The organism is Flavobacterium sp. CLA17 (genome assembly GCF_013112255.2).
GTDB classification, from domain to species: domain Bacteria; phylum Bacteroidota; class Bacteroidia; order Flavobacteriales; family Flavobacteriaceae; genus Flavobacterium; species Flavobacterium circumlabens.
The window spans coordinates 1,038,085-1,153,427 of sequence record NZ_CP068294.1; the positions used below are offsets into that span (position 1 = coordinate 1,038,085).

General features: G+C 35.1%; 105 protein-coding genes, 2 tRNA genes and 1 pseudogene (1 of these 108 running past the window's edge). 41 read left to right on the forward strand and 67 right to left on the reverse strand.

The genetic code is table 11. From position 1 onward, the window contains the following. Window positions 1-79: 79 nt before the first annotated feature. Window positions 80-580: a lipocalin family protein gene (locus HAV12_RS04555; protein ID WP_132036445.1), complete on the forward strand. Its 501-nt coding sequence runs from the start codon at window positions 80-82 to the stop codon at window positions 578-580. A gap of 17 nt (window positions 581-597) precedes the next feature. Continuing rightward, the gene (locus HAV12_RS04560) at window positions 598-1,293 is read left to right on the forward strand and encodes an OmpA family protein (RefSeq protein ID WP_132036446.1); all 696 of its coding nucleotides are present in this window, start codon (window positions 598-600) and stop codon (window positions 1,291-1,293) included. A gap of 54 nt (window positions 1,294-1,347) precedes the next feature. Here the strand turns inward: HAV12_RS04560 and HAV12_RS04565 are convergent, their stop codons facing one another. The 3 genes from HAV12_RS04565 to HAV12_RS04575 are packed head-to-tail and all read right to left on the reverse strand — an operon-like array spanning window position 1,348 to window position 4,441. After that, window positions 1,348-1,842 carry a hypothetical protein gene (locus tag HAV12_RS04565; protein WP_171568668.1) on the reverse strand — a complete coding sequence of 165 codons (495 nt, stop codon included), beginning with the start codon at window positions 1,840-1,842 and terminating at the stop codon, window positions 1,348-1,350. A 14-nt stretch (window positions 1,843-1,856) separates the two neighbouring features. Further along, window positions 1,857-2,594: an imm11 family protein gene (locus HAV12_RS04570; protein ID WP_171568669.1), complete on the reverse strand. Its 738-nt coding sequence runs from the start codon at window positions 2,592-2,594 to the stop codon at window positions 1,857-1,859. Window positions 2,595-2,596: 2 nt separating this feature from the next. Next, a complete protein-coding gene (locus HAV12_RS04575; protein WP_171568670.1) occupies window positions 2,597-4,441 on the reverse strand; it encodes an AHH domain-containing protein in 1,845 nt (614 codons plus the stop codon). A 156-nt stretch (window positions 4,442-4,597) separates the two neighbouring features. Here HAV12_RS04575 and HAV12_RS04580 point away from each other — a divergent pair, with 156 nt between their 5' ends. Further along, the gene (locus tag HAV12_RS04580) at window positions 4,598-5,548 is read left to right on the forward strand and encodes an ABC transporter ATP-binding protein (RefSeq protein ID WP_171568671.1); all 951 of its coding nucleotides are present in this window, start codon (window positions 4,598-4,600) and stop codon (window positions 5,546-5,548) included. A gap of 163 nt (window positions 5,549-5,711) precedes the next feature. Here the strand turns inward: HAV12_RS04580 and HAV12_RS04585 are convergent, their stop codons facing one another. Beyond that, window positions 5,712-8,123 carry a prolyl oligopeptidase family serine peptidase gene (locus HAV12_RS04585; protein WP_171568672.1) on the reverse strand — a complete coding sequence of 804 codons (2,412 nt, stop codon included), beginning with the start codon at window positions 8,121-8,123 and terminating at the stop codon, window positions 5,712-5,714. 265 nt (window positions 8,124-8,388) lie between these two features. Between HAV12_RS04585 and HAV12_RS04590 the strand changes: the two genes are divergently transcribed. After that, complete coding sequence (locus HAV12_RS04590; RefSeq protein ID WP_171568673.1) at window positions 8,389-9,396, forward strand: 3-oxoacyl-ACP synthase III family protein; 1,008 nt, start codon at window positions 8,389-8,391, stop codon at window positions 9,394-9,396. Window positions 9,397-9,524: 128 nt separating this feature from the next. Next, on the forward strand, window positions 9,525-10,196 hold the full coding sequence (locus HAV12_RS04595) for a copper homeostasis protein CutC (protein WP_171568674.1): 672 nt from the start codon (window positions 9,525-9,527) through the stop codon (window positions 10,194-10,196). A 107-nt stretch (window positions 10,197-10,303) separates the two neighbouring features. Here HAV12_RS04595 and HAV12_RS04600 read toward each other — a convergent pair whose 3' ends face one another. Beyond that, on the reverse strand, window positions 10,304-12,721 hold the full coding sequence (locus HAV12_RS04600; protein WP_171568675.1) for a TonB-dependent receptor domain-containing protein: 2,418 nt from the start codon (window positions 12,719-12,721) through the stop codon (window positions 10,304-10,306). 312 nt (window positions 12,722-13,033) lie between these two features. On the opposite strand from HAV12_RS04600, the gene argS reads away from it, so the two are divergent. The 3 genes from argS to HAV12_RS04615 all read left to right on the forward strand — a co-directional run bounded on the left by argS (window position 13,034) and on the right by HAV12_RS04615 (window position 20,143). Next, window positions 13,034-14,812, forward strand: a complete 1,779-nt coding sequence (argS, locus tag HAV12_RS04605) for an arginine--tRNA ligase (protein ID WP_171568676.1) — start codon at window positions 13,034-13,036, stop codon at window positions 14,810-14,812. 663 nt (window positions 14,813-15,475) lie between these two features. Then, complete coding sequence (locus HAV12_RS04610) at window positions 15,476-18,676, forward strand: SusC/RagA family TonB-linked outer membrane protein (protein ID WP_171568677.1); 3,201 nt, start codon at window positions 15,476-15,478, stop codon at window positions 18,674-18,676. Window positions 18,677-18,688: 12 nt separating this feature from the next. Continuing rightward, a complete protein-coding gene (locus HAV12_RS04615) occupies window positions 18,689-20,143 on the forward strand; it encodes a SusD/RagB family nutrient-binding outer membrane lipoprotein (RefSeq protein WP_171568678.1) in 1,455 nt (484 codons plus the stop codon). 185 nt (window positions 20,144-20,328) lie between these two features. Here the strand turns inward: HAV12_RS04615 and HAV12_RS04620 are convergent, their stop codons facing one another. Further along, window positions 20,329-21,231 carry a DUF6607 family protein gene (locus tag HAV12_RS04620; RefSeq protein WP_171568679.1) on the reverse strand — a complete coding sequence of 301 codons (903 nt, stop codon included), beginning with the start codon at window positions 21,229-21,231 and terminating at the stop codon, window positions 20,329-20,331. A 107-nt stretch (window positions 21,232-21,338) separates the two neighbouring features. Here HAV12_RS04620 and HAV12_RS04625 point away from each other — a divergent pair, with 107 nt between their 5' ends. From HAV12_RS04625 to HAV12_RS04690, 14 genes are all read left to right on the forward strand, one after another. Then, the gene (locus HAV12_RS04625) at window positions 21,339-23,450 is read left to right on the forward strand and encodes a TonB-dependent siderophore receptor (protein WP_171568680.1); all 2,112 of its coding nucleotides are present in this window, start codon (window positions 21,339-21,341) and stop codon (window positions 23,448-23,450) included. A gap of 17 nt (window positions 23,451-23,467) precedes the next feature. Further along, window positions 23,468-24,556: an HmuY family protein gene (locus tag HAV12_RS04630; RefSeq protein WP_171568681.1), complete on the forward strand. Its 1,089-nt coding sequence runs from the start codon at window positions 23,468-23,470 to the stop codon at window positions 24,554-24,556. A 268-nt stretch (window positions 24,557-24,824) separates the two neighbouring features. Next, window positions 24,825-26,306, forward strand: a complete 1,482-nt coding sequence (locus HAV12_RS04635; protein ID WP_171568682.1) for an SGNH/GDSL hydrolase family protein — start codon at window positions 24,825-24,827, stop codon at window positions 26,304-26,306. Then, window positions 26,299-27,720 carry a GDSL-type esterase/lipase family protein gene (locus HAV12_RS04640; RefSeq protein WP_171568683.1) on the forward strand — a complete coding sequence of 474 codons (1,422 nt, stop codon included), beginning with the start codon at window positions 26,299-26,301 and terminating at the stop codon, window positions 27,718-27,720. Before HAV12_RS04635 ends, HAV12_RS04640 begins: the two co-directional genes overlap by 8 nt. Window position 27,721: 1 nt before the next feature. Then, window positions 27,722-29,404 (forward strand): MBOAT family protein, encoded by a 1,683-nt coding sequence (locus HAV12_RS04645; protein ID WP_171568684.1) that lies wholly within the window; start codon window positions 27,722-27,724, stop codon window positions 29,402-29,404. Window positions 29,405-29,752: 348 nt separating this feature from the next. Next, window positions 29,753-31,105, forward strand: coding sequence for a signal recognition particle protein (gene ffh, locus HAV12_RS04650; protein WP_171568685.1), 1,353 nt, complete (start codon window positions 29,753-29,755; stop codon window positions 31,103-31,105). Window positions 31,106-31,234: 129 nt separating this feature from the next. After that, the gene (locus tag HAV12_RS04655) at window positions 31,235-32,122 is read left to right on the forward strand and encodes a bifunctional 5,10-methylenetetrahydrofolate dehydrogenase/5,10-methenyltetrahydrofolate cyclohydrolase (RefSeq protein ID WP_171568686.1); all 888 of its coding nucleotides are present in this window, start codon (window positions 31,235-31,237) and stop codon (window positions 32,120-32,122) included. A gap of 217 nt (window positions 32,123-32,339) precedes the next feature. Then, window positions 32,340-33,266, forward strand: coding sequence for a magnesium transporter CorA family protein (locus tag HAV12_RS04660; protein ID WP_171568687.1), 927 nt, complete (start codon window positions 32,340-32,342; stop codon window positions 33,264-33,266). 300 nt (window positions 33,267-33,566) lie between these two features. Beyond that, window positions 33,567-34,181 carry a hypothetical protein gene (locus HAV12_RS04665; protein ID WP_171568688.1) on the forward strand — a complete coding sequence of 205 codons (615 nt, stop codon included), beginning with the start codon at window positions 33,567-33,569 and terminating at the stop codon, window positions 34,179-34,181. Between the two features lie 4 nt (window positions 34,182-34,185). Beyond that, window positions 34,186-34,476, forward strand: coding sequence for a transcriptional regulator (locus HAV12_RS04670; RefSeq protein ID WP_127338408.1), 291 nt, complete (start codon window positions 34,186-34,188; stop codon window positions 34,474-34,476). A gap of 59 nt (window positions 34,477-34,535) precedes the next feature. Continuing rightward, window positions 34,536-35,924 (forward strand): DUF4173 domain-containing protein, encoded by a 1,389-nt coding sequence (locus HAV12_RS04675; RefSeq protein WP_171568689.1) that lies wholly within the window; start codon window positions 34,536-34,538, stop codon window positions 35,922-35,924. Window positions 35,925-36,194: 270 nt separating this feature from the next. Continuing rightward, window positions 36,195-36,677, forward strand: coding sequence for a hypothetical protein (locus HAV12_RS04680; protein WP_171568690.1), 483 nt, complete (start codon window positions 36,195-36,197; stop codon window positions 36,675-36,677). A 312-nt stretch (window positions 36,678-36,989) separates the two neighbouring features. Further along, window positions 36,990-38,531, forward strand: a complete 1,542-nt coding sequence (locus tag HAV12_RS04685; protein ID WP_240345233.1) for a tetratricopeptide repeat-containing sensor histidine kinase — start codon at window positions 36,990-36,992, stop codon at window positions 38,529-38,531. Further along, window positions 38,524-39,270 carry a LytTR family DNA-binding domain-containing protein gene (locus tag HAV12_RS04690; RefSeq protein WP_171568692.1) on the forward strand — a complete coding sequence of 249 codons (747 nt, stop codon included), beginning with the start codon at window positions 38,524-38,526 and terminating at the stop codon, window positions 39,268-39,270. The genes HAV12_RS04685 and HAV12_RS04690 overlap by 8 nt, the downstream gene beginning before the upstream one ends. Window positions 39,271-39,300: 30 nt before the next feature. On the opposite strand, the gene rluF is transcribed toward HAV12_RS04690, so the two are convergent. The 4 genes from rluF to HAV12_RS04705 form a co-directional block, all read right to left on the reverse strand. Continuing rightward, complete coding sequence (rluF, locus tag HAV12_RS04695) at window positions 39,301-40,113, reverse strand: 23S rRNA pseudouridine(2604) synthase RluF (protein WP_171568693.1); 813 nt, start codon at window positions 40,111-40,113, stop codon at window positions 39,301-39,303. A gap of 132 nt (window positions 40,114-40,245) precedes the next feature. Further along, a complete protein-coding gene (locus tag HAV12_RS23045; protein WP_370528495.1) occupies window positions 40,246-40,440 on the reverse strand; it encodes an antibiotic biosynthesis monooxygenase in 195 nt (64 codons plus the stop codon). Window positions 40,441-40,572: 132 nt separating this feature from the next. After that, window positions 40,573-40,917, reverse strand: a complete 345-nt coding sequence (locus HAV12_RS04700) for an antibiotic biosynthesis monooxygenase (protein ID WP_171568694.1) — start codon at window positions 40,915-40,917, stop codon at window positions 40,573-40,575. Further along, complete coding sequence (locus tag HAV12_RS04705; RefSeq protein ID WP_171568695.1) at window positions 40,914-42,083, reverse strand: cytochrome P450; 1,170 nt, start codon at window positions 42,081-42,083, stop codon at window positions 40,914-40,916. Before HAV12_RS04705 ends, HAV12_RS04700 begins: the two co-directional genes overlap by 4 nt. A gap of 77 nt (window positions 42,084-42,160) precedes the next feature. Here HAV12_RS04705 and HAV12_RS04710 point away from each other — a divergent pair, with 77 nt between their 5' ends. Then, the gene (locus HAV12_RS04710; RefSeq protein ID WP_171568696.1) at window positions 42,161-42,838 is read left to right on the forward strand and encodes a helix-turn-helix transcriptional regulator; all 678 of its coding nucleotides are present in this window, start codon (window positions 42,161-42,163) and stop codon (window positions 42,836-42,838) included. A gap of 85 nt (window positions 42,839-42,923) precedes the next feature. Here HAV12_RS04710 and HAV12_RS04715 read toward each other — a convergent pair whose 3' ends face one another. The 7 genes from HAV12_RS04715 to HAV12_RS04745 all read right to left on the reverse strand — a co-directional run bounded on the left by HAV12_RS04715 (window position 42,924) and on the right by HAV12_RS04745 (window position 52,834). Beyond that, window positions 42,924-43,784, reverse strand: coding sequence for an alpha/beta fold hydrolase (locus HAV12_RS04715; RefSeq protein WP_171568697.1), 861 nt, complete (start codon window positions 43,782-43,784; stop codon window positions 42,924-42,926). Between the two features lie 187 nt (window positions 43,785-43,971). After that, complete coding sequence (locus HAV12_RS04720; RefSeq protein ID WP_132036477.1) at window positions 43,972-44,751, reverse strand: zinc ribbon domain-containing protein; 780 nt, start codon at window positions 44,749-44,751, stop codon at window positions 43,972-43,974. Between the two features lie 3 nt (window positions 44,752-44,754). Beyond that, window positions 44,755-45,849 (reverse strand): Nif3-like dinuclear metal center hexameric protein, encoded by a 1,095-nt coding sequence (locus tag HAV12_RS04725; RefSeq protein WP_171568698.1) that lies wholly within the window; start codon window positions 45,847-45,849, stop codon window positions 44,755-44,757. An 84-nt stretch (window positions 45,850-45,933) separates the two neighbouring features. Next, window positions 45,934-48,786, reverse strand: a complete 2,853-nt coding sequence (locus HAV12_RS04730; RefSeq protein ID WP_171568699.1) for a lantibiotic dehydratase — start codon at window positions 48,784-48,786, stop codon at window positions 45,934-45,936. A 70-nt stretch (window positions 48,787-48,856) separates the two neighbouring features. Then, window positions 48,857-50,011, reverse strand: coding sequence for a lanthionine synthetase LanC family protein (locus HAV12_RS04735; protein WP_171568700.1), 1,155 nt, complete (start codon window positions 50,009-50,011; stop codon window positions 48,857-48,859). 23 nt (window positions 50,012-50,034) lie between these two features. Beyond that, window positions 50,035-52,521, reverse strand: a complete 2,487-nt coding sequence (locus HAV12_RS04740) for an erythromycin esterase family protein (protein WP_171568701.1) — start codon at window positions 52,519-52,521, stop codon at window positions 50,035-50,037. Window positions 52,522-52,663: 142 nt separating this feature from the next. Then, on the reverse strand, window positions 52,664-52,834 hold the full coding sequence (locus tag HAV12_RS04745) for a hypothetical protein (protein ID WP_171568702.1): 171 nt from the start codon (window positions 52,832-52,834) through the stop codon (window positions 52,664-52,666). Window positions 52,835-53,281: 447 nt separating this feature from the next. Between HAV12_RS04745 and lpxK the strand changes: the two genes are divergently transcribed. Next, on the forward strand, window positions 53,282-54,304 hold the full coding sequence (gene lpxK / locus HAV12_RS04750; RefSeq protein ID WP_171568703.1) for a tetraacyldisaccharide 4'-kinase: 1,023 nt from the start codon (window positions 53,282-53,284) through the stop codon (window positions 54,302-54,304). An 18-nt stretch (window positions 54,305-54,322) separates the two neighbouring features. Here lpxK and HAV12_RS04755 read toward each other — a convergent pair whose 3' ends face one another. The 3 genes from HAV12_RS04755 to lipA all read right to left on the reverse strand — a co-directional run bounded on the left by HAV12_RS04755 (window position 54,323) and on the right by lipA (window position 58,485). Continuing rightward, entirely contained in the window at window positions 54,323-56,500 is a 2,178-nt protein-coding gene (locus HAV12_RS04755) for an ATP-binding protein (protein WP_171568704.1), read from the reverse strand. A gap of 27 nt (window positions 56,501-56,527) precedes the next feature. Next, entirely contained in the window at window positions 56,528-57,526 is a 999-nt protein-coding gene (gap, locus tag HAV12_RS04760; RefSeq protein WP_171568705.1) for a type I glyceraldehyde-3-phosphate dehydrogenase, read from the reverse strand. Between the two features lie 92 nt (window positions 57,527-57,618). Then, a complete protein-coding gene (gene lipA, locus HAV12_RS04765; protein WP_029272210.1) occupies window positions 57,619-58,485 on the reverse strand; it encodes a lipoyl synthase in 867 nt (288 codons plus the stop codon). 331 nt (window positions 58,486-58,816) lie between these two features. Between lipA and HAV12_RS04770 the strand changes: the two genes are divergently transcribed. Beyond that, a complete protein-coding gene (locus HAV12_RS04770) occupies window positions 58,817-59,680 on the forward strand; it encodes a M48 family metalloprotease (RefSeq protein ID WP_171568706.1) in 864 nt (287 codons plus the stop codon). Window positions 59,681-59,738: 58 nt separating this feature from the next. Here the strand turns inward: HAV12_RS04770 and HAV12_RS04775 are convergent, their stop codons facing one another. From HAV12_RS04775 to HAV12_RS04815, 9 genes are all read right to left on the reverse strand, one after another. Beyond that, window positions 59,739-60,119 (reverse strand): PH domain-containing protein, encoded by a 381-nt coding sequence (locus HAV12_RS04775; RefSeq protein ID WP_171568707.1) that lies wholly within the window; start codon window positions 60,117-60,119, stop codon window positions 59,739-59,741. Window positions 60,120-60,337: 218 nt separating this feature from the next. Continuing rightward, window positions 60,338-61,159, reverse strand: a complete 822-nt coding sequence (locus HAV12_RS04780) for an energy transducer TonB (protein WP_171568708.1) — start codon at window positions 61,157-61,159, stop codon at window positions 60,338-60,340. Between the two features lie 164 nt (window positions 61,160-61,323). After that, the gene (locus tag HAV12_RS04785; protein ID WP_132036487.1) at window positions 61,324-61,875 is read right to left on the reverse strand and encodes an RNA polymerase sigma factor; all 552 of its coding nucleotides are present in this window, start codon (window positions 61,873-61,875) and stop codon (window positions 61,324-61,326) included. Then, the gene (locus HAV12_RS04790) at window positions 61,866-62,972 is read right to left on the reverse strand and encodes a glycosyltransferase (RefSeq protein WP_171568709.1); all 1,107 of its coding nucleotides are present in this window, start codon (window positions 62,970-62,972) and stop codon (window positions 61,866-61,868) included. The genes HAV12_RS04785 and HAV12_RS04790 overlap by 10 nt, the downstream gene beginning before the upstream one ends. Window positions 62,973-63,055: 83 nt before the next feature. Beyond that, window positions 63,056-63,670 (reverse strand): FMN-binding negative transcriptional regulator, encoded by a 615-nt coding sequence (locus HAV12_RS04795; protein ID WP_171568710.1) that lies wholly within the window; start codon window positions 63,668-63,670, stop codon window positions 63,056-63,058. Between the two features lie 89 nt (window positions 63,671-63,759). Further along, window positions 63,760-64,773 (reverse strand): UDP-N-acetylmuramate dehydrogenase, encoded by a 1,014-nt coding sequence (gene murB, locus HAV12_RS04800; protein ID WP_171568711.1) that lies wholly within the window; start codon window positions 64,771-64,773, stop codon window positions 63,760-63,762. A 166-nt stretch (window positions 64,774-64,939) separates the two neighbouring features. Then, entirely contained in the window at window positions 64,940-66,004 is a 1,065-nt protein-coding gene (locus HAV12_RS04805; RefSeq protein WP_171568712.1) for a glycosyltransferase, read from the reverse strand. Between the two features lie 96 nt (window positions 66,005-66,100). Beyond that, window positions 66,101-66,778: a DUF2461 domain-containing protein gene (locus HAV12_RS04810; RefSeq protein WP_171568713.1), complete on the reverse strand. Its 678-nt coding sequence runs from the start codon at window positions 66,776-66,778 to the stop codon at window positions 66,101-66,103. Between the two features lie 205 nt (window positions 66,779-66,983). After that, entirely contained in the window at window positions 66,984-68,063 is a 1,080-nt protein-coding gene (locus HAV12_RS04815) for a DNA replication/repair protein RecF (protein WP_171568714.1), read from the reverse strand. 388 nt (window positions 68,064-68,451) lie between these two features. Here HAV12_RS04815 and HAV12_RS04820 point away from each other — a divergent pair, with 388 nt between their 5' ends. From HAV12_RS04820 to HAV12_RS04850, 7 genes are all read left to right on the forward strand, one after another. Beyond that, window positions 68,452-69,231, forward strand: coding sequence for a tetratricopeptide repeat protein (locus HAV12_RS04820; protein ID WP_132036494.1), 780 nt, complete (start codon window positions 68,452-68,454; stop codon window positions 69,229-69,231). An 81-nt stretch (window positions 69,232-69,312) separates the two neighbouring features. Continuing rightward, window positions 69,313-69,885, forward strand: coding sequence for a 6,7-dimethyl-8-ribityllumazine synthase (ribH, locus tag HAV12_RS04825; protein ID WP_065450990.1), 573 nt, complete (start codon window positions 69,313-69,315; stop codon window positions 69,883-69,885). A gap of 196 nt (window positions 69,886-70,081) precedes the next feature. Further along, window positions 70,082-70,279, forward strand: coding sequence for a hypothetical protein (locus HAV12_RS04830; RefSeq protein WP_205423350.1), 198 nt, complete (start codon window positions 70,082-70,084; stop codon window positions 70,277-70,279). 309 nt (window positions 70,280-70,588) lie between these two features. Beyond that, the gene (mutL, locus tag HAV12_RS04835) at window positions 70,589-72,499 is read left to right on the forward strand and encodes a DNA mismatch repair endonuclease MutL (RefSeq protein ID WP_171568716.1); all 1,911 of its coding nucleotides are present in this window, start codon (window positions 70,589-70,591) and stop codon (window positions 72,497-72,499) included. Further along, window positions 72,496-73,245 carry a rhomboid family intramembrane serine protease gene (locus tag HAV12_RS04840; protein ID WP_171568717.1) on the forward strand — a complete coding sequence of 250 codons (750 nt, stop codon included), beginning with the start codon at window positions 72,496-72,498 and terminating at the stop codon, window positions 73,243-73,245. The genes mutL and HAV12_RS04840 overlap by 4 nt, the downstream gene beginning before the upstream one ends. 45 nt (window positions 73,246-73,290) lie before the next feature. Continuing rightward, complete coding sequence (locus HAV12_RS04845) at window positions 73,291-74,154, forward strand: rhomboid family intramembrane serine protease (protein WP_171568718.1); 864 nt, start codon at window positions 73,291-73,293, stop codon at window positions 74,152-74,154. A gap of 49 nt (window positions 74,155-74,203) precedes the next feature. Beyond that, window positions 74,204-75,220 carry an endonuclease/exonuclease/phosphatase family protein gene (locus tag HAV12_RS04850; protein ID WP_240345270.1) on the forward strand — a complete coding sequence of 339 codons (1,017 nt, stop codon included), beginning with the start codon at window positions 74,204-74,206 and terminating at the stop codon, window positions 75,218-75,220. Between the two features lie 67 nt (window positions 75,221-75,287). On the opposite strand, the gene HAV12_RS04855 is transcribed toward HAV12_RS04850, so the two are convergent. The 6 genes from HAV12_RS04855 to HAV12_RS04880 all read right to left on the reverse strand — a co-directional run bounded on the left by HAV12_RS04855 (window position 75,288) and on the right by HAV12_RS04880 (window position 80,606). Then, window positions 75,288-75,902: a WbqC family protein gene (locus HAV12_RS04855; protein WP_171568720.1), complete on the reverse strand. Its 615-nt coding sequence runs from the start codon at window positions 75,900-75,902 to the stop codon at window positions 75,288-75,290. Window positions 75,903-75,989: 87 nt separating this feature from the next. Next, window positions 75,990-77,564: a signal peptidase I gene (gene lepB, locus HAV12_RS04860; RefSeq protein ID WP_171568721.1), complete on the reverse strand. Its 1,575-nt coding sequence runs from the start codon at window positions 77,562-77,564 to the stop codon at window positions 75,990-75,992. A 68-nt stretch (window positions 77,565-77,632) separates the two neighbouring features. After that, window positions 77,633-78,334: a 4-hydroxy-tetrahydrodipicolinate reductase gene (dapB, locus tag HAV12_RS04865; RefSeq protein ID WP_132036500.1), complete on the reverse strand. Its 702-nt coding sequence runs from the start codon at window positions 78,332-78,334 to the stop codon at window positions 77,633-77,635. 39 nt (window positions 78,335-78,373) lie between these two features. Further along, entirely contained in the window at window positions 78,374-78,931 is a 558-nt protein-coding gene (locus tag HAV12_RS04870; protein ID WP_132036501.1) for a DUF5683 domain-containing protein, read from the reverse strand. Further along, window positions 78,931-79,833, reverse strand: a complete 903-nt coding sequence (locus HAV12_RS04875; RefSeq protein ID WP_132036502.1) for a ParB/RepB/Spo0J family partition protein — start codon at window positions 79,831-79,833, stop codon at window positions 78,931-78,933. Before HAV12_RS04875 ends, HAV12_RS04870 begins: the two co-directional genes overlap by 1 nt. A 5-nt stretch (window positions 79,834-79,838) precedes the next feature. Next, the gene (locus tag HAV12_RS04880) at window positions 79,839-80,606 is read right to left on the reverse strand and encodes a ParA family protein (RefSeq protein ID WP_132036503.1); all 768 of its coding nucleotides are present in this window, start codon (window positions 80,604-80,606) and stop codon (window positions 79,839-79,841) included. A 334-nt stretch (window positions 80,607-80,940) separates the two neighbouring features. Between HAV12_RS04880 and HAV12_RS04885 the strand changes: the two genes are divergently transcribed. Together HAV12_RS04885 and trxB are read left to right on the forward strand one after the other, a co-directional pair. Beyond that, a tRNA-Pro gene (locus HAV12_RS04885) sits at window positions 80,941-81,015 on the forward strand. 151 nt (window positions 81,016-81,166) lie between these two features. Beyond that, window positions 81,167-82,114, forward strand: a complete 948-nt coding sequence (gene trxB / locus HAV12_RS04890) for a thioredoxin-disulfide reductase (protein WP_132036504.1) — start codon at window positions 81,167-81,169, stop codon at window positions 82,112-82,114. 201 nt (window positions 82,115-82,315) lie between these two features. Here the strand turns inward: trxB and HAV12_RS04895 are convergent, their stop codons facing one another. The 5 genes from HAV12_RS04895 to HAV12_RS04915 all read right to left on the reverse strand — a co-directional run bounded on the left by HAV12_RS04895 (window position 82,316) and on the right by HAV12_RS04915 (window position 86,636). After that, window positions 82,316-83,149, reverse strand: a complete 834-nt coding sequence (locus HAV12_RS04895; protein ID WP_171568722.1) for a GIN domain-containing protein — start codon at window positions 83,147-83,149, stop codon at window positions 82,316-82,318. 85 nt (window positions 83,150-83,234) lie between these two features. Next, the gene (locus HAV12_RS04900; RefSeq protein WP_171568723.1) at window positions 83,235-83,969 is read right to left on the reverse strand and encodes a head GIN domain-containing protein; all 735 of its coding nucleotides are present in this window, start codon (window positions 83,967-83,969) and stop codon (window positions 83,235-83,237) included. Window positions 83,970-83,972: 3 nt separating this feature from the next. Next, window positions 83,973-85,694, reverse strand: a complete 1,722-nt coding sequence (locus HAV12_RS04905; RefSeq protein ID WP_171568724.1) for a PspC domain-containing protein — start codon at window positions 85,692-85,694, stop codon at window positions 83,973-83,975. 2 nt (window positions 85,695-85,696) lie between these two features. Continuing rightward, a complete protein-coding gene (locus HAV12_RS04910; protein ID WP_017498072.1) occupies window positions 85,697-86,029 on the reverse strand; it encodes a PadR family transcriptional regulator in 333 nt (110 codons plus the stop codon). A 127-nt stretch (window positions 86,030-86,156) separates the two neighbouring features. Beyond that, window positions 86,157-86,636 (reverse strand): DUF4870 domain-containing protein, encoded by a 480-nt coding sequence (locus HAV12_RS04915; RefSeq protein WP_240345234.1) that lies wholly within the window; start codon window positions 86,634-86,636, stop codon window positions 86,157-86,159. A gap of 230 nt (window positions 86,637-86,866) precedes the next feature. On the opposite strand from HAV12_RS04915, the gene HAV12_RS04920 reads away from it, so the two are divergent. Then, on the forward strand, window positions 86,867-87,319 hold the full coding sequence (locus HAV12_RS04920; protein WP_132036508.1) for a DUF4442 domain-containing protein: 453 nt from the start codon (window positions 86,867-86,869) through the stop codon (window positions 87,317-87,319). A 160-nt stretch (window positions 87,320-87,479) separates the two neighbouring features. On the opposite strand, the gene HAV12_RS04925 is transcribed toward HAV12_RS04920, so the two are convergent. Both HAV12_RS04925 and HAV12_RS04930 read right to left on the reverse strand, forming a co-directional pair. Beyond that, window positions 87,480-87,644, reverse strand: coding sequence for a hypothetical protein (locus HAV12_RS04925; RefSeq protein WP_164502532.1), 165 nt, complete (start codon window positions 87,642-87,644; stop codon window positions 87,480-87,482). A 129-nt stretch (window positions 87,645-87,773) separates the two neighbouring features. After that, on the reverse strand, window positions 87,774-88,136 hold the full coding sequence (locus tag HAV12_RS04930; protein WP_171568725.1) for a helix-turn-helix domain-containing protein: 363 nt from the start codon (window positions 88,134-88,136) through the stop codon (window positions 87,774-87,776). Between the two features lie 129 nt (window positions 88,137-88,265). Here HAV12_RS04930 and HAV12_RS04935 point away from each other — a divergent pair, with 129 nt between their 5' ends. Further along, window positions 88,266-89,210, forward strand: a complete 945-nt coding sequence (locus HAV12_RS04935) for an NADP-dependent oxidoreductase (RefSeq protein ID WP_171571628.1) — start codon at window positions 88,266-88,268, stop codon at window positions 89,208-89,210. Window positions 89,211-89,306: 96 nt separating this feature from the next. On the opposite strand, the gene HAV12_RS04940 is transcribed toward HAV12_RS04935, so the two are convergent. From HAV12_RS04940 to HAV12_RS04965, 6 genes are all read right to left on the reverse strand, one after another. Further along, window positions 89,307-91,493, reverse strand: coding sequence for a multicopper oxidase domain-containing protein (locus HAV12_RS04940; RefSeq protein WP_171568726.1), 2,187 nt, complete (start codon window positions 91,491-91,493; stop codon window positions 89,307-89,309). Between the two features lie 58 nt (window positions 91,494-91,551). After that, window positions 91,552-92,265, reverse strand: a complete 714-nt coding sequence (locus HAV12_RS04945; RefSeq protein WP_171568727.1) for a heavy-metal-associated domain-containing protein — start codon at window positions 92,263-92,265, stop codon at window positions 91,552-91,554. 188 nt (window positions 92,266-92,453) lie between these two features. Further along, entirely contained in the window at window positions 92,454-93,014 is a 561-nt protein-coding gene (locus HAV12_RS04950) for an AraC family transcriptional regulator (protein WP_132036513.1), read from the reverse strand. 3 nt (window positions 93,015-93,017) lie between these two features. Next, window positions 93,018-93,545, reverse strand: a complete 528-nt coding sequence (locus HAV12_RS04955; protein WP_171568728.1) for a DUF3347 domain-containing protein — start codon at window positions 93,543-93,545, stop codon at window positions 93,018-93,020. 172 nt (window positions 93,546-93,717) lie between these two features. Further along, entirely contained in the window at window positions 93,718-94,104 is a 387-nt protein-coding gene (locus HAV12_RS04960; protein WP_171568729.1) for a hypothetical protein, read from the reverse strand. 70 nt (window positions 94,105-94,174) lie between these two features. Then, on the reverse strand, window positions 94,175-95,008 hold the full coding sequence (locus HAV12_RS04965) for an AraC family transcriptional regulator (RefSeq protein WP_171568730.1): 834 nt from the start codon (window positions 95,006-95,008) through the stop codon (window positions 94,175-94,177). Window positions 95,009-95,110: 102 nt separating this feature from the next. Between HAV12_RS04965 and HAV12_RS04970 the strand changes: the two genes are divergently transcribed. Further along, window positions 95,111-96,286: an MFS transporter gene (locus HAV12_RS04970; protein WP_171568731.1), complete on the forward strand. Its 1,176-nt coding sequence runs from the start codon at window positions 95,111-95,113 to the stop codon at window positions 96,284-96,286. Between the two features lie 140 nt (window positions 96,287-96,426). Here the strand turns inward: HAV12_RS04970 and metQ are convergent, their stop codons facing one another. The 12 genes and pseudogenes from metQ to HAV12_RS05025 all read right to left on the reverse strand — a co-directional run bounded on the left by metQ (window position 96,427) and on the right by HAV12_RS05025 (window position 103,883). Beyond that, entirely contained in the window at window positions 96,427-97,245 is an 819-nt protein-coding gene (gene metQ / locus HAV12_RS04975) for a methionine ABC transporter substrate-binding lipoprotein MetQ (RefSeq protein WP_171568732.1), read from the reverse strand. Between the two features lie 31 nt (window positions 97,246-97,276). Further along, complete coding sequence (metI, locus tag HAV12_RS04980; protein WP_132036518.1) at window positions 97,277-97,930, reverse strand: methionine ABC transporter permease MetI; 654 nt, start codon at window positions 97,928-97,930, stop codon at window positions 97,277-97,279. After that, window positions 97,923-98,954: a methionine ABC transporter ATP-binding protein MetN gene (gene metN, locus HAV12_RS04985; protein WP_171568733.1), complete on the reverse strand. Its 1,032-nt coding sequence runs from the start codon at window positions 98,952-98,954 to the stop codon at window positions 97,923-97,925. The genes metI and metN overlap by 8 nt, the downstream gene beginning before the upstream one ends. 256 nt (window positions 98,955-99,210) lie before the next feature. Next, on the reverse strand, window positions 99,211-99,783 hold the full coding sequence (locus tag HAV12_RS04990) for a pentapeptide repeat-containing protein (protein ID WP_171568734.1): 573 nt from the start codon (window positions 99,781-99,783) through the stop codon (window positions 99,211-99,213). A gap of 43 nt (window positions 99,784-99,826) precedes the next feature. Beyond that, complete coding sequence (locus tag HAV12_RS04995; protein ID WP_205423351.1) at window positions 99,827-100,027, reverse strand: hypothetical protein; 201 nt, start codon at window positions 100,025-100,027, stop codon at window positions 99,827-99,829. Between the two features lie 71 nt (window positions 100,028-100,098). Further along, the gene (locus tag HAV12_RS05000) at window positions 100,099-101,013 is read right to left on the reverse strand and encodes an AraC family transcriptional regulator (protein ID WP_240345235.1); all 915 of its coding nucleotides are present in this window, start codon (window positions 101,011-101,013) and stop codon (window positions 100,099-100,101) included. 10 nt (window positions 101,014-101,023) lie between these two features. Next, window positions 101,024-101,587 carry a DUF6642 family protein gene (locus HAV12_RS05005; RefSeq protein ID WP_171568735.1) on the reverse strand — a complete coding sequence of 188 codons (564 nt, stop codon included), beginning with the start codon at window positions 101,585-101,587 and terminating at the stop codon, window positions 101,024-101,026. A 399-nt stretch (window positions 101,588-101,986) separates the two neighbouring features. Next, complete coding sequence (locus HAV12_RS05010; protein WP_197984774.1) at window positions 101,987-102,376, reverse strand: hypothetical protein; 390 nt, start codon at window positions 102,374-102,376, stop codon at window positions 101,987-101,989. Window positions 102,377-102,774: 398 nt separating this feature from the next. Beyond that, complete coding sequence (locus HAV12_RS05015; RefSeq protein ID WP_171568736.1) at window positions 102,775-103,032, reverse strand: hypothetical protein; 258 nt, start codon at window positions 103,030-103,032, stop codon at window positions 102,775-102,777. A gap of 34 nt (window positions 103,033-103,066) precedes the next feature. After that, the gene (locus HAV12_RS05020; RefSeq protein WP_171568737.1) at window positions 103,067-103,417 is read right to left on the reverse strand and encodes a DUF2200 domain-containing protein; all 351 of its coding nucleotides are present in this window, start codon (window positions 103,415-103,417) and stop codon (window positions 103,067-103,069) included. A 30-nt stretch (window positions 103,418-103,447) separates the two neighbouring features. Then, a pseudogene (locus HAV12_RS22890) lies at window positions 103,448-103,570 on the reverse strand (VOC family protein); the annotation flags it as partial. 55 nt (window positions 103,571-103,625) lie between these two features. After that, on the reverse strand, window positions 103,626-103,883 hold the full coding sequence (locus HAV12_RS05025) for a hypothetical protein (RefSeq protein WP_132036540.1): 258 nt from the start codon (window positions 103,881-103,883) through the stop codon (window positions 103,626-103,628). A 364-nt stretch (window positions 103,884-104,247) separates the two neighbouring features. On the opposite strand from HAV12_RS05025, the gene HAV12_RS05030 reads away from it, so the two are divergent. Together HAV12_RS05030 and HAV12_RS05035 are read left to right on the forward strand one after the other, a co-directional pair. Further along, window positions 104,248-106,980 (forward strand): chemotaxis protein CheB, encoded by a 2,733-nt coding sequence (locus HAV12_RS05030; protein WP_171568738.1) that lies wholly within the window; start codon window positions 104,248-104,250, stop codon window positions 106,978-106,980. A 35-nt stretch (window positions 106,981-107,015) separates the two neighbouring features. Continuing rightward, on the forward strand, window positions 107,016-109,460 hold the full coding sequence (locus tag HAV12_RS05035; protein WP_171568739.1) for a PAS domain-containing sensor histidine kinase: 2,445 nt from the start codon (window positions 107,016-107,018) through the stop codon (window positions 109,458-109,460). 31 nt (window positions 109,461-109,491) lie between these two features. On the opposite strand, the gene HAV12_RS05040 is transcribed toward HAV12_RS05035, so the two are convergent. From HAV12_RS05040 to HAV12_RS05055, 4 genes are all read right to left on the reverse strand, one after another. Next, window positions 109,492-110,496, reverse strand: coding sequence for a chemotaxis protein CheB (locus tag HAV12_RS05040; RefSeq protein ID WP_171568740.1), 1,005 nt, complete (start codon window positions 110,494-110,496; stop codon window positions 109,492-109,494). A gap of 502 nt (window positions 110,497-110,998) precedes the next feature. After that, on the reverse strand, window positions 110,999-111,496 hold the full coding sequence (locus tag HAV12_RS05045) for a hypothetical protein (protein ID WP_171568741.1): 498 nt from the start codon (window positions 111,494-111,496) through the stop codon (window positions 110,999-111,001). Further along, window positions 111,489-111,983, reverse strand: coding sequence for a hypothetical protein (locus HAV12_RS05050; RefSeq protein WP_171568742.1), 495 nt, complete (start codon window positions 111,981-111,983; stop codon window positions 111,489-111,491). The genes HAV12_RS05045 and HAV12_RS05050 overlap by 8 nt, the downstream gene beginning before the upstream one ends. Before the next feature lie 433 nt (window positions 111,984-112,416). Further along, a tRNA-Met gene (locus HAV12_RS05055) sits at window positions 112,417-112,490 on the reverse strand. A 153-nt stretch (window positions 112,491-112,643) separates the two neighbouring features. Here HAV12_RS05055 and HAV12_RS05060 point away from each other — a divergent pair. Together HAV12_RS05060 and HAV12_RS05065 are read left to right on the forward strand one after the other, a co-directional pair. Further along, window positions 112,644-113,036 carry an START-like domain-containing protein gene (locus tag HAV12_RS05060; RefSeq protein ID WP_026984135.1) on the forward strand — a complete coding sequence of 131 codons (393 nt, stop codon included), beginning with the start codon at window positions 112,644-112,646 and terminating at the stop codon, window positions 113,034-113,036. Window positions 113,037-113,090: 54 nt separating this feature from the next. Continuing rightward, entirely contained in the window at window positions 113,091-113,930 is an 840-nt protein-coding gene (locus HAV12_RS05065; protein ID WP_171568743.1) for an aminotransferase class IV, read from the forward strand. On the opposite strand, the gene HAV12_RS05070 is transcribed toward HAV12_RS05065, so the two are convergent. From HAV12_RS05070 to fmt, 3 genes are all read right to left on the reverse strand, one after another. After that, window positions 113,927-114,487, reverse strand: coding sequence for a YqgE/AlgH family protein (locus HAV12_RS05070; protein ID WP_171571630.1), 561 nt, complete (start codon window positions 114,485-114,487; stop codon window positions 113,927-113,929). The genes HAV12_RS05065 and HAV12_RS05070 overlap by 4 nt on opposite strands. A gap of 128 nt (window positions 114,488-114,615) precedes the next feature. Then, window positions 114,616-114,888 (reverse strand): HU family DNA-binding protein, encoded by a 273-nt coding sequence (locus HAV12_RS05075; RefSeq protein ID WP_012022249.1) that lies wholly within the window; start codon window positions 114,886-114,888, stop codon window positions 114,616-114,618. A gap of 180 nt (window positions 114,889-115,068) precedes the next feature. Continuing rightward, window positions 115,069-115,343: the 3' end of a methionyl-tRNA formyltransferase gene (gene fmt / locus HAV12_RS05080; RefSeq protein WP_171568744.1), read on the reverse strand. The gene runs 673 nt beyond the window's last position; the window shows 275 of its 948 coding nt (coding positions 674-948); its start codon lies beyond the right edge, outside the window; the stop codon is at window positions 115,069-115,071.

Consider the following 115,343-nt stretch of genomic DNA (forward strand, 5'->3'; position numbering starts at 1 on the left):
GAAAGATGTTCAATGAATTGTATATTTGTGCTATAATAATTGTTAAACGTGTAAGTATTAACTTAAATAAATGTACAAAATGAAGAAAATTATTTTCATTTGCTTGATTGCCACGATGTTATTTGCGTGTAAATCAGCTTCGTCAACAGCTTCAACTGAAGCAACGCCGCTTTCGACTAAACTTGACAAATCTACTCAGGTAGCTATTAAAGGAAATTGGGTTCTTACCAATGTTTCCTATCCCGGTTCTGAGTACATAAAAGTGAACTCATTTGATCTTGCCGATTCAAAATGCTTTATTGGCAGTACCTGGAATTTTATTTCAAACAACAATAAAGGAACAATGACTCTTACAGCACCAAGCTGTACAGCATTTACTTCTCCAATTGTCTGGAGTATCAATAATCAGGGACTTTTTGTTCTTAAAATTGTTGAGCCCGGTACAAAATCAAAAAATGTAAAATCAGGTTATTTGCTTAAAGTAGCAGGCTTAACGGATACTTCATTCCAGTTAATCGACAACATCAATGTTGGAGGTCAGGCAAAAGAGGTAACGTACCAATTTCAAAGAGCTAATTAATATTAAAAAGGATAAAAATGAGAAAGATAACAGTTTTAGGTTTGAGCAGTTTACTTATATTAACAAGTTTTTTTATAAGTTGTGATTCAGTAAAAAATGCAAATAATACACAAAAAGGAGCCGGAATCGGAGTTGTTGCAGGTGGTATTATTGGCGGTATATTAGGAAATAATTTAGGTAAAGGTGGAAACGCCGCTTTAGGAGCTGCTATTGGAGCTGCTGTAGGTGGTGGAACAGGAGCACTTATCGGAAATAAAATGGATAAGCAGGCTCGTGAAATCGATCAGGCTTTACCAGGAGCTGATGTTGAAAGAGTAGGTGAAGGAATTCACTTAACGTTGAATGAAAATGCAGTTCGTTTTGATACTAATAAATCAACTCTTACCGCTCAGGCAAAAGCAAATTTAGATAAATTAGTTCCTGTATTTAATGAATACGGAGATACTAACATTGAAATTTTTGGTTATACCGATAATACCGGAAAACCAGAATACAATATGACACTTTCAGGACAAAGAGCTGCGGCTGTGCAGTCTTATTTAGTGGCTAAAGGATTAAAATCAAGCCGTTTTAAAACCTCAGGTTTAGGAATTGCTGATCCTATTGCAACCAATGATACTCCGGAAGGAAGAACTCAAAACCGTCGTGTTGAATTTGCGATTACTGCAAATGACAAAATGGTTAATGATGCAAAGACAGAAGCTGGAAAATAGTTTCTATACAATATAATTTGAAAAAAGCTGTTCGTAATGAACAGCTTTTTTGTTTTAAACGTCGATGTATTTTGTAAAGTATGTGCAGCCAAAGTCGAACCAACTTTCGCCCTTTTTTACTACTATCATTTCGACTTTAGAATTTTCTCCTTTAAAACCTATTCCTAAAATTTGATCCCTATCAATAGAAGAATATTTTTCAAAAATGAATTCAATATCCACCCTGTAATCAAACTTTAAAAAATAGATTGCAGTGAGAACCTGCCCTCTTAGATCATCATCGGGTTCTAGATGTTTTAAAATCCCTAATTGTTCATAGACGGAAGAGTCTATTTCGTCCTCAAAATCATCATCTTCCATTTCTTTATTGTCGTCTGGCAATTTTGGAACATCAAAATAGGCGGAAACCAAATGAAAGGCTAATTCTGCCTGTTCCTCGAATGAATCTGTTTTGCTTTCTATTTCTTGAATTATTTCCTCTAATCCCTTGTCCTCCTTTATCCAGTCTGTAATAGTATCCGATGTTAATCCATTATCATATTCTTCCATAATAAGTCTCTTTGTTATGCTTTACCATATACTTTTTCCCTTTCTCCATCATGAAGCCATTCTTTGGTTGATAATTCCACCGGTTGAAATTCAACACCAGTACAGTTTGCTTCTTCTATTTCTTTTTTAAGCTTTTCAGAAACAACATATTTTGTGCCACCTTGAACATTTTTTAACATAAAAAAATCTTCTTTGATACCATCTTTTAAACTGATTTTATCAATAAAAAAAAATTCATTATTAGTAATAGCTATATTTAAAAATGAATTAAAATTTTCAAAATTCTCAAAGATTAAATATTCATTATTTGTATTATAAGTAGTTTCATAATCATCAGCTTTTTTATGATACTGAATTCTACAATTTTTAATATCAAGTAGATCATTATTGGTTTCATACATATTTAAAATATAATAATCGTCAATGATTTTTTCTTGATAAATTACTGGTGATTTAAAAAATTGTAACCCACTAGTTCTCTTTTTTTCTAATATAGATTTTAAATTACTCTTTATTAAGATTTTAGATAAAAATCCAATCTCGCCTCTAACATCAATTAAATCAGTGGCATTAGATGAAGAATGTAATACGGGAGTAGAAATGATAGGGTTTATATTAATTTCTTCATAATTAAATCTGTCAATAAAATTAGAGTCTTCCCAAATATCACAGCTGTGAATGATTTTTTTTATTTGTGGACTGTGTCCTACTATTTTTTTATTTAATGAATGCTGAATAGAATAATATTGCATAATTAAAAATTTAATTGATTAATTGGAACTCCTGGATTATTTTGAATGGCGGTTCGAACTTTGCTTATAATTTCCATTACTTTTATATAAGCTTCATCCGGAGTTGCATTTAGAGGTATATTGTCTAGATAACCCTGAATTAAATTATCGTAATGAGCATGGCTACCGCTATGTATTGCAGTACTTAGTGGTATTCCGTTTATAGCTTCATTCAGATGAAAAGCATGCTGGGACTTCGAAGCTTTTTGTATAGCTGCTTTTGATTGTTTAGCCCAAGGTATTATATGGTGCGCTTGTCTCAAATCCCCGACAACCAATCCTAATACTTTTCTTAATTGACTTCTCGAACCAAAAGTAATAACGTTGTCAGTAACTTTCCAGACTAATTTTACTTTTGTAGCAATAGTAGTTGCTTGTCTAAATTTAATAGCATATTTAGTAGAAACAGCCGCCCATCCAGCAACAGGTACAGCGCTTGCGGCACTTAATGAAGCATTAACGCCATCACCTTCGATAAGGTACAAAACTCCATTTGTTACATCCGCAAGTTCACCAACAACGGGGACAGTTCCAAATACATCTAGTGTGATGTGAACTACTTCTTTACTAGCTTCCCAATAACACTTTAGATAACTCCATTGTGGATTAATCTTTTTTAAGCGAATCATCTTTTCAATGTGATGTTGTCCGAAATAAATTATTAAGTCCGGATCTTTTGAATTTATGTCAGCTAAGTCTGCATCCATAAACTGGTCTACAGACAGAAAAAAATTATTGTCTAATTCCGTCTCGATTTTAGTATCAGCTTGCGCGCTTAAAACGAAACTAAAGGCTTTTGAATCTACTGCTGCATCATTTTTTACAACATCTATAATTTGTTTTACAAAACTCTTATCAGCAGCAGTATTATTCTGGCCTAAAAAACTTTTAAGGGAAGCGGCAACATCATCATGATGCGACAGAAACTCCAACTGTGAATAATCAAGTGTGCTTCCTAATAAATCATTTATTTCATTAGCAAGTATTGGTACACCACAATCTGCAGATTGACAGGGAGGAGGTAGTGATATTCCGGTATCTACAGCAGGTCCACCGCCACCGCCACTTCCTGAACCGCCACCTCCGCCTGGACCACTTGGTCCTCCATCAGTACTTCCCCCGGTGGTACCCTCTCCACAAGAGTTTGTTAAGTAAGCCACAACCTGATAAGTTGAATAAGGTGGAGCACCATTTCCATCACACTGACCTGCCTGCGACTCTCCTGAATGAGCACCACTATAACATTTATGTGCGGTTTCTATTATATTGAACTCATAAGTGTTCTCGCAGTTTTTTTTAGAGGTTATATTCTGAATCGAAAAAGTTTCGCTATTGATTTCTTTAAATTCGGTTATCTTAAAGTTATTATGCTGGCTCGCTATTCCATCAGGAAAATAATAGGTAATGATGTAAGCTTTGAACTTTTCATCACCTAAATTTCTGGCTAAAATCAGATTGTCTATTGTTTTATTTGAAGCATAGTTTAGCTTTTCTATATAAAACGTGTAAGATTCACGTAATTTATCAGGCCTTTTAGTATAGGTAATATTATCTGTGAAAATTTTAAAATCCTCTGTTTGGATATTTTTACTTGTGACATTAGATTTTAGATTGTCTAAATTTTTAAGCCTGTTGAAAAGGGAAGTATTTGATTTAAAGTAATCATAATTTTTATGCAGGATTATAAAGTTTTCTTTTTCCTGGTTTGGTATTTCAGATTTGTCAATTTCCGCACTGCATCCGTATAAAATTAGAAAAATGGCTAAAGCCAGAAGTTTTACAATAAATATTTTTTTTGTTTTACCCATTATTTGATTACTTAAAATATACAATTAATATTATGCGAGTCCAAATATATACAAAAAGTACTACAAAATAAAAATATTTTTTTATGAATTATCTAATTGCTTTTTTTTGACTTTCGGTTTTAAAGGTTGTAAATTTGAATCCTCAATTAGAATTCAATGCTTGATATAAAAAATATCTCCTTTTCGTATACGGATGCGCCGGTTATTAAAAATGTAACTTTTTCAATAGAAAAAGGGCAGAATATTGCTATTATAGGGGAAAGTGGCTGTGGAAAAAGCACACTCCTTAAGCTTATGTATGGATTGTATGATTTAGATGAAGGTCAGATTTTTTATAATGAAAAACCTGTTTTGGGTCCAAAACACAATTTGATTCCCGGAATGCCCTTTATGAAATATCTGGCACAGGATTTTGACCTGTCTCCCTATGAAACTGTAGCAGAGAATGTCGGGAAGTTTCTTTCGAATGGTTTTGCCAATATGAAAAAACTGCGCGTTCAGGAATTACTGGAAATGGTAGAAATGGATCAGTTTGCACATGTGAAAGCTAAATTTTTGAGTGGAGGACAACAGCAAAGAGTTGCTTTGGTCAGAGTTTTGGCTTTGGAACCAGAAGTTATTTTACTTGATGAACCCTTCAGCCAGATAGATGCCTTTCGTAAAAATGCGTTGCGACGAAATTTATTTCGCTATTTAAAACAAAAAGGAATAACCTGTATCATTGCCACTCACGATAGTACAGACGCTTTGTCATTTGCTGATGAAGCTATTGTGATGCGAAGCGGTGAAATCATTGTAAAAGACAATCCGACAAAAATCTATGAAGATCCTGAAACGAAATATGTAGCGTCACTTTTCGGAGAAGTAAATGAAATCGCAACACATTTATTACTCGACTATGAAGATCAGGCACATAAAACATTAGTGTATCCGCATCAGTTTAAAATGGTTTCGGAATCTAATTTGCCGGTTAAAATCAGAAGAACTTATTTTAGAGGAAATCATTATCTGATAGAATCCGTTTATAAACGACAACTCGTTTTCTTTGAGAGTGAAATTGATTTACCACTTGAAGAAAGTGTTTTTCTGGCGTTGAATTATTTATAAGAAAAAATATTTGATACTTAATACGAACCCGATAGGTTTCAAAAACCTGTCGGGTTTATTATTTAAAAAAAACTTAGCATCTCAGTAACTCAAAACCTCAGCGACTAAGAAAGAAAACCTTTGCCCCTTTGCGACTATGAACCTTTGTACCCTAAAAAAAAGACTAGTTTTTCAAATACTTTTCTAAAAACTGATCCTGCTCCCAAAGCAAATGCAATATGTTCTCTTTTGCAACATATCCGTGAGCTTCTTTAGGTAAAATTACCATTCTTGCCGGAGCTCCCAATCCTTTTAAGGCCTGGAAATAACGTTCTGTCTGTAAGGTAAAAGTTCCCGGATTATTATCTGCTTCACCATGCACCAGCAAAAGCGGAGTTTTCATTTTATCAGCATTCATAAAAGGAGACATTGTATTGTAAACTTCTGGGGCTTCCCAGTAATTGCGCTGCTCGCTTTGAAATCCGAATGGTGTTAAAGTTCTGTTGTACGCGCCACTTCTGGCAATTCCACAGGCAAAAAGATTAGAATGCGTCAATAAGTTAGCCGTCATAAAAGCACCATACGAATGCCCGCCAATAGCTACTTTCTTTCTGTTGATATAGCCTAAGGCATCTACTGCATTGATGGCTGCTTCGGCATTATCGACTAATTGTGAAATGAAATTGTCATTCGGTTCTGTTGTACCTTCACCAATGATCGGGAAAGCCGCATCGTCTAAAACGACATATCCTTTAGTAACCCAGTAGACAAATGATCCATAATACGGAAAAGTAAATTCATTTGGATTTTGTGTCGATTGCCCCGCGCTGTTTTTGTCTTTATATTCAGCCGGATACGCCCAGATTAACAAGGGCAGTTTTTCCTTTTTCGCCTTGTCGTAACCAGCAGGCAGGTATAATGTGCCTGAAAGTTCAACACCGTCCTTACGTTTGTATTTGATTACTTCCTTGCTGACATTTTTAATGCTTTCGAAAGGATTTTTGAAAGCTGTAATAGGGGTCAGGCTATTTTGTTTTTTGATGTTTCTGAAGTAATAATTCGGATAGTCATTTTTGGACTGGATTTGTACCAAAACTTTTCCGGTTTTAAAATCTTCAATCTCTATCAAATCTTCTTTTTTGTCTTTATAGGAAGAAGTATAAAGGCGTTTGTTTTTTAAGGTTTTAAAATTGAATTCATCTATAAACGGAAACTGGCCTTCTTTTGTATAACCTTCCCCAATACGGTAAGCATTGTCTTTTTCAAGGGCTAAGACATATTTGTTATACTCGTTTTTTCTGGTTTCGAAAGTACCCGGATCAGAATAGACATCTTGTGAGTTCCTGTCTGTAAGTAGTTTTGGCTCTTGTCCCGGAGTGGATGGATTAATTAAATAGGTCTTTACATTACGGGTATCATACCATTCATCAGAAACAATGGCAATATTATCGTTCCCCCAGGTTATACCCGAAAAACGCTGCGGTAATTTTACCAGGGTAATCGGATCGTTTGTAAAAGGAGCATCCCAAAGAAAAACTTCATCTCTGAAGTCTGCCTTATTTGCAGGATTTCCTTCGTCTAAAGCAGTCACATAGGCCAAAGTAGCAGGTTTGTCATTTCTCCAGCTCATTTCTCTTTTCCCTTTTCGTACCGCCATAAATCCTTTAGGAATAATTTCGTTTAAAGGAACTTCATTAACGGTTTTAATTTCTTTTCCTCTAATGTCATAAACAATGGTTTTAGAAGGGAATCTGTTTAAGGGAACTACATAAGAAAATGGCTTCTGAATCGTGGTCAGCATGATATAATTGCCATCAGGCGAAATTCTTTCTCCGGCAAACATAGAAGCTTCTTTAAATAAGGTAGCGGTTCCGTTAAGGTTGACTTTGTATAATTCAGAAGTCACGCTATTTTCAAAATTAATTTCATCATTTTTGTTTTTCAACATATCCGGATACGTCTTGTTTTGGGATTTCTCTCCTGAAGTATTCGAAACAATTGGTCCCGTTGGCAGGTCTTTTTTGGAATCCAGTAAAGGCTGTCTGTTTTTAGGAAGCATTTTTACCAATATAGTATCATTGTCTAAAAGCCAGCTAAACGGATTACCAAGATTGGCATTGACAGTTGCCTCGGTAAGCCTGGTCGCTTTTGCAGTAGCAACATCTAAAACCCAAAGTTCAACCCCTGACTTGGTCGTGTGTGAAAACAGAATTTTTTTATCGTTTGGAGACCAGAGCACATTGCTTACTTTAGGATTATCCGGCAAACCTGTAACCTGTATTTCATCTGTACTGCTTATTTTTCGGACTTTCAGGTTGTTAATATAAGTTACTGTACTTGAAATGTTAGTGACAGGATTGATTCGTAAACCCGCAAGGCGAAGCTCTTCCTGATTTAAATCATCTAATGTCTTATAGGTGTTTCTGTAAGACAGCAGCATATATTCTTTTTTAGTATCCATAGATACAGAAGGAGCCCTTTCGTAATCCGCTAAATCTAAAATTGATTTGGAAGGTTTCTGATAGGTTAAATTTTCTTGTGCAAAGCCAAAAAAACCAAAATTTAGAAGTAGTAATAGTGTAACCTTTAATTTCATAATTTGAATTTTAGGGGTTTAAAAAATGATACTGATAAATGTTTGTCTAAACTACTTTAGTCTTGTTACATTTTAAGTTCTAAATTTAACTTTTTTTAGGTTTTATAGGAATTAATTGATTTATCGGAATTTAAAATGAATCAATATAAACTATTATTAAAGTATATTAAATTGTCAATTACGAAAAAAATAGTAATTTGTACGCTTATGTTTTAAACTATACTTAGATTTGCAATCCAATTTTTTAACAAATAATAAAAAGAATATGTATCATTCAAAAATAGCGGGCTTAGGATATTATGTTCCTTCAAATGTTGTAACCAACGATGATTTGTCTAAGATTATTGATACCAATGACGAATGGATTCAGGAAAGAACAGGAATTCAGGAGCGCAGACATATCATTCGTGGAGAGGATACCACAACTTCTATGGGAGTAAAAGCAGCTAAAATTGCGATCGAACGTTCCGGCATTGCCAAAGAAGATATAGACTTTGTAGTTTTTGCTACATTAAGTCCGGATTACTATTTTCCAGGACCGGGAGTTTTGGTACAACGTGATTTAGGATTAAGAACTGTTGGGGCTTTAGATGTTAGAAATCAATGTTCCGGTTTTATTTACGCAATCTCAGTTGCAGACCAATATATCAAAACAGGAATGTATAAAAACATTCTGGTAATTGGTTCCGAAGTGCATTCAACAGGATTGGACATGACAACCCGCGGACGTGGCGTTTCGGTGATTTTTGGAGATGGAGCGGGAGCGGCAGTTTTAAGTCGTGAAGAAGATTTGACCAAAGGAATTTTATCCACGCATTTACACTCAGAAGGGCAACACGCCGAAGAACTGGCGTTACAGGCACCGGGAATGGGAGCGCGCTGGGTAACCGATATTCTGGCCGATAATGATCCAAATGACGAAAGTTATTATCCGTACATGAATGGACAATTTGTGTTTAAAAATGCAGTAGTTCGTTTCGCTGAGGTTATTAATGAAGGTCTGGAAGCAAATGGTTTACAGGTTTCTGATATTAATATGCTGATTCCGCATCAGGCGAATTTGAGAATTTCACAATTCATTCAAAACAAATTCAAGCTGTCGGATGATCAGGTACATAACAACATCCAGAAATACGGAAATACAACGGCAGCCTCTATTCCGATTGCTTTGACAGAAGCCTGGGAACAAGGAAAAATAAAAACAGGAGATACAGTTGTCCTAGCTGCTTTCGGAAGTGGATTCACTTGGGGAAGTGCTATTATTAAATGGTAAAATTTCTGTCTTAATATTATATTAAACCTGTTCACTTTCTGAACAGGTTTTTTATTTTTGACCTGTTTAGTTTTTGATTTCAGGAAACGGGAAATCTTCTTGAAAAAATTTGTTGTAATACAGTAAAAATGAAAAAAAATCAACTCGAAATAGCCTGTTTTAATTTTGAATCTGCTTTGATTGCCCAGGAAAATGGAGCAGACCGAATTGAATTATGTGAGAATATGCAACTCGGAGGAACAACACCGAATTATATTTTGGGAGTAAGAGTCCGGGAACAATTGTCGATTCCAATGCATGTCATTATCAGGCCCCGCGGTGGAGATTTCGTTTATTCTGATGAAGAGCTGATCGAAATGAAACAAGACATTAAACAATTTAAAAAATTAGGCATCGATGGGTTTGTTTTTGGAGTTTTAAATGAAGATGGCAGCGTAAATAAGGTAAGGAATAAAGAATTGGTGAATTTAGCCAGTCCGCTTTCCTGTACTTTTCACCGGGCTTTTGATGTTGTTGAGAATGTAGAACAATCTTTGGAAGATGTAATTGACTGCGGTTTTAAAACCATTCTGACTTCGGGACAGGGCGTAAATGTTCTGGAAGGAATTTCTGTTTTAGAGAAAATTCAAAAATTAGCTGGCGACAGGATCATAATCATGCCAGGAGGAGGTCTGAGATCTTCGAATATTCAGGTATTACAGGAAACATTACAACCTACTTTTTATCATTCTTCTGCCATTACGGATCATTCGGAAACAGCGGATCCTGAGGAAATAAAAAAAATAAGAGCTAATTTTTGATTTATTACTCGTGAATGAAAATAAAAAAGGCCTGAAGTTGGCAAACTCCAGGCCTTTTCTCTACAAAAAATTATTAAAAATATAAAAATCTGCTAATACGAACGGGACTAAAACATTCCGCCACCGTCTTTATTAGTGTTGTCTTCTCTTTGTTTACGCTGCAGTTTTTTGATTTTTCCTCCTCCAAAGTTATACGTTAAACCTAAATAAACAGTCTGGCTCTCCCAAGTAAACTGTCCTGCCTGAGGATAAGGATACATCGTATCGAAAGCATATTTCATGGTATTGAAAACATCATTAAAACGCACACTTATATTCATCTTGTTGTCTAACAATGTATAACGTGAACCTATGTCCATTTTGTACATTTCATGACTGTTATTTTGAAGTCCGTCGCTTGGGCCTTTGTAAAATCCAAATAAAAGGAAGCTTAAACGTTTGTTTACTTTAAAATTCGAGTTCATACGAGCATTAAAAGCCGAAACAGTAATTTTTCTTTCAACAGGATTACTCGTATTGGTTGGCGTATCATATAGAAACACAATTCCTTGCTGATTGATACTCGAGAAATCAATAGACGGAGAGATATCCCACCACTTTGTAATTTTATAATTAAAAGACGCTTCAAATCCATAAGCCGTATTGCTGTCGTAGTTGGTAAAAGACATAATTTGTTTTTTACCGCTCAGGTCTGCTACATCAGGATATAAAATTCTGCTGATCTGATCATTGATTTGTCTTACAAATACTCCGGCAGTAAAACTTCCTTTTTCTAATGTTTTGGTATAATTTACTTCAACTGAATTAGTAAACTGAGGTCTCAATTCAGGATTTCCAAATGAAGTTACTAAAGGAGTAGAAAATTCACGAATAGGCTTTGTCTGCTCTAAACTTGGTCGGTCTACACGACGGCTGTAACTAAGCTGTAACGTATTTTTCTCATTTAGGTTGTACGTCAAATAAGCAGAAGGATACAGCGTAATGTAATCATCATCAAATTTTTTCTGGCCGTAATTCAGATTGGCAGCCACTTTATAACTTTCAAAACGGGCTCCTACCTGATAACTGAATTTTTTATACTTCTGTCCGAAAGTTACATAAGCAGAGTAAATATCGGTATCATAGGTATAGTTTGATATTTGATCTTTTGCCGCAACAACGGGATTTCCAGTTGCATAATCATTGCCTGTTCTGGTAATTCTGGCTTCGGCACCAGCTTCAAGGGTTGATTTTTCACTTAATGGATTCACATAATCAATATTCATGGTGCTTAACTGACGATCGCTTTTAATCAAATCGTTGTAAATTATGTTTTTCACCGTATTATCGGGAGCTGTCGTTTTAGTATCAAAATTGGCATTTTGAGTTTCTTTGCTATCGCTGTAGTTTCCTTCAAAATCTAAAGTATGACCCTCTTTTTTGAAAATATGTTTATAAGCTAAATTATACGTTCCTGTTTCTTCAGGTCCTGAATATTTAGATTTTTGAAAGATATTTTTAATGTCCGGATCCCCATTGTTATAATCAATGTCAGTATCTACAAATCCTTTTCCGGTCGATTTATTCTGATTCGTGTAAAAAGATAAAGTATTGTGATCGTTGATCAGGAAATCCATACCAATCTTGTAGAGGTAAGAATCATTCTCATTTTTAATGTCCAGATCCTGTATAATATTCTCATCAAATCTTCGGATCAGACCATCATTAAAATAAGTTCCGAAGTTTTGTCCCACATTCCCGAAAAAGTTCACTTTTCCGGTTTTATAATTCAAATCCAATGACTGATTGTATTTGGCCGTTTCACCAAAAGTAATACCACCACTATAACTTCCGTTGAAGCCTGTATTAGCATTTTTATGCAAAATGATGTTGATAATTCCGGACATTCCTTCCGGATTGTACTTGGCACTTGGATTGGTAATCAGCTCAATTTTTTTGATAGAAGTTGACGGAATCTGTTTTAATAACTGGGCCGGATCAATATTACTGGGTCTTCCGTCAATTAAGACACGTACATTATCATTTCCACGAAGGGAAAGTTTTCCATCCTGGTCTACGTTTACAGATGGAATATTGTTCATAATATCAGATGCCGAAGCTCCTGCTGTAGTCAGGTCTTTTCCTACGGTAACCACTTTACGGTCAATTTTTTGTTCTATTGTAGAACGTTCATTTACAATGTTTACGCCTTTTAGCTGTGTAGCTTCTTCTTCAAGAGCTACTTTTACAATTGCTTCTTTTTTGTTGTCACTTAAAATAATTGAACCCACATATTTTCTAAACCCAATGTACTGAATTTCGATGGTATAGTTTTTTAAAGCTAAATTTTTAAAGCTAAAATCACCATTATCATCTGTGTTTACTCCGGAAACTACCTTTCCGTTGTCCTTGATAGAAACCGTAGCATATGAAATTGGAGTATTGTTTGATTTTTCGGTAATTTTTCCGGAGACTGTCCCCGAATTCTGAGCCTGAGCTGTTGCCATTACACCCAGTAATGCGAACAGAAAGAATTTTAATTTCATAACGTGGTACTTGATTGATTTGATTTGATTGATGATGATTTGTTTTTAGTTTTTTTCTTTTGAAATGAATTCAAAGTCCCTATTAAGACTCTTTTGTTATCGATATGTTACAGAAAAAGAAAAATAAAGTTTGCTTTATTTGAAGACCCGCTGTTTTATAAGAGATTAAGGTTTTGATTTTTTGATAATTTTAACAATTGAAATAAAGTGTTTTTTGTGAAATTCTGACTCTTTTCAATAATTTTATATGTTTTTGATTTTCTCTAATTGGTGAATAAGCAGTATCTTTGCTCACTTTAAAAATAAGTTTACATGTCATTATCACAAATTCTTACACCTTCTATACAAAAAGCAATACAAGCATTATTTGATGTTAGTGTTGATAAAATTGAGTTTCAGACTACCAGAAAAGAGTTTGAAGGCGATATCACCATGGTACTGTTTCCTTTACTAAAAGTGATTAAAAGTAATCCTGTTGAGTTAGGAAATAAAATCGGAAATTATCTGGTTGAAAATGTTTCCGAAGTGGCGCGTTTCAACGTCGTATCCGGTTTTTTAAACATTGTGATTGCAGATCGTTATTATTTGAATTTCTTTAATGAAATAAAGGACAATGCAAAATTTGGTTATGTAACTCCAAATCCGAAGGAGAAAGCCATTATGGTCGAATATTCTTCGCCAAACACCAACAAACCGTTGCACTTAGGTCACGTTCGTAACAATTTGTTAGGATATTCTGTTGCCGAGATTATTAAGGCTTCGGGTAAAAAAGTATATAAAACACAAATCATCAACGATCGTGGAATTCATATCTGTAAATCGATGCTGGCCTGGGAGAAATTCGGAAACGGAGAAACTCCCGAAAGTTCCAATTTAAAAGGAGATAAATTAGTTGGTAAATATTATGTAGAGTTCGATAAAGCGTATAAAGCTGAAATCGCTCAATTGATGGAAGCCGGAAAAACAGAGGAAGAAGCAAAAAAACAGGCTCCGATTATCATTGAAGCCCAGGATATGCTTAAGAAATGGGAAGCCGGGGATGAAAAAGTGATTACGCTTTGGAAAATGATGAACCAGTGGGTTTATGATGGTTTTGCTACTACGTACGCTAATCTTGGCGTTGATTTTGACAAATATTATTATGAAAGTAATACCTATTTATTAGGAAAAGATGTAGTTCAGGTGGGACTTGATAAAGGTGTTTTCGAAAAAGATCCGGACGGTTCAGTCTGGATTGATCTGACAGATGAAGGTCTGGATCGAAAAATTGTACTTCGTTCAGACGGAACAGCCGTTTATATGACCCAGGATATCGGAACGGCAATTCAGCGTGTAAAAGATATGCCGGATGTAGGCGGAATGGTTTATACCGTTGGTAACGAGCAGGATTATCACTTTAAAGTCTTATTCTTAATCCTGAAAAAATTAGGTTTTGACTGGGCTTCAAGTTTGTATCATTTATCATACGGGATGGTTGATTTACCTTCCGGAAAAATGAAAAGCCGCGAAGGAACCGTTGTAGATGCCGATGATCTTATGCAGGATATGACAGCTACTGCAAAACAAATTTCTGAGGATTTAGGAAAACTGGACAGTTATTCTGCTGACGAAAAAACCAAATTATACAAAACAATTGGCCTTGGAGCTCTTAAATATTATATTTTAAAGGTAGATCCGAAGAAACGTATTTTGTTTAATCCGGAAGAATCAGTGGACTTTGCAGGAAATACGGGTCCTTTTATTCAATATACGTACGCAAGAATCCAGTCGATTATTCGTAAAGCCGATTTTGATTTTTCAAGTAAAACGGATACTACAGCCTTACACGAGAAAGAAAAAGAACTGGTAAAACAAATCGAGCTTTTCCCGGAAGTAATTCAAAATGCCGCTCAGAATCATAGCCCGGCGTTAATTGCTAATTACACTTATGACCTGGTAAAAGAATACAATTCATTTTATCAGTCCGTACATATTTTAGGAGAAGTTGATCTGACTAAAAAAATATTCAGAGTGCAGCTCTCCCAAAAAGTGGCTGAAGTTATAAAAGCTGCTTTTACTTTATTAGGAATTGAAGTTCCGGAGAGAATGTAAATTTCAGTAAACAGATTTAGGAAAGCCGATAGTGAACTCACTATCGGCTTTTTTTGTTTAGAATTTCAAATGTGGACAGTTACTTCTACGTCATTAAAATAGTAATTCTTACAATACAAAAAAGATATTTAAAAATAAAGTAAGATTTTATTTGCATATAACAATATATTATATTAATTTTCCTACCTGTTAGAAGCAAAACATAAAAAGACGCATTTAAACCAATTTTGCAGCTCAGATACCACAAAAGAGTCACTCTAAACAAGTCCAAACAAATATCCTACAATATTGTTATCAGAGATTAAAGATATCTCCTTATTATTCATTTTTAATTATTTTGAATTAGTACCCTTTTAGTTATAAATAATATAAGGATCAACCGTCTGAATTAATTTTTGGACGGTTTTTTATTTTTTATCGAACGACCGAACATTCAATAAACTTAATAAGGGGTCTTATTGTGCTTTTTTCTTTTGAGTTTTTTCAGTTTTGTTAAAATCACGAAAATAATTTTTGAAATGTAAGATTTTACATTATCTAATGTTTTATAAATGAATATAAAGTAGTATAATATTTACATTTATTAGTGTTAAATAAGTAATTATTCTTGTTAAAAATATTTTAATTTAATAAGTTCGTCCCATAATTTTAAAATTAAGAATCATGAAACAAAAATTAAAAGGATTAATGTCGCTGTTTTTCGCGCTTGTTTTGCAATTAAGTTTTGCACAAGAAAAAACAGTAACAGGAAAAGTTTCTGACAATGCAGGAATGCCTTTGCCCGGCGTTAGTGTTTTAGTTAAGGGAACGAAATCAGGAACTCAAACTGATTTTGACGGAAAATATACTATTCGTGTAGCATCGAATCAGCTATTGGTCTTCAGCTATATCGGAATGAAAACTCAGGAAGTACCAGCAAGTACATCTATAATTAATGTTAAATTGATTGACAATGCACAAGAACTGGAAGGTGTTGTGGTAACGACTGCATTAGGAATTAAAAGAGATCGAAAATCTCTTGGCTATGCGACTCAGGAGGTTAATGGGGAAGATTTGACTAAAGTGAATACCGGAAACGTTTCCAATTCAATTGCAGGTAAAGTTGCCGGTATTGAAATTAAAAGAAGTGGTAACATCGGGGGATCAACAAACGTGGTCATACGTGGTTCTAAATCAATTACCGGAAACAATCAGGCTCTTTGGGTAGTTGATGGTATCCCGTTAAATAATGACAATTCAAACTCGGCAGAACAAAAAATGGGACGTTCCGGTTTTGATTATGGAAATGCTGCATCAGACATTAACCCGGATGACATTGAAACAATCAATGTATTAAAAGGCGCAGCAGCATCTGCTTTGTACGGTTCAAGAGCAGGGAATGGTGTAATTATCGTCACCACCAAAAAAGGAAAAAAAGGAAAAGGCCTTGGGATTTCTTTTAGTTCAGGTATCTCAACGGGTACTGCCGACAAAAAAACGCTTCCTCAGTATCAAAAACAATATGGAGGCGGGGACAGTTCTGTATTCAGTTCAAAAGTAGATTTGGGAGAAGGGTCATTTCCAACAATAGTAGCAGAAGATGCTTCGTGGGGTCCGGCATTCAATTCATCTCAGAGAGTCTATAACTGGAATTCCTATTATCCGGAATTACCCACTTATGGGAAAACCTCACAGTGGGTAGCAGCTAAAAATGATCCGCTCTTTTTTTTTAAACACTCTACTACTTACACAAACAATATTGCGATAAGTAATGGAAATGAAAATGGCACTTTTAGATTTGGTTACACTAACTTTGATCAAACCGGAATCCTGCCTAATAGCTCCATAAAGAAAAACAATTTTAATTTTTCCGGCAGCTATAAAGTAAGCAGCAAAACAGAGATCGCTGCCACTGCAAATTATATTGCTTCTGGTGGAACCGGGTTAAACGATACCGGATATTCAGATAATATCATGGGTAGCTTTAGACAATGGTGGCATACTGATGTAGATCTTAAAGAGCAGGAACGTGCCTATCGATCAACAGGTAAAAACATTACCTGGAATCCCAAATCTACTAAGGATACAAAACCGCTCTATTGGGATAACCCTTATTTTGCCCGTTATGAAAATTACAACAATTTTAGCAGGGATCGTTTCTTTGGTAATTTTACGATTAACACTGAAATTACAAACTGGTTTTCTGTAACAGGAAGAGGAGCAGTAGATACCTATGCAGAAACTCAGGAAGAAAGAGTAGCGGTAGGATCGGGCGCTAACAGTAATATTTCCAGCTACTCGAGATATGACAAGAGATTCAGAGAAATTAATCTTGACTTATTGCTGAACTTTAAGGCTAAAATTGCAGAAGAATTTAACTTTAGAGGTTTACTTGGAGCATTAAGCCGAAGAAGCAGAATGAGTTCTATTCGTGCGTCAACTAATGGAGGTTTGTTAATTCCAAAAATGTATGCGCTTTCTAATTCCTTTAGCGGGATCGAAAATCCAAGGGAATTTTTAGATGAACGTGGAGTGAATAGTGCTTATGCGAGTGCATCTTTCGACTATAAAGACACTTTTTTCATTGAAGGAACTTTCAGAATTGACGAATCATCTACGTTGCCAGTGAAAGATTCTAAGTACAGTTATCCCTCCGTTACCGGAACGTATATTTTTAGTAAGCATTTAAATTTACCCTGGCTGGAATTCGGTAAACTACGAGTTAATTTTGCCCAAACCGGAAATGATGCCGAGGTACATGTAATTAGTCCGGTGTATACTAAAGGAACTAACTTTAATGAAACTATTCCTTTATTCTCTAATGAAAATATTCGTAAAAATCCCAACTTAAAGTCTGAAACTATTGATGGTCAGGAGGCCGGAATTGAGTTGCAATTCTTCAAACGAAGAATTGGTCTTGAAGCTTCTTTTTACAAGAGTACTACAAAGGATTTGATTATGGATATCACTACAGGTTCCGAAACGGGATACAGTGGCACAACAACCAATGCCGGAAAACTTACGAATAAAGGTGTAGAATTGACGCTTACTTTAGTTCCTGTAAAAACACAAGACTTCTCCTGGACTTCCAAAATCAACTGGAATAAAAACGAGAGTAAAGTGGTATCGTTAGCCGATGGCCTTCAACAAGTGGTTATAGGCACATTTAATCAGGCAACCAGCTTAAATGCTATTCCGGGTCAGCCACTTGGTGTAATCAAAGGGTCTGGGTACAGGTATTTAAATGGAGAAAGAGTGGTATTGCCAAATGGAAACTATGATAGAGTGAGTAACGTTGCTATTGGAAATATAACTCCGGACTGGACAGGTGGTATCAATAATATTTTTAATTACAAAAAATTAACTTTCAGCTTCCTTATTGATATTAAAAAAGGAGGAGACGTCTTCTCACTAGATCAGGCATATGGACAAGCCAGTGGCCTTTATCAAAATACCGTTGGAACAAATGATTTAGGGAATCCAATTCGTAATCAGCTTAATGATGCAAGGCCAGGCGGACAAATCTTGCAGGGGGTTCAGGCTGATGGTACTCCTAATAATGTGAGAGCAGCGGTTACCACTGATAAAGGGGAATCAAACTTAGGGTATAAATCTTTTCCAAATCAGGCATTTGTGTATGATGCTTCCTATGTCAAATTAAGAGAGGTTTCTATTGCCTATCAATTACCAGCAAAGCTTTTAGAGGGCACATTTATGAACAATGTAACTTTTGCAGCAAATGGAAGCAATTTATGGATTATTCATAAAAACGTACCATACGCAGACCCTGAGTCAGGTTTCAGTTCCGGAAACTTCCAGGGATTCCAAACAGGTGTTATGCCTTCAGTAAGAGAAATTAGCTTTAGTGTAAAAGTTCAATTCTAAAAAATCAAAAAAATGAAAAAATTAAAATACTCTATATTTTTTGCAATCCTGGCAGTAAGTTTAAATTCCTGTGATAATCTCGAGGGTTTAAACGAGGATACTAAAGCATATGTTACACCTGTTCCGGAAGCGCTTATGACTTCTGCACAGGAGCAATATGCTATTTTTTTAAACAATGCATCTGCCAATAGAAATAATTTCAGGCTGTATGCACAGCAATGGACAGCGATTGCTTATCCTGATGAAGGCAGGTATGAGATGGCGGCCCGCTCGCTGGGAAATGCAAACTGGCAATTGCTTTACAGGGATGTGCTGAAAGACTTAATCGATGCTCAGAATAAAATTGCAGATACACCTGCAGCAGGCACTGAGGCTATTGCTGTAAAACAAAATAAAATTGCAATTCTTGAAATTCAGATTGTTCAGGCATTTCAGACTCTGGTGGATCTTTACGGTAATGTACCTTATTTTGAGGCAATAAAACCCGATAACTGGCTGCCAAAATATGATGATGGACTTACCATTTACAAAGATTTGGCAACCCGTTTACCTAATGCAATAGGCAAATTGAACACCGCTTACAAGAGTTTTGACAATGCAGATTTAATTTATAAGGGAGATGTTGCGAAGTGGAAGAAATATGGAAATTCTATTCAAATTAAATTGGGTATGCAATTGTCGGATGTAGATGCAGCTCTTGCTAAAACTTTGGTGGAAACTGCTTACAACTCCGGAGCAATGACCGGCAATGCTGATAATGCTATTTTTCAATATACGTCTGCTAAACCACACTTCAATCCAAACTATGAAGATTTCAAAAGTAGAGAAGATTTTGCTATATCTGGTTTATTCGCAGATGCTTTAAATATACTTAATGATCCAAGAAGAGATTTTTATTTCGATCCTGCTTCTAAAAAAGGAGGAATGTATGTTGGTGCGCCTTATGGTTTGAAAGCTGATATTGCCACTGTTTCTTTATTCAATACAGCCTTAAAAGAAATCAACTTCAAAGGAGATCTATTTGATTATGCAGAAACCTCTTTTTTATTAGCAGATGCTGCTAACAGAGGATGGGCTGTTGGTTCTACAGCCACGCATTATAATAATGGTATTACTGCAAGCATGAAATATTGGGGTGTCACAGATGCAAACGTTGCAGCTTATCTTGCACAACCTAATGTCGCTTTCGCTACTGCAATAGGAAGTAATGCTAAAGAAAGAATCGCATATCAAATGTGGATTGCATATTACAACAGAGGATTTGAAGCCTGGACAGCATACAGAAGACTTGATTTTCCAAAACTTCAGGCACCATCTACTGCTGTAGATGCTGCTGAGAAAAAAGTCCCTGTGAGAATGGTTTATTCCCACCTGGCTTCCTCTACAAACGGAGTGAATTATACTGCTGCTTCAGCTGCAATTGGAGGCGATAAAATGACAACCAAATTATTTTGGGATAAGTATTAGAATCAAAATAGATTCTAATCATACAATAAACCCTTTATTCATTTTTAACTATTTTGAATTAGTAAGCTTTTAGTATAATTGAAAAAGGGGAAACCGTTTAAATTAATTTTTAAACGGTTTTTTTGGTTATAAAAAAAGCCGATAGTCCTAAAACTATCAGCTTTTTACAACTAACACAAATATTTTTATTTTACGAACTTGTCTATTATAGCATCACTTTCTGCTTTTGTAGCGTTTGGTTTTAAATCAAACAATAAAGAGTAAAGGGCTTTTCTGTCCACTTTTGCTTCTAAGTTTAAGTCTTTATGTCTGTCAAAAAGAGTCTGCCATTTATCACGAACATTTTTCCACAAGGCATTATTTTCTTTCCACCATTTCTGACCGGCAATACATTTGCTATCCGGAACTTTTGTGTAAACGTCAAATCCTTTTTCCTCTGCTAACAACACGTCTTTCCCGCTGTCATCTCTGATTAGTTTAGCATTATCCTGTTCATGGTTCCATCCTGTAGCGGTGATTTCGTGAATGTTTCTTCTTTTTAAAACATTATAATCATTGCGTTTGGTCTGCTCTCTTCTGGGAAGCGGAGCATCAGCCACATTTGACCAGTAGTTTTCTCCGTCCACGTGAACCCACGTTGAAGATCCTTCATATCTTGGACTATCGTCTACCTGAAATACTTTTTGAGTCCATTGTCCTTTTACGGCTTTTGGATCCAGCTTTTTATATTTCCAGGAATTGTTTTTATCAAATGAATACAGCTCTGTATTTTCATACAGCCAGTCTTGTCTCCAGTGTTTGATAATCATATCATCACTTACAATTAATAAGTGCTGCATCACGATTTTGTTTGGAGTGTCTTCTAAAAGTTCAACCCATTCTAAAGCAGATTCATGTTTAGTCTGAGAAGGTTTGTAAGTTGCTGAATCTTTAGCATATTGGAATGTTTCTGCAAAATTAAACTTCACTTCATAACAACCACACATCGATTTGATTGATTTAATGTCTTGTTGTTTTTTGTCCTGACTGAAACCAAGGCTGCAAGTCAAAGCCATAAAGGCTGAAAAATAGAGGCTTTTTGTAATCATAACTTATTATTTTGGTTTTAAAATTTTTGGCAAATATATGTTTTTTTATTTAGAATAAATAAAAATAGTTTCTATATTTGCGTCATTATTAAGACTCAATAAAAATAATGAAAATAAAAATTACTCTTTTTGCAGTTGTTCTTTTTTGTAAAATCTCTTTTGCTCAGGAAAAGGATACTACGGCTGTAAACAAACTTTCCGAGGTGGTGGTTACCGGGCAGTTTGAGCCCCAGTCAATAAAAAAATCAGTTTTTAATGTTCGCGTAATTTCAAGTCAGGATATACAAAATTTAGCCGCAAATAATTTAGCTGACGTTTTAAATCAGTATTTAAACATTACAGTACGACCAAGTAGTACAAGTGGAAGATCAACTGTTTCCTTATTTGGTTTAGACGCACAGTATTTTAAAATTTTGGTTGACAATGTTCCTTTGGTTAATGAAGCAGGTTTGGGAAATAACACCGATTTATCTCAGATTAATCTTAATGATGTAGATCATATTGAAATTGTCGAGGGCTCAATGGGAGTTACCTATGGCGGGAATGCAGTTAGTGGTGTTTTAAATATTATTACAAAAAAAGCATCACTATATAAATGGGGGATCAATGCTGCGGTTCAGGAAGAAACAGTTAGCGACGAGTATTCACTATTTAAGGAAGGGAGACATATTCAGTCTTTAAGGGTTACTCATAATTTTGATAAAAACTGGTTTGTTTCATTAGGCGCAAATCGTAATGACTTTCAAGGCTACCTGAGTGATAAAAATGGAATTGATTATAATGAAAATGATGGTTCACGAGGGTATCGATGGTTGCCAAAAGATCAGTTAAATGGTACAGCATTAATAGCTTACAACAAAGATAATTTTCGTTTTTTCTATAAGTTTGAATATCTGGATGAAAATGTAGACTATTATAATAGTACCGTGCAGTCAGGTTTTAGTCCTGTTAAGGGATCTTACAGGTATGCTGATGATAAAAGATATTTAACAAACAGGTACTTCCATAATTTAAATGCAACAGGTAAAATATTTTCTCAGCTCACTTATAATGTTTCTCTTTCGCATCAAAAACAAAAACGTGATGTTGAGGATTTTAGATATCTTTTGGCAACTAAGGATGAAGCAAATAATGTCAAGGTAAAAGACCAGTCGATGGAGGTTCTCTATTCTACAGGAACAGTAAGTAATTTTTTTACAGACAAGAAAGTTGATTTACAATTGGGATACGAATTCGTAAACAATCGGGGGTATTCACTGGTTCAGGAGGCCAGCAATATTTTTGTGCCAGTTCGAAAAACGATTGAGAATTATGATTTTTTTGCTTCTTCGGAAATTATGGCAACTCAAAGATTTTCGATTAGGCCGGGAATAAGATTTTCAGCCCAGTCAAAGTTTCAAAATCAATATGCCTCTTCAGTAGGCTTGAGATATTTATTTGATAAAGGAGTTGAGGTTCGTGGTTCCTATGGAAACGGATTCCGTACCCCAACGTTTGAAGAGTTATATTCCAAACTAATATTTGATGGACATTTCTTTATAGGGAACGAAAATCTTATCCCCGAAACCAGTACTTCTTATGAAACCAGTTTTAAAAAGACAACTGTGTTTTCTTCAGGATTACAAATGTCAAATACGCTGTCGGGAAGCTATTTAGATGTAAATGACCGAATAGATATGGCATTGACAGGATTTAATACGGATACGGGTAATCCGGAATATCAATATATCAATATAAGTAAATATAAAGTCTGGAATTTTTCAACAACCAATCAATTTCGAAAAGATAATCTGGGATTTAATTTTGGAGCAGCAATAATTGGTATCTCACAAAAAATAGAGAATAAGATGTTTACATCAGATGATAAATTTCTTTATTCTTTTAATCTAAATGCAAGTTTTTCTTATTTCCTTCCACAATGGAAAACTACATTTTCCGGATATTATAAATATAATGGAAAAACACAACGCTTTATAGAGGGGTCTTCTTCATTCATCTTATCAGATGTTGACCAAAGTAACTGGCTTGATATGTCAGCCCGCAAAAACTTCCTTAAAGAAAAATTTGAAGTTACCATTGGAGCCCGAAATCTTTTTGATATCACCAATGTAAATCAGACAAATACAAATCAAACGGCCGGACATGCAGCTCCGGGAGAAGTAATGCTGGCGTACGGCCGGTCGTATTTTTTAAAATTAGCATATAACCTTAATCTTTAATATAAAACAGAAATACAATGAAAAAACTATTATTTTTATCAATAGCCTTAGTATCACTAGTGGCATGCTCAAGTGACGACGACAATACACCTGCTCCCGAAGGACCTTCAGTCGGAGCAACTTTACAACCTTCCGTTGGAGGCCCAAATCAGCCCAATCAGATTTATGTTGACTTAAGTACTGCGCAATCTAAGTCTGTAAACAGAACGGCCTGGGATTTCGGTTTTGCTTCAGGGTCAGAGTTTAGAGTGATTTTAAACGGATCTCTTAAAATGGCTGCGAAAAAATTAGCAACTTCAGATATTACCTTACCTCAAACAAGCGATCCGGCTGTTTTGGCTATTGGAGGTGAAAATCTTGCATCAAACGGATATGTTGATAATCCAACAGGAATTTTAGCCGGTGCAGGAGCCGGAATTGGAACTGCAATTGCTGAGATTTCAGCGACTGATGCAGATAACAAAGTTTATCTGGTAAACCTTGGATTAGCTGTTGGAACTACAAAACCAGGTCTTGGTTCGGTGAGTGTTGATGGTGAAGCCAGAGGCTGGAAAAAAGTTAGAATTTTAAGAAGTGGAAATGGATATAAAATTCAATACGCAGATTTAGCTTCAGCAACTTTTACAGAGAAAATCATTACTAAAGATGCCGCTTTCAACTTTTCATTCTTTAGCGTAGCTTCTGGAAACACTGTTTCTGTTGAGCCTGAAAAAGAAAAATGGGATCTGAATTTTACTACGTTTACAAATTACCTGAACATGGGGAATGGTGAGGTTACTTACGGTTATGCCGATTTCATTACCACAAATTTAAAAGGAGGAACGCAGGTTTACCAGGTTTTAGTTGCTGCAGGAGGATCTTATGCCGATTTTACAAAAGCAAAAGTTGTTGAAGATAATTTTAAAACTTCTCTTGCGGATCAAAGAGTAATTGGAGCCAGCTGGAGAAATGGCGGAAGTGATACAACTTTGCCAAGTATCAGAACAGATCGTTTTTACGTGGTTAAAGATGGAGCCGGAAACTATTACAAAGTGAAATTTCTTTCTATGCTGAATGAAGCAGGGGAGAGAGGAAATGTAACGCTTGAATATGCAATACTAAAATAATTCACAGCGAAAATTAAAAACTATAAAGATTATTTTATTCTAAATAAATGCGAAAGCATAATTTCAATTAATCATTAGCTTTGTTTTTTTTATTTTTTTTGAGAGAGGCCAGATTTATCTGGTCTCTTTTTTTGTTTTATTTTAATCGTTAAAAAAAATTATAAATTAACGTTTAGTCCTATCTTTGCGGATGTTTTTTTATAGGAATTAGAAGGAATTTAAAAACCGGGGTTTGACAAAACCGCTCTTCAAAATTTATAAGTACTAAGTGAATACAAAATCTTATTTTTTTCAGTCTTTTGCAATTGTAGCATTAGCATTCATAGCTTTCATTGGATTTAAACAAATCTTACCGGATAAAATTTTTTCGGAAAGTAAGCTGGATTCCAAAAACATACTTATTGACAGTCTGCTCTTAGAGTCGGTTGCAAATGATTCGCTATCTCAAAAAGGAGACAGTATTTCTGAAGACGAAAAGAAAGAAGCAATGGAAAAAATTGTCTTTGATGCTTCTGAAGGAATCGAATTCCCGCCTGAAACTTTCGATAATTATAAAGGATATCAATACCTGATTTCTTTTTATGAGAAATTGTACCAGTTAGAGAAGAATCCGCAGTCTAAAGTTCGAATCGCCTACTATGGAGATTCTATGACCGATGGTGACTTAATCGTGCAGGACGTGCGAATGAATTATCAGCAACGGTTTGGAGGGAACGGAGTGGGTTTTGTTTCGATAATTTCTGAATCTTCCGCCTCAAGAGGTTCTGTGAAAACACTTTTTTCCAAAAACTGGAAAACACAATCCTATTTAAATGTAAAAAGACCAACAAGTCCTTTCGGAGTAAACGGACATGTGTTTTTTGCAAACGATAAAGCAAATACTACCTGGGTACAATACGAGGCAGGACTGACCAAATTTTCTACGACTTTAGATAATCCGACCTTGTTTTATGGGAAGTCCTCTAAAAAAGGAAATGTGAATTTTATTATCGGCAAAGACACCTTGCGAAAAAGCCTTTCTCCAAATAATTTGGTTAACACCTTAAAAGTGACTTCAGGAAGTATAAAATCATTCAAAGCAAATTTTATGCAGGCGGATTCTATTCCGATTTATGGTTTTAATTTTGATAATGGCAGCGGGGTTCACGTAGACAACTTTTCACAAAGAGGAAATTCAGGATTGCCCATTTCAATGTTTAATGCAGGCGTAATGCAGGCCTTTAATAACAATCTGAAATACGATCTGATCATCTTGCATTATGGAACAAATGTCTTAAATTACGGAACCAAAAATTATTCCTGGTATCAAAGAGGGATGAAAAAGACAGTAAATAAAATAAAAGAATCTTTTCCGGGCGTTTCTATCTTGATTGTTTCAACGGCTGATAAATCGACGAAGTATGATCTTGAAATGAAAACAGACTCGGCTGTAGTTCCTTTAATGAAAGCGCAAAAAAGATATGCACTCGATACAGAATCAGGTTTTGTGAACTTGTATACCTTAATGGGCGGCGACGGATCAATGGTAAAATGGGTTGATGAAGCTCCTTCCAGAGCCAATAAAGACTACACACACTTTAATCAGCGTGGAGCAAAGGCCATTGGGAATTTATTATACAGTCAGCTCAATAAAGGTTACGAAGAATATAAAGTACTGCGTGAAAAACGGGAAACAGGGGAGCGACCAAAACCCGTTAGAAAAACTAAAGCAGATTCCGTATCTGTGATAAAAGATAGTGTAAATGAATAAACTTATTATTTTCTTTTGCTGTCTTTTATGGTCGGCAACCAGTAAAGCGCAAAAGTCAGTCTCACTTCCAATACTTAAAAATATGATTGGTAAAATCGATACCGCTACGATTGAAACTTATACAGGGAATCACATTTATAATGCTGAGGTATTAGAAAGTGTTTTCGAAAAATTAAAAGAAAATGAGATTGGTAAAAACCAGAAAATAAATATTGTTCATATTGGGGATTCTCATATTCAGGGGGATTTAATGACCAATAAAATTAGAAAAATTTTACAGCAGCAGTTCGGAAATGCGGGTCGTGGTTTTGTTTTTCCGTATCAACTGGCAAAAACGAATGGCTCTTATAACGAACGATTTTATTCGAACAAAACCTGGGAAAGTTATCGAAATATACATCCGGTAAAAAACAAACCGGTTGGTTTAAGCGGCATTGGACTTTGGAGAGATAGTGGAGGTTTTGCAGTACAATTAAATATAAAAGATCCGGCTTATAAATTCAACTCGATTCATATTATTACGCCAAAAAATCAGAATATGTTCGATTTGGCTATTGCATCCAAAATCAATATTGTTCAGACTACAGAACCTAAAATAATAAAGCATAAAATTAAAAAAGGAGAAGCGATCTCTGTAATTGCAGATAAGTACAATGTTTCCGTTACTGAAATAAAAAGAATAAACGGTTTAAAGTCCAATAATATTCGTGCCGGAAGAACATTAAAAATTCCAAGTAAGGAAACAAGGTCAAAGAATATTAAAACGTCTGAATTTGTTCCGCTGGATCTTACAGCGGACTCTTTTTCACATTATTACAACTCAGAAAAAGCATTAGATAAAATTTACCTTATCCCTAATAAAAGCGCATCAGAATTTGAGCTCAGCGGATTGGTTCTCGAGAAAGATACTCCGGGTATAACCTACAGCGGAATCGGCGTAAATGGTGCTAAATTTTCAGACTATAATAAATATCCGTTATTTTTCGAACAATTAAAAGCTCTAAAACCTGATTTGTTGATTTTTTCGCTCGGAACAAATGAAAGTTACGACAACATGGAAGCTTCGGCATATATCAGAGAATTGCGGGAATTTATAAGTAATCTTAAGGAACAGAAAATTGACGTTCCCATTATTGTCATGACGCCGCCGCCTTCGCTGCACAGAGGAAGGAAACCAAATATTTACGTTAAAGAATATGCAGAACGTATTAATAACGTTGCAGGAAAAGATGATTTTGCAGTGTGGGATTTATATGATGAATTTGGGGGTTTAACCGGAGTGAGGGCATTAAGAGCAGAAGGATTAATTGGTCCGGACTTCGTTCATTATTCTAAAAAAGGATACGAAAAACAAGCAAAACTCTTTACAGACGCATTTTTAAGAGCATACGATAATTTTAAATTTAAAAAGTAAGTTGATAACAGGTAATAGCATAAATGATTGGTTTGTTCATCATTTTGGTGAAATAACAATCGAGCAGGTTAAAAGTTGGTTTATATATAATCCCGAAGAAAAGTTGTTATTCAATACAGGTTTGTTCCTTGGATTGTTTCTGGTTTTCTATTTTGTTTACGCGTTTTTGCGTAAAACATTCTATTTACGATTAACATACGTTATTCTGTTTTCACTTTTCTTTTATTATAAGTCAAGCGGAATTTACTTTTTGTTATTACTGCTTTCCTCTGTAGTCGATTATGGCCTTAGCCAGATTATTTACAGGGAAAAGAAAGACACTGTAAAGAAAATTTACCTTATCATAAGCGTTATTTTAAACTTGGGATTACTGGGTTATTTTAAGTACATGAATTTTATGATTGTTACGTACAATGATATGTTCAGTGGTCATTTCGAGCTTCATAATGTTTTCCTTCCGGTCGGAATTTCTTTTTACACGTTTCAGTCAATGAGTTATATCATCGAAATTTACCGTGAAGAAATCAAGCCGACAAAAAATTACATCGAATATTTATTCTTCGTTTCCTTCTTTCCACAATTAGTGGCGGGACCAATCGTACGAGCCAAAGATTTCCTTCCGCAGATTTATCAAAAGCTGAATCTTACGAAACAAGATGTAAATAATGCTTTGTTCCTTATTATTGGCGGATTAATCAAGAAAACCGTTATTTCAAATTATATCTCAGTAAACTTTGTAGATCGTGTTTTTGATACTCCGATGACTTATACGTCGTTCGAAAATTTAATGGCTTCTTACGGATATGCCATTCAGATTTACTGCGACTTTTCTGGATATTCAGATATGGCAATCGGAATCGCTTTATTATTAGGATTCAAATTGCCGGCCAACTTCAGGACTCCGTATAAATCAACTTCAATTACCGATTTTTGGAGAAGATGGCACATTTCGTTATCAACCTGGTTAAAGGATTTTCTGTATATTTCAATAGGAGGAAACCGCGAAGGGTCTTTTGCAGGTTATTTATTCCCGAGTTTATTTTTCTTCGGATTATTACTTTGGGGAATTACAAATATCAACGTTAGTGTAATTCCGTTAATTATTGCCGGCAGTTCCATCGTTGTTTTTGGTTTGACATTTTTACTTTCGAAAAAACGAAATCAGACCACCGTAACCAATTTCAACTTGTTTACGACAATGCTTTTAGGAGGATTGTGGCATGGCGCCGGAGCCCAGTTTATTATTTGGGGAGCTTTACACGGATTGGCATTGGCGGTTCACAAAATATTTTTAGAGTTTTTTCCATCCAAAAAAGAAGGCAAAACGTCTGTTTTATGGACTTTCTTCTCCATTGTGATTACATTTCATTTCGTAGTTTTCTGCTGGATCTTTTTCCGTGCAAGAGATTTCGATACAGCATTACAGGTCATCAATAATATTGGTCAGTTAACGTTCGAACCGGAACAATGGAAAGTAATAGTTCTCGGATATAAAAATGTGTTTTTATTGATGCTTTTCGGTTATGTTTGGCATTTCTTACCTGAAATATTCACCACAAAATTAAAATGGACTTTTGACAGAACTCCTTTATTGTTAAAAGCGATAATTTTAGGTTTCGTTTACTGGATTGTTTATGCAACAGCAGTTGCGGGATCTCAGCCTTTTATTTATTTTCAGTTCTAATAGAAAAAGGTTTAAAGGAACAAAGTTGCAAAGGTATTTTTCTCTGCGTCTTTGCGACTTTGCGTGCAAAAAAAGCAAAGTTACAAAGACGTAAAGGTTTTATACTCTTTGCGCTTTTTTTTGTTTCCCGCAGATTTAGCAGATTAGGCAGATTATTTTTTAAAGTAAGGATGGAAAAATCAGCTATATCTGCTAAATCTGCGAGAAAAAATAAACTTTGCGATCAAATAAAAAAACATAGCGAACTTTGTGTATAACTTCGCGCTCGTTGCGGTTAAATGCAACTAAATAAAAATTGCCTGAAATATCTAATTAGATTATCTTTGCACTTCAAATAAAGAAAATAATATGTTTGATAATTTAAGTGATAAGTTAGATAAAGCGTTCCATATACTAAAAGGACACGGGAAAATTACAGAAGTAAACGTTGCCGATACCTTAAAAGAAGTTCGTCGTGCCTTATTGGATGCCGATGTTAACTTTAAAATTGCAAAAGATTTTACGACCAAAGTAAAAGAAAAAGCAATAGGTCAGGACGTTTTAACCACACTTCAGCCAGGTCAGTTATTAGTAAAGTTAGTGAAAGATGAACTAACGGAATTAATGGGTGGCGATGTTGCCGGAATTAATCTTTCCGGGAATCCGAGTATTATTTTAATGTCAGGTTTACAAGGTTCCGGTAAAACGACTTTCTCCGGAAAACTGGCTAACTTTTTAAAGACAAAGAAAAACAAAAAACCACTTTTAGTAGCCTGTGATATCTACCGTCCTGCGGCGATCAACCAGTTGCACGTTGTGGGAGACCAAATAGGGGTTGAGGTATACTCAGAACCGGAAAATAAAAATCCTGTCGAAATTGCTCAAAATGCAATTAAACATGCTAAGGCAAACGGTTTTAACGTAGTTATTGTCGATACAGCCGGACGTTTGGCAGTAGATAAGGAAATGATGGATGAAATTGCCCGCGTTCATAAAGCAATTGAGCCTCAGGAAACCTTGTTTGTTGTGGATGCTATGACAGGACAAGATGCTGTAAACACGGCAAAAGCTTTCAACGATATCCTGAACTTTGACGGAGTTATTTTAACAAAATTAGATGGTGATACCCGTGGTGGAGCTGCCATTTCGATTAAATCGGTTGTAAACAAACCAATCAAATTTGTAGGTACGGGAGAGAAAATGGAAGCAATTGATGTTTTCTATCCGGATCGTATGGCCGAACGTATCTTAGGTATGGGTGACGTTGTGTCGCTTGTTGAAAGAGCACAGGAACAATTTGATGAAGAAGAAGCCAGAAAACTTCAAAAGAAAATCGCTAAAAACGAATTTGGTTTTGATGATTTCCTGACACAGATTCAGCAAGTTAAAAAAATGGGTAACATGAAAGACCTGGTTGGAATGATTCCGGGTGCTTCAAAAGCCATGAAAGATGTTGAAATCGAAGACGATGCTTTCAAACATATCGAAGCGATCATTCATTCAATGACTCCAATCGAAAGAAGTAAACCTTCCATAATCGATGTGAAAAGAAAAGCCAGAATCGCAAAAGGTTCCGGAACGAAAGTCGAGCAGGTAAATCAGTTGATGAAGCAGTTTGACCAAATGAGCAAGATGATGAAAATGATGCAGGGTCCGGGCGGAAAAAACCTGATGAAAATGATGGGAGGCATGAAAGGAATGCCAGGCGGAATGCCGAGATAAATAAAATAAAAGTTTCAAGTTTCAGGTTTCAGGTTTTGAGACTGAAATTTGAAACTTTTTTAATTCAATAAATATTAAGTTTTGTTTAACTTGAAACTTTAAACCTGAAACAAAAAAATAACAAAAACAATGCAACTACTAGACGGTAAAAAAACAGCTGAAGACATCAAAAACGAAATTGCAGCCGAAGTTCAATCGATTAAAGAAGCCGGAGGAAAAGTACCCCATTTGGCAGCAGTAATCGTAGGAAGTAACGGAGCAAGTTTGACTTACGTGGGAAGTAAAGTGAAATCCTGCCAGCAAATTGGCTTTGATTCCACTTTAGTAGCTTTACCTGAGGATATTACCGAAGCAGATTTATTGGCGAAAATTGCAGCCTTGAATGAAGATGATAACCTTGACGGATATATCGTTCAGTTGCCTTTACCAAAACACATCGACGAGCAAAAAATCCTACTGGCAATTGATCCCGATAAAGATGTAGACGGATTTCACCCGACAAACTTTGGCAGAATGGCGCTTGAAATGGAAAGCTTTATTCCGGCAACACCATTTGGGATTATGGAATTGTTAGAGCGTTATAAAGTAGAAACTGCAGGAAAACATACAGTAGTGATTGGAAGAAGCCATATCGTAGGACGCCCGATGAGTATCTTAATGAGCCGTAAAGGAAATCCTGGTGATTCAACCGTTACGCTGACACATAGCCGAACTAAAAACTTAGCAGAATTTACTAAAAATGCCGATATTATCATTACCGCTTTAGGAGTTCCTGAATTTTTAAAAGGCGATATGGTAAAAGACGGAGTGGTAATCATTGATGTTGGAATTACCCGTGTAGAGGATGCATCAAATGCAAAAGGTTATGTCATAAAAGGCGATGTTGATTTTGATGAAGTAAGCAAAAAAGCATCCTTTATTACACCTGTTCCGGGTGGAGTAGGACCAATGACTATTGCAATGTTGTTGAAAAATACACTTTTAGCACGCAAAATGAGAAGCGCAAAAAACAAGTAATTCTTTCGAAATATAATACAAAGCCCGTTCCCTGAGCGGGCTTTGTCGTTTTTAATATATAATTAATACTTTAAAGTTTCGGGTCTGAAAAATAAAAGATACTTTTGCACCACTTAAAAAACACTTCTCCAAATGGACGATTATGATTCGTTAGTATTAAATTAAAAGCAGCTTTTGAAAATTTCAAAATGCTGTGATAACACCCTGTATTTTTGAAATGAAAGCCTTTTACACAAACAACAACGGATTACTGGAAATCTCAAAATGGAGTCCAAACTGCTGGATTAACATTGAAAAACCATCAGAAGCAGAAAAAAAATACGTTTTGGAAGAACTTCAGATTCCCGAAGCATTTTACAACGATATTGAAGATATTGACGAAAGACCCCGTATCGAAATCGAAGACGGCTGGACCTTAATCATTATGCGCGTTCCCATTAAAAGCGACGACGTTAAACTGCCTTTTCAAACCATCCCGCTTGGTGTCATTTTTAAAGACGATATCTGCATAACCATTACTTTTTATAAAACAGAAATCATCACCGATTTTGTATTATACTCACAACGCAAAAATATTGAAATCAAAGACAATCCGGATTTGGTTTTAAGATTGTTGTTATCGTCAAGCGTGTGGTATTTAAAATACTTAAAACAAGTCAACCAAAAAATAAAACTTGCCGAAGATAATCTGGAGAAATCCATTAAAAATGAAGAATTGCAGGCCTTGCTTCAAATCGAAAAATGTCTGGTCTTTTTCATCACTTCCTTAAAAGCAAACGACGTTTTATTTCAACGCATCAAAAACTTAAAAGCGCATAAAGCAGACTATGATTTAGATTTACTCGAAGACGTCGAAATCGAATTAAGTCAGGCGCAGGACACGGCCAATATCTATAGTAACATTCTGACCGGAATGATGGATGCCTACGCCTCGGTGATTTCAAACAATATGAATAATATAATGAAACAGATGACCTCTATTTCCATTATCTTAATGATTCCTACGCTAATCGCCAGTTTGTATGGGATGAACGTTCCGAATGGTTTGGAAGAAAGCAAATACGGAATCTGGATTCTTCTTTTCGTATCGATAATTTTATCTGTTTTTGGCGTGTTTTTATTCAAACGCAGAAGATGGTTCTGATAAAATTATCAATCTTACACACAAAGCCCGTTCAATAGAATGGGCTTTGCTGTTTTATAACTTGGGCGTGACCGTATTTGTAAAAGGCGCTCCAATCTTGCCGTATATTCGCGCCTTTTGCAAATACGGTCGGGCTATCCGCGCTACTTCGGTAGCGTGCTCCTATCCCTCACGCAACTTCAGGTTCCAGACGACTCTCTCTTAAGAAAAGCTTACAGTTTTCGGGATGGTAAATAAAAGCACATTTTTGTTTGTCAATTCAAAATAAAATATAACTTTGCAGTACAAAGTACTTTAATTATGAATCAGAAGCACCAAGAAGATTTATCGCATATTCGTTCCATGATGGAGCGCTCTTCAAGATTTATATCCTTAAGCGGACTTTCAGGAGTTTTTGCCGGACTTTCAGCTTTAATCGGAGGATTATATGTTTACCAGTTGTTTAAAGTCAATGGAGTGGAATATTTTGACGGTGAGTATAAATTGTATTCGGTTACTCTGGTTTCAGAACTTATCTACACCGGAATCGTAATTTTAATATGTGCTTTAACCTTTGGAATATTCTTTACGCTTCGTAAAAGCAAAAAATACAATCTGCCCATCTGGACCACAGCGACCAAAAAGATGTTGTTTAACCTCGCAGTTCCGTTACTGGCAGGAGCTGTTTTTTGTCTGGCACTTGTTTATCACGAAATCTATGTTTTAGTAGCTCCGGCCACTTTAATTTTTTACGGTTTAGCCCTGGTAAATGCAGAAAAATATACTTTTTCGGACGTCAGGTATTTGGGTTTTTCTGAATTGATTCTGGGATTTATCTCCCTGTTTTGTTTAGGATATGGCTTGTTTTTTTGGATTTTTGGATTTGGTGTTTTGCATATCCTGTACGGATTAGTGATGTTCAAAAAATACAAGTAAACCAATGGGAATCATTGATAAATTAAATAAAGATTTCGAAAGCCGCGTCAGATTAGGTATCATGTCTATTCTGATTGTGAACGAGTGGATTGACTTCACTGAAATGAAAACGCTTTTGAACATCACCGATGGTAATTTGGCAAGTCATTCCTCCGCGCTTGAGAAAGCGCAATATATTGAAGTTAAAAAAGAATTTGTCGGTAAAAAGCCCAAAACCTCTTACAGGGTGACAGATCTTGGCCGCGCTGCTTTTAAGGAGCATTTAAACAGTCTTGAAAAATTAATGAAATTCTAATAACGCTATTTTTTTATCTAATTACTTTGAAATACAAAGTACTTTTAAATTTTTAAATCATGAAAAAAATCCATTTTATCTTAGTCTGCAGTATTCTTTTTATACCGCTTTTTTACAAGGAGTCAGTAGGAGTCAATCTCGCTATTTTTGGTTTGGTGCTAACCGGTTTAATCTGTTATTACTTTCAGGATCGGTTTACAGACCGTTCCCATTTGGTTTTGGTGATTACATCGGTGCTTTCCTGTCTTGCTTTTGCCTGGTACGGGGATTTTGCTTCTTTTTTAGCCTTGGCTATGTCTGTCCTTTTTTTGCAGTTTAAAACGCAGGAAACAAAACTAAAAATGATTCAGGTTTTTCCGCTTGTGTTTTTAAACGCATTTACTTCATTAGGACGTGTTTTCATGTTTAGCCAATGGCTTCCTCAAAGGAAAATCAGTAATAATTTTGCCAAGAAACTGATTGCTTATGTGCTTATTCCGGCCGCATTCCTAATGTTGTTTTTTGTGGTGTATTCTTTTGGAAGCGACCATTTTTCTTCACTTTTCACCGATTACCGATTAGATATTGATATGGTGCAGATCCTTCTGATTAGTATACTGGGATTTTATATTTCCTTTTCTTTCTGGAATTATTGGGTTCCCGATGTATGTTACGATAAAAATCCGATGTTAGATAATGATTTTGATACTGAAGCCCCGGTCAGCAATCAAAATACATTCTCCTTTCTTGATTTGGATTTCGAAAGAAAAAGCGGGGAAATCACTTTGTTACTTTTAAATGTTATGCTTTTGATTTTTATCGCGACCTATAATTACGAACAGTTTTTTGAAGTAATTAAAACCTCTCAGTTAAGTGCCGCAACGCACGAGAGAGTAAATTCGGTTATTTTCTCTATCCTGATGGCTGTTGGAGTAATCTTATTCTATTTTAAAGGAGGATTTAATTTTGATGAAAAAGCAGTAAACCTGAAAAGACTGGCTAAATTATGGCTGCTGTTAAACGGAATTTTGATCGTAAGTACCATTATTAAAAACTCAGAATATGTTTCATTTTTCGGGTTGACTTATAAAAGACTGGGCGTATATGCTTTTCTGATCCTGGCGATCATTGGATTAGTGTATGCCTTTTTAAAAATCAAAAATCAAAAAACCAATGCGTATCTTTTCAACCAGATGGTCTGGTATTTTTACGGAACCGTTCTTTTATGCAGTTTTGTCAATTGGGGAAATTTGATTACGACCTATAATATTTCGGTAAACAAAGGAGTAGAGCCAAGGTTCTTGAGTGATTTAAACTTTAATGATGAAGCCCGAAGAGCCTATTTTTCACTCCACCATCTGGATACCTTATTTGTTGATGATCCCAGAGAAGGAGAAATTCAGAGGTATCAGGAAGCACCTTTTTTATCTAAGGCCTTGTACTATGAATTTATAAGTACGAAAAAATAATTTTTAGAAATCCCATTCTGTTTTTGAATGGGATTTTTTTTAATCTAAAAATGAAGTGTAATTCTTCTAATAGATTGTATTTACTGCGTTTTTTATAAAAGTGACTAATAAGTAATTGTTAATTAATATACTTATTATAAGGGCATAAAAGTTATTAAGAAAATCTTTACTATATTTGATTTCTGAAAAAAAGACCTTTTTATGTTTATTAATTCAATTATTTCTTAAAAACATAAAAAAACAATAAAATTTAACCCAAAAACAAATACCATGGAAAAAATTACCCTAGTAGAACCTGGCCAAGAAATTTACCCACCAGGAATGATTATCAAAGAACCAGCAGAATATCTTAAAAGAGGAAAAGTTTCATTTCCTGATAAATTTACAAAAGATCTTTTTTCTCCAGTTGTGGAGGCCTACTATCTGGATAATAAACTGAGTGTTAGAGCCGTAATTTTTGTAACTCATGAAGAATCAAAAAATTTGAAACTTAGTGTTTACCAAAATTGTTACATTAGTATAGATGGGAAAGCACAACTTCAATTTTTTATTTCCTATAATATAAAAGGGACGGAAGGACAGGATTTTCACATCTATGAAGTTAGCTTTGATGCTAATGAAATTCCATATGAAGGAGGACTGGAAAGTATAGATAAAATCCAGACTTTTCTCTGGGATATTGACCCAATAACCTCAAGAGGAACAGAAACTGTAGTTTTACCAGGAACCGGAACCGGGGTTGGTCATCCTTAAATGTAATTTTTGAAACTGAAAAAATCCTATAAATATTTTTTATTTATAGGATTTAACTCTTATTTATTTACCTCAATTTACACTTTGAAATATAATTTTTTAGAAAATATAATGACTAAAATCAAATTATACATTGTTTCAATATTATTTCTAAATTCTTTTTTTCTCTTCTCTCAGGATAGATTACACAATGATAAATTACTTGCTATTGAAATAAAAGCGATAGCTGCAAAATTTAAGGAAGAGCATAATTTTAATAAAGCGCAAAATTTTTTTACAGAAAAAAATTGGGATTCAACCTTGGTTTATTCCATGAAAGAGTTAAGTCTTACTAAAAACGCTGAACTTAAAAATTATTGCTATTATTTTAGAGGAGTTAGTTTTAAGCAAAAAAAGTTATTTAAGGAAGCAAAAAAAGAATTTAATCTGGTGCCTGCTAATTTTCGGCATTCTTATAAGGTTAAAATTAATTTAGGTGAAATTGCGCTGGAGCAAAGTGATTTTAAAATGGCTTTACACTATTTTCAGGAAATTGAAAAGCTTCCTGTAAGCACATCTTACAATATTTACAGAAGCAGCCTTTTGCACAATATAGGATTGTGTTATTTACATCTTGCTAAATTTGATAAATCGGAAGAATATTTGTTTAAAGGTTCAAAATTGCTGGAGAAGGAAAAAGACACTTTGATGCTTATTAGCTCCTATATAGACATAGCAAATTTGTATTATACGCAATATAAAGATAGTCAGGCAATTCCTTATTTTGAAAAAGCATATCATTTATCCAAAAAAGCAAATTCTTTCAATCTAAAAAAGACTGCAGCCTTAAATATGGCAGTAGTAGAGGAAAACAGAAAAAACTTTCCTCTGGCATTAACGTACAGAAAAGAACTAGAAGCCTGGAAAGATTCCTTAAACGACCAAAATAAAGTCTGGGCAATTGCTGATCTCGAAAAGAAATTTGCCGTAAAACAAAAACAAAAAGAAGTAGACGTTCTTGCAGCTGAGAATAAAGTAAAAATAGCCGAAAGAAACGGGTTTCTTATTTCATCTGTTTTATTGTTGATTTTGTTTGGAACCGGCGTTTATTTTTACCGGCAAAAAATAAAAAACAACAAGATAATCTTAGCGCAGAAAAACGAACTTGACGAATTAAATGCGACTAAAGATAAATTGTTTTCTATTGTTAGCCACGATTTGCGATCTTCAGTAAATGCCCTGAAAGTCAGTAACGGAAAACTGATAGAGAATCTGGAAAATAAAAATTTCACAGAACTCGATGTCCTGCTTCACAATAACAGTACAATTGCCAATGGTGCCTATAATCTGTTGGATAATTTGCTGAATTGGGCTTTGCTGCAAACCCAGCAGGCTTATTTTTATCAGGAATCATTGCATCTGGCGACAATTGTACAGCATGTAGAGTACAATTATAAGCCGTTGATGTTAAATAAAAATATTGATTTTAAAAATGATGTCGCATCTTCAGATTATGTATTTGCCGATCTGGATTCGCTTAAAATAATCATTCGGAATTTTCTGGATAATGCAATTAAATTCTCTAATGAAGACGGAACGATTTCGATTTACACACGTCCCGCATCAGAAGATTTTTGTTATTTAGTGATTGAAGATACCGGATTAGGAATGAGTAAAGCGACCAGAGAAGAATTACTAAAAGAGACTATTCTGCTTTCTAAAAAGAAAAATGACGATATTATTGGAACAGGTCTGGGAATGCAGTTGTGCAAAAGCATGATTCATAAAAACGGTGGAAAACTGGATATAGAAAGCGAAGAAAATAGCGGGACTAAAATAATTATTGCATTACAAAAGTTTAAAAATCATGGATAATATTAATGTACTTATTATCGAGGACACTGCTGCCGAAAGCAATGCACTTGTAAAAGTACTTACCGAAAATAATTACACTATTGTTGGTATTGCAACCAATTACAATGAAGCACTGACCTTGTTTTATAATAATGTAATTGATATTGTAGTGATTGATGTTTTTCTGGATGGAAAACCGGACGGAATTACTTTTGCAGAAACCATAACGATTGTTCCCAATGGACTGAAACCTTTTGTTTTTTTAACCAGTTCTAAAGATCGTCAGATTTTTGAAAGGGCTAAACTGACCAAACCTTTTAGTTTCCTTTTAAAACCGTTTAATGAACTCGAAATTTTGTATGCGCTGGAAATGGCAGTCGAGAAATTCTACGGGCAAACCAATGTTTTTCACAGTGAAGATCAGAATGCCGTAATCAGTAATGATTCTCTTTTTATCAAAAAAAATAAAGCTTTAAAGAAAGTTCGAATTGAAGATATTGTTTACATCGAAGTCGAAGACCGATACTGTAACATCATAACCGATGTTGAGAAATTTGTAATTCTGATTTCGTTAACTAAAATTATCCAGCTTTTAGATTCTACCAAATTTTTTCAGACCCACCGCAACTATATCGTAAATGCGACGAAAATCGAAGAAATAATTGTAAATGATAATCTGGTTATTTTAAAAGGGAATCATAAAGTAACCCTGAGTGATAAATACAAAGACTTTGTGAAAAACTTCAGGATTTTGAAATAACTATTTTTATAAAAAGAAAAAAGGAGATTACTAATAATCTCCTTTTTTCTTAAATCTTGGATCGTGTTCTGAAATAAATTCAGTTCTTCGTTTTGGCGCTTCCGCTTTCGGTAAGCTTGCTTCTTCCGTTTTACTGGAGGGCTCAATTAAAAGATTTAATTCCGTAATCTCATCATCAGTCAGATCACGATAGCGGCCTACAGGCACATCCAGTGAAATATTGATAATTCGGATACGTTTCAAAGCTGTTACATCATAACCCAAATATTCTGTCATTCTACGAATCTGACGGTTTAGACCTTGTGTCAGAATGATTTTGAACGTGTATTTACTAATTTGTTCTACTTTACACTTTCTGGTAACCGTATCCAGAATCGGAACACCATTTCCCATTCGCTCTATGAACCGGTCCGTAATAGGTTTGTTTACCGTTACCGTATACTCTTTTTCGTGGTTGTTTCTGGCGCGTAAAATCTTATTAACGATATCACCATCATTTGTCATAAAAATTAATCCTTCACTGGCTTTATCCAATCTTCCGATTGGAAAAATACGTTTCGGGTAATTGATATAATCAACAATATTATTTCTCACCTCTAAATTAGTAGTACACTCGATTCCAACCGGTTTGTTGAAAGCCAGATACACTAATTTTTCGTGTTTTTCAACGATTAATTTTCCGTCTATACGTACTTCATCATGCGATGAAACTTTCGTTCCCATTTCAGGTACAACTCCATTTATTGTGACACGCCCTTCTTCGATAAGTTTATCGGCTTCACGACGGGAACAATAACCGGTTTCCCCAATAAATTTATTAAGACGTTTTAAATTCTCTTCCATACTGCAAAAGTAGTCAAAATTTAGATTTGTTAGATCTTTAGACTTCTTAGATCTTTAGATTTTTGGACTTCTTAGATTTTAGCTCAAAACAGAATCTTTGTCCCTTTGCACCTTTGTCTCTTTGCACCTTACTTAATCATGAAAATCAGAACTGTCTTTCGGCACTTCTTTGCGATCGAACATCCCATAATCGCGAACAACCGTTGCAATCCTCAAATGATACTCTTTGAACACTTTGTCACGTCCTTTGGCTTGTGCCGATCGGTGCAGTTCAAGATTTCTCCATTGTAAGATGCTTTCCTCGTTTTTCCAGAAAGATAAAGACAGGACTTTTTCGGGATTGTTAAAAACTCTGAAATCAAAATTAGATTTGTTAGATCTTTAGATTTTTGGACTTCTTAGATTTTAGCTCAAAACAGAATCTTTGTCCCTCTGCACCTTTGTCTCTTTGCACCTTACTTAATCATGAAAATCAGAACTGTCTTTCGGCACTTCTTTGCGATCGAACATCCCATAATCGCGAACAACCGTTGCAATCCTCAAATGATACTCTTTGAACACTTCCTCACGTCCTTTGGCTTGTGCCGATCGGTGCAGTTCAAGATTTCTCCATTGTAAGATGCTTTCCTCGTCTTTCCAAAAAGATAAAGACAGGACTTTTTCAGGATCGTTAAAACTCTGAAATCTTTCAATCGAAATAAACCCGTCTATGTGATCTAGTTCAGGTCTTAGATTCGCTGCAAGGTCTAGATATTCTTCTTTTCTTCCTTCGTTTGGGATGACTTCAAAAATTACGGCTATCATATTGTTTGGTTTAAATTATAAAGTGAAATCCAGATTGCTTTGGGTAATCGGGCATTTATCAGCGGTTCGTGTGCTATTTCATTCCCCGAAAGTACAATATTGAAGCTGCTGAACAAATAGTACAAAGCTTCGGTTGTAATACTAACAGAGAAATGTTTGGCCAAACACGTATGTCCTCCGGTTCCGAAAGTCAGATGTTCGTGATTGTTATTTCTTTCGATATCAAAATTTACGGCATTTGTAAATTGCTGCGGATCACGATTTGCTGCCGCAAGCACAATTAAAATTGGATCGTTCTTTTTGATGATGATCTTATTTAACTGAATGTCTTTCGTTGCTAAGCGCCTGGTATTGTGAATGGGCGGATCAAATCGCAATGTTTCAAGAACCATTTTTTGTATCCGGTCTTTATCCATTTTATTTTTAGAAGAATTTTCTCCTGAAAGTATTTGTATTAGTGAATTACTTAAAAGCCCTCTGCCCGCATCATAACTTTGGATAAGCAATCCGATTAGATTGCTTACGCCAATGGAAATCGTCTCTTCCACTGAAATATTGTAAGGGACCGAAATTTTATCAATCAGCGTTTTATAAAAAGGAAGCGTTGAAAGTTGTCTTTCTGCAATCAAATAGATTTCTTCGGACACTTTATTGATTAATCCGATTTCTTCTGCTGTTTTATGGGGTTGCATTATTTTTACAAGCTGCGCTATTTTTTCACAGATAAAATGAGTGTCTTTTTTATTAAAATCAAAACTTTTTAAAATAGTCAAAATGGGTAATTTTTTGCAGACCAAATCCACCCAGTTTATTTGATTCTGAATTACTTCTTTTGGAAGCAATTCTTCTAAAATAGTGTTGATTCCAACCGTTTTCATGGATGAAAAAAGTACGACGGCAGTTTCTCTTGTGATTTCATGCTGAATTCCGTTGGACAATCGGGCGAGATTAGTGCTGATTATCGAAGCATATTTATTAAGAGTATTGTCGGACGAAAAAGCAGGAATATGTGCAGCGGGATGATTTAATATTTCCGTACAGGCTTCATAAGAATAAAGGCCCCAGATTTTATTGGTTTCATCCCAGTAAACAGGATTCTCTGCTATCATTTTCTGATATAGAGAATAGGGATTTTTGACTTCGGACTGTAGAAATAAAGTGGACATGGTGCAATTGTTTTTGACAAAGTTATTTAACTTTACGATGTAATACTTCAGTACAGATTTAACTATGATTGCATAAGATGGAAGATCAGTTTATAAAGATAGCTTCGCTAATTGGAGACCCGGTCAGGGCAATCATCATGTGGACTTTACTTGACGGTAAAGCTTTTACGGCGACTGAACTGGCGATTACCGTTTCTACCTCACCGCAAAATATCAGCATGCATCTGGCTAAACTATTGGATGCGGGTTTGCTCTGTGTAGAAAAACAAGGGCGTCATAAATATTACAGATTTTCGAATAAGGAAGTGGCGTATGCAATTGAAGCAATGGCAAGTTTGATTCCGCCTGCAATTCCACAGAAGAAGTATCCTGAAAAAAATTCGCCCATAAAACACTGCCGGACTTGTTATGATCATCTGGCGGGGAAAATTGGTGTTGCAGTTGCCGAAAGTTTACTGGAACAAAATATTATCCTGGATTCTGATGCTAAATTTGAAGTAAGTCCGGAAGGAGTAAAGTGGTTTTCTGATTTCGGAATTAATCTCGAAGATTTAAAAAAACAAAGGCGATTATTCCTCAAGCCCTGTTTGGACTGGAGCGAAAGAAAAAATCACATCGCCGGTTCAATCGGCGCTTCCTTATTAGATAAAATGATTGCTGATGACTGGCTAAGAAGAACAAAGGATTCGAGAGCCATACAAATTACCGGAAAAGGAGAAAAAGAGCTTTTCAGGTATTTTAAAATTGTTGTTTGAAATGAGAGAATGAGAGAATGAGAGATGTGCGGTTCAGTGAGAAACCTTTGAACCTTTGCATCTTTGAACCTTTATATCTCTAAACCTAAGAAGCCTGTTCAGAAAACAAGAACTCCATCACTTTCTGATACAATTCATCATCGTGCATTCCGTGTCCTAAACCTTTGGTTTCTATAAACTGACTGTTTTTCCAATTACTGACGATTTTTTTTCCTTCTTCAAAAGCAACTATCTTGTCTGTAGTATCGTGGGCCACTAATCCCGGGATATTAAATTCCGAAGCAAATTTCTTTCCTGAAAAATCTTCCAGTTTAAAGTTGAAACGATCTGCAAAACGGCTTTCCAAAAGAGAAAACATTCTGGTATTTAAACTCAGCATTGAAATGTAATTATCGATAAGAGTCTTCAGATCGGAAGGCGCACCCAGAATTACCATTTTGGTAATGCTTGTGTTTGGAAATAAATACTGATGGTAAACGCATGCAGCGCCACCAATAGAATGGCCAATGATTATGGTTGGCTGGTATTTTTCTACTGCTTTATTAATGAATTCAGCATAAAGGGGAACATTAAATTCTTTACCGCTGCTTTGCCCGTGAGCGGGAGCATCAATAGCAATAATCGTGCTTCCTGATTGCTGAAGATGAGGCAGGGTTTTCTTCCAGCGTGAGGCATTGCTTTCCCAACCGTGAACGAGTAAGATTTTAGTTTCATTTCCTTTCCAGATATAGGTTTGAAAATGATGCTCGTTATGGTGAAACGTTTCTGTTTCCGTGTTCTTTAATATTTTGGGTAATTTTTCTTTGTCTAATCGTCCAATCCTTGGCTGGCTAAATAAGGCGTAAGAAAGTGCAAGAGCTTTTTGCGGGCGAACATAACTCAGGAAGTTAATGTATGATCCGACCGATTTTAATGTAATAAAACGAATTCCTTTTTTAAGTCCCAAAACGTATTTTTTTTTTAAAGGTAAAAAAATGATTGGTAAACCGGGTAAAAAATGTTTTGCCACAGATTAAAAAGATTAGCGCAGATTGAAAATCACTTATGTAGTGAGATGTAAATTTTTTATAATCTTTAATCTGTGGCAAAAATAAGTTGTAAATAAAAAGTCCCGATCAGATCGGGACAGTTATTTAGAATTTAGAGAACAATTGTTCCATTTTTTCTTTTTCTTCTTCAGCCAGTGCGCTGTCAACTAAAATTCTTCCGGAGTGCTCATCAGTGATGATTTTCTTTCTGGAAGCAATTTCTACCTGAGTTTGTGGAGGAATAGTGAAGAATGACCCTGCAGATGCACCTCTTTCGATAGATACAACAGCTAAACCATTACGAACACTAGTTCTGATTCTTGTATAAGCAGCTAATAAACGGTCTTCAATTAATGCTGAAAACTCTGCAGATTTCTCAGATAAGAAGATTTCTTCTTTTTGAGTTTCTGCCATAATTGCATCCAGTTCTGATTTTTTATGTTTTAAATGAGAACTTTTTGAATCTAGTTTTTCTTTTAAAGTAGCAATAACTTCTTTTTTGTGCTCTATAGAAGCTTTCATTTCTTTGATTTGCTTTTCAGCCAATTGAATTTCTAATTCCTGAAACTCAACCTCTTTAGTCAAAGAATTAAATTCTCTGTTATTACGAACTGATTCTTGTTGTTTTGTGTATTTTTTGATAACCTCTTTGTGCTCATCAATTGCATTTTTTCTTGCTTTGATAAGATCCTCAACTACTTCAAGTTCACTTTTCAATTTCTCTGAACGCGTGCTTAAGCCTGCAACTTCATCTTCTAAATCTTCAACTTCTAACGGAAGTTCTCCTCTTACGTTTCTGATTTCGTCAATTCGGGTGTCAATAAGCTGTAAATCGTATATTGCTCTTAACTTGTCCTCAACACTTAATTCTTTCGTATTCGCCATATTCTATAAGTACTTAACTGGATTTGTATTTTCTTCTGCTAAAATGATGGCAAAATTAAGGATTTTTTTTTGAAGATAATCAACAATATAGTTTTTTGTATAGCGTTCACTCTCAAAATGACCAATATCGGCTAAAAGTAATCGGTTTTCGGCTTCGTAAAATTGATGGTATTTTAAATCTGCGGTCAAAAAAGCATCTGCTCCGGCCTGAATGGCATTTTTTATGGCAAAACTTCCCGAACCTCCCAAAACGGCTACTTTTTTTATTCTTTTTCCGGTAAAAGCAGAATGACGAATTCCATCGGCAATCATTTTATCTTTTACAAAATATAAAAAGTCTTTCTCCTCCATTTCAGTTTCAAACTCACCAATCATTCCTAACCCGATATTCTGATGCGAATTTTGCAGGGTGTAAATTTCATAAGCAACTTCTTCGTACAGATGATTGGCAAAAAGGGCTTTCAGGATTTTAGATTGTAAATGTTTTTCGAAAACAACTTCAATTTTTATTTCGGTTCCGGTATGTAATTTTCCTCTTTCTCCTATAACAGGATTACTGTCTTCATTTCCTTTAAAAGTAAAAAAACCTTCCGTATTAAAACTGCAATTATCATAATTTCCTATAGTTCCTGCACCAGCCTCAAACAGGGCATTTCGAACTTTTTCAGAATTATCAGGAGTGGTATAAGTCACTAATTTCTGAATGAAGTTCTCTTTTGGAATCAATATTTTCGTGTTTACTAAACCCAATGCATCACAGAATATTTTATTAACGCCTGCCGAATGATTGTCTAAAGCAGTATGAATGGCATAAATGGCAATATCGTTTTTGATCGCTTTCAGGATCGCACGCTCCACATAATTCTTGCCTGTTATCTTTTTAATTCCGGAGAATAAAATCGGGTGAAAACAAACCACCAGATTGCAATTTTTAGTAATAGCTTCGTCTATAATAGCTTCTAAAGCATCATGACAAACTAAAACGCCAGTACTTTCCGCTTCATCATCGCCAACAAGAAGTCCTACATTATCAAAATCTTCGGCATAAGCCAAAGGAGCCATTTCCTCCAGAACTGTTACTATTTCTTTGATTTTCATGCGTATCTCAAAAAGTTAAGGGTGAAGAACAAAAGTACTCCAAATTTTATACTATTACAATGAAAGCCATTGGATGGCCTACTATTAATTGGGTTTTCCCGTGAATTTTAGTTTGTTAAAATAAAGTCTTGCCCAGTAATAGCTTTTAAATTCATTGTAACGCTGCTCTTTGTCATACAGTCTGTTCATGCTCATATGAATCAGGTCTCCGGCATAATTGGATCTGATTAAACCACTTTTTCCTAAATGCTCTTTAAGCGCTGACTTCAGATCAGGAATATGGAGGAAGTTTGCATAGTCTAAATTTTCCAGGTCTTTTCTAATGGCTGTGAATTTTTGATTGAGTTCTTTTCTTAAATCCGAAGACAGGACAAATTCAATAGAAAAACTTTCAATATTCGCATCGCAGAGCAGTATCATTTCTTCTAGTGAAAAATCAAAGAGAGCGTAATAGTATTGTATTTTTAATATGGAATAACAGGCTGTTTCCTCGTCATTGGGCTCGTTTTTGATAATATTGGCTATGGTGTCAAAACTATCTTCGCTAAAAACAGATTCGGTTACTTTCATCAATTCTTTTCCACCATATCTGTAGACCTCTTGTTCGTAGGGTAAGATTTTATAAGTACGAATTAAATTGCTGTTTTTTAGTTTGTTAATTTGGGTTGTGATATATTCCTTTATTTCTTTAGATGCTGTGTTGAATCTGACTCTTAAATGATTTTCAGGATAATCATATCTTACAAAGAAGAATTGCTCTATTGCTTCTTTGGATAAAATAGTGTCATAAAGAATATTGAGGATATCATTTTGTGCATAAGGATTACAATACAGATCAAAATACAGCCAATTTGACAACAGTGGAATGTTTTCAGTTTCCGAATCAGGAGTTTCCGGAATTTTGAAAGTGTTTTTTAGGGCTGTGAACTCCGTATTTTTAACGCTGGCCACAAATTCGTGTGCATAATGTTTGTTTTCACTTGCTATTGCAGGTAAAAATGATTCATATAGTGATTCTGAAACATAAACGGTATTGGTTGTTTTAAATTTAGAGAACAAAATTTTCAGGTGATCATCATTCTCAATATCGATAATGATTTCTCCTTTTTTATCTGTCAGGGAAACTCTTTTAGAAAAATCATTTTTTTTAACGCTTTCAAACACTGCTTTTTTGAATTCATCAATGGTATAGTTATCGTTTACCAGTAAAAGCTGCGCCGGATAAAGTAAAATACCGTCTTCGAGATAAATTCTGGGAACATAGGGCAGTATTATGTTTTTGTAATAGTTTAAATTGAAATTGACATGGTGAATTTCATTGTTTTGCGATTGTAAATCTGCCAAAAAACGATAGGCTTCGGAATCTGATAGCCCATAATTTAGGGCTGAGGTTACTCTGGGAATTATTTCTTTCTGATGTTTTTTGGAGGCCAGAATAAAGCCCGACCCGTTGAAACGTGCATACAGGTCCGATAAGAAAATTGGATTTGAATTTTCAAAATGAATGGTGTTGACAGGAATGTTATAATCGTAATATTGATGAGAAGAAATAATATTGGAAGCTCTTGGTTTAGCAATCATGTTTACTTCGGCAACGATTTTATCACCATGAATTTCTTTCTCAAAATCAGCAATATCCTGGCATACGGACTCTGAAACATAATTGAATCTGGATAATAAATTTATGGAAGAGGTTCCCGTGACGCACTTACAATAGACTATTTCTTTTCCGGTAACTTTACAATGCAGTAATTCAAAAACGACATTAAATGTAGCGGGCAACTGATTTTTATTGTTTTCGGTAGTCTTTGTATTCGAAAGATATACTTCTTTGGAGCTTGCCGTTAAAAGCTTTGTCATTATATCGGAATGCAGTTTGCTTTCAGTGTTTAATCCAATGGTACTGTATTTTAATCCGGAATAGGGATTGAAAACTTTGCTTAACGGAATAAAACCATCGCTGAAACTATGATAAAATTTGTTGCCAAATTCAAGTATCGAATTCGTAATCGGGGTATGATTGCTATTGTACGCGACATTAAATTCTATATATTTTAATAATTTTTTCTGTAGGGCAGCGTCCAGAAGATCTGATTCTTTTTCAAATAGTGAAATGGAATGTGAATACGTACTTTGAATTTCCTTCTCGGACAAATAAAGATCCTGTTCTTCAATATAATTTTTGGAAAAATGCTCAAAATCCTCTTTTGCCTCTAATTTATGAATGTTCTGCTCTATCAGTTTAGATGGAATAGGATGTTCGTATATTGTTTTACTATAAGGATTAAAGGTTACATCGCTGATAATAAGACCGGCATTGATGATCTCCAATAAAAAATCATCTATTTCGGTTAATGAAAAATCATCTTTAAGTAAATCATTCGTCACATCCTGAATGTTTGTGCCGTTTGCAAATCTGTTGAGTAGCCATTGAATGTCTTCGTCGTAGTCTATCTCCACATATTTTGTTTCGTAAGATCCGTTTGTTGATTTCTGAGATTTATAATAACTTATTTTCTCCGGACTTAAAAAGTGAATGGAAGGATTTGTAAAATAAGTATATTTTTTCCAGTCTTGTGTATGCAGGAGGGTAATTTTTTCAGCAATATATAAATTATCGAAATCAACTTTAAGCGCTAAACTTTTTGACTTTGACAGTGAAGTTCGGTCACTCCATTCTACAGAACCCACACTGGTAAAAAGACCAAAGGGAATCGGATTAAAATGAGCTCTTGAAAAATATTTGTTCAGGGCGAGATTTGTTTTATCCGATTTATTTTTTTTTACATCATTATACAAACTTCTTGAAGCGAATAAAATAGACAACTGAAATAAATCATTTTTAAAAAAAAAGCTCGAAATAGCTTTGTTGTTTTCCGTATAAGATTCAACAGGAAAGGAGACAACCCTTTTGATAACAGTATTAAAAAACTTCATTTTAAATTTTTAGTTTAGCTATGGAAAATAGCGTTGACAGATTGTTTATGAATTTGGAGCGACCGGAACCTTAATATAAATTTAAACACTCGACCCAATCAGATGGAATCTTGTTTTCTATGGTCAATAAAGTAAGCCCTAAGCCTGCGGCACCGTTTAGAATATTGGTTTCGGCTACATACTGATTTATAAAAAAGCTTTTAAATTCTGTAAAATCACGGGTTTGCTTTTTTAGGTTTTCATACCAGATCGTTATGGTATCTGAGTATGAAACATTAGTTTTTTTGGAGGCTAAATAATATTGTAAAATCAGGCCGGAAGAACCATGACAAAGCGCAAAGTCATTTACCAAAGATTCTTCCACGGTTATATTTTTTGTTGCATTTATAAGCGAATTTCCGTCTTCTTTCAGACTTGTGTTCTTTAAAAACGACCCTGAATTAAGAATTGCATTTGCGATTCCTAAATCTCCCTGACACCAACCCAGCCGTGCTTTGGTAACAGAAGCATTGCTTATTAAAATCTGACCGGGATAAAACTGTTTGGATTCTTCGTCGAAAGTCTTATACGTATTCATAAAACCAATTGTTTTGGTTATCGCCTCATGAATAGCAGGATGAACTTCGGGCAGGTTGGTCTGTAAGTAAATCAGGAAATTTAAAGTTCCGGATATACCATGCGCCAAACCGAAATAATACATTTTTTGGTCTGGTTTTTCTGAATCACTTGAAAAGAGAAGTTCCGGATTGTTATTTATTTTTTCTATTAAAGTATTGCAGAATTCCGTTAAAATAGTTTCTATACTTTTTTCTTTTTTAGCTTTGTATCTTTCGATAAAGTACAAGGCAATTCCAAATCCTCCGTGCAGAAAATCATAATAGTTTTTAGCCGCCTCTTCGAATAAACTTTCAGCCAATATCGCATCTAACGCTTCAAAATAGTCATCTTCAATTTCGAGGTTTTTATTTTTTATTTTTGCTAGAACCCATCCATAGCCAGCTATTCCTGAGCACAAAGAGGGATTGTAACTTTCTTCGGAAATTAAATCACCTATCTTGTCAATTACTGAAAATAATTTATTCTGATACTCTTCGTTTGATTCCATTTCTATCAGGTAATTATAAAATAAAGCAATACCAGAGAGACCGTCAAGAACGCCAATTCTCTTTTCTGCATCAACCGACTTCCAGATTTGTTCTTCTATTTTTAAAATTATAGGATCCATTTTTTTGTTTTGTTGAGATTTGGTTAGTAGCAAACGTCGAAAATGATTTTTTCATCCGGAAGGATAAAGCTATTATTTTTCCAATATTCTGAATTTTCCTGAACAGGATTATTCAGGTTGATTTTTAAAAGCGGACGATTAAGTTTTTGACTGTTTACGGTCTTAACCTCTGTTGACATTAAGTTGCTTACATTGTACGTGTTATATAAAAAAGAATTGTCAGCTGTCGAGGTGATAATTGATTTGTCTGTTACATTAAGATAATTTATAAAATACTTCCCCTCAGATAATTTGTAGGTGATTATAATTCTATGATTCATCTGAGCAGTTTTACCAGCCTGACTTTTGATTTCGAAAGGTTCTCTCGCTACACAATGTTCGTATTTTAATACAGCAAATGTTTGAGTGTCAATATATAAAAATCCGGATGATTTTTTTGGTGCCGGATAACCATAACCTGTTGAATAGGTATCAGGGGCGTTATTCTGAAAACTTATTTTATAGACTTTCTGATCATTATAAGGTACAATGCCTTCTTTTTTTAGTGTATAAGAAGCAGTTTTATAAAGCACATTAGATTTACTAAGGACAAGGTCCCGATCAAACAGGAAAGCAAAAGTACTCATGCCGCTGTATTTGTTTTTTGAAGAATTCTGAACGATTTCACGCGTTTGCAGTATTTCTCCATACATTTTTTCATCGGGCGTATTAACGCCTTTCATTCCTGTTGCATTATAAGTAGCGATAACGGACTCATCATGCGAAATAATCTCATTGTTTTTAATCACCTGATTGCGAAAAAAGAAGGTTTGATTGTAAGGGCTTTGATAATAATTAAGTTCGATATTGCTTTGCGCCTTTGCTACTATTTCTGCAGCAGTTAATGGTTTCAAATCTGATTTTACCACTACTTCATCTAAATTGATTCCTTGAAAATTATATGATTTTAACTTAATTTTGACCTGATGTTTATTTTTGTCAGTTAAGTTTTTGATGGTGATAGTGTCGGAAATATATCCGAAAGCCGATACAACTATTTTATCATTAAAATTTTCTTTTTCAATGATAAAAGAAAATACACCGTCTTTATTGGCAAGAATACTTTTGTGTGCCTTAAGTGTTGAAATATCGGCATTTGGTATTACGCGGTTGTTTTTATAATCATTTATTTTACCATTTATAACAAACACATCTTTTTTAGTATCTGAATGAATTTCTTCTTCAAATAATCTTGTTTCGGGCTGGTATGATTTTTTAAGGAATAAAAAACCGTCAAAAATAGTATTCCATTTTGCTTTTATCGGAATATTTCCAAACGCAGAGCAGTAATAAGAGTTGGTGTCTTTTTTATCAAATTCAAAAAAAGTCTTACTATAACCGTTGTTTACATGTTGTTGTTCGATACTGTTTTCGGGAGGAGTAAGAATAGGGAATGTTTTATCTTCCACACGTCCGTATTGTCCTTCATAAGAAGAAAATGCAATGCTGTAAATCTGGTCTTTAAAATAATCTTTTAAAAAGCCGCCCATTGGTAATCCGCCTTCAAGAAGTTTTACCCCTTCTCTGGGAATATAGTCTGTAAAACCGGTAGTTTTCAATTCAATATTCGCTTGTTTTTGTAAATAGCTTTCTGTTAGTTCAGTAAATTCCGTTTCCTTGATATTCTTCGAAAAATGATAAGAGGCGCCCCAGCAAATCATTTTTTCATTGGGGTAAATTTCAGAAAGGGAGATTAAATTTTTAGCCATTTGTTCGTCTCTTGGATTTTGAACGGCAATTTTTTGTTTTTGCAATTGCATGACTTCAAAATCTACATCAGAAATTTTACTGGTAAAAACTTGTTTAATGATTTTTTCGTGAAGTGTAGGATTTTTTATGTTTTGAAGTGAATTTACCACAAGATCAAAATCCTGATATAAAGCAAGAGAATCATTTTTGTTGGCTGCAATGTTCTCTAAATCTCTGAAAATAAATGCTTTTTCTATTCTTGTCAAACTGTTTTTGGCAATAGTGATTTTTCTGCTCTGAATCACTTGGTTTAAGTCATTCATAAAGTGATTGGTAAACAGCAATCCTTCCTGACTGTCAAATCCTAAAATTTTTATAGTATCTTTCTGTTTGGCCCGATCTTCAATATAAAGTAATAGATTCTGAAATGATTTGGTGTCAGACCATAGGTCTAAAATACTTTGGTCAAATATAGCGACAGACGCTTTTCTTTTAGAATATTCCTCAAATGCTTTGTACTGATCGTAGAGTCCGCTTTCAAAAACAATCGTGTTGTATTTTTGTTTTTCATGCAGGTATTTTATGAGGTTTACTTTTTCGTCAAAAGTAGCGCCATCGCCATGAGATTGTTCTCCTAATAAAACAATTTTTTTATCTTTAAGTTTAGCAGCCAGAAAAGAATAGTCATCGTTATTAATTGTTGAATATTCGCCGGGTATTGTTTTTTGTGAAAAAGTAAAATTTATCAATAAAATAAAAGAGAAAGTAAAAAAAAATTTCATGACCGTATTTGTTTTTCTAATCAGGATTCACTCGATTATACTTGTTTAAAAGAATAAAAGCTAAAGGCTATCTTTTAATGGATAGCCCTTATTTAAAATGGAATAGCTTTACTTAAAAAACTATTCCTTGCTAAAATATTTATTAAGCAATTACTGGTCCGCAAACTCTTTCACAAGAATTTCTAAGACTGCACGAAGCTCCAATAGATAAGAATGCTTCTTCTTGTAGTTGTGCTTTACCACCATTAACTTTTTTTTGCTCGTCTTTAGTAAGTGCTTTAACTTTTAAATTTTCTAATTTTAATTTTTTCATCTTTAAAATTTTAGGTATTAATAAATGTTTTTAAGGTTTTTTGATTTCTTGCTTTTTAAAATGACCACGTGCACTTGGAGTTTTAATTAGTTAAAGAAAATTCGTTCTAAAAATAATATAATAAATTGTTGTTTTTGACTTTTTTTCTGACAAATTTTTAAAATTTTATTGAAAGAACTCATTGCTAAATCTTTAGCTTTTTTAAAACCTCTTGGCTGATAAATGAGAATTATAATGTGGTTTTACGTAATTTAAAGGGTTTTTCTTTATTAATTAAGAAATTCAGTGCAATATTGTTTTCTGTGAATTATCCATTTTTGCTTAGATGAAAAAGGATGTGAAATTGTTTTTTTTAAGAGGACTAAACAGGGGTTGAGGTACAATTTTATATTTGTATAATTGGAGCAATTTATCTGATAATAACATAAAAAATTATACTTTCGTAAAATGAATGTACTTCGAAAAATACTTTTTCCGTTTGCCATTTTATACGGATTTATTACCTCAATTAGGAATTATCTTTTTGATAAAGGGATTCTGAAATCAACTTCATTTGATCTGCCTGTTATTGCGGTCGGAAATCTAAGTGTTGGCGGAACCGGAAAAACACCTCAGATCGAATATCTGATTCGATTATTGTCGGATAATTATAAAGTCGCAACCTTAAGCCGCGGCTATAAAAGAAAATCGGAAGGTTTTGTTCTGGCCGGAGTGGGCTCAAACGCTGAAATTTTAGGAGATGAACCCTTTCAGTTTTATCAAAAATTTCCAAATATTCAGGTAGCTGTTGATGCGGACAGAACAAATGGAATTACGCAATTGCTTTCCGGGAATGAAAAACCGCAAGTTATTTTATTAGATGACGCCTATCAACACCGAAAAGTAAAAGCAGGGTTTTATATTTTGCTAAGTTCGTATGATGATTTATATGCAGACGATTTTATGCTGCCAACCGGAAATCTTCGCGAAAGCAGGAGTGGAGCAAATCGTGCTAATATTGTAATCATAACAAAATGCCCGGGGGATTTATCTGTTGAAAGACAAGAACAAATTCGTCTGAAATTGAAACTGACCCATTTGCAGCAAATCTATTTTACTTTTATAGATTATGATGATTTTATTTATAGCAAAGAGCAGAAAATAGCTGTAAATGAGCTTAAAAACGAATCAAAACTGCTTTTGGCCGGAATCGCAAAGCCAATGCCGTTTTTCAATTATTTAAAAAATGAAAAAGATCAATGCCTGACTTTTCCGGATCATCATCACTTCTCTGATGCTGATTTAGATGCGATTCAGGGTAAAGCCGGAAGCCAGAAAATCATTACTACAGAGAAAGATTATGTTCGTTTAAAAGATTCTAAACTGGCTTCGCAATTGTATTACCTGCCCATAAAAACTACGTTTATCAACAACCATAAAAATTTTGAGGCAACGGTACTCGAATATGTTAAATCAAACTTAGAACCTTAACGACTGAATTCCTGAGATTTAGTTTTTATCAAAAAATTTCGCAATAATACTATAAAATTCATCAGGAGCGAAAGGTTTTGTAATCACATCATTCATTCCGAAAGATAGAAGCATATCCCTGTTTTCATCCAGCGAAATAGCTGTTAAGGCGATAATCGGAGTAGTTTTGTCAAATTCCCGGATTTGTTTTGTAGCAGTTGTTCCGTTGATTCCGGGTAAGTGGACATCCATTAGAATCATATCGAATTTTTTTACTTTCAACAGCTCAACTGCATCCTCGCCATTATCGATTATTTCGCATGTTATAGCTTTGTTTTCGAGCATTTTTCGGGTAATCATCTGATTGATTTTGTTGTCTTCAATCAATAAAATAGATTTGTGCTGGAAATGAATGTCATTATATGATTTGGCTTCTTCCTTTATTTCAAGGGGCTCTTTGTTGATTCTGAAATCTAGTCTGAAGGTGAAAGCAGAACCTTTGCCGACCTCGCTTTTTAGTTTGATTTCACCGCCCAGAAGTTCAATTAATTTTTTTACAATTGTAAGACCTAAACCTGTTCCGCCGTATTTGCGATTAACTTCTACAGATCCCTGAGAAAAACTTTCAAAAACAGTTTGTAATTTGTCTTCCGGAATTCCAATTCCGGTATCCACAATTTCAAAATAAACGATTGCACTTTCATCTTCAATCGCATATAATTTCGCAATGACGCTTACATGTCCGTTTTGTGTAAATTTTAGAGCATTGTTGATTAAGTTGAGTATAATCTGGGATAATTTGGTTGGATCTCCAATTAAATTGTCCGGAATAGTCTCGTCTATTTCAAGATTGAAATAATTCTTATTGGCGGCTGCTAATTCTTTTAAGGAACTTTGAATGTTGAATAACAACTCTTTAAGGTTGAAAGAAATATTTTCAATTTCTATTTTTGTAGAATCTATTTTATTGATCTCAAGAATCTCGTTGATAAAAGTGGTAAGGTAATTTCCTGAGAATTTTAAAGATTCCAGGTATTTTAACTGCGTTTTTTTAGGACTGTCTTCCAGCAGTAAATGTGTAATTCCGTTAATGGCATTTAAGGGGGTTCGGAGTTCATGACTTACAGTTGATAAAAATTCTGATCTGGCTTTTGATGCTTTTTCAGCCTTGTTTTTAGCCAGGATAAGTTCCTTGTTTTTCTCTCTCAAAAGTAAATTATTTTGATTTCGAATAATATTGTTTTTGTATAAAGCCAGACTCAAAAGGGATAAAATAGAAATTAAGGCAATGGCTAAAATGCTAACCAGCTTAGAGTACCGATACGTTTTTAACTGAATCTTTTCTTCACTCTCGCGTTTTAAACTAGTACTGATTGATTGGTTTTTTTTAAATTTTTCAAACTCGTTTAGATCTAATTTGGCATTTTTTATTTTTAAGATATAGTTCTCAATCTGATAATGTTCATCAAGATACGAGTAGGCCAGATCAAAATCCCTGTTCTTTTTGTAATAGCGACTGATGCCCAGAACGATTTTTGACTTTTGTGCTAAATCGTTGTTTTTGGCACTCATTTCTAAAGCATTATCGAAATAAAAGAGGGCAGAATCATTTTGTTGAAGCTGGGTTTCCAGCAGACCAAGCTGATAATAGGCGTCGGTTTTTGCTTTTAAAATGGAGCTGTTATCCGGTTTTTTAATTATGCTTTGAAAAGTTTGTATGGCTAAGGGAAAGTTATTATTTGCTTTGAATGCCATCGCTTTTTGATAGCTTAAAATTTCGGCGCTATCAGCAATATTTAATTTTTTTAGAAGATTCTCCGCTTTTGTGTAATAGATATGGGCAGTTTTGTAATTTCCTTTTGCAGTATTCGTGATACCAATGTAATGCAGTGCAAGGGCTTTGGTACATGTTGGTTTTACTTTGCTGAATAAAGAAACACTTCTATGAAAGTTTTTTAAGGCATCTTCATAATTTCCAAGGTTGTAATAAATTTTACCAAGCTTAAAAGTCTGATTGGCTAAATTCTCCGATTTGTTATTGGAAGCACAAAAAGCAATCGATTTTTCTGTAAAAAAAACGGCCTGATCGTACTTTTTATTCTGAAGATTGGTGTTGGCCAGTTTATTATAATAGATAATGCTATCTGTACTCTTTTTGGCCTGAGAATACAAAAACGGATTAAAAAAACTGATAAGAATTAAAAGGTAGTGTTTCATGTATCGCAATGCTTCTTACAATGAATCTTATGCTTTTTTCATCAGCAGAATCAAATCAATCAATCTTGATGAATAGCCAATTTCATTATCGTACCAGCCTACAACTTTTACCATTTTATCAATAACGGAAGTTAGCTGGGCGTCAAACAGACACGAATTTCTATTGCCAATTACATCAACCGATACGATCGGATCTTCTGTGTAATCTAATATTCCTTTTAAACTTGTATTTGAGGCGTTTTCAAAAGCGGTGTTGATTTCTTCGATAGTAACAGCACGTTTTACATTAAACGTAATATCGGTCAATGAACCATCAGGAACAGGAACCCGAATTCCACAACCACCTATTTTCTCATGCAATTTAGGAAAAATTTTTGTTAGAGCCTTAGCTGCACCAGTAGTTGTCGGAACAATTGACTGACTTGCACCTCTGGCACGGCGTAAGTCCTTATGTGGCTGGTCGTGAAGGCTTTGGTCGGTAGTGTAAGAATGTATTGTTGTAATGTATGCCTGCTCGATTCCGCATAATTCATCAATGATTTTGATCATCGGGGCAGCATTGTTTGTGGTACAACTCGCATTCGAAACTATGGTTTCAGTTCCATCCAGAATGTTCTCATTAACGCCAAGAACGACTGTTTTTATCGTGTCAACTTCAGAAGGAGCAGAAAGGATTACTTTTTTTGCTCCAACTTCAAGGTGTGCGTTTAATTCTTCATGGGTTTTGTATTTTCCGGTACATTCTATAACAAAATCAATAGAATGGCTTTTCCAGTCCAAATTTGAAATACTTTTTTCATGAAAAAATAGAAAATGTTTTCCATCAACAATAATACTTTTTTCATCGTGGCTTACTTTGACAGGCAGTACACCATGGATACTGTCGTATTTTATCAAATGCGACATGGTTTTGTTATCTGCGATATCGTTGATAGCAACGATTTCAATTTCAGGATGGTTTAAAAGTAAACGGAATAGATTTCTTCCAATTCTCCCAAAACCATTTATAGCAATTCTTGTTTTCAATCTTTTTGTTTATTTGTTTAATCCGTTAGCCGGTTAATCGCTTAATTGTCAGTACGATTAAACAATTAATCAGTTAAACGAATAACCTTTTTCTATAAAATATGTTTTTGTGCTTTGTAGGAAGAACGAACCAATGGTCCGCTTTCAACATGACGGAAACCTAATTCAAGGCCGAATTTCTCGTATTTCGCAAACTGATCAGGCGTTATGAATTCTTTTACCGGTAAATGTTTTTTACTCGGCTGCAGGTACTGACCGATGGTCACCACATCTACATTTGCATTTCGTAAATCTGTCATCGTCTGGAAAACCTCTTCTTCCGTTTCGCCAAGTCCCAGCATAATTCCGGATTTGGTTCTGTTGATTCCTTTTTCTTTTAAATAACGTAAAACTTCAAGACTGCGGTCGTATTTGGCCTGAATACGTACTTCACGTGTCAAACGACGAACCGTTTCAACATTATGTGAAACTACTTCAGGATTTGCTTCCACAATTCGGTCAAGGTTTCTTTCAATTCCCTGAAAGTCCGGAATTAAAGTCTCAAGAGTCGTATTAGGATTCATTCTGCGAATTGCTTTCACCGTTTCAATCCAGATGATAGAACCGCCATCTTTCAGATCATCTCTGTCAACGCTTGTAATTACGGCATGTTTAATATTCATGATTTTTATAGAGCGGGCTACTTTTTCAGGTTCATCCCAGTCTACGGTTTCAGGCCTTCCGGTTTTTACGCCGCAAAATCCGCAGGAACGGGTACAAACGTTTCCAAGAATCATAAAAGTGGCTGTTCCTTCGCCCCAGCATTCCCCCATATTAGGGCAGCTTCCTGAGGTACAAATCGTATTTAAGCTGTATTTATCCACCAAACCACGAAGTTCAGTATATTTTTGCCCAATCGGAAGTTTTACTTTTAACCATTTAGGTTTTCCGGTTGGGATATTTTCAATGACTGTTTCCATATATCAAAATTCAAAGCACAAAGATACGGAATGTTGTTTATTTGGAGATTTGTTTAAGGGTTAATTTGCTATTGCATTGCTTTGGGATTAAGAAAACTCGTATTGCATATAATTTAGGCTTACTGTTAAAATTTTGATTTAAAAAAGGAAAGCCTCCTGAACTGTTTAGTTTTTTATTAATTTGTTGATTTAGGATGAATAATAGTGACAGCGGTTTGATTTTTACCAGTTTAAAATTTATATCTTTATTTGTTATAAAATTACTCGAAAAGAGATAAAACAGAATTTTGTTAATAGTACATTTGTTGTTAAATTGTAATAATATAAAAACATGAAAAAGAAATTTATAATATCAGGTGCTTTGTTTGCAGCCTTTAGTTTCACCAGTATGAATGCGCAGATTAATTTTGGTGAAAAAGCCCTTGGAGCTGTTCAAAAAGGAGTCGCTGGCTTTACACTAAGTAATGCCGATGCTGCAGCGTTGTCTAAAGAAGCAGTTGTTAAGTTAGATGCAGAAAATGTAGTTGCGCCTGCAACAGATGGATATGCAATACGATTGAACAGGGTCTTTGGTAAACATACTGCCGGTGAGGGATATACTTTAAACTTTAAAGTATATAAAGTAAAAGAAGTAAATGCATTTGCCACAGCTGACGGAAGTGTTCGCGTATATTCTGGTCTGATGGATATTATGGATGATAATGAATTATTGGCTGTAATTGGACATGAGATTGGTCACGTTGCGAATAATGATTCACGAGATGCAATGCGTGCAGCTTACCAAAAAGAAGCATTAATTGATGGGGTTTCTTCCCAATCGGCAACTATTACATCAGTAACAGATAGCCAGTTAGGTAAAATCGGAAGTGCTTTAATTGATAGCAAACACAGTAGAAAACAGGAAACAGAGGCTGATTTATTTTCGTATAACTTTTTGAAGAAAAATGGATATAACATCAATGCCGAAGAATCTGCCTTTAGAATTTTAGCAAAAATGAGTGAAGGAACTGAAGCTTCCTTTATCGATCAGATGATGAGCTCGCACCCGGACTCTAAAAAGAGAGCTGATGATGCCAAAGCAAGAGCAGAAAAAGATGGTTTGTATAAACCTTACGTACAGCAAAAAATTGTAAACACAGTTCCCGCACCGGCTAAAAAAACGAAGACAACAAAAAAAGTAACTAAAAAGAAATAACCACTATTGATTATCATAAAAAAGAAAACCCGACAATTTAATTTGTCGGGTTTTTTTATTATCCTAAAACGTGATGTGCCAGAACTTTTTGGACATCATACACATTTACCGATTTGTTAAATTGTTTTACGATGCTTGGTTGTAATTCACTGGAAACCCAGATTTTTAATTCAGCATCAAGATCAAAAGTACCTGCTGTTTCAATGCTAAAGCGAGTAATGCTTTTATAGGCAATTGATTTGTATTCTGTTTTACTTCCTGTAATTCCTTGTACGTCAACCAGAATTAATCTTTTGTTCGTGAAGATAAAAGTATCGCGGATAAGTTTAAAACCCATTTCGATTTCTTCATTGTCTGTTAAAAGTTGTCCGTATTTTTTAACTAAATCTTCTTGACTTACTGAACCAGCATTACCAATAATAGCCGAAAATATTCCCATTTTTATAGTTTTTAATTTTTAATACAATCCTTTTTATATACTGTAAATATACTTGATTTTACTGATTTTATGAATTGGTTTTTAATTTTATAAAGAAAGGAGTCAATATGAAAGAAAATAAAAATAGGATGATATTCTTTAATAATCTTCAATTTTAGTTAGCGGATTAAAAAAAATCCATAATAAAAGGCAGAACCTAAATTCTGCCTTTTATTTTGTTATTCCAGTTCCGTTTTTATTGTAATTGGAAGATTGTATGCGGTGCGAACCGGTTTTCCGTCTAAGATACCTGGACTCCATTTTGTTCTTAATGATTTCAGAACGCGAATAGCTTCTTTGCCCATTCCATAACCTGGATCTTTTTTTACAAGGATGTCTGTTAAGGAACCGTCTTTTTCAACTACAAAAGAAACATACACTTGTAACGTTTTTTCAGCATCCAGTTCCGGTCTTTGGAAATTATTTCCAACGAAAGTATAAAATTTAGCCATTCCTCCCGGAAATTCAGGTTGCTTGTCTAATCTTGCAGCAAGCACAGGTTCGTTAGTAGTGGGAGCTACTGAAGCAACTTCTCCGCCATTACCATTGGATGGTAAAACATTAGTATTGGCAACTCCTGTTCCGCTGGTGTTTTCAACTACTGGTGCATTTACCGTATTAGGTGCAATCTGTTCCACAGCCTGTTCAGCTTCCACTACAACAGGATTTCTAAACTGAACTACTTCAGTTACCGGTGTCGAAGCACTTTGCGGCGGTGCAGGAGGAGCGGGCGGTATGTCCTGATTTAGGTGTACTTCTGTAGCAACAAGAGGATCCAGAGGAATATCTGTAGGTATTGGCTCAATAATCTCAGTTGTTTTAAATTTGTTAATTAAAACAGAAGCACTGCCTATAGTTGCTATGACTAGCAATCCTGCAAATAAAGCTGTTATTGAATTTTTAGAACTTTCCTGGCGTAATTGATACGCGCCGTATTCTTTGTTTTTGTTTTCGAAAACAAGATTGGTCCACTTGGTTTCATAGATGCTTAGTTTAGACATAATTAGATTGGATTTTAAGGTTAAGTAAACATTAAATCATAAGCAACAAAATTTTTGATTTTGATTAGACAATAAAAACAAAAGAACATGTAAGGGTTTGTGAAATTTTAATCTTTTTAAGAAAAAATACGTGGCTATTTTAATCTTTAACTAAAGATAATAAATTATCTATTGCGTTCGATGATTTCTGCTAATAATTTTTTAGCGCGGAGTAGTTTTACTTTTACATTGCTTAAAGGCTCATCAATCTTGAGTGCAATTTCCTGATAAGTCATTTCCTGAAAATAACGCAGCTGAATTACTTCCTGATAATGGGGTTTTAATTCTTTGATGCATTGCAGTAAACGGGAAAGGTTTTGCTCTTTAATTAAAGCATCTTCCGCAGACGGAGTAGTGTCAGCGATGTTATATGCCTGTTGGTCTTCAGTATCGGTAATTTCTATAAAAAGATTGGTTTTCTTTTTGCGTAATAAATCAATGTAAACATTTTTTGCAATTGCAATTAACCAGGTGTTGAATTGAAATTCAGGATTGTAAGAGGCAATTTTGTCGAAAGCTTTTGAGAAAGTTTCGATGGTAATATCTTCGGCAGTAGTTTCGTTTTCGGTACGTTTTAGCATAAATCCGTACACTTCATTCCAATAGAAATCCAACAAAAAAGTAAAGGCGATCTGATCGCCTTTTTTTGCTTTTTCTATTTTAGAATTTATTTCCAATGTACAGGTTTTGAAAAGATATTAGTTATAAAGATATTAATTTGCGTGAATATAAGCATGATTTCTACAATAGGAAACCATACTTTTAAATCTTTTTCTCTCAATTTTCCGGCTGAAAACCCCATTACAATCCACGCAATGGTGTAGCGAGTCGCGATTAAAGCCAATACAGCAATCCACTGAAATTGAAAAGACAATAGAAGGATAACTAATAAAAAGAAAAATAATTGTGAGGTGTAAAAAAGACCTAACTGAATTTTATCAAAAACTTTGTAATAATTTGCAGTAGAAACATGTCTTCTTTTTTGAGAAAACCATTCTGCATATGTTTCTTTTGGTTTCGAATACGTGAAACTTTCAGGAGTGTAGGCAATTGTAGTATTGCTTTTATTGGCAGCCTGATTGACGAACAAATCATCATCACCCGAACGAACCTGAATGTGCTCGATAAAGCCATTTACATTAAAAAACTCTTCCCTTTTGTAAGCTAAATTTCGCCCAACACCCATATACGGAAGTCCGATTTTTGCCCAGGAGAAATATTGTACTGCCGTAAGAACAGTTTCAAATCGAATGAGTTTATTCAATAAAGAACGCTCTCTTTTCTCATAACCGCCATAACCTAAAACAATGGTTTTGTTCAGGGTAAATTGTGAAGTCATTGTCGTAATCCATTCTTTTGATGTCGGATAACAATCTGCATCTGTAAATAAAAGATATTCTTTTTTGGACGCTTTAATTCCGAGTGTCAAAGCATATTTTTTGTTCCCCCAAAAGGCTTCATTGTTTTCTACTTTTACTAAACGAATGTTGCTGTATTGTTTTTCAAATTCTTCAAAAACTTCCAGTGTTTCATCGCTTGAAGCATCATCAATTAAAACAATTTCAAAGTCAGGATAGTTTTGTTCCGCTAATAGCGGGATATATTTTTTTACATTTTCTTCTTCATTTTTGGCACAGACAATCACAGAAACCGGAATGTCTTTTGGTGTGATGCTTTGCGGTTTGCCGAAAGCAAATTTTCCGAAAATGCCCAGATAGTAAGAAAGTTGTAGAACAACAATAGCAATAAAAAAGTAAAAAATGAATGTAAGCATCTGATTTTAATGTCTTTTGATTTCTGAATCTTGCGCGTGCAAATGTACTTATGAATTCCTAATTTTCAATGATTAATACCAATTTACTTTCGGCATTTTGACATTTCTTTCGCAACAGCAATAGCCTGAGGGTTTTCGGTCTTTTCCAACTCCGAAATTATGTTTTTATAATTAAAATCATCTCTGTTTTGCGATAGTTTTTTTGTCGCCTGAATTTCATCAATTGCGATTTCAAAACCAAAAATTCCTCTGGCTTCACGCATGGTTTTTGTGGACAGGTTATCCAGGCGAACCGGATTCTCTGAACCAGCTTCGTATTTATCAACCAATTTTCTAAGGGATTCAATTGTTGCGGCTTCATCGGTAATTTTGATGCGTCCGTAAACATGTACGGCTATATAGTTCCATGTCGGGACATTCTCATGATCGTACCACGAAGAAGAAATATAACTGTGAGGACCTGAAAAGACAGCAAGAACCTGATCATTTTCTGCAAAACCTTCTGCCTGCGGATTTAATTTTGAAATATGCCCCTGCAGAACTTCTGTGCCATCAGCCTTAATTTCGAGTTCGATCGGAATATGGGTTGCACATAATTTTCCGTTGGTCTGATTGATCAGGATTCCAAAACTATTTTCTCTTAAGAAAGCTCTGATCGATTCCGGATCTTCGTTTTTGTATAGGTCAGGTGTGTACATTTTTAGGTCTTGTTTTTTTGTCACGAATTGCATGAATTAATCCGAATAAATTAGTGGGAATTCGTGTAATTCGTGGCAGGATATTTAAATCAAATCACATTTACTTCAGCTTCGATATGAATGCCAAACGTTTTAAAAACCGTATCCTGAACGTCTTTTGAAACGGCTAAAATTTCCTGCCCTGTGGCATTTCCGTAATTCACCAAAACCAAAGCCTGATTTTTATGAACTCCGGCATCTCCGAAACGTTTTCCTTTAAAACCGGCTTGCTCAATCAGCCAGCCCGCAGGGACTTTCACTTCCGTTTCCGAAACTTCATAATATTTCATTTCCGGAAATTTTTGGTGGATTTTCTCAAAATCAGATTTCAGTAAAATCGGATTTTTAAAAAAACTGCCGCTGTTTCCTAATTCCTTCGGATCCGGTAATTTGCTTTGTCTTATGGTAATTACAGCATTGCTTACGTCTTTTAAAGTCGGCGCAGTAATATTGTTTTTAGCCAGTTCAGCCAGAATATCTCCGTACGAAGTGTTGATTTTATGATTGCGTTTCGTCAGTTTATAAATGACCGATGTGATAATATATTGGTCTTTGATTTCATTTTTAAAAATGCTTTCCCTGTAGCCAAAATTACATTCGGCGTTGGTGAAGATTCTCATTTCCTGAGATTCAATGTGCATCGCTTCGCAGGAAACAAAAGTGTCTTTGATCTCGGTTCCGTAAGCCCCAATATTCTGAACTGGGGTGGTACCGACATTTCCGGGAATTAAGGACATGTTTTCCAAACCACCAAAATCATTTTCAATCGTATAGAGAACGAAATCATGCCAGGTTTCTCCCGCCTGACTTTCGACCCAGACAAAATCATCGTCTTCTTTAATGATTTTTTTACCTTTTAAATCGATATGAATGACCAAAGCATCAATGTCTTTCGTTAAAAGCATGTTGCTGCCTCCACCTAAAACAAATTTTTTCTGGTTTTTGTTTTCCTCTAAAACGGTTTTCAATTCGGCTGTTGAATGAACGGCTACAAATTGTTTCGCTTTGGCTTCAATACCAAAAGTGTTGTGTTTTTTTAAAGAAAAATTGGATTGTATTTCCATAGATAAAAGGCTTTTTTGACGTCCCTAAAATTCGGGATTATTCTGAGTTCAAAAGTAAGAATTATAATTTTTGGTTTTACCGCAAAGACACAAAGTTTGCGCAAAGTTCGTTAAGCTTTGTGTTCATTGCGTATCACGATAGCTATTGGGATTGCGTTCTTTGCGGTTAATTTTTATTTCGCAAGTCTAACAACTCATGATACTTATCCGCAATAATTTTCATATTGATGTCATAATTCGCATTTTCTTCTACAAACTTTCTATTTTGTAAAATTGCATTATTTCGCGATTCAGTATTTTCAAAAGACCAGATTAACTCTTCTGCCAGCATTTCAAAATTATCAATTTCAATCAATTGCCCGTTCTCGCGGTGCGTGATCCAGCTTTGATTTCCGGCAATATCAGAAACTACCGGATAACAATTGCAGGCCATCGCTTCAAATAAGGAAGCCGAAACGCCTTCGGTTATCGGCATGCTGATATAAATATTCGATTGCTGCAATAATCGGGGAAGTTCCGTATTCGGAATTCTTCCTGTAAAAATCACTTTGTTTTCGATCTGTAAATCTTTGGCTAAATCTTTCAAAAAAGACAAACGGGTTCCATCGCCAACAATAGTCAGTGAAAAATCAATCCCTTTTTGATTTAAAATCGAAAAAGCTTTTAGAATCGAATCATGTCGGTATTCCGGCTGTAAAGAACGTGTTACGATAGCTTCAATTCGGGTGGCATTTGAAATGGAGGGAGTAAAAACCGAAAAGTCAATTCCCTTTGGCAGCACGAGAACCTTGCTCATGTCAACACCTCTTTCCTTCATCGAAATGGTCATCACGGGGCCCCAGGCATGAATCAGGTGTGCTTTTTTGAAAGCATATTTCTGAATGAATTTCTTAAAAGGCAATAAAATGGAACCTTCCGGCCATAAATCGGTTCTTCCCTGTTGCGCAATGGCAATGGTTTTGGCACCGGATAAAGCCGCAAGAAAGCCATAACTGGTGGTTCTTTCGGCAATTACCATATCGGGTTTTTCTTTTCGAATGATTTTTCGAATAGCAAAAGGAGCGAAGAAATATTCTGCGATACGCCTGAACCGGTTTAATTTTGAACTATTGGGTGTCTGAAGTTCCCAGGTTATAATGTCAAAATCGCCAAATTCTTTCAGGCCTTTCATCCAGGTGATAGCATCAGCGCGATAGGACTCGCCAAGAAAAAGTATTTTTCTTTTTTTCATTCGGCAAACTTAATTTTTTTGCCACAGATTAAAAGATTTTACAGGATTTTTTAATCTGTGTGAATCTGTGAAATCTGTGGCAAAACTTTATATTTTCTAAAATTCATCAGTTTCTAAAGCACGATTTATGAATTCGTTTAAAGGTTTTAAAGCAATCAGTTTCTGACTCATTTTAGACACAAAGTCTTTTTGGGTCACTTCTTTGATGTCGTATTTCTGAGTGGCGGTAAAACTTTTTAATTTTAAGAATTCAATGGCAGGATGTTCTTTTTCATAACCACGCGGTGGATTTTTAAGCGAATTGTTTTCATCGAAATCCAGATTTCCAAACTCTTTTTTGAAGTTCTTGTCGGCTATAATACCTTCTAAGTCCTCATGGAAAAAAGCAATTTCTTTACGGACTTTTTTTAGTTGTTCCGGATCCGGTGAATAAAAACCTCCTGCAATAAAACTGGCGCCTTTTTCAATATGGACATAATATCCCGAACGATTCTGACCTTTTGCGCCAGAAGACATCCAGACGCCTAAATGTGCTTTGTAAGGAGATTTGTCTTTAGAAAACCGAATGTCACGATTGATTCGGAAGGTACAATTTTTAATTTCCAGTAATTCCAGTGAAGGATCTAAAGGTTTCATCGCATCAAGAAAATCACCCACTAACTGATGGTAATCTTTTTTGAAAATCTCGTATCGTTTTTTGTTATCCTGAAACCAGTCTCTGTTGTTATTGGCTTTTAAGTCGTCTAAAAATTGCAATGATTCTTTCGTTAGCATATTGGATATTTATGACAGTTATTTGTTTTGGCTAATTTAATACTTCTCCGTCAGAGTGGTTGTAAAGTTCGACACGAATTTCACGAATTAGCACGAATTTTAAAAGTTTTTTTAGTCGTCTGGCTTTTACAAAGTCTTCAAATCTGTGGCTAATGAATATTGCAGATTATGATAATTAGTGAAAATTCGTGGCAAAAAAAGCTTCTTACAAATTAAAGATCTTATAACTCTGATGGGTCGATTTTACGATGGCTTCAGTTCGCTCCGGATGGGTATCGGAAATAAAGAGCTGCCCAAAAGTGTCACTGTTTACCATTTCGATAATTTTAGCTACCCGGCTTTCGTCTAATTTATCAAAAATATCATCAAAAAGCAGCAGAGGTTTTACACCGCTTTGTTTTTTCAGAAATTCAAACTGAGCCAGTTTTAAGGCAATCAAAAAAGACTTTTGCTGGCCTTGCGAACCGAATTTCTTTATCGGATGCGAATCGATTTCAAAAGACAAATCGTCTTTGTGAATTCCGGAACTGGTATAATGTAACGCACGATCCTTATTAATCGTTTCCTGTAAAAGCGTCAACAGGTCTTTTTCGAATAAATGACTTTCATAGACCAGTTGCACCGATTCTTCAGATCCGGTTATGGCTTCATGGTGTTTATTAAATATAGGTATAAACTGTTCGAGGAACTCTTTTCGTTTTTCAAAAATAGATTTTCCAAAAGCATCCAGTTGTTCATTATATATAGATAAGGTGTCGTTGTCAAAAACATGATTCAGGGCAAAATATTTCAGAAGGGCATTTCGCTGTACAATGATTTTCTGATATTGAATAAGCTGATGCAAATAGGTATGGTCCAATTGTGAAATTACACTGTCCATGAATTTACGGCGTGTCTCGCTGCCTTCAACAATCAGATCACGGTCGGCGGGTGAAATAATCACTAACGGAATAAATCCGATATGATCTGAGAACTTATCATAGGCTTTACCGTTTCTTTTTAAGATTTTTTTCTGTCCTTTTTTTAAACTGCAGACAATTTGCTCTGTTCTGTCATTTTTTTCCAGTTCGGCATCAATCACAAAAAACTCTTCTCCGTGTTTGATGTTTTGAACGGCCAAAGGATTAAAATAACTTTTCCCATACGCCAAATGATAAATTGCATCCAGCACGTTAGTCTTTCCTATTCCGTTTTTTCCAACAAAACAATTGATTTTGTGGTCGAAATCAAAACTGGCTTCGGAGAAGTTTTTATAATTGAATAAAGAAATTTTGTTTAGGTGCATTTTTAAGGATTGTAAAGGATAAAATCTGCTGTTTTGAGCAGGACTTTTTCCGGAGATCCAGTTTTTACGCCACAGATTGAAGGATTTTCAAAGGATTTCTTTTAAAATAGTGCTCTAATCTGTGAGAATCTGTAATATCTGTGGCTGAAATGATACCCGCAGCTCAGGAAAAGTCATGTTTTGAACAACAAAAATTTGAGGGTGCAAATTATCGAAAATTATCGATATAAAAGGCTTTTGGAGCTTTTCAGGATGAATTATTTTGCCGCTGAAGCCAAAGGAGTTGCGATTGTTGAAATTATTTTTTTTAAAATAGTGATAAAATTGATTTTTTTTACCTCAGTTTCAATAAAAATTTTATTTTTGCCGTTCACTAAATTAATTTTAAATGGCTACTTACAATAAAAGAGGATATAAAGCACCAAAAGAAAAGGAAGTTAAAGAAGTAAATGAAGAACAACAGGTAATCATTGACGAAAAAGACAGCACAACAGCTGGTGTTTTTTCAAAATTAGATGAGACTGCTTCTAAAACGGAGGATTGGGTTGCTAAAAATCAAAAAATCATTATTGGTTTAGTTGCTGGTATTGCAATTGCGACTATTGGATATTTGGCTTACCAAAAATTTATCGAAGCTCCGAAACAGGATGAAGCTGCCAACGAAATGTTTGTTGCACAACAAAACTTCCAAAAGGCGACTGATGGTGTAGCTAGCGATTCATTATACAAATTAGCTTTGAATGGTTCTGAAGGTAAATTCGGATTCATCAAAATTGCTGACGAATATTCAGGAACTGACGCTGGAAACTTAGCAAATTACTACGCTGGTATGGCGTATTTGAATACAGGTAAATTCGATGAGGCAATCAAATATTTAGGAGAGTTCAAATCTGAAGATTTGATCTTAAGCGCTTTGGCAAAAGGTGCAATCGGAGATGCTTACTCTCAGAAAAATCAGCAAAAAGAAGCTTTAGACTATTATGTAAAAGCGGCGGAATCTAACAAAAATGATTTTACAACACCTCGTTTCCTGCTTAAAGCTGGTAAAACTGCTTTAGCTTTAGGTCAGAAAGAAGATGCTTTAAAATACTTTACCGATATTAAAGAAAACTTCGATGCAACACCGGAAGCTGCTTCTGTTGATGTATTGATTGGATTAGCACAATAAAAATATTAGATTTTAAATTTAAGATTGTAGATTTGTATTTCAGAATCTAAAGTCTAATATCAAAAATCTTAAATATAAAAGATGGCTACCGAAAATAAAAATTTATCAGAATACGATAAAAACACGATCCCAAATGCGAAAGACTTTCGATTTGGGATTGTTGTTTCTGAGTGGAATGAAACGATAACTGAAGGGCTTTACAATGGTGCATTTGAAGCATTGATTGATAATGAAGTTCCTGCCCAGCAAATTATCCGCTGGAATGTACCGGGAAGCTTTGAGCTTATTTACGGTGCGAAAAAAATGCTGCAGACGCAAAATGTTGATGCCGTTATTGTAATTGGATGTGTCATTCAGGGACAGACGAAACATTTTGACTTTGTATGCGAAGGTGTTACGCAGGGAATTAAAGATTTGAATGTTCAAACGGATATTCCGGTTATTTTTTGTGTTTTAACAGACAATAACATGCAGCAATCTATCGACAGAAGTGGTGGAATTCATGGCAATAAAGGAACTGAAGCGGCAATTGCAGCTATAAAAATGGCCTATATCCGTCAACAGGCTTCTATGTCACATCCTTTTCATCAGCCTTTATTGGCTTCAGGTGCTATTCAAATTGAAGAAACTCCGATTAAAATCGAAAAAGAGTAAATAGTATATAAAATTTATGGATGAATTTTTTTGTAAAACCAGAGTCTTTTGGGCCGTTTCCAGAATTTTTGTATCAATTCTGATTTTTTTTGATTCTTTCAATAAATTGAAAGGTCATTCTGGGTCTTCTGTGTTTTTGGTTAATGTTCTCATTTTTGCTTATGCTGTTTCTTTGGTGATAATTGCGATAAATGAAATGAGAGAAAAGGAAACAAATGTTTTCTTCCTTTTGTTAATTGGTATTAGTTCAATGGTACTTTCAGTATTTCTTGTTTCACTGACAATTGGGAGTTTGAAATCCGGATTTGGATTATGGCTCTTTTTTATTTTTGTTTGGATGGTGATGGTTGGTTTGAAAGATGTTTTAGGCAATCATTTCTACACAAATGAGTAAATTTAGCTATATTTAATCGATTCAAAAAGGGTAATTACCTTAGGACATTTTATGCAATTATATTTTGAATTGCTATAATAATATAGAAAAAGAATAAAGCGTATTTGCTTTAAAATACTAAGAACCTGTACTGTGTAAAAATAGTATGGGTTTTTTGTTTTTTTTATGACTGCAGATGTTCTGAATCACAATCAAAATTCATTAAATTTGTACACCTTGGTTTTTAAAACCGGAAAAAATTAACAATATCAATCTGAGATTTTCCAGTTGGCTGAAATCAAGGACAAAACCTTAAACCCAAATTTCTTAATGTCAAGTATTATTCAATTACTTCCTGATCACGTTGCTAATCAGATTGCCGCCGGAGAGGTAGTTCAAAGACCTGCTTCGGTTGTAAAAGAGTTGTTAGAAAACGCTGTTGATGCCAAAGCAACCGACATTAAATTGATTATTAAAGATGCCGGAAAATCGTTGGTTCAGGTGATTGATAATGGAGCAGGAATGAGTGTGACCGATGCACGTTTGTGCTTTGCACGTCATGCGACCTCAAAAATACGTCAGGCAGAAGATTTATTCTCCCTTCATACCAAAGGGTTTCGCGGTGAAGCATTAGCTTCTATCGCTGCGATTGCCCACATGGAAATGAAAACCAAACAGGATCAGGAAGAACTGGGAACACACATTGTGATTGAAGGCAGTAAATTTATCTCTCAGGAAGTAGCGGTTTTACCAAAAGGAACTTCATTTGCAGTTAAAAATCTGTTTTTTAATATTCCGGCACGCCGTAACTTCTTAAAGTCTGACACCGTTGAATTTCGCCACGTGATGGATGAGTTTCAGCGTGTAGCCCTGGCGCATCCCAATATTCATTTTACTTTTTATCATAACGGAAGCGAAATGTTCAATTTGCCCGCTGCGGGATACCGCCAGCGAATTGTAGGTATTATGTCGGGTAAAACCAATGAGAAACTGGTTCCGGTAAGCGAAGAGACCGAAATCATAAACATTCAGGGATTTGTATGCAAACCTGAATTTGCTAAGAAAAACAGGGGAGAACAGTTCTTTTTTGTAAACGATCGTTTTATTAAAAGCGGTTATTTGCACCACGCTGTAATGGCAGCTTATGACGGACTTTTGAAAGATGGTTCGCAACCGAGTTATTTTCTTTATCTGCAAGTACCGCCCAATACCATTGATATCAATATTCATCCGACTAAAACGGAGATCAAGTTTGATGATGAACAAGCCTTGTATGCCATTTTAAGGGCTTCGATTAAACATAGTTTAGGTCAGTTTAATGTAGCACCTGTATTAGATTTTGATCGTGACTCGAATTTGGATACGCCTTATCATTATAAAGATTTAGAGGGTGAGACACCAACTATTCAGGTAGATGGAACTTTTAATCCGTTTACAGACGACAAAACCAACCAGCATTATTCTAAATCCGGATCAGGATCCAGTTACGCAAGTAGTTCCGGCTCTGGTTCAGGATCAGGTTCGTATTCCGGATATTCCAAAAGAGTGGAACCAACTGCCAGTTGGGAAAGTTTGTACGTGGGTTTAGAAACGGAAAGTATTGAAAGTTCTCCTTTTACATTCGAAAATGAAGAAGTTACTTCGTCTTTATTTAACGATGAGGATGTAGAACAGGCCAGTCAGAAAACCTATCAGATTCATAAAAAATATATTGTTTCCCCAATAAAATCCGGAATGGTGATTGTGGATCAGCAGCGGGCGCATCAGCGTATTTTATACGAACAATTTTTGTTGAATATGACTGTCAATCAGGCTTCAAGTCAGCAATTACTCTTTCCGTTGAACCTGTTTTATTCTTCAGGAGAAATGGAATTGATTGAAGAACTGAAACCTTCTTTGGAAACAACAGGTTTTGTTTTTGAAGGTGCTCAAACCGATCATATCGTAATTTCGGGAATTCCGGTCAATATTACAGAAAGCGAAGTGTCACTGGTGATTGAACAGTTGCTAACAGACTTACAGGACGGAATTCCGGCGAGCAGTTACAGCCAAAATGATACAATAGCCAAATCGATGGCCAAAAGTTTAGCGGTTAAAACCGGATCTTATTTAACCGAAAAAGAGCAGGATAATTTAGTAAACGGATTATTTGCCTGTAAAGATCCTAATATTTCACCTTTTCAGAAACCAACCTTCATCACGATGCGTGTTGAAGATATAGATAAAAAGTTTGCCTTATGATGAACATGACTCCTGTAGTAAAACAATTGTTGATAATCAATATTATCTTTTTTATTGGTTCGCAATTGGTACCTGTTTCTTACGAATATTTCGCGATGTTTTTTCCGGAAAACCCAAGTTTTAAAGCCTGGCAACCAATCACGCATATGTTTATGCATGGTGGAATCCTGCATATTGCATTTAATATGTTCGCGATGGTTTCCTTTGGATCGGCATTAGAGCATTTTTGGGGTCCTAAAAAATTTCTGTTCTTTTATATCTCCTGCGGACTTGGAGCGGCATTATTACATACTGGTGTGAATTATTATTTTTTTCAGGACAGTATAAATACCTTAGTAGCGAACGGTTATAATAAAACAGATGTTTTGCAACTTTTAAATGAAGGTAAAATTGATACGAGATGGCAGGAATTGCTAACGGTTTCACAATTTGAAAGTTTTACGGGAACTTATATGGGTACTGTTGTTGGTGCGTCCGGGGCAATTTATGGTTTATTGACCGCTTTTGCTTTTATGTTTCCTAATGCAGAACTGGCTTTAATGTTTATTCCGGTTCCCATCAAAGCAAAATATTTTGTTCCGGGAATTTTAGCAATTGATTTGTTTTTAGGTTTTAGAGGTAATTCTTTATTTGGAAGCGGTGGTACAGGTGTTGCCCATTTTGCTCACTTAGGTGGAGCGCTAACCGGTTTTTTAATGATGCTGTACTGGAAAAAAAATCAATTTAATAAAAACCGTTGGAATTAATTTTTAACTTTAGATAATTAATTGTAAAAACCAAAAGAGAACTTTATGAACATTCTTGATGATTTGAAACTACAATACAAATTAGGTGGTATCGCAATGCGCGTTATTTATTGGAATGTAGCCTGTTTTCTGATTTCCTTAGTGTTCTTTTACCAATTTTCAATCGGGCAGTTTGCTTTTCCGGGCTGGCTGGCTTTATCATCAGATCCTGAAGTATTTTTATTTAAACCGTGGACATTTTTAACCTATGCCTTTTTTCATGATGGATTCCTGCATTTGTTGTTTAATATGATGGTTTTAAATTTTGCAAGTAATTTGTTTTTAACCTTTTTTACACAAAAGCAATATCTGGGATTGTACATTTTAAGTGCTGTTTTCTCCGGAATCATTTTTGTTTTAACCTATTATTTTTTAAATTATTCCGCTTCTATTGTTGGGGCTTCGGCTGCTATTATGGCTATTTTAGTAGCAACGACAACCTATCAGCCTCTAATGAATGTTCGTTTATTATTGGTAGGAAATGTAAAATTATGGCACATTACAGCTGTAATTTTAATTTTAGATTTAATGCAGTTGCGACTGGGTAATATGGGTGGTCATATTTCGCACTTAGCGGGTGCTGTTTTTGGTTTTGTTTTTATTAAATTGCTTCAAAACGGAACAGATTTAAGTATTATAATTTCTAAAATATTAGATTTTTTTACCAATATTTTTAAAAAATCCCCATCGACCCCATTTAAAAAAGTTCATAAAAATTATCAAAAACCTACAGAAAAAGTTACTTCCAGAATTGTTACAAAAGACAAAACCCAACAACAAATTGATGAAATTTTAGATAAGATTAGTCAATCGGGTTATGATTGTCTGACCAAAGAAGAAAAAGAGTTTTTATTTAAAGCTGGAAAATAATCCCTGTAATAAAGAAAGCATGCAAAACCTGTCGTGGTTTAATAAATTGATGTTCTTTTTGAATATAGTACTTACTGTAGTGACATTTAGTATCTATGTTTTACCTTTCTTAGCCCCGAAGAGCTTTCCGCTTTTGTCGGTGCTGACGCTGTTTATGCCGGCCTTTTTTGTGATGAATGGATTGTTTTTCCTCTATTGGGCGATTCAGTTTAAAAAGCGTCTTATTTTGTCTGGTCTGGTATTGCTGACCGGGATTACATTTATTAATAAATTTTATAAATTTTCCGGCAAGGAATATGTAGAAGATGAGAAGGATTTTTCTGTAATGAGCTATAATGTTCGTCTTTTTAATGTGTTTAAATGGTTAGACCGTGACGATATTCCATCGAATATTAAAACGTTTATAGACGAAAAAGACCCTGATATTTTGTGCATTCAGGAATATTCCAATTCTGCTCATATTGACTTAAAAGTGTATCCGCATCGTTATATTTTTATAGACGGTAATCAAATAAAAACAGGGCAGGCCATTTTTTCGAAATTTCCAATTCTGTATCAGGGCAGTATTATCTTTCCTAAATCAGACAATAACGTGATATATGCAGACATAAAGCTCGGTAAAGATGTTATACGGATATATAATATGCACCTGCAGTCGATTAAGATTTCTCCGGATGTCAATGATATTTCGGATAATATCGATAATGTAAATCAACAGAAATCACAGTTGATTTATACCCGAATCAGTAAAGGGTTCCGACAGCAGCAGGAACAGGCTGAAATTTTTAAAGAAAATATTAAACAATGTAAAAGCCCGATTATTATTTGTGGAGACATGAATAATAGTCCCTTTTCTTATGTGTACAGAAACATAAAAGGAAAGCTGAAAGATACTTTTGAAGAGGCTGGTCAGGGTTTTGGGGCAACCTATAAATTCCGCTATTATCCTGCGCGAATTGATTATATCTTTACGGATAGTAAAATGAAAGTAAAACAATTCCAAAGTTTCTCTGATTTCGAAAACTCGGATCATTACCCTATAATGACGAGACTTTCAATGGAATAGAGTAAGAGAGTTTAAATTCCAAAATTCTAAAAATTCCAAATTCCAATTCTACAAAAAGAGAATATCATTATACCAGTTTTTGTGTTTTTAAATAATCCATTGCAAATTTACCTTCGTTAAAAAGCAAATCCAGTACGCTCAGATTGTTTATAAAACCATGTTTGTCATCAAAAACCTGTGTATATTTTTCAAATGTATTGGGGTCTTTTTTTCCGTTGGCCAAAAATCTGAAGTCAGTAGTGTCTGCTGTCTCTGCAAAATATTCCGTTGTCTTTCCGAACTCTAATTTCATTCTTAGGCACTTCGTTACAATAGCTAAAACTTCCATATTTAAATCCATTAGGAAAGTATGTTGTTTTTCGAAAACAGGACGAATATCATCTTCAAAAAACTCAAAGAAAGGAGAGCTTCTGTATCCGGCTTCCAAAGATTTGAAATGTTGTTTTTGCCAGTCGAATTCATTCTCGATTCGCACCTCTTTTGTTTTTTGATGTGGTGCCTTAGAATGTTTAACAGGTATATTTAATAACTGAATTCCGTTTGGGCTGTAAATATAAGCGCGGTTTCTGTTGGTTTGTTTCTGAAAATTATCTTCCATTTCAAAAGTAATATTTTCAGATTGAGCCATCACTGCAAAGTGGCTGATTGACGGAAAATAGGTAGGAAGTAGTAGAGCGTTCATTGTGATTTATATTTAATCGGCAAATCGTTTAATCGTACTTTTAAAGAAACGATTAAACGATTTGCCAGTTCAACGAATTAACGTTTTTTATGCTTTATTTTCTTTTCTTTTTCTCCAGAAGAATTCTCCAACGAAATAAAGGGCAAGCAAAATTAAGAAGTACTTAAAGTAAGATTGGGGCTGTCCTTCACCGTCAACAGTTGTGAATACTCGGCTCCAGCGAACTTTATTGATTCCTTTTCCGTTGCTGTCCCAGCTCAACCAGATGAAGACAGGTTTTCCTACGATATGATCTTCAGGTGTGTAACCAAAATACCTCGCATCCAATGAATTATGGCGATTGTCTCCCATCATCCAATAGTAATCTTGTTTGAATGTATAGGTAGTGGCAGGTTTTCCGTTAATTAAAATTTCTGACCCGTTTACCTGCAATTTATTTCCTTCGTAATTCGAGATTATTTCTTTGTAAAGCGGCAACGTTTTACGTGTCAAAGCCACTGTTGCTCCTTCTTTCGGAATATATATAGGCCCCATGTTATCGCAGCTCCAATTATTGGAAGTAGATGGTTTTCCATCCTGATAATCAGGGAAAATACCATCTTCAGGACCTTTAGTGATTTGCCTTTTTACACCTGTAATTCCGGGAACATTTTTTAGTCGGTCAACACTTGCCTGGGTTAATGCTCTAAAAAACAGAGTGTCTCTGTTTTTACCTGTAAAACCAGCACCATCGGTAATATCTAATTCTCTTAATAATGTTTCAAAATCAATCGGTGTTTTGCCATCATAACCTACAGAGTAAGAGTATTGTGGTTTTGCTCTTTCAGGAAATATAAGTTCTTTGCCATTTATAAAAACAATACCATCCTTAATTTGTAAAGAGTCACCTGGAATTCCAACGCAGCGTTTTACGTAATTGGTTTTTTTATCAATTGGTTTGTAATAAAACTTATCAGCTGGAATGTACATATTGTAAGCAGTATCTCTGGGCCAGTTAAATACAACAATATCATTGTTTTTAATTTTTTGCAGAGCAGGAAGCCTTAAATAAGGTAACTGAGGCCAGCTTAAATACGATTTTATTTTTGCAAAAGGAATAGTGTCATGAACCATAGGCAGTGCCACAGTAGTCATAGGGACTCTCGGACCATAATTTACTTTACTTACAAAAAGGAAGTCACCAATTAATAATGATTTTTCCAACGATGAAGATGGAATTGTATACGGCTGTACCAGATAAGTGTGAACTAATGTTGCTACAATTATAGCAAAAAGCAAAGAGCTTACGGTATCAGCAGTTTTGTTTTCAGGAGTTAATTTTCGGTTAGCGTTATATTCTAATTTCTGGGTGTAGTTCACATAATAGATGTAAAATCCGAAAGTAAAAATGCCTAAAAAAGTATCCAAAGAAGATTTTTTTCCAAAAGTTCTTAAGGTTTCCACCCAAACAACCGGAAACATAATCAGATTGATAATTGGAATGAAAAGTAATAATGTCCACCAGGTTGGTCGGCCAATAATTTTCATTAAAACAATTGAATTGTATACTGGAATTGCAGCTTCCCAACTTTTTCTTCCTGCTGCCTGATATAATTTCCATGTTCCTAAGAAATGGATAATCTGTACTGCCAGGAAAAAAACAAACCAAAGATATAGTGTCATAATATTTTGTTTAAATGTTCGGATTAAGGTATTGAATGTGGAGCTTTTGCCTTAAACCTTAAATTATTTTATTTTAAATTTAAAACATCTTTCATGTTATAGATTCCCTTTTTACCCGCCAGCCATTCCGCTGCTATAACGGCTCCAAGAGCAAAACCTTCACGGTTGTGAGCCGTATGTTTTAGTTCGATATTGTCAACAATTGAGTCGTAAGTCACGGTATGAGTTCCGGGAACGTCTCCAATTCTTTTGGCTTCTATATGAATTTCATTCGTTTTTGCGTCTTCTAATGTCCAATTGGCATAATTGCTGTTTTCAATAACACCTTTGGCTAATGAAATCGCCGTTCCGCTTGGGGCATCTAATTTCTGTGTATGATGAATTTCTTCCATCGTCACTTTATAGGAATCGAATTGAGACATGATTTTGGCCAGATATTCATTCAGTTCAAAGAAAATATTCACGCCTAAACTAAAATTGGAACTGGAAATAAAGCCGCCTTGTTTTTCGTTGCAAAGCGCTATCATTTCATCATAATGTTCCAGCCAGCCGGTTGTGCCTGATACTACGGGAACATTGGCATGAAAACTATTTGAAATATTGGCTACGGCAGCGGTAGGAACACTAAAATCGATAGCGACATCAGCAGTCGAAAGTCCGTCATAGCTGTTAAATTCGTCTTTCTTTAAAACAATTTCATGGCCTCTTTCTAAAGCAATTCTTTCAATTACCTTACCCATTTTTCCGTATCCTAAAAGCGCAATTTTCATTTGTATATTTTTTGAATTTTAACCAGAAAGTCAATCTAATTAAAAGTGATAATTAAAAGTTAGTCCGACATTGGGTCTGAATGTCATGTCATCAGGGTAAATTTCCGGACGCAGTGATAGTCTTTCGTTTACGTTGAATTGAATTAAAGCCGCGTCAACATTGGCGTCGATAATGTTTAAGACATAAAAACCTACAACGAACAGAGCAGATAAATCCCTGTTTCTCTGGTAGAATTTCTGACCGGCAATAAGCCTGCTGTCATCTAAAAAAGCATAATCATCAGGAAGGCCTTCCAGTCTTTTTTTGTAGGCATCGCGATAATTATTGTATTTTTTATTGTTATCGAGGTAAAAGTATAAACTGGTTCCAATAGCTCCGTAAACTAATGGAATTTTCCAGTATTTTTTATTGTAAGCCTGACCAAGACCAGGTAAAATGGCAGAGTAAAATGCTGCTTTTGCTGGTGTAAGCGGATCTATTTCTTCTAACTTAGTAGTGTCTTTAGCGACTAAAACCGTCTCTTCTTTTGCCTGGGCGAAAAGAGAAACGGTTCCTATAAGAAAGAACAATAGACTTATGGGGACAATTTTATTCACTACCCGTTTATTAATTTTATAATTCTGTTAAAGTCGGCTTCAGAATTAAAAGGAATTGTAATTTTTCCTTTACCGTTGCCAGCGACTTTTATATCAACTTTCGCACCAAAATATTCGTTGAAGGTGCTTTTCTTAACTTCTTCAATTTCAAAAGAAGATTCTGATTTTGCTTTTCCTTCCGCTTTTGGTTTCTCGCCTTCATGATAATTTTTTACCAAAGCTTCTGTCTCACGAACGGATAAATTCTGACTTACTATTTTCTGGTAAATATCTGTCTGAACATCTAAATCTTCAATATTAATGATTGCCCTGCCGTGACCCATGCTGATAAAACCATCACGAATACCAGTCTGAATAATAGGGTCTAATTTTAAAAGACGCAAATAATTGGCAATGGTAGAACGTTTTTTACCCACACGCTCGCTCATTTGTTCCTGGGTCAATTGAATTTCATCAATCAGACGCTGGTATGAAAGTGCGATTTCAATCGGATCTAAGTCATGACGCTGGATGTTTTCCACCAAAGCCATAACCAGCGATTCGTTGTCATTGGCAATACGGATGTAGGCAGGAACCGTCGTTAAACCTACCAATGTTGAGGCACGTAAACGACGCTCTCCGGAAATTAGCTGATATTTGTTGAAGTCTAATTTTCGAACAGTAATAGGCTGAATCACACCAAGTTCTTTAATAGAAGTGGCTAGTTCACGTAATGATTCTTCATTAAAATTGCTTCTAGGCTGAAACGGATTTATTTCGATAGCACTTATTTCAAGCTCTATGATATTTCCAACAACCTTGTCAGCATTTTTGTCTTCTACTGAGGTAATGTCGTTTTCCGGATCTTTTAATAATGCTGATAATCCTCTTCCTAAGGCTTGTTTTTTAATTGCTTTTGTCATAAAAACTATTTACTGTTTTTCTTTATAATTTCCTGAGCTAAATTAATGTAATTAACTGCTCCTTTGCTGGTTGCGTCATAATTAATGATACTTTCTCCAAAACTTGGAGCCTCGCTTAATTTTACATTTCGTTGAATAACGGTATCAAAAACCATATCGTTAAAGTGTTTTTGAACTTCTTCAACCACCTGATTGGATAAACGTAATCTTGAATCATACATTGTTAATAACAATCCTTCAATATCAAGATCAGGGTTATGTATTTTTTGAATACTTTTTATGGTGTTCAGTAATTTTCCTAATCCTTCAAGTGCGAAATATTCACACTGAATCGGAATAACTACAGAATCAGCCGCTGTTAAAGCATTCAAGGTTAACAAACCTAATGAAGGTGCGCAGTCGATAATGATAAAATCATAATCATCTTTCACACTTTCCAATGCTTTTTTAAGCATGTATTCTCTGTTTTCTTTATCAACCAATTCGATTTCGATGGCAACAAGGTCAATGTGAGCAGGTATCACATCAACATTTACAGCTGAACATTTTATAATCGTTTCTTTAGGGGTGTGGCTGTGTTCAAGTATTTGGTAGGTACCAATCTCAACTGATTCTACATCAATCCCAAGACCAGATGTCGCATTGGCCTGAGGATCAGCATCAATCAATAATACTTTTTTTTCTAAAACACCCAATGAGGCCGCAAGATTTACCGATGTTGTAGTTTTTCCAACGCCTCCTTTTTGATTAGCAATCGCAATGATTTTGCCCATTTATTTTCTGAATTTTGAACCGTAAAAATACAATTATTTATGGTTTTTGAAAATCTATTTTGTTAACATTTAAGAAACTTAGGTTAACCGCTGTTTGGTGGGTGTTTGATTGGATGTGTTTTTTGTTTTTCAAAGAAAACAGCTATGAAAAGTCAGGTAGATAATGGTTAGTTTGACCTTAAAAAGTGTCATAAATGAAATTTTATTTTTAATAAAAAGAAATTGGGAGGTTTTTGCGGGATTTTTCAAATTCCGGTTATGAAATTAAAAATAGTTCTTATTTCTCAATTTGTTTTGGATAAGCAAAAAATAGTTATATATTTGCACCCGCTTACGGGGTGTAGCGTAGCCCGGTTATCGCGCCTGCTTTGGGAGCAGGAGGCCGCAGGTTCGAATCCTGCCACCCCGACTAAAATCCTTTCTGTATCTGCAGAAAGGATTTTTTTATTTTATATCTATTTTAGATTCTCTATTTTAGAATAGCAAAAACTGATTATCAGGCTTCTGAAATCCAACAATAAAAACTTACTTTTGCACCATCAATTTAACACAATTCTATTATGTCAGATACTATCGAAAAAATTAAATGCCTAATTATAGGTTCTGGTCCTGCGGGATATACCGCTGCTATTTATGCTGCCAGAGCTAATATGAATCCAGTTTTATACCAGGGAATGCAGCCGGGTGGTCAGTTGACTACAACAAATGAAGTGGAGAATTTCCCGGGTTATGTTGATGGAGTTACAGGACCTGAAATGATGATTCAGCTGCAGGAACAAGCCAAACGTTTCGGCTCTGATATTCGTGATGGCTGGGCTACTAAAGTTGATTTTTCAGGAGATATTCATAAAGTATGGATTAACGATTCAATCGAATTACATTGTGAAACGGTTATTATTTCTACAGGTGCTTCAGCTAAATATTTAGGATTACCATCAGAACAACATTATTTACAAATGGGTGGAGGAGTTTCTGCCTGCGCTGTTTGTGACGGATTTTTCTACCGCAATCAGGAAGTGGTAATTGTTGGAGCTGGTGATTCTGCTTGTGAAGAGGCGCATTACTTATCTAAACTTTGTAAAAAAGTAACGATGTTGGTAAGAAGTGAAAAATTCAGGGCTTCTAAAATTATGGAAGACCGTGTCCGCAAAACCGAAAACATCGAAATTTTACTGAATCACGATACTGTTGAAGTATTAGGAGACGGAAATGTGGTACATGCGATAAAAGCTTTGAACAAAACTACTGCTGAAGTTGTTGAAATTCCTGCAACCGGATTTTTCGTAGCTATTGGGCATAAACCAAATACCGATATTTTTAAAGATTACCTAAATTTAGATGAAACCGGTTATATCATCAATACTCCGGGAACTTCTAATACCAATATTGCAGGTGTTTTTGTAGCCGGTGATGCTGCAGATCATGTATACCGTCAGGCGATTACGGCTGCAGGTACAGGTTGTATGGCTGCACTGGATGCTGAAAGATATTTGGCAGCTAAAGAGTAAGTTTTAAGTATTCAGTCTCAGTTTGCAGTCTCATTTTCAGTTTGTTGGAATTTGGACAAGACAATAAAATAAAAAAAGTCCCAATCAGTTTTACTATTGGGACTTTTTGCTTTTTTAAATTTATAAAGTTTCAGACTAAAAACTGAAAACTGTGACTGCGACTACAAACTGTGACTGCAAACTGCGACTGAATACTAAATTCTACTTTATCTTCTTAATCAGTTTAGCTTCTTCAGAAAAACGGGTAAGCTGTATCGTTGGATTTCCAAAAAGAGAAAGTTCTGCTTTGTCTCCAACGGCTATCGAAATAGAGGTTTCTGCTAAAATACTCGCCGTTGCATAATTTTCAACAGTAACATTCGATTCTTTTAAAGTGAATTTTGTTCCGGTAAAAACAGAATTGTTATCCAGGCGAATGGTTGCTTTTTCAGCAATACCTTCAATAGTAGCCACTGCTTTCTGATACAAATCACATTTGAATTTTATCGCAGAAACCAATGTTTTGACAGAAGCGTTTTTACTTAATTGTAAATTGGCATCCTCTGCTTTTACGTTTAATTCCGCTTTTGATTTGTCATCAGCTATCAGGGAGAATTTTTTCGAATTTACATTCAGGAATAATTTTGAATAATCAAAGCTGTTAAAGGTAATGTCGTCCAGCTGAAGTTCCTGAATGGCGTAAATAGCAGCTTCATTTTTAGCAATAACACTCTTCAGTGATTTTGTATAGGTCACACGGACAATCAATTTTTTAAAAATGGAACTTTCTTTTGACGTATACAAACGAAGTGTACGGTCTCTTAGATCCATTCCGATAATATCGTGAAGATTGTCGTCTGCCTCGATTTTGATTTCGTTTTTTTCTCCTCTTTCTAAATAAACTTCTAAATTATCGTCGGCTTCAATACCATCAAATTCCCCGACTTCTTTTATAGAAGTGGTAACGATTTTAGATCCTTTTATTTTTTCTCTCTTTTGGGCAAAAGTGAATGTGGTAACCAATAATAATAGGAGTAGGGCTGTGTTTTTTTTCATTAATGCTGGATTTGATTTTCACAAATATAAAAAAATCATCCACTTTCGATGAATGATTTTTTTATATTTAACAGATAAATATTCTTTACCCCTGGCTGATACTTCCTCCCGAATTCGAAGTTTTCTCAATTGTTTTCGGCGTATTGTCGTAATTGATGCTTCCTCCGCTGTTGGCCTGAGCTTTCAGGCTTACAATTGGATGAACACTTACATTGGCTCCGCTTGAAGCTTCTGCCGTAACATCATTTGCCAATAATTTCTGTGCATTGATAGTAGATCCGCTTGAGGCCGAAGTTGAGATTTTCAGAGCTTTTCCTTCCACTCTCACCGAACTTCCGCTGCCGGTATCAACCGTAATATTGTCAGATTCCAGCTTCACATCCATAGTCGCTGCACTTGAAGTTTCCAAATCAATATCCATCCCTTCAATAATGCCTGTGCTTACTACAGAAGAAGCGCTTGAAGCTTCTATCCTGTCAATTTTAGGCATTTTTACAGTTACTTTTTTCTTGGTAACATCTCTAAAAGAACTGTATTTACATTTAATGATTAAAGTTCCGTTTTCAACTTTAGTAGTGATTTCTTTCTGTAAGTTGTCATCCGCTTCCACAACAATTTCAGTTGCATCGGCTTGTTCGATTACTAAATCGATCGCGTTGCTTACGGATATTTTTGTAAAATCTCCCTGAACGATTCTTTTTTCAGTTGTAACATTTCCGCTTCCTTCAATGGAGTTTCCATTAAAGTTACAAGAAGCAAACAATAAAGCGGTAATGGTCGCAACGACGAATTTTGTAATATGAATGATTATTTTTATCATGGCTTAGTTAATTTTGATTATAACTCCGTTTTTGTCAGTGGTTAGCTTTCCTTTGGTTTTTTTCCCGTTTAAAACTTCTTTTCCGTTAATTTTAACCGAAACTTCATTTATGGTATCATTATCAGCAGTAGTTTCTTCTTCAACATCATCATAGTCATTTTCTTCTGATGGGCAATTCAGGCATTTGATTTTTGAACCTTCTACTTTATAGTTGTAATTACCACTAAAGTGCAGGTTAAAGAAATCATCTTCTGAATCATCATAATCTTGTACAGAAGCGTCCGGTTTGAATAATTGCCCTTCCGGAAGGTATAAAAACACATCTACTTCCTGACCTCTGAATTTGTTTTTTACATCTGTAAGAAAATAATTATCCAAAATTAAATGATTTCCTGTGATTTGAAACTTATAATTGATTTTTTCTGCTCTTTGTTTGGCAGAAATAAACGAATTTCCTCTGGCACTTTTTTCTATTTGAAGAAAAGGAGCAGCTTCATCCGTATGTAAAACGTGCAAACGAACGTCATTTGAATATAATAATTGGTGGTTGGCCGAATCTTGTACGAATTCAAATTCTCTGTAATGATTCAAATCTTTTGCGTAATAATCATTGTATTTGAATTTGATGAACAAAGTATCTTTTGGACTGATATTGATTGCTTTTTTCTCTACCGTTTTATTGTCGTAGGAGATTTCCGTAGCTTGTTTGATTCCGATGCTGATGGCAATGGCAACTGCTATAATCCAGATCGCTAACAAAGTATATTTGGTAATATTCCCGATAGATTTTAAGTTTGGAGATAGCAATTTGAAACCTAAAAGGGTCAAAAAGAAGAACGGAATTCCAACAGCAAAGAACATTAACAAACCAAATGACCAGATCGGATAATCTGTAAAGTTTCCTGCTTCTACAAAATTCTGCCAAGGAAAATCAACAAAAACATTGGTTCCCAGAGTAAACACACCAATCAATAACATGATCAGAACACTAATTCCGGACATGATCAGGATTACGCCTAAAAACTTTGCGAAGATTTTAAAAACCGTCATTATAAAGTCTCCAAATGAACTACTTATTCTCTCAGCTCCCGACTTTACCTGGTTTCCCATTGCGTCATAATCTGCATTTTTAAATTTATCAGACAACGATTCGATTTCCTCGCGTACTTTTTTTTCAATGTTCGAAATAGTCACCGGCTCACCCGTCATTTCCAGTTTTTCAGAGGTTGTAACCGCTTCCGGAGTTACAACCCAAAGTACGAAATAAGCTAAAATTCCAGTTCCGAAACCTGCGAAAACAAATATTAGGAAAATGATTTTTATCCAGACAGCGTCAACTCCGAAATAATGTCCTAAACCGGTTGCAACACCGCCAACCATACCTTTTTCTTTATCACGGTATAATTTTTTATGCTTTCTGTTACTGTAATCATTAAAAGACTGGCTTGATTTTCCTTCGTCTTCAATGATGTAATCTTCCGGCTGTCCCATAACAGCAATCACCTCGTCAATGTCTTTCAATCCCACAACATGTTTTTCGCTTTTTTGTTTTTCTGTTAATAGTTCAGAAAAACGCATTTCGATATCTTTAATAATTTCATCCTGACCAGACGAATTGTTTAATGATCGTTTTATAGCGTCAAAATAACGAGTTAGTTTCAAATATGCGTCTTCATCAATGTGAAAAGACATACCTCCTAAGTTTATATTTACTGTTTTGTTCATGATTATTGATTTTGATTGGTGATTAGTTTTACGGCGTCAGACAATTCTGTCCAGGTTCCGCTAAGTTCGTTTAAAAATGTTTGTCCTATTTCGGTTAACCCATAATATTTCCGTGGTGGTCCTGAAGTTGATTCTTCCCAGCGATAATTGAGCAAACCGTCGTTTTTCAGCCTGGTTAAAAGAGGGTAAACCGTTCCCTCAACCACTAGTAATTTGGCGTTTTTTAAAGTGTCTAATATTTCTGATGTGTATGCATCTTTTTCTTTTAGTACGGATAAGATGCAAAACTCAAGAACACCTTTGCGCATCTGTGCTTTTGTGTTTTCAATGTTCATAATTTCATTTTGTTTTTTTTAGATTGAACAATTCGTTTTTTGATTGATGATGATTGATTGATGATTGATTTCGAATTTATTCTTTTGGAATGAGTTCGTATATCGTATAACTTTTAATCTTTTGAAATTACTTTATAAAAGGAATCGTCATAGGATACTTGTAATATTCTCCGTTTGATGTTTTTATAGAAGCGTAAATCACTAAAAAGAATTCAACTACTTTTAATAATCCGAAAAGTAAAACGGCCGTTGCTCCAATACTGATTAATCCAATGTTTCCCTCAAAATTAAAATTTCTGATTACGAAATCTTCGTCATTAAAAACAGCTTCCATTGGCAGGTTTTGAAGAAATACGATTATGAAAATCGGAATCGCAATTAAAGCCAGAACCAAAGTATAAAGCAATAGACTTAATTGAAAATTCAAGGTCTGTTTTCCGTGGTGATTTACAAATTCTGATTTGTCTTTGTAACTCGTCCAGATTAAAATTGGAAAAATATAATTTCCAAAAGGAATGATGTACTGGCTTAATGTACTTAAATGTGTGAATGTTGCAGTGTTCTTTTCTGATGTTGTTTCCATGATGAGTGGTGTTGTTGTTTCCATGATTAAAAGCATATAGTATTTTCTTATGCAAATATATGGTTAAAAGACAGTATCTTGTTTTGCATAGTACCAAATATTAACAAATTTTTAACAAATTCAAAATTGAATTGGGAAATAAAAAAGACTGAAAATCAGTGTCAATACCTTGTTTTATTACCCTTTTAGGAAAGTAAAAACAATTTATTGTGCGTGCATAGTTTTTTTGTATTTTTACATAAAAAATAAATCACATGGCAGTTTCAGTTTCCAAACTCAACAAATTTGTATTATTCAAATTACCATCGGCGTATATTTGTGGCGTTCGTGTAAAAGCGATCGATAAGGACAGTTGTATCGTAAGTGTAAAACACCGTTGGATCAACCAGAATCCTTTTAATTCGATGTATTTCGCTGTTCAGGCAATGGCCGCCGAATTAACAACGGGAGCTTTGGTTATTTCTCAAATCCAGGAAAGCGGAAAAAAAATTTCCATGCTGGTGGCCAATAATAAAGGAAACTTTACTAAAAAAGCAACAGGCAGAATTACATTTGTTTGTAATGATGGGCATTTAATTGCCGAAGCCATTGAAAAGACAATTGCAACAGGCGAGGGACAAACCTTCTGGATGAAATCGATTGGAACAGATGAAAAAGGAATTCAGGTTTCAGAAATGGATTTTGAATGGAGCGTTCGTATTAAATAGTTTTTTTTGCCACGAATTTCACGAATTTCCACTAATTATTTTTTACAAAATGCATCAGCATTTTGAATTTGTGAAAATTCGTGAAATTCGTGGCAAAAAAAATACGCATAAAAAAAGACCTCAAATAGTTGAGGTCTTTTTTTATGGAATAAATGCCATCTTATTTTTTAACGCAACACGTTTTTTTGTCTTTTTTTACTGCATCTGTTTTTGTGCAGCAAGATTCTTTTTTAGCTTTTTCTTTTTTTGCTGCTGGTTTAGTTTCCTGCGCTACTATGCCAATTGAAAATAAAGCCACAGTCAGAAAGGTAATTACTTTTGTCATTTTTTTGTTTTTTGGTGTTGATGATTCAATTTTGATTCATCAAATATAACGCGAATTGGGATTTGTAAGAATAATTAAGTTGTTAATGTTTTTGTAAATATGCAAACAATCAGGTATCCCCAAACCTTGTTAATTTGTTTTTGCCACCATCGTCTCTTTCAAACGCTGCTTATCTCCCCATTCTTTCAAATGATTGATAAACGGAATCAGTTCCATGCCAATGTCGGTTAAAGAATATTCTACTTTTGGCGGCACTTCATGGTACACTTTTCTGGAGACCAATTCATCCTCTTCGAGTTCTCTTAAAGTCTGGGTCAGCATTTTGGGCGTTACATCCACAAGAGTTTTTCGTAATTCGCCGTAACGTAGGATATTTTTATTACTCAAATTCCATAAAATTCTTCCTTTGTATTTACCGCCAATTCTCTTAAAAGCGTAGTCAACGGAGCAAACTACATCTGTACAACCGTCTGTATAATTATTTTTTGCCATTTTTTTAATTTTTAAATCATTGATAATCAATAATAGTATACTTTTGGTACGTAGAGTACAAAAAAGTGCATACTTGTGACAAAGATACTGATATTATACTTTTGTACTTTAATTTTAAAATAAATTATGATGAAAGCAATTATATTGAATGAAGCGGGACCAGTATCCAACTTTAAATATGTAGATATTCCGAAACCGGAAATTAAAGCTGATGAAGTTTTAGTAAAAGTAAGTGTCTTGAGTATCAATCCGGTTGATTACAAAACAAGGTCTTCTGAAGGTGGGATCAAACGTTTTTTTGAAGACGAACGTCCGGTTATTTTAGGCTGGGATTTGTCCGGGACCATAGTGGAAGCCGGGAAAGAGGTGACGGATTTTAAACTAAACGATGAAGTATTCGGAATGGTAAACTTTCCCGGAAAAGGAAAAGCTTATGCAGAATATGTTGCGGTTCCGGCTTCGCATTTGGCTTTAAAACCGGAAAGTATTTCGCATGAAGAAGCGGCAGCTGGAACACTTGCTTTGCTTACAGCCTGGCAGGCTCTGGTTACGAACGGAAAAATAAAAGAAGGGGATAAAGTTTTAATTCATGGCGCATCGGGCGGAGTAGGGCATTATGCCACACAAATTGCCAGACACTTTAAAGCGCATGTAATCGGAACTTCCTCTGAGAAAAATAAAGAGTTTGTTTTGCAAAACGGAGCTGATCAGCATATTGATTATACCAAAACAGATTTTGAAAAGGAAGTTTCTGATGTGGATTTGGTTTTAAATTCAATTTCAGATGCAATCAACAATCGTTCGGTCGATGTGGTAAAACCAGGCGGAAAAATCATTTATATTTTAGGTGCAATTGCTCCGGAATATGCAGAAAAAGCCAAAAACAAGAATGTGGATTTATTTGCTATTCTGGTTGAATCTTCCGGTGCCGATATGAAGGCTGTTGCTGATTTAATGCAAAAAGGAAGTATCAAATCGCATGTGTCACAAATATTTTCATTTGATGAAATGGACAAAGCACATTTGCAATTAGAGACCGGAAGAACAGTGGGTAAAATTGTAATTAAACTTTAAGGGCACCCATTTTCATAAAAAAACATCTGTTCATACTAGACTACGAACGGATGTTTTTTTATGAAAATACAATAAGAACAGTTTAAAATCTAACGGCTAATAATTCAGATTGACTCCAAATCCAATTCCCATATCGCTGTCATAATGCGTTGTAATTCCGAAGTTTCTCGCCACGATATATTTCAGGCCGGCCATATATTCTTTATCGGTATTCCACATTAAGTTCATACGTAAACGTTTCGAAAGTGGAATGTCTTTTCGTTCCAGTTGAAAACGTACATTTCCATCGGTATAAACCTCTACCTGAGCTTTTATAAGCATTGGTAACGTATATTCAAGACCCGCGCTAAAAACAGAACGATTGTCTTTGGTATTAGACTGGCCGAAAAGATTTTGTTCCTGTTCGTCCATTCCCATTTTTCTGTAACGCCAGTCAAAACCGATAAAAGGCATCAGCCATTGATTTTTTCCAATGTAGCGCCCAACGTGTGTCTCTGTTTCGTAACCATGACTATCGTTGTAGCCCAGTCTCCATTCGGTTCCGATGCTCCAGCGGGTGCTGCTGAACATTGCTTCACCGTCATTTCCGTTTGTAGCGAAATCATTTTCTGCCATAAAATGAAACATTCTGTCGTCCATTTTTAGCATTTTATAAGCCATTTTCGGATCACGAATCAGCGGATTCGGTGCTGAATTTTCATAACTGAAAATACGTCCCATTCCTGCCATCATGTGGTACAAAATGTGGCAGTGAAAAAACCAGTCCCCATCTGCATTGGCCTGAAATTCGATTGTATCGGTTTCCATCGGCATAATGTCAATTACATTTTTCAGCGGCGCATAATCGCCCTGCTCGTTCAGGATTCTGAAATCGTGTCCGTGTAAATGCATGGGGTGCCGCATCATCGATCCGTTGTACAATACAATGCGTACATTTTCTCCTTTTTTGATTAAGATTTTATCGGTTTCAGAAATCACTTTATTATCCAGACTCCACACATAGCGATTCATATTTCCGGACAATTCAAAACGCAATTCCTTAACGGGAGCATCTTTCGGGAGATTGGTTTTGGTGGGTGATTTCAGCATTGCATAATTTAAGGTTACTATTTCAGCAGTTTCAGTGCTGTCATTATCCATTTGCATGCCTTCTGTGTGTTCGGAAGTATTCATCGGTTTTGAACTTTCATCTTCTCCTGTAATTTCAGGATACATTACGGCATTCATATCCATTTTATTCAGGGACATTTGCATGCCCATGTCATTCATTTCGCCGTTCATTTTCATCATGCCGTTCATCATTTTCATTCCTTCGAAATATTTTAGTTTCGAAAGAGGTACAACAGGCTGTTGAATTCCGTCTCCCAGAAATAAAGATGCCGATCCCGTTCTGTCTTCGGCTGTAGCCAAAAAAGCAAAGGATTTTTTATCTTCCGGAATGGTAACAATAATATCATATGTTTCAGAAACCGCAATAATAAGGCGATCTACTGCTACAGGTTCAACATCGTTCCCGTCACTGGCTACAACGGTTATTTTTCCGCCTCCGTAAGTTAGCCAGAAATAACTGGAAGCACCGCCGTTTGCAATTCTGAGCCTGACTTTTGCTCCGGGCTTAAATTGTGAAAGCTGCTCCTGATTTTTTCCATTGATTAAAAACTTCTCATAATAGACATCGCTCACATCCATGGCATTCATTCGTTTCCATTCGTTGGTGACTTTGGTTGAAAAATAGCCTTGTTTCAGGGCTTCGGCATAACTTTGCGTTGTTCCTTTTTTTATCGCAAACCAATCGTTGGCATTGTGCAGCATTCGTTGCACGTTTTCGGGTTTTAAGTCCGTCCATTCGCTCAAAATAACAGGAACGGTTGGCAGGTCATCAATGCCTTTTCTGAAAGTCGGATCGTCTTTCTTTTTATTGATGATGAAAAGTCCGTACAAACCTACTTGTTCCTGAAGACCGGAATGGCTGTGGTACCAGTAGGTCCCGTTTTGAATAATAGGAAAACTGTATTTATGTGTGGTCTTGGGCGCAATCGGCATTTGGGTCAGATACGGAACACCGTCTTCTTTATTGGGTAAAAATAAACCATGCCAATGCAGCGAAGTGCTTTCTTTTAATTCGTTATGGACATAAATTTCTGCAACATCTCCTTCCGTAAAAGTAAGAGTGGGCATTGGAATTTGTCCGTTTACTGCAAAAGCATGTTTTTCCTTGCCTGAAAAATTGACAATCGTATCCCGTACGTATAAGTCATAACGTACCACCTTTTGTGAAAGCATGATTTGTATGCTAAAAAGGAGAAATAGTGATGAGAAAAATATTTTTTTATAATCCATATTATAACATTGTTATCAGCATTATTAAACTCATGATGATCATTAGACCATCTTCTATAATGGTCACGGTGCTCATTGGTAAATTAAAAACGTCTCCTAAACAGGCACATTGAATTTTCTTTTTGTTCAGGACAGATTGCAGGACACCAATGATGCTAATACTCATAACGATAAAGGTCAGGGCATTGGTCAGCACCGGATTAAAATTGATTACATACGAAATCCCTAAACCCAGTTCGAGAAAAGCATAAACATATCCCCAGACCGGGATTTTTTTCGCCAGCACATCGTACATTTTATAACTCTCGGCAAAACCTTTTAAGTTCAGCATTTTAAAAAATGAAAAAACCAAAAAGAATCCCGCCATGAAATGACGCATTGCCTGCATAAAATCAAAATGAGAATTGGTAAGCTGAATCAGGCCGGTAATCAGACTGATGTAAAAGAAGATCAGTAGAATTGGTTTGTAGGTTTCCAGCCAGGATTTTGTTTCTTCTGCCATTTCATTATGATGGATTGCTGAAATTTGATATTTACTGTCCAGAACATGTTGTAATTCATTCAGGCCAACATGTTTGCTCATGGTCACAGTGGCACTGTTATTTTCTTTGGAAACTTCAACCGCCGTTACATGCTCTGCCGATTGGAGTGCTTTTTTTACTTTATCGGCACAGCTCGTGCAGGTCATTCCGGTAATTTGATAGGTATGTGTCATTGTTTTATCTTTAAATAGTACAATGCAAATTTCCGAAGCAGGATTGGCTTCGTGTTGTATAATTTTGTGAATGATTTGTAATATTTACAAAAAAATAATAACCGCAAGGGTCGCAAGGTTTTGTATCTGTCGTGTTTTTTAAAAACGCAACGTTCACAAAGCTTTGCGTTCTTTGCGGTAAAAAAAAATTACAAATTCTCGATCTGAATGCGTTTTTTGTCTTTCAGCTGCTTAAAATAAGTGGGTGTAAAACCGGTGATTTTTTTGAACTGATTGCTCAGATGTGCCACATTACTATAGTTTAGGATGTCGGCAATTTCACTTAACGAAAGTTCATTATAAATCAATAATTCTTTTACCTTTTCTATTTTCTGACTAATGAAATATTTTTCGATAGTGGTATTTTCTGTTTCAGAAAATAAATTACTCAGCGTGTTATAATCCTGATGAAGGTTTTCAGACAAATAATCAGACAAATTGATTTTCAGTTCATTGTTTTTATGATGAACCAAATCGATAATCAGGTTTTTTATTTTCTCGATTGTTTTGCTTTTTTTGTCATCAAGCAAGTCAAAGCCTAGAGAATGCAGGCTTTGGAGTAAATCTCTTTTTTGATTTTCTGTGATTTCCTCCTGCAATTCAACTTCACCCAGTTCAACAGAAATAGTGTGAAGTCCGAGCTTTTCAAACTCAGACTTCACTACCATTTTACATCTGCTGCATACCATGTTCTTGATATAGAGCGTCATCATTTATTTGATCGTTTCTACGACATTTCCGCACGTCAGCATTGAAGCACCGTAATACGGATTTTTAACTGCTTTTTCTTTGCTTAACCAGTTGGCATCTGCCATTGGACAATATTGATAGTAAACCGTTTGTGCAGGATTTGAAGCCTTAATCAGTTCGTACGTGCTTTTAGATAAGGATTTAAAAGTTTCTCTTTGTTTTTTAAGATCCTGATTTGATGCAATTGCCTTAGCATCAGCAGTCATTTTTTTCATGACTTTCATCCAGACGTTGTGTTCTTCGGTTTTTAACTGATCCATTTTTACGGCACCAATTGCTGTTAAAAGTTCTTTGGCTTTTGCCGAAGTTGTTTTTGCGTCACTTTTGATTAGCGCGTCTTTCATGGCAAAATACTCATCAAAAACAGGTTTCAGTTTAGAGTCCTGAACGTCTTCTGTTGTGATTTGAGATTTTATTTCTTTTGCTGAAATGGTGTTTACGGATAGTACCATTGTAATTGCTGCCAAAACAGCTGTTATTGCGTTTTTCATTTTTGTATGTTTTTGAAAAAGGATTTTAAGTTTTCCTTTAAATTAATTTTTTAGTCACTGTTACTGTTCCTCCAAATGGCAAAGAAAATAAGCATTACGCTTCATGTCTTTGCGTGAAATGTTAGGGATAAATAATACCGTGAAAACCCATTTAGGGCTGTCACAAATTGAATTATTGTATTTTAGGGCGTAACCAGATAGAAGTAAAACCATCAGATATGCTGGCCTCATTGTAATAGGATACAGGTTTTTCTATTGAAAAATTGAAAAGGCTGTTCTCAAGGTTAAAGTCGTTTAAAGCCGGGATGCTGAATTGTAAAGAGGAAGTTGTGCAATTCGTATGGCTGCATTTTCCGTCGCAGTCGTGTTTTTCTTTTTTTGGAGAAGCGGCTTTACTGCAACAGTCTTTTTTACAGCAGTCTTTCTCTTTTTCGTTAGCGCTAATTTCTCTTTTGGGAGCGTTTTTGCCTGTGTGATTTTCACATGCAAAACCGGAAACCGGAATCAGGAAGAAACCAATGGTGAGCATGAGAAATAATATGAAGGCTTTTTTAGTCAACGAAAATGTGTTTGATGTTACAAATTTAGATAAAAATATTCAGGTCTGCGCTCTTTTAAGATTTCAATAACTAAAGCTTCTTAAAATCGGTAGGTTTCATATTCTTTCTTTTCTTGAAATAATTAGACAAATGGCTTTCATCGGTAAAACCGAATTCGTACGCAATTTGTTTGACGGGCAATTGATTGTTCTGAAAACGTTTTTCGATCAGGGTTGTTCTCAGATTATGAATGTAATCGCGGTAACTAATTGCAAAAGTCCTTTTGAAATAGGCACTGAAATAAGTCTGGGCAATATTAAAATGATCGGCAATTACTTTAATCTGAACCAGTTTCGGCTGATAAATATTCTGATGGATGTAAGAAGTAATCTGCTCATTGTCAATAGAATTTCCTTTTACGACCAGATTCAGGCCACGCATTGTTTCTTTTATTAATCCAAAAATGGACAGGATCTGGTAAAATACAATGGGCGAATTCGAAATATCGGTTTTGCAATTGTAGGCAGAAATGTTTTCAATTGTATTTCTTAAAATCGTTTTACACGGATCATCCAATTTTAAAACAGTTTCTTTTAGTGTTTTATCCCGCATGAAACTTTCGGGGGTATGAACTAAAAATTCATCACAGGTCAGGTTTTGTTTGGAATTGAAATAATTGTCGGTAAATTTGATATAAAAAAAACGCGTGCTTTTCTTTATGTCAAAATAATGCTCGTCATCTGGAGAAATCACAAATAAATCGCCTGTTTTATAAGGCAACAGATTATTATTTAAATGATGAATTCCGTTTCCTTTTTTTATATAAATGATTTCATAATAGGTATGGGTATGCATCGGAAGATGGAATTTCTCGTCTTCAAATTCATTTATTAAAAGCGTTTCAAATTGATTTAATTTAGTCATAGCTTAAATATACAAGTTTATGTCGTAAATGTACAACTATTTTTTTGTAGAAGGGGCTTAAATTTGCATCATAGAAAATCTATTCCTTTCTTGTAAAAAAAAATGAAAAAAAGTCTTATTGCGCTGTCATTGGGTGGTTTAACGATCGGGATTACCGAATTTGTTATGATGGGCCTGTTGCCTGATATTGCTTCAGATATGAAAGTTACGATTCCCGTTGCCGGATATTTAATTTCGGCCTACGCACTTGGAGTTGTCATAGGAGCACCCCTGTTAGTAATTCTGGGTAGAAATTTTGCTCCGAAAAAAATGCTTTTAATTTTAGCTTTGATGCTAACGGTTTTTAATGCGCTGTCGATCATTGCTCCCAACTATAATTTTTTATTCGCTTCGAGGTTTCTCTCCGGACTGCCACACGGCGCTTTCTTTGGAGTGGGAGCGGTTGTTGCTAGCCGTTTGGCGGACAAAGGAAAAGAAGCGCAGGCGATCGCTATCATGTTCTCAGGTTTAACACTGGCTAATCTGATTGGTGTACCGATTGGAACTTATATCGGGCACCATTTTATCTGGCGTTATACCTTCATATTGATTGCCATTGTTGGCTTGCTTACCTTTTTGTTTATCTATTTATGGATGCCCAATCTGGAAAACAACCAAAAGGTAAATATGAGAACGCAATTAAAATTTTTCCAGAAAATGGATGCGTGGCTCATTATCGGAATCACCTCAATTGGTTTTGGCGGATTGTTTGCCTGGATCAGTTATATCGCGCCGCTGTTGATTAATGTTTCTAAATTTTCTCCCGAAGATGTTTCGTATATTTTAATCCTGGCCGGTTTCGGAATGGTGGTAGGGAATTTTTTAGGCGGTAAACTGGCGGATAAATTTTCTCCTGCACCGACTACCTTAGCTTTGTTGTTTGTCATGTCGATCGATTTGGTTTTGGTTTACTTTTTCTCGTACAATCAATATGCTTCTTTGGTCTTTACGTTTTTAACAGGAGCGATTTCATTCTCTGTTATTGCGCCTATTCAAATGCTTATGATTCGTACTGCGAAGGGTGCAGAGATGATTGCTTCAGCTTCATTGCAGGGAAGCTTTAATATCGGAAATGCATTAGGTGCTTTTCTTGGCGGTTTGCCGCTTATCGCAGGATATAGTTATGCTTCTCCGAATCTTATCGGGGTTGGAATGTCGATTGTAGGGATGATTATTACTCTTGTCCTGATTCAAAGAAGAAGTACGGCTCCGGATTTACAGACGGTGGAAACTGTTTAATTTTCTTCCAAGGCCTGATTTTAAAAAAGGAAGAAGTAATCCTCTTTTCCAGATAATTCAAAATTTGGTTTCATAAAAAATGGCTGACAATTCGTTTTGTCAGCCATTTTTTTGATGTCGGTTAAAAGTGAATTAAGGTTTTACCAGCCTTTTACTGCGCCGCCTTTAAATTCTTTTTCTGCTGCTTTGGCAACTTCTTCAGATTGAAATGCTTTTAGGAATTTCAATACTTTCGGGTCATTTTTATTGTCTTCTCTTGAAACCACCAAATTGACATAAGGAGAATCTTTATCTTCCACAAATAAAGCATCCCTGGAAGGTACAAGTCCGGCCTGAGATGAGAAAGTGTTATTGATAATGGCTATCGTTACATTCTGATCGTCTAATGTTCTTGGAATTTGCGGGGCTTCCAATTCTAATATTTTTATATTCTTCGGGTTTTCGGTGATGTCTGTTACTTTTGGTAAAAGGCCAACATTGTCTCTCAGTTTCAGAATGCCATTTTTTTGAAGCAGTAATAGGGAACGTCCTCCGTTTGTAGGATCATTTGGAATTACGATTGTACTTTCCGGTTTTAATTCGGCCAGCGTTTTTATTTTTCTGGAATAAGCTGCAATCGGATAAATGAAAGTCTTTCCGATAATCGCCAGTTTGTATCCCCTTTGTTGTGACTGTGCATCGAGATAAGGTTTGTGCTGGAAAGCATTGGCATCAATATCACCCTGATTTAAGGCTTCGTTCGGAACTACATAATCATTGAATGTAATTAACTCCACTTCTAAGCCGTATTTTTCTTTGGCTATTTTTTGAGCGGCCTGTGCTACAGCAAATTCAGGTCCGGCTGCTACTCCCACTTTTATATAATTGGGGTCGTTTTTCTTGTCTTTTCCACAGTTGGCCAGCAAAAGCGTTAGCACTAAAATTCCTGTCAGTATCGAAAATTTATATCTTGTATTCATGTTTTTATTTTAAAATTAAAGCTGTGTTTTTTTATCTGTGATCAAAATATTTAGAAAGTCTGTCGCCTGCAAATTGTATGATAAATACAAGAGTAACGAGCAAAATCAGAACGGTATTCATAATTGCTGCATCGTAACCAATATAACCATATTGATAACCAATTTGCCCCAGTCCGCCGGCACCTACAGCACCACCCATTGCAGAATACCCTACAAGTGTGATCAGTGTAATCGATGCGGCATTAATAAGGGACGGAAGAGCTTCCGGCAATAGAACTTTGTATACAATTTGTAAAGGTGTTGCGCCCAGGGCTCTTGCTGCTTCAATCAATCCTGAAGGCAGGCTGAGTAAACTGTTTTCTACCAGTCTAGCAATAAAAGGAGCCGCTCCAATGCTTAAGGGCACTAATGCAGCACTAACACCAATAGAAGTTCCGACCAAAGCTCTGGTAAAAGGAATCATCCAGACAATTAAAATGATAAAGGGAATCGATCTGAAAATGTTGATGATGATCGAAAGAATACGATTGAATACCACATGTTCCAAGATCTGGCCTTTTCGGGTAAGGAATAATAAAATTCCCGATGGAAGACCTAATAAAAAACCGAAAAATCCGGCCAGGAATGTCATTACAATTGTTTCTAATGTTCCTTGTACTAGTAATGTTATAATAGATTCAGACATAGCCTAATATTTCTGTTTTTACGTGTTTTTCTTTAAAAAATTGAATTGCTTCTTTTTGCTGCGTTTCATTGCCGGACAATTCGACGATCAGAATTCCGAAATTGGTCTCGCCGGCATATGCCGTCTGAGCGGTAATAATGTTGGCATTCACACCAAACTGAATAGCAGCCTGAGTCAGAATAGGCTCGTTTACTGATTTTCCGTTCAGTTCTAATCGTAAAAGAGGATGTAAGCCTTCTTTGTAAACTGACTCTAGACGTTCCTTATACACATCCGGGATATCAATGTGTAAGGAAGAGGCGATAAACTCGCGTGTCAGTTCATGCTGCGGATTGGCAAATATTTCACCTACAGTTCCCTGTTCTATTAGTTTTCCGTTACTTATTACAGCAACCTCGTCACAAATTGCCTTAACGACTTCCATTTGGTGGGTGATCAAAAGTATCGTAATATTAAGACGTTTGTTGATGTCTTTCAACAGATTTAAAATCGACCTTGTAGTTCCGGGATCCAGTGCGCTGGTAGCTTCATCACACAAAAGCACTTTCGGATTATTCGCTAAAGTTCTTGCAATGGCAACACGTTGTTTCTGCCCTCCGGAAAGACTGGCAGGGTAATCATTGATTTTTTCGGCCAATCCGACAAGTTCCAATAATTCTTGTACGCGTTCCCTGATCACGCTTTTAGAAACGCCGGCTAATTCTAATGGAAAAGCGACATTCTCAAAGACTGTTCTTGAGGATAAAAGATTAAAATGCTGAAAAATCATTCCGATTTGTCTTCTTTCTTGCGCCAGCTGGGAATTGCTTAACTGCAGCAGTGATTTTCCGCCAACAATTACCTCACCGGAAGTTGGTTTTTCGAGTAAATTAATACAGCGGATTAAGGTACTTTTTCCGGCCCCTGAAGTACCAATAACGCCGAAAATTTTTCCTGAAGGTACATGAAGTGAAACATCCTGCAATGCATTAATTTCCCGGCCTGTTTTATAAAAGGTCTTCGTAATATTTTTTAATTCTATCATATTTTATTATTTGCAATCCGTTGAAAGCTAAAGAAGAAAAAAAAGTTCTTCTCAATTTGGGTGCAAATGTAAGCGATATTTATTTTATAATCAAATCTATCGGCTAAGTCGAATATTGATAAAATGTTAAATTTTCAATCAAATGTCTGATTTTTATTTTATGAAGGCATGGATTTGAATCGTTAATTGATTAAATGCTCAGTTTTTCAGTCTCAGTTTCCAGTAACGACTGTAAACTGAGACTGAGACTGAAAACTTATTCAATATCCAAATCAAACTTCTCCAGCAAACCGGCGAGTGCAGTATGGGAAACTTTTGTTCTTTTAATTTTATTTCCGGAAGGGTCAAAAGCATAATTCCTGGAAGACCTGAAATCCGTTTTCTCTAAAATACATTCGACAAAAGTCGCATTCGAAAGATCACAATTTTTAAAAACGGCCAGCGATAAATCAGTATTAGAGAAGTCAACCTCTTTAAGGGAGCAATCCGTAAAATAAGTCTTCTTTAATTTTTTATAAATGAAAGTCGAATAATCAATCATGCAATCCTGGAAATTCATTGAAAACAAAAAACTATTACTGGCGCTAAAATCGAGACCCATTAGTTTGCAACCAATAAAATTGATGTTTTTCAATCCCGTATTTTTAAGCACTGCCAGTGAAAGATTGCAATTTTTAAAAGTACAGTCTAAAAAATCAATAGAACTGAAATCACTTTTCGAAAAGTTACAATTGATAAATTCGCAACTGATGAATTCATTATCGGATAATTTCTGATCTGAAAAATCAATAGTGTCAAAGGTTTTGTTTTGATGCAGGGCGGCTTCCATAAATAGAGGTTGAAACTGAGAAATGATTGTAGGCAGGTAAATTTTATTCTAATTCGATACAGTCAAAAACCGTGTTTTTAAGGAGTAATTCTGTTATTTCGGTTTCACTGTCAATTCTCAGAATGTTATCACAATCCTCAAGATCAAAGTTCCATTGAGCATCAGCCAATAATTCGTTAAGTAATTCGGAGGCTAACTTTAATTTCGAGTTTGTATCAACAGAGGTTTTAAAAACATAAATCATAATTCGCTTTTTTTTTACCCTGCAAATTTCTATAAATAACAACCAGTACGATAGGATTCCGTAATCAATAATTAGGACTTATCAATCAATTTTCGATATTGAATAGGTGTAATACCTTCGTGTTTTTTGAAAAAACGACTAAAGTACGAATGATCTTCGTGGCCTACCTGCATGGCAATTTCACTTATAGAAAGTGTGGTCTGGAAAAGCAGGTATTTGGCTTCCAGTAAAATGGTTTCTTCAATCCATTTGGCAGCAGACTTACCGGTAGTAGATTTTACAGATTTGTTTAAATGGTTTGGCGTAATATTAAGCTGGTCCGCATAGTAGTTTACCTGATGGTTTGTTTTAATACCTGCGTAAATCAGTTCCCTGAACCGCGCAGAAATAACATGAGCTGCCGCAGTATTTTTAGAGGTTTTAATGGCGTTAATGTTCATTTCACAGAACAAAGCCATCAGATAAGATTGTATGAGGTCTAAATTGACGGTTTCTGTTTTCAGATATTCAGCTTCGAGACGATTTAGTAAATTGGTGATAAAAGGAAAGTCTTTTTCAGGAACGCTAATTTTTGGATTGCCCCAGATTTTCAGGAAATCAAAATCATGGAGCGTTTCACGGTTGCCGTATTTGCTGATCAGAATATCGGGATGTAACTGACAGATATAACCCTGGTAATTACTGTTAATATCCTCAATTGAGAAAATCTGGCCGGCCGGAACCACAATAATTTCACAGGGTAATGTCTTATACTCCTCAAATCCAAGGTTGATAATGTGTATGCCTGAAGTGATAAAGAGCAGGGTATGGCAAACATGTTTAGAGGGTGGAACAGGATACTGAAGCTGCATGATTTCTTCCAGTTTCAGGCAAAAAAAATGATCCGAATTCGATTTGAAAAGCTGTTGTAGAGGGTTTTCTGATCCAATAAATTTTTCCCGAAATCCCTTTAATTCATATGTTTTTACTTTTTCGGCCGTTTTCATTTTCATCATTTTAATAATACAATCTAAAATCGAGTAGTTCGCAAAGATTGTAATGTTTCTGGAATAATTCTTCTACAACTTCTGTAAGATCTTCATTGTCCTGGTATAAACTAAAAAACGCCTTATCGATTGTACTGCAGCTCGCTATTTTATTATAAGTGGATCCATAACCCGAAATGGCGCGTGCTCCGGTAATATCTAAAAAATATTGTGCTTCATCATTGGTTAAATCCAGGATTTTTTTGTTGGCAAAATGAATCACCTTTCCTTTCATTTTTCCTTCAAAAAGTTCCGCAATTTCCTGAAGACTGTAGTAATAATCATGAAGGCAGATATTATTGGCTTCTCCGGGCATTACCAGATAAATAATTTCATAGTCCGTAAAATTATGATCTTCGTAAAGTAATACATTCAGACTTTCTTCTAATCCCTCAATTGTATCGCAGGTTTTGTAGATACTGGCAATGCCCCAGTTGATGGCTATTTCCTCCAGATTTTTAACCACGTCGGTAGTTAGGATTGTATCTACGTCCGGAACACCTTCCAGGCAGAAAATAAATTTATCATTATCCATACAATTCTATTTTACCGGTTTTTTTTAAAATGCCAATAAGATTACTTTTCTCGATGTGACAAATGTATTTTTTCTTGGATAAAAACGAGTACGGGAAATAAATTTTAACGCAATTTTTTTAGCTCATTTAACGAATGTTTATGTTATAAAAAAAATGTAAAGCATTTTTCAGAACCTCTGAAAATGTCTTTACATTAAGATCGATGTTTATGAAGCAGTTAAATTGCCTGAGTTGTTTGAAGTATTCGGCAGGATTAAAAATATAAATCTCAGTTTTCAGCTGCAGTATTCATCCCCAAATGAAACCGTTACTGAGACTGAGATTTTTATATTGTAATACGATGTGAATTTATAATGTAACCTTTTTTCTGTTGATTCAAATGAAACCGGATCCTTAAATTAATTGTCTCTGTCCAAAATCAGGAGCTTCTGCCACCATTTTTGTTCTGTTTTATGCAACAGTTCATCAATTGGCCCGTTATTATTAGCTCTTTTATGTCCACAAGCTGCGCAAAAAGAAGCTTTAGAAGTTCTGTAGGGCTTATTGCAGTTTTCGCAAGGCGGGCCGTACAGTTCAATTCTATGGTGCATTATTGCATTAGGCTCCGTTTCTTCAAAACCGGACAGCTCTTTGTAATAGTCGAGTAGCGCTTTAAAACGCTCCTGTCTTGTCATATTACATTTCCCTGTTTCAAAACCCTGGCGATAAAGTTTAGACGCAATTAAATGTTCTTCTTCATTCAACATGGGAATTTCCATTTTACAACGCCAACACCAAAGATTTTCCATAGTTTGATTTTTTATCGATTCAACTTATGTAATGTTTTACTTTTTATGACCCCTGGTCTTTTATTGTGCTAATTTGAGTTATTTTATTGATAAATACTTACGGTTTTCCACATTTGAATACAAAAATCGCTTTTATTATGAAAAAAAAAACGAGTAGAAATACCTGTTTTTGAAAAATAGCCATTTAAAAGGCATAAAAAAAGATTACTTTAGACAAATCCATTTTTGAATTGGTCTTAGTATTTTTTGAAATACTCTCTGATGGCCTTGGGGAATAAAATAAACAGACTTTAGTAAATAACAGAATTTGTGTTTATTTAATTTCAAAAAAAAGATACAGTGATACTATTCTCCGTTAAAATATTTAGATCGGTTGGGTTAATTTTAAAAACACTATTTCAAAAAGAAACGGAATCTTTTGGATGAGGTATTTTTATAACGGAGGGAATCAGTTTTTGGACATTATTTCTTTCAAAACGAATCTGATCTAAAATACAGGCCTGAACATGCTTTTTATTAAAAGTTTCCAGAAATTCAGGTCTTATCTCTATTTCTTCTGCAAGACAGACACGTCCTTCACCCGACACTGGTGATACATAAGTAATTCCGATAATATCTTCTATTACTGCCAGATCCGTGCGTTTTATTTTTAGCATTTTGAATAGACTAAAGTTGAGGTTTTAAATAAGATTAAGGTCTTAAAATCTTTTCCATGGCTTTTCCTTTTGCCAATTCATCAATCAATTTGTCTAAAAAGCGGATCTTTTGCATGAGTTTATCTTCGATTTGTTCTACACGATAGCCACAAATCACACCGGTAATTTTTGAAGCATTCTGATTCATTTCCGGCGCTTCGGCAAAAAAAGTTTCGAAATCAGTTTTGTGGTCAATTAGTTGCTGCAATGCCTGTTGATTATATCCTGTCAACCAGTAAATTATAGTGTCTACTTCTTCTTTTGTGCGGCCTTTTTTCTCTGCTTTACTGATATAGTGCGGATAGACACTTGCAAAGGATGCCGTAAATATTCTATGTTTTTCCATAGCGTTTAAAAACTTGTTTTACAATCAAATCTAATCGAAAGGCTCCCAAAGCTGAATTTTGTTTCCTTCCATATCAATTATAGGAACAAACTTTCCGTAATCATAAGTTTCTATCTGGTCCACAATTGTCACGCCTTCTTTTTTTTCTTTTTCTCCAACCTTTTTTCTTTAGCCTGAATAATCATTAAATTATTTAAGTTAATCAGTATTATTTTTCCTCTTCTAAATCGTCAACAGCCGAAATCTGATCCAGAATATTCGTTTGGTTGGGCGAGATGTAGTTTTTTGTCTCGGCGGGAGTTTCTTTCTTAAAAAGCATATCCAGGGCATTGTATAGTCTTAATAAAACATCTCTGTCTTCTTTTTCAATCTCCAAAGCGGTATTAAAATTAAAAACATAATTATTCGAATTGCGTACTTCTACTTTTATCGTTTTTGATGTGATTTTAAATTTGACTATATCCATATTGTTTCTTGTTTTTAGGTATTTGACTTACTCTTAATAGGTTCTGTTTTTTCGTTTTTTTTCGCAAATTGTGAATAAAACATTCCAAACATTGATCAGATTCCGCAAAGGTAATATTCTTTATTAGCTTTTTGAAAATCAATAATTCAAAATTATTTTTTATCCCATCAGAAATATATTAAAAAGTAGCCTAAAAAAGTTTATGCGGAAGATACAACTTCAACGCACAATAATAAATACAGGACAAATTATTGGACAACTAATTCTTTTATTGCCCTTCTAGTCACATTTAATAGGGTTCCTATAATATTAGTCGTACATTTGATACCCCTGCTATTTCGCAAAAAAATCCTAATCTAAGTTTATGAGTAATGAAGAACCAAACTATATTGTTGCAATCGGTGCTTCTGCTGGCGGCTTAGAAGAAATAAACACTTTTTTTGAGCGTACGCCGCATGATGGCATATCCTATATTATTGTACAACACTTGTCTTCGGATTTTAAGAGTGCAATGGTAGAACTGTTGTCTAAACACAGCAGTTTGTTAGTGAAAGAAGCGAAAGAAGGAATGGAAGTTTATAAAAATGTAGTCTACCTTATTCCCAATGATAAGTTTATGGGAATCAAAAACAATAAACTCCAGTTAACGGATAAGGATAAAATAAAAGGGCCACATCTTACTATTAATACTTTTTTTAATGCCCTTGCCATCGACAACGGTAAAAAAGCAATTGGAATCGTTCTCTCCGGTTTAGGGTCTGATGGTAGTGAAGGTATAAGAGCGATAAAAGAAGCAGGCGGAATGACCATTGCCAGAAATCCACAAAATACCGAATTCAGCAGTATGCCCGAGCAGGCTATTGCCACAGATATGATCGATTACATTCTGGAACCTCAGTTTATGCCGGATGTTATTGCAGCGTATGTAAAAAGTAATGATGAAGTATCAGAGAATACCAAAGCTGATAAGAGTAACATCACTGAAATTATTGATTATATCCATCAGAATTTGCCATTTGATTTTTCAGATTATAAAGATACGACCATACTCCGCAGAACCAAAAGAAGAGCGGCAGCACTTAATATTTACGACCTGAAGGATTATTTGTTATTTCTAAAAGAAAATCCGGAAGAACTCAAAGCATTGGCAAAAGACTATTTAATCAGCGTTACTTCATTTTTTCGCGACACTGAGGCTTTTGATCTGATAGAGAAAACTATTTTACCAAGAATATTAGAGAATCTTAATCCACGTGATGAAATTAAATTGTGGGTCGCAGGTTGTGCAACAGGAGAAGAAGCTTATTCCATTGCTATTCTGTTAAATGAATTGCTGGTTGGAAAATTTAAAGATACAGTGATAAAGATTTTTGCAACAGATATCGATTCCGCAGCATTGCTTTATGCCGGAAAAGGGTCTTATAGCGCTGATCGCATTAATGGTATCAGTGCAAAGAGGCTCAGTGAATATTTTAATTTTGACGGAAAAAATTACATTGTAAAGCCGGAAATTCGCAAGATGCTGATATTTGCACAACACGATCTTGTCAAAAATCCTCCCTATTGCAACATGCATTTTATAAGCTGCCGTAATTTGCTGATCTACATGACGCCAATTCTTCAGAAAAAAATCTATGCTATGTTATTGTTTGGTCTTAAAACCAATGGCTTTCTGTTTTTGGGTTCAAGTGAAAATCCGCTAACCATTATAGATAATTTAGAGGTAGTTAATAAAAAATGGCGGATTTATAAGAGCCTGAAGGATAAGCGGACTGTTAACTTTGATACGTTTGCCCTGCCGGAACTTAGTACCTATAGACAAACGACAGCTATCAAAGACGATCCCTCCAAGAATATGAATACTACTTTTACAGAGACCGTTAATAGCTTAATAGCAAATTATATCGGGTATCTGGCGATTTGCGTTGATATCGAGAATACGGTAATCAAATCTTATGGCAATACATCAAAATATCTTTTGCCACAAAATTTCAATACCAATTTGCCGGAATTACTGCCCCGATCTTTAGCCGTTGCTTACAATACGCTGAGTAAAGAAGTTCTGAAAACGGAACAATTTGCAAGTGCAAAAGGTATCATGTTTAAACTCAATGATGTCGTTATGGAAGTCAATCTTTCAGTAGGCCCTGTTAATATTGATGGTGGAAAACAGAAAGGCCTCATTGTTATTTTCAATGATGATAAAACTACAAGTTCCGATAAGGATAAATACCCCTTATTTAACGAAGTAGAATATAATAACAAATATACCGAAGCGCTCGAAGAAGAACTGGTAGAAGTAAAAAGCCAACTTCAGGACGCACATGATAAACTGTCGGCTTCGAATGAAAATATGCAGTCTTTTAACGAAGAATTAATTTCAGCCAACGAAGAAATGCAAAGCACCAACGAGGAAATGCAGTCTGTTAACGAAGAGCTTCATACCATAAATGCGGATTATCAGTTGAAAAATAAAGAACTCGCTGAAATCAATGATGATCTTAATAATTATTTCAGAAGTAATATAAACGGACAAATTTTTATCGACAGTAATCTGAGATTAATGAAATACTCCCCTGGTGCCGTTAAACATATTAATTTGGTGAATACTGATATTGGACGTCCAATTCACCATATTTCAACAAATATAAAATTTGATACAATTGTAGAAGATACCAAAGCTGTAATTGAAAAAAGCACCATGATCACCAGGGAAATAGAGGCCAACAACGGAAAATGGTATCAGGTTATGATTATGCCTTATCTACAGGCAGGCAATAAAATTAACGGAGCGATTATTACTTTTAATGATATCAGCGAACTTAAAAACACGCAGTCTGAACTCCATAGTAAAAATGAAATTTTGCTGCGTATGAATAAGGAACTGGAATATATAAAAAAGACGGCAACAAACGATATTGCAATTCCTCTGACTGACATTGAAAATAGAATTAAAAAACTGAAAGATCTAAAATCTTCTGATGTTGACGTTGCGGAATTACTTTCGATCATAGACAGTTCAGTTCAGACACTTCGAGGTCTTGCAACTGATCTAGCCCGTAAAGTTGCAATTAAACACGACAGTGGATTAAACTAAATGACGACACGCGACAACTGATAAATATTTAAAACATGAGCAACGCAAATCTGGATTTCCTTTCACCACACAGTGAAATAGCGAAGCTTATACGCGATAAAGATTGGAGTAATAATCCGATTGGCAGGGCCGATTTATGGCCGCCTGTTTTAAAGTCAGCATTGATAATTATTTCAAACTCAAAATTACCAATAGTACTATTTTGGGGAAATGAGCTTGTTGTTTTCTACAATGATACTTTTTTGGAAATTCTGGATTCAAACGAGAAAGAAAAGTTTTCTTTTGGAGAACCCTTTAAAAGTAATTCGGATAAGGAGTGGGAATTTATAGAACCGATACTTAAAAATATTCTTCTGCAGGGTAATACGGTTTTCTATGAAAATCAAATATTTGAAGTTTTTTCAGATGGAAAAAACAACATTCCCTATACTGTTAATTGCAATCCCATTAGTGATGAATTAGGAAAAACGGCTGGTATTACAGTGAGTTTTATAACAACTTCAGGAAACGAAAAAAACAAATTAGCAAAAAATATTGAACGCTATTCTGCGACTCAAAGTGTGAGGGAATTTCGCAAAATTGTAGCAGAATCATCTATTCCCATTGCAATTCTCCGCGGACCAAATCATATTATTGAGAATGTTAACAGCGCTATGTTCCAAACTGTCTTTCAAAAAGAAAGAAAAGGAATCTTAGGCAAAGAACTTATTGATGTTTTTCCGAATATGCGCGATCAGAAATATTCCGATTTACTTGATGAGGTTTTTAAAAGCGGTCTTATCAAGAAGGAGAGAGAAGCAGAAATTTATATTTTGTATGAAGGAGAGCGGTATAAATTCTATTTTGATTTTGAATTTACGCCTTTACTGGAGGCCGATGGAAATACTTCAGGAATTATGGTCATCATCTACGACGTAACTGAAAAAGTGGAAGCACGCAAAAAAGCAGAAGATGCAGAAGAGCGGGCAACGCTTGCTGCGGAAATTGCAGAAATTGCCACCTGGGATTTCAACTTACAAACGCATCAGTTGATACATTCTGCCAGTCTGGCTACAACTTTTGGTTATCTGCCATCCGTAAAAATGTCCTATATTCAAATGTTAGAGCATATTGACCCTGTCGATCTGACGGATATTGTCAACAAAGCCTTTGAGGAAGCGATGAATACGGGGTATTACAAATACGTAGTTCGTATTCATAAAGCAGATGGGGAAGCCAGGTGGATTAAATCGCACGGTAAAATTTTTATGGATGATACTGGTGAGCCATTGAAAATGATCGGAACCATCCTTGACATAACGAATGAGAGAGAGCGTGAAGATCTTCTTTTAGGAAGGGAACAAAAATTCAGAATGCTGGCCGATTCCGTACCACAACTCATCTGGACTGCTGATTCTCAGGGAAATTTCAACTATTTTAATTTATCAGTTTATAAGTATACGGGATTAGCCGAAAGTGAGATGAGCCAGGGAGGATTGTTATCTCTTATACATAAAGAGGATAGGGATCAATTTATGAAATTATGGTCTGATGCTATTGGGGCAGGGACTGATTTATCGATAGAGCACCGCTTACTTAATGTTAAAGGTCAATACAGGTGGCATCTTAGCCATGCCTCCGCTCAAAAAGATATTCTTGGCAATATCCAGATTTGGGTAGGTACGAGTCATGATATACAGAATCAAAAAACTTTTACCAATGAACTTGAAAAACAGGTTCACGAACGCACTACCGAATTAATGACTAAAAATGGAGATCTGGTCAAAATGAATATAGAATTACGATCTTTCGCGTATGTTTCGAGTCATGACTTACAAGAACCTTTACGGAAAATTCAAATGTTTATAAGCCGTTTAGAAGATACAGAAGAAGATGTATTTACTGAAAATGCAAAAGAATATTTTACAAGGATTAAAGTTGCTGCAAGTAGAATGCAGACCCTTATTGTAGATCTTCTGGACTATTCGAGAACAAATACGTTAGATAAAATATTTGTGAATACCAATTTGGAAGATCTTGTCAAAGAAGTTATAAATGATTACAAAGAAATCATTGAAGAGAAAAATGCCGTAATTGAATTTTTTGATTTATCCGAAGTAAGAGGAATCCCTTTCCAGTTAAGACAGCTTTTTAGTAATCTGATAGGTAATTCTTTAAAATTTACCAGAAAAGGTATTTCGCCTCATATTATAATCAAAAGGGTAAATATTAAGGAAAAAGAAATAAACGCGCAGTCTGAAAATCCGGAAAGAAACTATTGCCATATTTGTTTTTCAGACAATGGAATAGGATTTGAAACCGAATATGAAACGCGAATTTTTGAAATCTTTCGTCGTTTGCATGATAATATAGAATTTAAGGGAACCGGTATTGGACTGGCGATCGTTAAAAAAATTGTTGAAAATCACGAAGGTATTATTACCGCTAAAGGAACTAAGGGAAAAGGAGCACAATTTAATATTTATATCCCGATACTGTAACTATTTTGAAGTTCTTTCAGGAATTATTAAATCATACTGGAGAATCAGTTACACCAGCCGTATCGTTACTTAATAAAATGGCTCTTATTCTGTCGATATGTATCTGTGACATTTTGGCCCTCTCTTTAGCAGAGGTCGCTGTGGCTCCTTTTTGATCCTGCGCGATCGTAGTGAGAAGATTTTTTCTTTCTTCAAACATTCTTAAAGCAGTCCACATCGTTTCTTCAATTTTCATAGTTTGTTCCGTCAGTAAAGCGGCAGCAGTATAAGCATGACCCGTGTGACATCTGTAACGCAGATCAGGTCCTTTATTCATTTTCCATAAAACACCTCCGCAGCCGGGACAATTAAAAGGAACTTGTTCTCCCAGTGAATTGACGGAAGGCAAGTCACTTAATACACGTTTTGCGATTTGAACCTCTTTGGTAATGTCTTCCGGAATTGCTGCCTGTTTTTTAGATTTTCTTGCGACTAAAGTCGAAAGTATACCGCCCATTTCGGCTATGCGTACACAATAATCCGGTTTTATTTGATTTAATGCATTTTTAGGCATGTCCGGATAATCGGCATCTGCCGGATCCTGAATAATGCAAATGCCTCCGCACCTTTGAATGGCAATTAAACCCGAAGTTCCATCATCCAGATATCCAGTTAAAAGAATTCCAATGGTACGGTTGCCGAAAGAAGTGGCTGCCGACCTGAATAAAGGGTCTATTGCAGGGCGCGAACGATTTTCCTGTGCGCCTTTAGTGGTCAGTATAGAACCATTTTCTTCAATCATCAGGTGATTATCGGAAGGAGCAAGATATATTTGACCAGATTTAATTTTTTCCCCCTGTGTAGCATGAATGCATTTGAGTTTGCCAATTTTATTTAACTCATTTAGCAATGCGTCGCCTGTAGCATCTGACGATAGATGCTGTACAATCAGTAAAGGGGCAGGAAAATCTTTTGGCAATTGTTCTATTAGGGCTGTTAACGCCTTCATTCCTCCGGCAGAAGTTCCAACAACAACTATAAATTCGTTTTCTTTCATGATTTCTAATTAATTATAGAATTTTAATTCCCGGTTGTTATTTTAAAATTTCAGTTAAAGGCGATTTGCAATACTCTACTAATACCTATTAAAAATTATAAACTTGTTAAGTTCTAGAAGATATCACCTAAAAATCGATGAATTTACTGTTGTTTCGATGTTATTATTTGCAGCTGGAATTTAGGCAACTGGTTTTGCGCTTTACAGTTACAAGGTCTCCATTCTTTGTGATGTCTAAAGTATTATATTTTGCAATAGAATAGTTACACAACAATTACAATGTGTTTCAAGATTAAAGGGTGTTGCGAGTAAATCCAGTGTAGTTTTTATTAAATGTTTCAGAATAAAGAATATAGACAACAAATTCTTCTATAAGTAATTGTTATAAACGAAAAAAACATCAACTTTTCAGTGGTGTTTTTTTATTTTGTAGCGAGGACGGGAGTTGAACCCGTGTCCTGGGTTATAACTAGTAGTTTTAATTATAAAAGCTTCACTTGGTCTAAGATGTTGTAACTGTGAAATATTTAAATTCTCTTCCTTTTAAATCGATACAATATATTTTGGTTTTACTAAATTCTACACCATAGTTTTTATTCATAAAATCAATAATTATATCTAAATGATATATGGCTTTCGTGAAATGTGGGCTATGAGTGATACTAGCTGTATGAATATCTTCACTTTTCGAAAAGTTTTCATTTAGTAAATATCTTGAACGTCTAGATAAGTGACATAGCTTAGTATATGATAAATATGTTGTTTCATCTATCTTTCCTAAAGACAAAGGGTTGAAAGGGTTTAACACCTCGTCAACTTGATTATGTGATAAATAATTTTTTGAAGTTTTTCTAACTATATGAGCATTCATTAAATGAAGTGCAGAATAAAAGCATACAGTCACTTGCCAATCCCAACGACTATTAATTAAAGTGTTGATTTGTGATAAATATTCTAAATTGCTTTTAGAATGGGATATATGGTCGTCAAAATTAGCCAATATTTAGACTAATTGGAATGTTTTTATAATGACTTGGAATTTCAAAATTATCACAATCATCAACTATAGTTGAAGAAACATGAAAACCAAATTTTGAATAAATAGCATTGGTTTTTGCTTGTGAAAGTATTAATGCATTTTCCATTTCTTCATCATTAGAAAAAATTTCAGCCCAAATCAAAATTTTGCTATCCGACAGTTCAATAGCTAGTTTTTTAGGATGCTTTTTTGAAGAAATTAACTCTTTAAAATAGTCGTTAACTAATCTACCGATAAAATATGAAGATGATTTTTCTCTAACAGTTGATACTATATCTTCTGTATTTCCATCAATCATAGATTGGTAAAATTGTTTTTGTTCTTTTTCCATAATATCATTATTGAATAGTTGTTCGTCATAACGAAGATTAGCAACCATTTCATCAAACCAATTATTAGGAGTACTAATAATTGGATTAGGAATAATATTTGAACTTTCTAATTGCATAAAATTTGATTTAAAACCTTAAAGAGTATTAATGTCAAAAATATACAATTACAACAAATAAGCATCATAAAATATTTTTAAAATCGTTGAAATACATGAATTAAGGTATATTTTTGTAAGTATTTACTTTCTAAAATTAAAAAAACAAAATTTTGACAAACTTATTAACATTTTTATTGTATGTTATTTTGATTAAAATAATTCTGTGAATTTAAAATAATAATAGTAATTAAATATCATGAGTTATTTTTTTTGAATTGTCAAATCAGTTTGATTATTTATATAGAATCAAGTTTGTTGTGTCGTGTATATCTGTTCATAAACAGAAGAAGTCACATTAAAAGAAGAGTAATTAATATGTTAAAAGTTACTCTTAAAAGTCACTCTAATAAAAAAAGGACCTACGAAAAAACGTAAGTCCTTGTCTTTTAAGTAGCGAGGACGGGAGTTGAACCCGTGACCTCAGGGTTATGAATCCTGCGCTCTAACCAACTGAGCTACCTCGCCAAAATTGCAAGCGAACCATGTTCCTCATTGCGGGTGCAAATATAAAAATAATATTAGAGCTTACAAGCATAAAATGAAGAAAAAAAAATATTTTTAAAAACGCATTGTTTTCGGACATATATTCTTATATTTCGAAAAAATTAAAAGTAGCACATGGATCCAAAAATACGTTACGAAATCGAGTTTCCTATAAATTCTTCGCCGCAATTATTATATCAATATATATCCACTCCGTCGGGTTTATCAGAATGGTTCGCTGATAATGTAAACTCAAGAGGGGAATTTTTCACTTTTATCTGGAATGATTCGCAGGAAAAAGCGCGTCTGGCTTCTAAAAAAACAGGTGAAAAAGTAAAGTTTAAATGGGTAGATGAAAGCAGTAAGGATACCGAATACTTTTTTGAACTTCATATTCTGGTCGATGAACTGACTAAAGATGTGTCCTTAATGGTAGTTGATTTCGCTGAAAAAGAAGAAGTGGGCGAAGCTAAACAATTGTGGGAGAATCAAATCTCAGACTTGAAACATCTTATAGGATCTGTTTAGTAAAAGTCTATTTAATGCCTTATATTTGCCCTGAACAAAATTCAGGGTTTTTTTATGATCAATTTTAACGGAAACATAGTAGAGCAGGAAGAGAATATATTAACTCAAAATCGTGCTTTTTTGTATGGTGATGGTGTTTTTGAAACGCTAAAAATAATCAACAGCAAAATATTGTTTCTCGAAGATCATTATTTCAGGTTAATGGCTTCAATGCGTGTGGTCAGAATGGAAATTCCCATGAATTTCACCATGGAATACCTGGAAGAGCAAGTTTTAAAAGTGGTTAATGAAAATGGATTTTCGGCCTCAGCAAGAGCGAGAATTACTGTTTTTAGAAAGGATGGAGGTTTGTATTTGCCAAAAACAAACGAAGTTTCATTTTTAATTCACACAACTGCACTTGAAAATACGTCATACATCTTAAATACAGCTCCTTATGAGGTTGATTTGTATAAAGATTTCTATGTGACCAAACAATTATTATCGTCCATTAAAACGACTAATAAACTGATTAATGTTACCGGAAGTATTTTTGCTCACGAAAATGGTTTGGACAATTGCATTTTGGTAAATGATACTAAAAATGTTGTTGAGGTATTACAGGGAAATTTATTTATGGTTATGGGTAAAAAACTGATCACCCCGCCAATTTCAGAAGGTTGTCTGAATGGAGTAATGCGTAAACAGATTTTAGCTCTGGCTAAGAAAACAGAAAGCATAGAAGTAAGTGAAGAAATAATTTCTCCGTTCGATCTTCAAAAAGCAGACGAATTATTTCTGACAAATGTAATCACAGGGATACAACCGATAAGTAAATATCGAAAAAAAGAATTTACAAACAGTCTGGCTCATTTATTAGTGCAGAAGCTGAATGAATCTATATCTGAAAATTAATTCAGATATGGATTTTCAGGTGCATTTGACCAAATAAGATAATCTCCGCCCAACTCAATTATTTGTTCTTTCCAAAAATGAGTGGTGGATTTTCCGATAATTTTATTCTTGTAATTATTATCGGCAATGATCCAGGAGTTTCCCTGCATTTCACTTTCAAGCTGATTTTCATCCCAACCGGTATACCCTAAGAAAAAACGAATATTATTTTTGTTAATAGATCCGTCATTTATTAAGTCTTTGGTCGATTCGAAATCACCTCCCCAATAAATTCCATTAGAAATCTCCACACTATTCGGGATTAACTCTGGAATATTGTGAATGAAATAAAGATTGTCCTGCTCTACAGGACCTCCATTATATATCTTAAAGCTAGCATCAATTTCAGGAATTAAGTCATTAATCGTATATTTTAATGGCTTGTTTATTATAAATCCTATTGATCCTTCTTTGTTATGGTCTGCTAATAAAATTACCGATCTGTTAAAAGATAAATCTCCAATTATTGAAGGCTCGGTAATAAGCAGGTGTCCTTTTTTTAATTTTTCTGAAATCATACGGCTACAATTTTTATTAAATTTAATCATAAAATTTTTAAAATCCCAAATAAAATCGTTAAACCGCACAAAAAAACCCTCCATGAGGAGGGTTTTAATTATATTATAAGTTTAGAGAACTTTCTTACTTAGTTCACTGCACCTTCTAATTCAGCACCAGCTTTAAATTTCACTACATTTTTAGCAGCGATTTTGATAGTTTTTCCAGTTTGTGGATTTCTACCGTCTCTAGCAGCTCTAGCAGATACTGACCATGATCCGAAACCTACTAGTGAAATTCTTCCTCCTTTTTTCAAAGTAGTCCCTACATTACCTAAAAAAGACTCTAAAGCTAATTTAGCCGCAGCTTTTGTAATTCCTGCATCAGCAGCGATAGCATCGATTAATTCTGATTTGTTCATAATTATTAGTTATTAATTGTTGGTTAAAAAAAAATTGTTAATACACAAATTTAGTAGGAAATCCGTTCCTTGCAAGTGTTTTCTTTAAATTTAGCAAAAATTGTTAATAACTTACTTTTTTTGTTCATAAAGCGTGTTATTTGTGGCTTAAAACAGGTAAAAACCCCTGTTTTATTGACCTTAATAGACCTTTGCTGTTTCCGAAAAAGTAATCCCGTTTAGCAATTCTTCTACCTGCATTCTCTTTTTTCCGGGGAATTGTAAACTTAAAAGCTGAACAAAACCATTTGCAATAGCAATTTTGATTTCTTTTTTGCTGCTGATCAGGCTTCCAATTTCATGGGAATGAGCTTCCTCAATCAGTTTTGCCTCATATATTTTAATACTTAATTCTTCGTTTTTGTCTTTTAAGAAACACCATGATGCCGGATAAGGACTTAATCCTCGAATCAGAT

Coding starts and splice junctions, on each gene's coding strand:
- HAV12_RS04660 (WP_171568687.1), top strand. CDS start 32,340: ATGAAAGCCTTTTACACAAACAACAACGGATTACTGGAAATCTCAAAA.
- murB (WP_171568711.1), bottom strand. CDS start 64,773: ATGGAAATACAATCCAATTTTTCTTTAAAAAAACACAACACTTTTGGT.
- HAV12_RS04895 (WP_171568722.1), bottom strand. CDS start 83,149: ATGAAAAAAAACACAGCCCTACTCCTATTATTATTGGTTACCACATTC.
- HAV12_RS05065 (WP_171568743.1), top strand. CDS start 113,091: ATGATCAATTTTAACGGAAACATAGTAGAGCAGGAAGAGAATATATTA.
- HAV12_RS04590 (WP_171568673.1), top strand. CDS start 8,389: ATGTATCATTCAAAAATAGCGGGCTTAGGATATTATGTTCCTTCAAAT.
- HAV12_RS04710 (WP_171568696.1), top strand. CDS start 42,161: ATGGAAGATCAGTTTATAAAGATAGCTTCGCTAATTGGAGACCCGGTC.
- HAV12_RS05050 (WP_171568742.1), bottom strand. CDS start 111,983: ATGCAATTAGAAAGTTCAAATATTATTCCTAATCCAATTATTAGTACT.
- HAV12_RS04720 (WP_132036477.1), bottom strand. CDS start 44,751: ATGGCGAATACGAAAGAATTAAGTGTTGAGGACAAGTTAAGAGCAATA.
- HAV12_RS04990 (WP_171568734.1), bottom strand. CDS start 99,783: ATGGAAGCCGCCCTGCATCAAAACAAAACCTTTGACACTATTGATTTT.
- HAV12_RS04690 (WP_171568692.1), top strand. CDS start 38,524: ATGGATAATATTAATGTACTTATTATCGAGGACACTGCTGCCGAAAGC.
- HAV12_RS04625 (WP_171568680.1), top strand. CDS start 21,339: ATGAAAATAAAAATTACTCTTTTTGCAGTTGTTCTTTTTTGTAAAATC.
- HAV12_RS05015 (WP_171568736.1), bottom strand. CDS start 103,032: ATGCTAAAAATAAAACGCACGGATCTGGCAGTAATAGAAGATATTATC.
- HAV12_RS05005 (WP_171568735.1), bottom strand. CDS start 101,587: ATGGATAATGATAAATTTATTTTCTGCCTGGAAGGTGTTCCGGACGTA.
- HAV12_RS04950 (WP_132036513.1), bottom strand. CDS start 93,014: ATGACGCTCTATATCAAGAACATGGTATGCAGCAGATGTAAAATGGTA.
- HAV12_RS05035 (WP_171568739.1), top strand. CDS start 107,016: ATGAGCAACGCAAATCTGGATTTCCTTTCACCACACAGTGAAATAGCG.
- HAV12_RS04790 (WP_171568709.1), bottom strand. CDS start 62,972: ATGCTTACATTCATTTTTTACTTTTTTATTGCTATTGTTGTTCTACAA.
- HAV12_RS05000 (WP_240345235.1), bottom strand. CDS start 101,013: ATGAAAACGGCCGAAAAAGTAAAAACATATGAATTAAAGGGATTTCGG.
- trxB (WP_132036504.1), top strand. CDS start 81,167: ATGTCAGATACTATCGAAAAAATTAAATGCCTAATTATAGGTTCTGGT.
- metQ (WP_171568732.1), bottom strand. CDS start 97,245: ATGAATACAAGATATAAATTTTCGATACTGACAGGAATTTTAGTGCTA.
- HAV12_RS04875 (WP_132036502.1), bottom strand. CDS start 79,833: ATGACAAAAGCAATTAAAAAACAAGCCTTAGGAAGAGGATTATCAGCA.
- HAV12_RS04820 (WP_132036494.1), top strand. CDS start 68,452: ATGGCTACTTACAATAAAAGAGGATATAAAGCACCAAAAGAAAAGGAA.
- HAV12_RS04580 (WP_171568671.1), top strand. CDS start 4,598: ATGCTTGATATAAAAAATATCTCCTTTTCGTATACGGATGCGCCGGTT.
- HAV12_RS04845 (WP_171568718.1), top strand. CDS start 73,291: ATGAACATTCTTGATGATTTGAAACTACAATACAAATTAGGTGGTATC.
- HAV12_RS05040 (WP_171568740.1), bottom strand. CDS start 110,496: ATGAAAGAAAACGAATTTATAGTTGTTGTTGGAACTTCTGCCGGAGGA.
- ffh (WP_171568685.1), top strand. CDS start 29,753: ATGTTTGATAATTTAAGTGATAAGTTAGATAAAGCGTTCCATATACTA.
- HAV12_RS04640 (WP_171568683.1), top strand. CDS start 26,299: ATGAATAAACTTATTATTTTCTTTTGCTGTCTTTTATGGTCGGCAACC.
- HAV12_RS04570 (WP_171568669.1), bottom strand. CDS start 2,594: ATGCAATATTATTCTATTCAGCATTCATTAAATAAAAAAATAGTAGGA.
- lipA (WP_029272210.1), bottom strand. CDS start 58,485: ATGGAAACAGTCATTGAAAATATCCCAACCGGAAAACCTAAATGGTTA.
- HAV12_RS04840 (WP_171568717.1), top strand. CDS start 72,496: ATGATGAACATGACTCCTGTAGTAAAACAATTGTTGATAATCAATATT.
- HAV12_RS04930 (WP_171568725.1), bottom strand. CDS start 88,136: ATGGCAAAAAATAATTATACAGACGGTTGTACAGATGTAGTTTGCTCC.
- rluF (WP_171568693.1), bottom strand. CDS start 40,113: ATGGAAGAGAATTTAAAACGTCTTAATAAATTTATTGGGGAAACCGGT.
- HAV12_RS04665 (WP_171568688.1), top strand. CDS start 33,567: ATGAATCAGAAGCACCAAGAAGATTTATCGCATATTCGTTCCATGATG.
- HAV12_RS04585 (WP_171568672.1), bottom strand. CDS start 8,123: ATGAAATTAAAGGTTACACTATTACTACTTCTAAATTTTGGTTTTTTT.
- HAV12_RS04905 (WP_171568724.1), bottom strand. CDS start 85,694: ATGAACAAAACAGTAAATATAAACTTAGGAGGTATGTCTTTTCACATT.
- HAV12_RS04615 (WP_171568678.1), top strand. CDS start 18,689: ATGAAAAAATTAAAATACTCTATATTTTTTGCAATCCTGGCAGTAAGT.
- HAV12_RS04965 (WP_171568730.1), bottom strand. CDS start 95,008: ATGACTAAATTAAATCAATTTGAAACGCTTTTAATAAATGAATTTGAA.
- HAV12_RS05030 (WP_171568738.1), top strand. CDS start 104,248: ATGAGTAATGAAGAACCAAACTATATTGTTGCAATCGGTGCTTCTGCT.
- HAV12_RS04740 (WP_171568701.1), bottom strand. CDS start 52,521: ATGAAATTTTTTTTTACTTTCTCTTTTATTTTATTGATAAATTTTACT.
- lepB (WP_171568721.1), bottom strand. CDS start 77,564: ATGACACTATATCTTTGGTTTGTTTTTTTCCTGGCAGTACAGATTATC.
- HAV12_RS05060 (WP_026984135.1), top strand. CDS start 112,644: ATGGATCCAAAAATACGTTACGAAATCGAGTTTCCTATAAATTCTTCG.
- HAV12_RS04945 (WP_171568727.1), bottom strand. CDS start 92,265: ATGACACATACCTATCAAATTACCGGAATGACCTGCACGAGCTGTGCC.
- HAV12_RS04970 (WP_171568731.1), top strand. CDS start 95,111: ATGAAAAAAAGTCTTATTGCGCTGTCATTGGGTGGTTTAACGATCGGG.
- HAV12_RS04555 (WP_132036445.1), top strand. CDS start 80: ATGAAGAAAATTATTTTCATTTGCTTGATTGCCACGATGTTATTTGCG.
- metI (WP_132036518.1), bottom strand. CDS start 97,930: ATGTCTGAATCTATTATAACATTACTAGTACAAGGAACATTAGAAACA.
- HAV12_RS04620 (WP_171568679.1), bottom strand. CDS start 21,231: ATGATTACAAAAAGCCTCTATTTTTCAGCCTTTATGGCTTTGACTTGC.
- HAV12_RS04700 (WP_171568694.1), bottom strand. CDS start 40,917: ATGATAGCCGTAATTTTTGAAGTCATCCCAAACGAAGGAAGAAAAGAA.
- HAV12_RS04670 (WP_127338408.1), top strand. CDS start 34,186: ATGGGAATCATTGATAAATTAAATAAAGATTTCGAAAGCCGCGTCAGA.
- HAV12_RS04955 (WP_171568728.1), bottom strand. CDS start 93,545: ATGAAAAACGCAATAACAGCTGTTTTGGCAGCAATTACAATGGTACTA.
- HAV12_RS04995 (WP_205423351.1), bottom strand. CDS start 100,027: ATGATTTATGTTTTTAAAACCTCTGTTGATACAAACTCGAAATTAAAG.
- HAV12_RS04680 (WP_171568690.1), top strand. CDS start 36,195: ATGGAAAAAATTACCCTAGTAGAACCTGGCCAAGAAATTTACCCACCA.
- HAV12_RS04940 (WP_171568726.1), bottom strand. CDS start 91,493: ATGCTTTCACAAAAGGTGGTACGTTATGACTTATACGTACGGGATACG.
- HAV12_RS04925 (WP_164502532.1), bottom strand. CDS start 87,644: ATGACAAAAGTAATTACCTTTCTGACTGTGGCTTTATTTTCAATTGGC.
- metN (WP_171568733.1), bottom strand. CDS start 98,954: ATGATAGAATTAAAAAATATTACGAAGACCTTTTATAAAACAGGCCGG.
- HAV12_RS04900 (WP_171568723.1), bottom strand. CDS start 83,969: ATGATAAAAATAATCATTCATATTACAAAATTCGTCGTTGCGACCATT.
- HAV12_RS04855 (WP_171568720.1), bottom strand. CDS start 75,902: ATGAACGCTCTACTACTTCCTACCTATTTTCCGTCAATCAGCCACTTT.
- HAV12_RS04915 (WP_240345234.1), bottom strand. CDS start 86,636: ATGGAAACAACAACACCACTCATCATGGAAACAACATCAGAAAAGAAC.
- HAV12_RS04705 (WP_171568695.1), bottom strand. CDS start 42,083: ATGTCCACTTTATTTCTACAGTCCGAAGTCAAAAATCCCTATTCTCTA.
- argS (WP_171568676.1), top strand. CDS start 13,034: ATGTCATTATCACAAATTCTTACACCTTCTATACAAAAAGCAATACAA.
- HAV12_RS04770 (WP_171568706.1), top strand. CDS start 58,817: ATGAAAAAGAAATTTATAATATCAGGTGCTTTGTTTGCAGCCTTTAGT.
- HAV12_RS04745 (WP_171568702.1), bottom strand. CDS start 52,834: ATGAAAAAATTAAAATTAGAAAATTTAAAAGTTAAAGCACTTACTAAA.
- HAV12_RS04810 (WP_171568713.1), bottom strand. CDS start 66,778: ATGCTAACGAAAGAATCATTGCAATTTTTAGACGACTTAAAAGCCAAT.
- HAV12_RS04780 (WP_171568708.1), bottom strand. CDS start 61,159: ATGTCTAAACTAAGCATCTATGAAACCAAGTGGACCAATCTTGTTTTC.
- HAV12_RS04685 (WP_240345233.1), top strand. CDS start 36,990: ATGAAAGAGTTAAGTCTTACTAAAAACGCTGAACTTAAAAATTATTGC.
- HAV12_RS04560 (WP_132036446.1), top strand. CDS start 598: ATGAGAAAGATAACAGTTTTAGGTTTGAGCAGTTTACTTATATTAACA.
- HAV12_RS04830 (WP_205423350.1), top strand. CDS start 70,082: ATGAGAGAAAAGGAAACAAATGTTTTCTTCCTTTTGTTAATTGGTATT.
- HAV12_RS05075 (WP_012022249.1), bottom strand. CDS start 114,888: ATGAACAAATCAGAATTAATCGATGCTATCGCTGCTGATGCAGGAATT.
- HAV12_RS04795 (WP_171568710.1), bottom strand. CDS start 63,670: ATGTACACACCTGACCTATACAAAAACGAAGATCCGGAATCGATCAGA.
- HAV12_RS04755 (WP_171568704.1), bottom strand. CDS start 56,500: ATGAAACACTACCTTTTAATTCTTATCAGTTTTTTTAATCCGTTTTTG.
- HAV12_RS04850 (WP_240345270.1), top strand. CDS start 74,204: ATGTTCTTTTTGAATATAGTACTTACTGTAGTGACATTTAGTATCTAT.
- HAV12_RS04610 (WP_171568677.1), top strand. CDS start 15,476: ATGAAACAAAAATTAAAAGGATTAATGTCGCTGTTTTTCGCGCTTGTT.
- HAV12_RS05020 (WP_171568737.1), bottom strand. CDS start 103,417: ATGGAAAAACATAGAATATTTACGGCATCCTTTGCAAGTGTCTATCCG.
- lpxK (WP_171568703.1), top strand. CDS start 53,282: ATGAATGTACTTCGAAAAATACTTTTTCCGTTTGCCATTTTATACGGA.
- HAV12_RS05070 (WP_171571630.1), bottom strand. CDS start 114,487: ATGATTTCAGAAAAATTAAAAAAAGGACACCTGCTTATTACCGAGCCT.
- HAV12_RS05025 (WP_132036540.1), bottom strand. CDS start 103,883: ATGGATATAGTCAAATTTAAAATCACATCAAAAACGATAAAAGTAGAA.
- HAV12_RS04910 (WP_017498072.1), bottom strand. CDS start 86,029: ATGAACATTGAAAACACAAAAGCACAGATGCGCAAAGGTGTTCTTGAG.
- HAV12_RS04920 (WP_132036508.1), top strand. CDS start 86,867: ATGGCAGTTTCAGTTTCCAAACTCAACAAATTTGTATTATTCAAATTA.
- HAV12_RS04725 (WP_171568698.1), bottom strand. CDS start 45,849: ATGAAAATCAAAGAAATAGTAACAGTTCTGGAGGAAATGGCTCCTTTG.
- HAV12_RS04630 (WP_171568681.1), top strand. CDS start 23,468: ATGAAAAAACTATTATTTTTATCAATAGCCTTAGTATCACTAGTGGCA.
- HAV12_RS04730 (WP_171568699.1), bottom strand. CDS start 48,786: ATGAAGTTTTTTAATACTGTTATCAAAAGGGTTGTCTCCTTTCCTGTT.
- HAV12_RS04575 (WP_171568670.1), bottom strand. CDS start 4,441: ATGGGTAAAACAAAAAAAATATTTATTGTAAAACTTCTGGCTTTAGCC.
- HAV12_RS05010 (WP_197984774.1), bottom strand. CDS start 102,376: ATGGAAAATCTTTGGTGTTGGCGTTGTAAAATGGAAATTCCCATGTTG.
- HAV12_RS04775 (WP_171568707.1), bottom strand. CDS start 60,119: ATGGGAATATTTTCGGCTATTATTGGTAATGCTGGTTCAGTAAGTCAA.
- HAV12_RS04675 (WP_171568689.1), top strand. CDS start 34,536: ATGAAAAAAATCCATTTTATCTTAGTCTGCAGTATTCTTTTTATACCG.
- HAV12_RS04735 (WP_171568700.1), bottom strand. CDS start 50,011: ATGGATCCTATAATTTTAAAAATAGAAGAACAAATCTGGAAGTCGGTT.
- HAV12_RS04595 (WP_171568674.1), top strand. CDS start 9,525: ATGAAAAAAAATCAACTCGAAATAGCCTGTTTTAATTTTGAATCTGCT.
- HAV12_RS04600 (WP_171568675.1), bottom strand. CDS start 12,721: ATGAAATTAAAATTCTTTCTGTTCGCATTACTGGGTGTAATGGCAACA.
- HAV12_RS04805 (WP_171568712.1), bottom strand. CDS start 66,004: ATGAAAAAAAGAAAAATACTTTTTCTTGGCGAGTCCTATCGCGCTGAT.
- HAV12_RS04935 (WP_171571628.1), top strand. CDS start 88,266: ATGAAAGCAATTATATTGAATGAAGCGGGACCAGTATCCAACTTTAAA.
- HAV12_RS04655 (WP_171568686.1), top strand. CDS start 31,235: ATGCAACTACTAGACGGTAAAAAAACAGCTGAAGACATCAAAAACGAA.
- ribH (WP_065450990.1), top strand. CDS start 69,313: ATGGCTACCGAAAATAAAAATTTATCAGAATACGATAAAAACACGATC.
- HAV12_RS04565 (WP_171568668.1), bottom strand. CDS start 1,842: ATGGAAGAATATGATAATGGATTAACATCGGATACTATTACAGACTGG.
- HAV12_RS04815 (WP_171568714.1), bottom strand. CDS start 68,063: ATGCACCTAAACAAAATTTCTTTATTCAATTATAAAAACTTCTCCGAA.
- dapB (WP_132036500.1), bottom strand. CDS start 78,334: ATGAAAATTGCGCTTTTAGGATACGGAAAAATGGGTAAGGTAATTGAA.
- mutL (WP_171568716.1), top strand. CDS start 70,589: ATGTCAAGTATTATTCAATTACTTCCTGATCACGTTGCTAATCAGATT.
- HAV12_RS04880 (WP_132036503.1), bottom strand. CDS start 80,606: ATGGGCAAAATCATTGCGATTGCTAATCAAAAAGGAGGCGTTGGAAAA.